This is a genomic window from Rhodococcus sp. MEB064 (assembly GCF_000834565.1).
Classification (GTDB): Bacteria; Actinomycetota; Actinomycetes; order Mycobacteriales; family Mycobacteriaceae; genus Rhodococcoides.
The window spans coordinates 1-96,584 of record NZ_JXQS01000028.1; the positions used below are offsets into that span (position 1 = coordinate 1).

Annotated in this window: 88 protein-coding genes, 1 other RNA gene and 1 riboswitch; of the genes, 48 read left to right on the forward strand and 41 right to left on the reverse strand. The window is 68.0% G+C overall.

What is annotated here, in order from left to right:
• Positions 1 to 550 precede the first annotated feature (550 nt).
• Positions 551 to 976: a DUF3040 domain-containing protein gene (locus RU01_RS13945; protein WP_042575178.1), complete on the reverse strand. Its 426-nt coding sequence runs from the start codon at positions 974 to 976 to the stop codon at positions 551 to 553.
• Between the two features lie 168 nt (positions 977 to 1,144).
• Positions 1,145 to 1,684, reverse strand: coding sequence for an SAV_6107 family HEPN domain-containing protein (locus RU01_RS13950; protein WP_231568719.1), 540 nt, complete (start codon positions 1,682 to 1,684; stop codon positions 1,145 to 1,147).
• Positions 1,685 to 2,010: 326 nt separating this feature from the next.
• Here RU01_RS13950 and RU01_RS13955 point away from each other — a divergent pair, with 326 nt between their 5' ends.
• The 5 genes from RU01_RS13955 to RU01_RS13975 are packed head-to-tail and all read left to right on the forward strand — an operon-like array spanning position 2,011 to position 7,022.
• Positions 2,011 to 2,622, forward strand: coding sequence for a GNAT family N-acetyltransferase (locus RU01_RS13955; RefSeq protein ID WP_052493290.1), 612 nt, complete (start codon positions 2,011 to 2,013; stop codon positions 2,620 to 2,622).
• Positions 2,619 to 4,235, forward strand: a complete 1,617-nt coding sequence (locus RU01_RS13960) for a phytoene desaturase family protein (RefSeq protein WP_042575179.1) — start codon at positions 2,619 to 2,621, stop codon at positions 4,233 to 4,235. The genes RU01_RS13955 and RU01_RS13960 overlap by 4 nt, the downstream gene beginning before the upstream one ends.
• Positions 4,232 to 5,083 (forward strand): carotenoid biosynthesis protein, encoded by an 852-nt coding sequence (locus RU01_RS13965; RefSeq protein ID WP_042575180.1) that lies wholly within the window; start codon positions 4,232 to 4,234, stop codon positions 5,081 to 5,083. Before RU01_RS13960 ends, RU01_RS13965 begins: the two co-directional genes overlap by 4 nt.
• A gap of 23 nt (positions 5,084 to 5,106) precedes the next feature.
• On the forward strand, positions 5,107 to 5,832 hold the full coding sequence (locus tag RU01_RS13970; RefSeq protein ID WP_042575181.1) for an LppM family (lipo)protein: 726 nt from the start codon (positions 5,107 to 5,109) through the stop codon (positions 5,830 to 5,832).
• The gene (locus tag RU01_RS13975) at positions 5,829 to 7,022 is read left to right on the forward strand and encodes a glycosyltransferase (protein ID WP_052493287.1); all 1,194 of its coding nucleotides are present in this window, start codon (positions 5,829 to 5,831) and stop codon (positions 7,020 to 7,022) included. Before RU01_RS13970 ends, RU01_RS13975 begins: the two co-directional genes overlap by 4 nt.
• On the opposite strand, the gene RU01_RS13980 is transcribed toward RU01_RS13975, so the two are convergent.
• A complete protein-coding gene (locus RU01_RS13980) occupies positions 6,954 to 7,973 on the reverse strand; it encodes a methylenetetrahydrofolate reductase (protein WP_156148923.1) in 1,020 nt (339 codons plus the stop codon). The genes RU01_RS13975 and RU01_RS13980 overlap by 69 nt on opposite strands.
• A 235-nt stretch (positions 7,974 to 8,208) precedes the next feature.
• On the opposite strand from RU01_RS13980, the gene RU01_RS13985 reads away from it, so the two are divergent.
• The 4 genes from RU01_RS13985 to RU01_RS14000 all read left to right on the forward strand — a co-directional run bounded on the left by RU01_RS13985 (position 8,209) and on the right by RU01_RS14000 (position 13,656).
• Positions 8,209 to 9,330 (forward strand): polyprenyl synthetase family protein, encoded by a 1,122-nt coding sequence (locus tag RU01_RS13985; protein ID WP_042575182.1) that lies wholly within the window; start codon positions 8,209 to 8,211, stop codon positions 9,328 to 9,330.
• Positions 9,327 to 10,895: a phytoene desaturase family protein gene (gene crtI / locus RU01_RS13990; RefSeq protein WP_042575183.1), complete on the forward strand. Its 1,569-nt coding sequence runs from the start codon at positions 9,327 to 9,329 to the stop codon at positions 10,893 to 10,895. The genes RU01_RS13985 and crtI overlap by 4 nt, the downstream gene beginning before the upstream one ends.
• Positions 10,896 to 10,999: 104 nt before the next feature.
• Complete coding sequence (locus RU01_RS13995; protein ID WP_082043118.1) at positions 11,000 to 12,667, forward strand: alpha-(1->6)-mannopyranosyltransferase A; 1,668 nt, start codon at positions 11,000 to 11,002, stop codon at positions 12,665 to 12,667.
• Positions 12,664 to 13,656 carry a phytoene/squalene synthase family protein gene (locus tag RU01_RS14000; protein WP_042575184.1) on the forward strand — a complete coding sequence of 331 codons (993 nt, stop codon included), beginning with the start codon at positions 12,664 to 12,666 and terminating at the stop codon, positions 13,654 to 13,656. Before RU01_RS13995 ends, RU01_RS14000 begins: the two co-directional genes overlap by 4 nt.
• A gap of 13 nt (positions 13,657 to 13,669) precedes the next feature.
• Here RU01_RS14000 and RU01_RS14005 read toward each other — a convergent pair whose 3' ends face one another.
• On the reverse strand, positions 13,670 to 14,038 hold the full coding sequence (locus RU01_RS14005; protein WP_042575185.1) for an Rv2175c family DNA-binding protein: 369 nt from the start codon (positions 14,036 to 14,038) through the stop codon (positions 13,670 to 13,672).
• A 132-nt stretch (positions 14,039 to 14,170) separates the two neighbouring features.
• Here RU01_RS14005 and pknB point away from each other — a divergent pair, with 132 nt between their 5' ends.
• Complete coding sequence (gene pknB / locus RU01_RS14010; RefSeq protein ID WP_042575186.1) at positions 14,171 to 16,183, forward strand: Stk1 family PASTA domain-containing Ser/Thr kinase; 2,013 nt, start codon at positions 14,171 to 14,173, stop codon at positions 16,181 to 16,183.
• Between the two features lie 102 nt (positions 16,184 to 16,285).
• On the opposite strand, the gene RU01_RS14015 is transcribed toward pknB, so the two are convergent.
• A complete protein-coding gene (locus tag RU01_RS14015; protein WP_042575187.1) occupies positions 16,286 to 17,671 on the reverse strand; it encodes a class II 3-deoxy-7-phosphoheptulonate synthase in 1,386 nt (461 codons plus the stop codon).
• Positions 17,672 to 17,765: 94 nt separating this feature from the next.
• Positions 17,766 to 18,275 carry a polyadenylate-specific 3'-exoribonuclease AS gene (locus RU01_RS14020; RefSeq protein ID WP_042575188.1) on the reverse strand — a complete coding sequence of 170 codons (510 nt, stop codon included), beginning with the start codon at positions 18,273 to 18,275 and terminating at the stop codon, positions 17,766 to 17,768.
• A gap of 55 nt (positions 18,276 to 18,330) precedes the next feature.
• On the opposite strand from RU01_RS14020, the gene RU01_RS14025 reads away from it, so the two are divergent.
• On the forward strand, positions 18,331 to 19,605 hold the full coding sequence (locus tag RU01_RS14025) for a glycosyltransferase 87 family protein (protein ID WP_082043119.1): 1,275 nt from the start codon (positions 18,331 to 18,333) through the stop codon (positions 19,603 to 19,605).
• Position 19,606: 1 nt separating this feature from the next.
• Here the strand turns inward: RU01_RS14025 and RU01_RS14030 are convergent, their stop codons facing one another.
• The 6 genes from RU01_RS14030 to RU01_RS14055 all read right to left on the reverse strand — a co-directional run bounded on the left by RU01_RS14030 (position 19,607) and on the right by RU01_RS14055 (position 24,094).
• A complete protein-coding gene (locus RU01_RS14030) occupies positions 19,607 to 20,344 on the reverse strand; it encodes a lysophospholipid acyltransferase family protein (RefSeq protein ID WP_042575249.1) in 738 nt (245 codons plus the stop codon).
• Positions 20,345 to 20,558: 214 nt separating this feature from the next.
• Positions 20,559 to 21,542, reverse strand: coding sequence for an ROK family protein (locus RU01_RS14035; RefSeq protein WP_042575189.1), 984 nt, complete (start codon positions 21,540 to 21,542; stop codon positions 20,559 to 20,561).
• Between the two features lie 14 nt (positions 21,543 to 21,556).
• A complete protein-coding gene (locus RU01_RS14040) occupies positions 21,557 to 21,958 on the reverse strand; it encodes a hypothetical protein (RefSeq protein WP_042575190.1) in 402 nt (133 codons plus the stop codon).
• A complete protein-coding gene (locus RU01_RS14045) occupies positions 21,951 to 23,066 on the reverse strand; it encodes an ArsA family ATPase (RefSeq protein WP_042575250.1) in 1,116 nt (371 codons plus the stop codon). Before RU01_RS14045 ends, RU01_RS14040 begins: the two co-directional genes overlap by 8 nt.
• 125 nt (positions 23,067 to 23,191) lie before the next feature.
• Positions 23,192 to 23,629: an SRPBCC family protein gene (locus RU01_RS14050; RefSeq protein WP_042575191.1), complete on the reverse strand. Its 438-nt coding sequence runs from the start codon at positions 23,627 to 23,629 to the stop codon at positions 23,192 to 23,194.
• Positions 23,630 to 23,722: 93 nt separating this feature from the next.
• Positions 23,723 to 24,094 (reverse strand): hypothetical protein, encoded by a 372-nt coding sequence (locus RU01_RS14055; RefSeq protein WP_042575192.1) that lies wholly within the window; start codon positions 24,092 to 24,094, stop codon positions 23,723 to 23,725.
• Positions 24,095 to 24,261: 167 nt separating this feature from the next.
• Between RU01_RS14055 and RU01_RS14060 the strand changes: the two genes are divergently transcribed.
• Entirely contained in the window at positions 24,262 to 26,070 is a 1,809-nt protein-coding gene (locus RU01_RS14060; protein WP_042575193.1) for an AMP-dependent synthetase/ligase, read from the forward strand.
• A 4-nt stretch (positions 26,071 to 26,074) separates the two neighbouring features.
• Here RU01_RS14060 and RU01_RS14065 read toward each other — a convergent pair whose 3' ends face one another.
• From RU01_RS14065 to RU01_RS14085, 5 genes are all read right to left on the reverse strand, one after another.
• Positions 26,075 to 27,199: a glycosyltransferase family 4 protein gene (locus tag RU01_RS14065; RefSeq protein ID WP_042575194.1), complete on the reverse strand. Its 1,125-nt coding sequence runs from the start codon at positions 27,197 to 27,199 to the stop codon at positions 26,075 to 26,077.
• Between the two features lie 18 nt (positions 27,200 to 27,217).
• Entirely contained in the window at positions 27,218 to 28,543 is a 1,326-nt protein-coding gene (locus RU01_RS14070) for a hypothetical protein (protein WP_231568720.1), read from the reverse strand.
• Entirely contained in the window at positions 28,513 to 29,571 is a 1,059-nt protein-coding gene (locus RU01_RS14075) for a C40 family peptidase (RefSeq protein WP_042575195.1), read from the reverse strand. Before RU01_RS14075 ends, RU01_RS14070 begins: the two co-directional genes overlap by 31 nt.
• Before the next feature lie 226 nt (positions 29,572 to 29,797).
• Positions 29,798 to 30,367, reverse strand: a complete 570-nt coding sequence (locus RU01_RS14080) for a C40 family peptidase (RefSeq protein WP_042575196.1) — start codon at positions 30,365 to 30,367, stop codon at positions 29,798 to 29,800.
• Between the two features lie 17 nt (positions 30,368 to 30,384).
• Positions 30,385 to 30,548, reverse strand: a riboswitch (cyclic di-AMP (ydaO/yuaA leader).
• Positions 30,549 to 30,661: 113 nt separating this feature from the next.
• Entirely contained in the window at positions 30,662 to 30,952 is a 291-nt protein-coding gene (locus tag RU01_RS14085; protein ID WP_042575197.1) for a hypothetical protein, read from the reverse strand.
• A 286-nt stretch (positions 30,953 to 31,238) separates the two neighbouring features.
• Here RU01_RS14085 and RU01_RS14090 point away from each other — a divergent pair, with 286 nt between their 5' ends.
• Positions 31,239 to 32,921: a DEDD exonuclease domain-containing protein gene (locus tag RU01_RS14090; protein WP_042575252.1), complete on the forward strand. Its 1,683-nt coding sequence runs from the start codon at positions 31,239 to 31,241 to the stop codon at positions 32,919 to 32,921.
• Between the two features lie 61 nt (positions 32,922 to 32,982).
• A complete protein-coding gene (locus tag RU01_RS14095) occupies positions 32,983 to 33,258 on the forward strand; it encodes an Lrp/AsnC family transcriptional regulator (protein ID WP_042575198.1) in 276 nt (91 codons plus the stop codon).
• 5 nt (positions 33,259 to 33,263) lie between these two features.
• Here RU01_RS14095 and trpD read toward each other — a convergent pair whose 3' ends face one another.
• Entirely contained in the window at positions 33,264 to 34,307 is a 1,044-nt protein-coding gene (trpD, locus tag RU01_RS14100) for an anthranilate phosphoribosyltransferase (RefSeq protein WP_042575199.1), read from the reverse strand.
• A gap of 11 nt (positions 34,308 to 34,318) precedes the next feature.
• Entirely contained in the window at positions 34,319 to 34,810 is a 492-nt protein-coding gene (locus RU01_RS14105) for a hypothetical protein (RefSeq protein ID WP_042575200.1), read from the reverse strand.
• Between the two features lie 275 nt (positions 34,811 to 35,085).
• On the opposite strand from RU01_RS14105, the gene ctaE reads away from it, so the two are divergent.
• The 4 genes from ctaE to qcrB all read left to right on the forward strand — a co-directional run bounded on the left by ctaE (position 35,086) and on the right by qcrB (position 39,601).
• A complete protein-coding gene (gene ctaE, locus RU01_RS14110; protein WP_042575201.1) occupies positions 35,086 to 35,700 on the forward strand; it encodes an aa3-type cytochrome oxidase subunit III in 615 nt (204 codons plus the stop codon).
• Positions 35,701 to 35,778: 78 nt separating this feature from the next.
• The gene (qcrC, locus tag RU01_RS14115) at positions 35,779 to 36,660 is read left to right on the forward strand and encodes a cytochrome bc1 complex diheme cytochrome c subunit (RefSeq protein ID WP_082043121.1); all 882 of its coding nucleotides are present in this window, start codon (positions 35,779 to 35,781) and stop codon (positions 36,658 to 36,660) included.
• Complete coding sequence (qcrA, locus tag RU01_RS14120) at positions 36,657 to 37,880, forward strand: cytochrome bc1 complex Rieske iron-sulfur subunit (protein ID WP_082043122.1); 1,224 nt, start codon at positions 36,657 to 36,659, stop codon at positions 37,878 to 37,880. Before qcrC ends, qcrA begins: the two co-directional genes overlap by 4 nt.
• On the forward strand, positions 37,877 to 39,601 hold the full coding sequence (gene qcrB, locus RU01_RS14125; RefSeq protein ID WP_042575203.1) for a cytochrome bc1 complex cytochrome b subunit: 1,725 nt from the start codon (positions 37,877 to 37,879) through the stop codon (positions 39,599 to 39,601). The genes qcrA and qcrB overlap by 4 nt, the downstream gene beginning before the upstream one ends.
• A gap of 1,270 nt (positions 39,602 to 40,871) precedes the next feature.
• Here qcrB and RU01_RS14130 read toward each other — a convergent pair.
• Entirely contained in the window at positions 40,872 to 41,288 is a 417-nt protein-coding gene (locus tag RU01_RS14130; RefSeq protein WP_042575204.1) for a cytochrome c oxidase subunit 4, read from the reverse strand.
• Positions 41,289 to 41,294: 6 nt separating this feature from the next.
• A complete protein-coding gene (gene ctaC / locus RU01_RS14135; protein ID WP_197074781.1) occupies positions 41,295 to 42,305 on the reverse strand; it encodes an aa3-type cytochrome oxidase subunit II in 1,011 nt (336 codons plus the stop codon).
• Between the two features lie 316 nt (positions 42,306 to 42,621).
• Between ctaC and asnB the strand changes: the two genes are divergently transcribed.
• The gene (gene asnB, locus RU01_RS14140) at positions 42,622 to 44,547 is read left to right on the forward strand and encodes an asparagine synthase (glutamine-hydrolyzing) (RefSeq protein WP_042575206.1); all 1,926 of its coding nucleotides are present in this window, start codon (positions 42,622 to 42,624) and stop codon (positions 44,545 to 44,547) included.
• A gap of 33 nt (positions 44,548 to 44,580) precedes the next feature.
• On the opposite strand, the gene RU01_RS14145 is transcribed toward asnB, so the two are convergent.
• From RU01_RS14145 to RU01_RS14155, 3 genes are all read right to left on the reverse strand, one after another.
• Positions 44,581 to 45,555 (reverse strand): carbohydrate kinase family protein, encoded by a 975-nt coding sequence (locus tag RU01_RS14145; protein WP_042575207.1) that lies wholly within the window; start codon positions 45,553 to 45,555, stop codon positions 44,581 to 44,583.
• Between the two features lie 147 nt (positions 45,556 to 45,702).
• Positions 45,703 to 46,089 carry a HesB/IscA family protein gene (locus RU01_RS14150; protein ID WP_042575208.1) on the reverse strand — a complete coding sequence of 129 codons (387 nt, stop codon included), beginning with the start codon at positions 46,087 to 46,089 and terminating at the stop codon, positions 45,703 to 45,705.
• A gap of 97 nt (positions 46,090 to 46,186) precedes the next feature.
• Entirely contained in the window at positions 46,187 to 47,236 is a 1,050-nt protein-coding gene (locus RU01_RS14155; RefSeq protein ID WP_042575209.1) for a glycerate kinase family protein, read from the reverse strand.
• A 69-nt stretch (positions 47,237 to 47,305) separates the two neighbouring features.
• On the opposite strand from RU01_RS14155, the gene RU01_RS14160 reads away from it, so the two are divergent.
• From RU01_RS14160 to RU01_RS14175, 4 genes are read left to right on the forward strand one after another with little or no spacing between them, the layout of a single operon-like run.
• Positions 47,306 to 47,965, forward strand: coding sequence for a DUF3043 domain-containing protein (locus RU01_RS14160; protein WP_052493293.1), 660 nt, complete (start codon positions 47,306 to 47,308; stop codon positions 47,963 to 47,965).
• A 7-nt stretch (positions 47,966 to 47,972) separates the two neighbouring features.
• Positions 47,973 to 48,554, forward strand: coding sequence for a bifunctional adenosylcobinamide kinase/adenosylcobinamide-phosphate guanylyltransferase (locus RU01_RS14165; protein WP_042575254.1), 582 nt, complete (start codon positions 47,973 to 47,975; stop codon positions 48,552 to 48,554).
• A complete protein-coding gene (gene cobT, locus RU01_RS14170) occupies positions 48,551 to 49,606 on the forward strand; it encodes a nicotinate-nucleotide--dimethylbenzimidazole phosphoribosyltransferase (RefSeq protein ID WP_042575211.1) in 1,056 nt (351 codons plus the stop codon). Before RU01_RS14165 ends, cobT begins: the two co-directional genes overlap by 4 nt.
• The gene (locus RU01_RS14175; RefSeq protein ID WP_042575212.1) at positions 49,603 to 50,349 is read left to right on the forward strand and encodes an adenosylcobinamide-GDP ribazoletransferase; all 747 of its coding nucleotides are present in this window, start codon (positions 49,603 to 49,605) and stop codon (positions 50,347 to 50,349) included. Before cobT ends, RU01_RS14175 begins: the two co-directional genes overlap by 4 nt.
• Before the next feature lie 5 nt (positions 50,350 to 50,354).
• Here the strand turns inward: RU01_RS14175 and RU01_RS14180 are convergent, their stop codons facing one another.
• A complete protein-coding gene (locus RU01_RS14180) occupies positions 50,355 to 51,467 on the reverse strand; it encodes a branched-chain amino acid aminotransferase (RefSeq protein ID WP_042575255.1) in 1,113 nt (370 codons plus the stop codon).
• A gap of 33 nt (positions 51,468 to 51,500) precedes the next feature.
• Positions 51,501 to 52,598, reverse strand: coding sequence for a glycine cleavage system aminomethyltransferase GcvT (gcvT, locus tag RU01_RS14185; RefSeq protein WP_042575213.1), 1,098 nt, complete (start codon positions 52,596 to 52,598; stop codon positions 51,501 to 51,503).
• A 92-nt stretch (positions 52,599 to 52,690) separates the two neighbouring features.
• Between gcvT and RU01_RS14190 the strand changes: the two genes are divergently transcribed.
• The gene (locus RU01_RS14190) at positions 52,691 to 54,199 is read left to right on the forward strand and encodes a leucyl aminopeptidase (protein ID WP_042575214.1); all 1,509 of its coding nucleotides are present in this window, start codon (positions 52,691 to 52,693) and stop codon (positions 54,197 to 54,199) included.
• Positions 54,200 to 54,225: 26 nt separating this feature from the next.
• On the opposite strand, the gene RU01_RS14195 is transcribed toward RU01_RS14190, so the two are convergent.
• A complete protein-coding gene (locus RU01_RS14195; RefSeq protein WP_042575256.1) occupies positions 54,226 to 54,558 on the reverse strand; it encodes a hypothetical protein in 333 nt (110 codons plus the stop codon).
• A 313-nt stretch (positions 54,559 to 54,871) separates the two neighbouring features.
• Between RU01_RS14195 and sucB the strand changes: the two genes are divergently transcribed.
• The 5 genes from sucB (at position 54,872) to RU01_RS14220 (ending at position 60,432) form a co-directional block, all read left to right on the forward strand.
• A complete protein-coding gene (sucB, locus tag RU01_RS14200; RefSeq protein WP_042575215.1) occupies positions 54,872 to 56,719 on the forward strand; it encodes a 2-oxoglutarate dehydrogenase, E2 component, dihydrolipoamide succinyltransferase in 1,848 nt (615 codons plus the stop codon).
• 124 nt (positions 56,720 to 56,843) lie between these two features.
• Complete coding sequence (locus RU01_RS14205; protein ID WP_042575216.1) at positions 56,844 to 57,731, forward strand: TIGR01777 family oxidoreductase; 888 nt, start codon at positions 56,844 to 56,846, stop codon at positions 57,729 to 57,731.
• Positions 57,732 to 57,755: 24 nt separating this feature from the next.
• Positions 57,756 to 58,511: a lipoyl(octanoyl) transferase LipB gene (gene lipB / locus RU01_RS14210; RefSeq protein ID WP_042575217.1), complete on the forward strand. Its 756-nt coding sequence runs from the start codon at positions 57,756 to 57,758 to the stop codon at positions 58,509 to 58,511.
• Between the two features lie 32 nt (positions 58,512 to 58,543).
• Positions 58,544 to 59,590 (forward strand): lipoyl synthase, encoded by a 1,047-nt coding sequence (lipA, locus tag RU01_RS14215; protein WP_197074782.1) that lies wholly within the window; start codon positions 58,544 to 58,546, stop codon positions 59,588 to 59,590.
• A gap of 86 nt (positions 59,591 to 59,676) precedes the next feature.
• Positions 59,677 to 60,432, forward strand: a complete 756-nt coding sequence (locus tag RU01_RS14220; RefSeq protein ID WP_042575257.1) for a DUF4191 domain-containing protein — start codon at positions 59,677 to 59,679, stop codon at positions 60,430 to 60,432.
• Here the strand turns inward: RU01_RS14220 and RU01_RS14225 are convergent.
• Positions 60,429 to 60,902 carry an RDD family protein gene (locus RU01_RS14225; protein WP_042575219.1) on the reverse strand — a complete coding sequence of 158 codons (474 nt, stop codon included), beginning with the start codon at positions 60,900 to 60,902 and terminating at the stop codon, positions 60,429 to 60,431. The genes RU01_RS14220 and RU01_RS14225 overlap by 4 nt on opposite strands.
• 238 nt (positions 60,903 to 61,140) lie before the next feature.
• On the opposite strand from RU01_RS14225, the gene glnA reads away from it, so the two are divergent.
• The 5 genes from glnA to RU01_RS14250 all read left to right on the forward strand — a co-directional run bounded on the left by glnA (position 61,141) and on the right by RU01_RS14250 (position 66,435).
• A complete protein-coding gene (glnA, locus tag RU01_RS14230) occupies positions 61,141 to 62,577 on the forward strand; it encodes a type I glutamate--ammonia ligase (RefSeq protein WP_042575220.1) in 1,437 nt (478 codons plus the stop codon).
• A 241-nt stretch (positions 62,578 to 62,818) separates the two neighbouring features.
• Positions 62,819 to 63,469, forward strand: a complete 651-nt coding sequence (locus RU01_RS14235; protein WP_042575221.1) for an ABC transporter permease — start codon at positions 62,819 to 62,821, stop codon at positions 63,467 to 63,469.
• Positions 63,462 to 64,652: an ABC transporter ATP-binding protein gene (locus RU01_RS14240; protein WP_042575222.1), complete on the forward strand. Its 1,191-nt coding sequence runs from the start codon at positions 63,462 to 63,464 to the stop codon at positions 64,650 to 64,652. The genes RU01_RS14235 and RU01_RS14240 overlap by 8 nt, the downstream gene beginning before the upstream one ends.
• A complete protein-coding gene (locus tag RU01_RS14245; protein WP_082043123.1) occupies positions 64,649 to 65,461 on the forward strand; it encodes an ABC transporter permease in 813 nt (270 codons plus the stop codon). Before RU01_RS14240 ends, RU01_RS14245 begins: the two co-directional genes overlap by 4 nt.
• A complete protein-coding gene (locus RU01_RS14250; RefSeq protein ID WP_042575223.1) occupies positions 65,461 to 66,435 on the forward strand; it encodes a glycine betaine ABC transporter substrate-binding protein in 975 nt (324 codons plus the stop codon). Before RU01_RS14245 ends, RU01_RS14250 begins: the two co-directional genes overlap by 1 nt.
• Positions 66,436 to 66,524: 89 nt before the next feature.
• On the opposite strand, the gene RU01_RS14255 is transcribed toward RU01_RS14250, so the two are convergent.
• The 3 genes from RU01_RS14255 to RU01_RS14265 all read right to left on the reverse strand — a co-directional run bounded on the left by RU01_RS14255 (position 66,525) and on the right by RU01_RS14265 (position 72,655).
• Complete coding sequence (locus tag RU01_RS14255; protein ID WP_042575224.1) at positions 66,525 to 69,539, reverse strand: bifunctional [glutamine synthetase] adenylyltransferase/[glutamine synthetase]-adenylyl-L-tyrosine phosphorylase; 3,015 nt, start codon at positions 69,537 to 69,539, stop codon at positions 66,525 to 66,527.
• Between the two features lie 103 nt (positions 69,540 to 69,642).
• Positions 69,643 to 70,983 (reverse strand): glutamine synthetase family protein, encoded by a 1,341-nt coding sequence (locus RU01_RS14260; RefSeq protein WP_042575225.1) that lies wholly within the window; start codon positions 70,981 to 70,983, stop codon positions 69,643 to 69,645.
• Between the two features lie 103 nt (positions 70,984 to 71,086).
• Positions 71,087 to 72,655, reverse strand: coding sequence for an alpha/beta hydrolase (locus tag RU01_RS14265; RefSeq protein ID WP_231568721.1), 1,569 nt, complete (start codon positions 72,653 to 72,655; stop codon positions 71,087 to 71,089).
• A gap of 153 nt (positions 72,656 to 72,808) precedes the next feature.
• Here RU01_RS14265 and panB point away from each other — a divergent pair, with 153 nt between their 5' ends.
• From panB to RU01_RS14285, 4 genes are all read left to right on the forward strand, one after another.
• The gene (gene panB, locus RU01_RS14270; RefSeq protein WP_042575227.1) at positions 72,809 to 73,645 is read left to right on the forward strand and encodes a 3-methyl-2-oxobutanoate hydroxymethyltransferase; all 837 of its coding nucleotides are present in this window, start codon (positions 72,809 to 72,811) and stop codon (positions 73,643 to 73,645) included.
• A gap of 32 nt (positions 73,646 to 73,677) precedes the next feature.
• The gene (locus RU01_RS14275; RefSeq protein ID WP_042575228.1) at positions 73,678 to 74,094 is read left to right on the forward strand and encodes a hypothetical protein; all 417 of its coding nucleotides are present in this window, start codon (positions 73,678 to 73,680) and stop codon (positions 74,092 to 74,094) included.
• A 69-nt stretch (positions 74,095 to 74,163) separates the two neighbouring features.
• Positions 74,164 to 75,075, forward strand: a complete 912-nt coding sequence (pip, locus tag RU01_RS14280; RefSeq protein WP_082043128.1) for a prolyl aminopeptidase — start codon at positions 74,164 to 74,166, stop codon at positions 75,073 to 75,075.
• Between the two features lie 36 nt (positions 75,076 to 75,111).
• Positions 75,112 to 76,647: a CYTH and CHAD domain-containing protein gene (locus tag RU01_RS14285; protein ID WP_042575229.1), complete on the forward strand. Its 1,536-nt coding sequence runs from the start codon at positions 75,112 to 75,114 to the stop codon at positions 76,645 to 76,647.
• On the opposite strand, the gene RU01_RS14290 is transcribed toward RU01_RS14285, so the two are convergent.
• The 3 genes from RU01_RS14290 to rnpB form a co-directional block, all read right to left on the reverse strand.
• Positions 76,636 to 78,045 (reverse strand): RNB domain-containing ribonuclease, encoded by a 1,410-nt coding sequence (locus RU01_RS14290; RefSeq protein ID WP_042575230.1) that lies wholly within the window; start codon positions 78,043 to 78,045, stop codon positions 76,636 to 76,638. The genes RU01_RS14285 and RU01_RS14290 overlap by 12 nt on opposite strands.
• Positions 78,042 to 78,224, reverse strand: a complete 183-nt coding sequence (locus RU01_RS14295) for a hypothetical protein (RefSeq protein WP_042575260.1) — start codon at positions 78,222 to 78,224, stop codon at positions 78,042 to 78,044. Before RU01_RS14295 ends, RU01_RS14290 begins: the two co-directional genes overlap by 4 nt.
• Before the next feature lie 445 nt (positions 78,225 to 78,669).
• Positions 78,670 to 79,094, reverse strand: an RNA gene (gene rnpB, locus RU01_RS22180) — RNase P RNA component class A.
• 146 nt (positions 79,095 to 79,240) lie between these two features.
• Here rnpB and RU01_RS14300 point away from each other — a divergent pair.
• Both RU01_RS14300 and RU01_RS14305 read left to right on the forward strand, forming a co-directional pair.
• Entirely contained in the window at positions 79,241 to 79,768 is a 528-nt protein-coding gene (locus tag RU01_RS14300; protein ID WP_042575231.1) for a DUF1697 domain-containing protein, read from the forward strand.
• Positions 79,768 to 81,036: an SLC13 family permease gene (locus RU01_RS14305; RefSeq protein WP_042575261.1), complete on the forward strand. Its 1,269-nt coding sequence runs from the start codon at positions 79,768 to 79,770 to the stop codon at positions 81,034 to 81,036. The genes RU01_RS14300 and RU01_RS14305 overlap by 1 nt, the downstream gene beginning before the upstream one ends.
• 18 nt (positions 81,037 to 81,054) lie before the next feature.
• Here RU01_RS14305 and RU01_RS14310 read toward each other — a convergent pair whose 3' ends face one another.
• Genes RU01_RS14310 through cobC form a run of 4 tightly spaced genes read right to left on the reverse strand, consistent with a single transcriptional unit; the run spans position 81,055 to position 85,200 of the window.
• Positions 81,055 to 82,146, reverse strand: a complete 1,092-nt coding sequence (locus tag RU01_RS14310) for a bifunctional RNase H/acid phosphatase (protein WP_042575232.1) — start codon at positions 82,144 to 82,146, stop codon at positions 81,055 to 81,057.
• Complete coding sequence (locus RU01_RS14315) at positions 82,143 to 82,904, reverse strand: zinc ribbon domain-containing protein (protein ID WP_042575262.1); 762 nt, start codon at positions 82,902 to 82,904, stop codon at positions 82,143 to 82,145. The genes RU01_RS14310 and RU01_RS14315 overlap by 4 nt, the downstream gene beginning before the upstream one ends.
• Before the next feature lie 48 nt (positions 82,905 to 82,952).
• The gene (locus RU01_RS14320) at positions 82,953 to 84,134 is read right to left on the reverse strand and encodes a Nif3-like dinuclear metal center hexameric protein (RefSeq protein WP_042575233.1); all 1,182 of its coding nucleotides are present in this window, start codon (positions 84,132 to 84,134) and stop codon (positions 82,953 to 82,955) included.
• Between the two features lie 34 nt (positions 84,135 to 84,168).
• Positions 84,169 to 85,200, reverse strand: a complete 1,032-nt coding sequence (gene cobC / locus RU01_RS14325) for an Rv2231c family pyridoxal phosphate-dependent protein CobC (RefSeq protein ID WP_042575234.1) — start codon at positions 85,198 to 85,200, stop codon at positions 84,169 to 84,171.
• Positions 85,201 to 85,233: 33 nt separating this feature from the next.
• Between cobC and RU01_RS14330 the strand changes: the two genes are divergently transcribed.
• From RU01_RS14330 to RU01_RS14340, 3 genes are read left to right on the forward strand one after another with little or no spacing between them, the layout of a single operon-like run.
• Positions 85,234 to 85,923 (forward strand): HAD-IA family hydrolase, encoded by a 690-nt coding sequence (locus RU01_RS14330; protein WP_042575235.1) that lies wholly within the window; start codon positions 85,234 to 85,236, stop codon positions 85,921 to 85,923.
• Positions 85,920 to 86,381, forward strand: coding sequence for a low molecular weight protein-tyrosine-phosphatase (locus RU01_RS14335; RefSeq protein WP_042575236.1), 462 nt, complete (start codon positions 85,920 to 85,922; stop codon positions 86,379 to 86,381). Before RU01_RS14330 ends, RU01_RS14335 begins: the two co-directional genes overlap by 4 nt.
• An 18-nt stretch (positions 86,382 to 86,399) precedes the next feature.
• Entirely contained in the window at positions 86,400 to 87,305 is a 906-nt protein-coding gene (locus tag RU01_RS14340; protein ID WP_042575237.1) for an SURF1 family cytochrome oxidase biogenesis protein, read from the forward strand.
• On the opposite strand, the gene RU01_RS14345 is transcribed toward RU01_RS14340, so the two are convergent.
• A complete protein-coding gene (locus RU01_RS14345; RefSeq protein ID WP_042575238.1) occupies positions 87,234 to 88,205 on the reverse strand; it encodes a cobalamin biosynthesis protein in 972 nt (323 codons plus the stop codon). The two genes, RU01_RS14340 and RU01_RS14345, sit on opposite strands and share 72 nt — an antisense overlap.
• A 69-nt stretch (positions 88,206 to 88,274) precedes the next feature.
• Between RU01_RS14345 and RU01_RS14350 the strand changes: the two genes are divergently transcribed.
• A complete protein-coding gene (locus RU01_RS14350) occupies positions 88,275 to 88,970 on the forward strand; it encodes an acetoacetate decarboxylase family protein (RefSeq protein WP_042575239.1) in 696 nt (231 codons plus the stop codon).
• 58 nt (positions 88,971 to 89,028) lie between these two features.
• Positions 89,029 to 89,436 carry a PaaI family thioesterase gene (locus RU01_RS14355; RefSeq protein ID WP_042575263.1) on the forward strand — a complete coding sequence of 136 codons (408 nt, stop codon included), beginning with the start codon at positions 89,029 to 89,031 and terminating at the stop codon, positions 89,434 to 89,436.
• Between the two features lie 207 nt (positions 89,437 to 89,643).
• Here the strand turns inward: RU01_RS14355 and RU01_RS14360 are convergent, their stop codons facing one another.
• Complete coding sequence (locus tag RU01_RS14360; RefSeq protein WP_052493289.1) at positions 89,644 to 91,020, reverse strand: amidase; 1,377 nt, start codon at positions 91,018 to 91,020, stop codon at positions 89,644 to 89,646.
• Between the two features lie 185 nt (positions 91,021 to 91,205).
• Between RU01_RS14360 and RU01_RS14365 the strand changes: the two genes are divergently transcribed.
• Positions 91,206 to 92,672 carry an MFS transporter gene (locus RU01_RS14365; RefSeq protein ID WP_042575240.1) on the forward strand — a complete coding sequence of 489 codons (1,467 nt, stop codon included), beginning with the start codon at positions 91,206 to 91,208 and terminating at the stop codon, positions 92,670 to 92,672.
• Here the strand turns inward: RU01_RS14365 and RU01_RS14370 are convergent.
• Positions 92,669 to 93,571 carry a LysR family transcriptional regulator gene (locus RU01_RS14370; RefSeq protein ID WP_042575265.1) on the reverse strand — a complete coding sequence of 301 codons (903 nt, stop codon included), beginning with the start codon at positions 93,569 to 93,571 and terminating at the stop codon, positions 92,669 to 92,671. The genes RU01_RS14365 and RU01_RS14370 overlap by 4 nt on opposite strands.
• A 121-nt stretch (positions 93,572 to 93,692) precedes the next feature.
• Here RU01_RS14370 and RU01_RS14375 point away from each other — a divergent pair, with 121 nt between their 5' ends.
• Both RU01_RS14375 and RU01_RS14380 read left to right on the forward strand, forming a co-directional pair.
• Positions 93,693 to 95,183 (forward strand): CoA-acylating methylmalonate-semialdehyde dehydrogenase, encoded by a 1,491-nt coding sequence (locus tag RU01_RS14375; RefSeq protein WP_042575241.1) that lies wholly within the window; start codon positions 93,693 to 93,695, stop codon positions 95,181 to 95,183.
• Between the two features lie 106 nt (positions 95,184 to 95,289).
• Complete coding sequence (locus RU01_RS14380) at positions 95,290 to 96,447, forward strand: iron-containing alcohol dehydrogenase (protein ID WP_042575242.1); 1,158 nt, start codon at positions 95,290 to 95,292, stop codon at positions 96,445 to 96,447.
• Positions 96,448 to 96,584 lie beyond the last annotated feature (137 nt).

A 96,584-nucleotide genomic window follows, 5' to 3' on the forward strand; every position in this document is an offset into this window, starting at 1 on the left:
CGCCGGCAGCGTCAGCCGGTACTTGTCGTCGAGTCTGGGCGTGTAGGTACCGAGAAACACTCGGCACCTCCTGCTCGGACCCGCATCGTGCATGTCGCGGGGCGTTCCTGATCTCCGCTGTCCACCACATTACCCCACTTTCCCCCACATTCAATCGATGTGGAGCATCGAATTAGTGAGGGATCACGAAAGATGCAGGTGACAGCGGTGGGGGGTGGTGGGAGAAATTATTTCGCCCGGACAGTGGCCGCGGCAGGCCCACGGCAACAAATGGCCGAGTGGGGCTCACCGCAACGAATAAGGCCAGGTGAGAGGGGGCCCTGTAATCGGTGGTGTCCGCGATCAGCGATTGGTGAGTTGCTGTGGGGCGCGGTGGGGATTCGCGGGATCGCGGAGCCGATCGTGGGGCGAGGTGGGGCGCGAGTTGCCCGAGACCGCTATGCGACGCCACCGGACCCACACAGACGACAACAGCGCGGCACCCCGTCGGGGGTGCCGCGCTGTGGCGGTCGATGCGGACCAGGATCCGCGCGCGTCGGTTCTGTGCGCGCTACTCCTGGTCGAAACGGCGTTTGAAGCGGTCTTCCATACGTGAGGAGAAGCCCCGGCGGGGGCCGCGGCGCGGCGCGGATCCCGGACGACGTGTCTCCCCTGGCGACGCGGTGTCGGCGCCGCCGGATCGATCGGACTGTGACGTGGCGGGCTTGCGCAACAGGAGAAGCACGCCCGACCCGAACATGAACACGAAGCCGACGAGGCTGATGATCGGGAATCCACCGGGCTTGATCGGGAGAGCCACACCTGCGATGAGCAGAATGAGGCCGATCACGAACAGGGCGACGGCCTGGAAACGACGCCGCGTGGACGCGGCCCGAATCCGTCCGCCGCGCACGGTAGACGCGAACTTGGGGTCCTCGGCATAGAGAGCGCTCTCGATTTGATCGAGCATGCGCTGCTCGTGCTCGGAGAGTGGCACGGTACCTCCCCCGGCACTGGATGATGGCTCTCGCTTCTTTGCCAGAAGCGAGAGGTAGCCGATCGGTCCCGGCTACCTGTTGACGATGATACGAGCAGAATCGGCGGCGTACCACCTACCTGCACCACCAGTATGCGAGAAAAATCGCCGCCGTGGTGGCGACCGGCCCTAGGCGGGCACCGCGACGTCGTCGGAACGGACGTTCACGCGGTCTTCCACACGGTGCAGAAAGCGCCCGACCTGCAGGAAGAACTCGTCGGCCTCCGCCTGGTCGAGACGGTCCGCGGATCCGGCCTCGATGGAGGCGCGGAGCGCGGAGTACGCGGAGAAGTACGCAGCCCACTCGGTGAAGTCCGGAGCAGCCACCTGCATGCGCACCCACGCGCTGCGTGACGCGCCGCGCTTGGGGACCGGATCGACCGCGTCGAGCAGCGCGCCCGCGCCGCGCAGAGCCGCTACGTAGGACTCCAGGAAACGGTCCGCCGCCGACGGCGCACCGGCAGCATCCCCCAGGATGGCGTCGGCACGACGGAGCAGCATCCGAGCCCGCGCGTAGGGACGCGGTGCCGACGTCTTCGCACCGATGGACACGACAGTGGAGCGCTCCGCACTACCGCCCACCGGGGCGCGGTGTGCCGCGTCTGCCTCTGCCGGACCGCGCGCCGCAGAACCGCGAACCGTCGAGCTGTGAACTGTCGGGTTTGCCATCATTGCCGGACCTCCCTGTCTGACCCATCCCTCGTGTCGGTGTTCTCTCCGTACAACACCGCGGACCCTTCGAACAGTCCGCCGAGCGGCCCGAACGAGGGCGATGTAAGCATGGAGGTCGGACATCGTTGCAGAATCGACCTGCCGGAACCGTTCGGCGCCGAGGCACGATCCATTCGAACGCGTGTTCGATGGATTCACCATAGCGCGGGCCACCGACAGGAAGCCAGGGATCGAGGCGAGGAATCGAGGTGAACACCGTGTCGGACGCCGCCGAACAGGTCTCGGACCACGGTCCAGTGCTGATCGAGCTGTCTCCACAGGAGATGCGGCGACGGCTCACCGAGGCGCTCTCGGTCTACGTCGCGGCGATGGGCTATCCACGCGGCACCGAACTCCACCGTGCGCCGATGTGGGCGGAACACATCCTGCGTCCCGGCTGGCGCGCCGTCGGCGCGCTGGCACCCGCGGGAGACGAAGGTCACCGTCCACTCGTCGCCATCGCGTACTGCTACCGAGGCGCACCCCACCAGTGGTGGCACCAACAGGTCCGCGACGGAATGCGGCGAGCCGGGTGGTCACACGAGCGCTCCGAATCGATGCTGGCCGACTACGTCGAACTCACCGAACTCCACGTCTCTCCGGAGGCACAGGGACACCGTCTGGGAGAACGCCTCCTGCTCGCGCTGCTCGACGGACGCCGAGAAAGCGCGGTGCTGCTCTCGACACCCGAAGTGGCGGGCGAGGACAACCGAGCATGGAGGCTCTACCGCAGAATGGGGTTCGTCGACGTCGTGCGACGTTTCCACTTCGCCGGTGATTCCCGACCCTTCGCCGTCCTCGGCCGCGAATTACCTCTGACAGAACGCGGCCTACCGTCGACAGAGGGAACCGCGTCACCCTTCACCACCACCACAGAAATGAGGCCGACCACGTGATCGATGCCGCCGTCATCGGATCCGGCCACAACGCACTGGTCTCCGCCGCCTACCTCACCGACGCAGGATGGTCGGTACGGGTGCTCGAACGCGACACCGTCGTCGGTGGGGCCGCCTCCACGGTGGAGCGCTTCCCCGGCCACAAGGTGGACCGCGGATCGTCCGCCCACATCATGATCCGGCAGACCGGCATCATCGAGGAACTCCGCCTCGGCGACCACGGCCTTCGCTATCTCGACTGCGATCCGTGGGCTTTCGCTCCCCCGCCCCCCGGAACGGATGAGCCCGGGATCGTCTTCTCCGTCGATCTCGACGCGACGTGCGCGTCGATCGAAGCCGCGTGTGGCCGCAAGGATGCAGATGCCTACCGGGCGTTCGTCGCGCTGTGGGGTCCCCGCAGCGCGCGGGTGATGAAGTCCTTCGGCAGTCCCCCGACCGGTCGTGCCCTGCTGTCGTCGTTCTGGGGAATGGACGCGAGCGACGGCGCCGCGGCTCTGTCGCGCGAGTTCCTCGCGTCGGGAGATTCCTTGTTGAACCGGTGGTTCGACAGCGAGCGGCTCAAGGCGGCTCTCGCATGGTTCGGCGCACAGTCCGGTCCCCCGATGTCCGAGCCGGGAACCGCGCCCATGGTCGCGTTCAACGCGCTCATGCACACCACTCCGCCGGGCCGGGCGGTCGGCGGTAGCGGGGCACTGAGCGTGGCCCTCCAGACGAAGATCGAGGCGGACGGCGGAACGGTGTCACTCGGCGACGCCGTGACGTCGGTGACGCGACACGGTGACGGGTGGGCCGTCCGCACCGCCGGCGGCGAGGAGGTTCGCGCCCGGACCGTCATCGCCGGGTGTCACATCCTGACCACCCTCGACCTTCTCGACGCGGGTGGATTCGACACCGCCACGACGGAATCCTGGCGTCGACAGATCGACGTCGGCCCCGGCATCGGCATGGTCGTGCGCGCGTCGACGTCCGAGCTCCCGCAGTACCCGGGCGCTCCAAGCCTCGAATCGTCCACGCGGGGACTCCAATTGCTGGTGCACGACCGAGCACAGCTACGTCGTGCGCACGGTGCCGCATCTGCCGGAGACCTACCCCCGGCGCCCGTCGTGCTCGCCATGAGCTTCAGCGCGGTCGATCCGTCGATCGCCAAACCGGGCGAGCATCAGGTGTCGCTGTGGTCCCAGTGGCATCCGTACAGGCTCGCCGACGGACGGACCTGGCGAGGCGGTAGCCCGGAAGTGGCCGAGCTCGAAGGCGACCGGATCGTCGCCGAGGTCGACAAGTACGCCCCCGGTTTCGCGGACAGCATCCTCGAGCGCCATACCCAGTCACCGTGGGACCTCGAGCAGGAACTCGGGCTCATCGGCGGCAACGTCATGCACGTGGAGATGTCGCTGCACCAGATGATGATGTGGCGACCCATGCCCGCACTCGCCGGGATGACCGTTCCGGGAGCGCCGTCCTTCTTCCTCACCGGAGCATCCATGCATCCGGGCGGCGGGGTGTCCGGATCGAGTGGGCGTAGCGCGGCACGACTGGCGATGGCCGAGCGTGCGGGCAGCCCCCTTCGCCGCGCCGTGTCGCGGGTCGGGTCGGCGCTGCCTTCGCGCCGATGACCCGGCCGTCCGCCCGGAACGCGGCGCCCACGCCGGTGGCACTGGCGTTCGCACTGGCGGCGGTGCTCGCACAGATCAGCTACCCGCTCGTCTCGGGCGGCACCAAGGACGCGGTGACGTTCTGCGTGGTCGCGCTGCTCGCCGCAGCGTGCATCACGCATGCTGCGTCGGCGCGAGGCGTCGGCTGGGCGACGGCCATGGTCGTCGTCACCGCCGGCATCGGGCTGACGGCCGAGATCATCGGGACCCGGACGGGCATGCCGTTCGGCTGTTACGCCTACGCGCAGGATCGGATCGGACCGTCGATCGCGCATGTGCCGGTGGTCGTTCCGTTCGCCTGGACCGCCGGGCTGTACCCCGTCTGGTGCGCGGCTCGGGTCGTGACCGGGAGACTTCACGCCCCCGCGCTCCCCCGCATCGCGCTGACCACCGTGGGCGTCGTCGGATGGGACCTGTATCTCGACCCGCAGATGGTGGCGGACGGGCAGTGGGCATGGTGCAGCACCTTCGCGGCTCTACCCGGGCTGCCCGGCATCCCGTGGACCAACTACGTGGGCTGGCTGCTCGTCGCGACGCTCATGGCCTGCGCTATGGAACTGCTGGGACGCGTCGGACGATCGAGAATCCGGGGCGTGTCGTACGTCGTCCCGTGGGGCCTGTTCCTCTGGACATGGCTGGGATCGTCACTCGCCCATGCGGTCTTCCTGCCGAACCTCGGATGGTCGGCGCTGTACGGCCTGGTCGCCATGGGTGTCGTGGGAGTTCCGTTCCTGCTCGCGCTCACCGCCCGGCGGCGCGGTCTCGTCCGTGTCGACACGACGCGCACGCTCGACAGACCCGTTCACTGACATCGGCAGGGCACCCTGGCACGATGACCGCTGTGTCCCAGCCCGCTGCCGTGTCCTCCACCAGACGCCTCCGCCCGTCGCGTCGAGTTCTGTCCGTCCTCGTCCTCGCGCTGATGACGGTCCCCCTGCTGGCGGGCTGCCTGCGCGCGCAGGTGTCGATGGGAGTGTCGTCCAACGACCGCGTCTCCGGTCGCATCGTGGCGGCGACCGTGCCCACAGCCGACGGTGACACGGGCCCCGGCCTGGAAGTACCGCAGTCCCTCGGAAGCAAGATCCGCGTGCAGTCGTACAACTCCGACGGCTACGTGGGCAGCGAGGCGCTGTTCAACGACCTGACGTTCGGAGACGTGCAGCAACTTGCCGCGTTGTCCGAGCAGTCGGTCGGCCTGTTCCAGCTCTCCCTGGTCCGTTCCGGGGATCTGGTGACGCTGTCCGGACAGGTGGATCTGTCCAACATTCCCGCACAGGGCAGCGACGTGCAGTTCACCATCGCGTTCCCTGCACGGGTCGCCACCACGAACGGTGCACGCGAAGGCGACAACGTCGTGTCCTGGAAGTTGCCCGCCGGCGAGCGGAGCACGCTACGGGCGGAGGTCCGCTACTCGGATCCGAACACCCGCAGCTTCGCAGGCTGGGCCGGGATCGTCTTCGGTGTGACCGTCGGCGTCGCCGCGATCGTGGGCGGCATGGCGTACGTCGCTCGTGGGGCCTCCCGGCCCGGGCGTCGTCAGCCGGCCGACAGGACGTGACGACCGGCCGTTCCTCCATGGCCTCGGTCGGTCGCCGGACGGTGATCGCGGGAACGCTCACCTCCGTCGCTGCCGCGGCGGTGGCGTCGGCGAATGCCCTCTCCGCGCCCGTCGTCCGCCCACGGGATGCCGCTGCGGTACGCGACGGAGAGCGGATCACCGTCTGCATCCCGGCCCGCGACGAAGCGGCGCGGCTGCCGCATCTCCTGCGCGACCTGATGGCCCAGCGGACCCGCTCACAGCTGACCGTGTTGATCCTCGACGACGAGTCGTCGGACGGTACCGCCGAGGCTGCTCAGGCCGTCGTCGACGACGATCCGCGCTTCGACGTGCTGCACGGACGCACCAGGGCGGGCATCGACGACGCCGGGATGGGCAAGTCCCTCGCGTGCATCGACCTGGGGACCCGCGCCCTGGCCACGACGGACCCCACCGTCGTCGTGTTCCTCGACGCGGACGTGCGCCTGCACCCCGACGCTCTGGACGCCGCCGCCGCGTCGATGCGTGATCTCGGCGCGGCCTTTCTCAGTCCGTGGCCCGGCGAGGTCGCCGTCACCGCGGTCGAGCGTCTCGTCCAACCCCTGCTGTCGTGGTCGTGGTCCGTCACGTTGCTGGTGCGCGCCGCGAACAGCGGGCGGCGCCCGTCGATGGGCGTCGCCAACGGACAGTTCCTCGTCGTCGACGCCGCGGCCTACCGCGATGTCGGGGGTCACGAATGCACACGGTTCGCGGTCGCGGACGACCTCGCGTTGGTGCGGCATGTTCGACGACACGGTTTCTCGACCGCGGTGGCCTACGGCGGACGGGTCGCGAGCTGCCGGATGTACACGGACGCCGCCCAGGTTCGTGCCGGCCACGCGAAATGGTTGTGGTCCCAGTTCGGCGGTGCTGCAGGCACTCTCGCGGTATCGGCGGTCGCTACCGCGATCTGGGTCATACCGCCGACAGCACTGGTCTTCGGTGGACCGATGCGCCGGTGGGGCGCTGTCGGCTACGCGGCCGGAGTGGTGTCGCGACTGGCCGCGAGACGAGCCGAGGGCAGTGGCGACACGTTCGCGCGGGACGTCGTCACCTCGGCACTGCACCCGCTGTCGATCGCTGCGGGCACGGCGTTGCTCGCCTCATCGGACCGGGGACGCCGCCAGGGAACCCTCGTATGGAAGTCCCGAGTTCTCGACACTTGGCGCTGACGAAACACCGGTCCCACCCGAGGACTCCGGAACAGGCCTGGCCAAGCCGAGGTTCTCGACGACCTCGGTGGTGGCCTTGGCAAAGTTCAACGTGATGAAGTGCAGACCCGGCGCGCCCTCCGAGATCAGGCGCTCCCCCATCTCCGTGGCCAGTTCGATGCCGACGGCCCGAACGGCGGCGCGGTCCTCCTCGCTGCCCGTACCCGCGGCGGCGGTGAGGCGCTTCTCCACGGCGGGTGGAACCGAGGACCCGGAGAGCTCCATGGCTCGGCGGATGGTCCGCAGCGACGTGATGGGCATGATCTCGGGGATGATGGGCTTGAGTCCCTGCTCGGGATCGAAGGCCTCGACGCGGTCCCGCAGCCGCAAGTAGTCGTCGACGTCGAAGAACATCTGGGTGATCGAGTACTCCGCACCGGCGCGCAGCTTCGCCACCAGGTGCTTCGTGTCGTGGTCCAGGTCGGGAGCTCGGTGATGGCCCTCCGGGAACGACGCGACGCCGACATGGAAGTCGCCCAACTCGCAGACCAGTCGAACGAGTTCCTCCGCGTATTCGACGCCCTCGGGATGCTTCTCCCATGGTCCGAGCGGATCACCGGGTGGATCACCGCGGAGAACGAGGATGTTGGAGATACCGCGATCGGCGTAGGCACCGACCATCGACCGCAACTCCGTGCGACTGTGCGACACCGCCGTCAGATGAGCCACGGGCAGGAGTGTCGTCAGTTCCGCGAGCTCGCCGGTGACGCGCACGGTCCGGTCGCGGGTGGATCCGCCGGCCCCGTACGTCATGGACACGAAGGCCGGATGCATCTGCTCGAAGGATCGAACGGTCCGCCACAGGCGGTCCTCCGCTGCCTCGTCGCGCGGCGGCGAGAACTCGACGGAGAACGGAACGCTCCCGTGCGCGGCCGAATTCAACCGATCCACCACCGAGGGTGTGCGGCTCACGCGCGCAGTGCGCAGCTCGTCTGTCACACACACATCATAGATTCATCCGACGGGGCCTCTTCCCCGCCGGCCGCGGCGCAGCGTTCCGTGGATCACAGGGAGCCGAGTCGTCGCCCGAGCCGTCGTGTCCGAATAGACGGATAAGATTCTGCGTATCACCTCGAGATGCGCTCGTCCTACGTCACAGCAGCTATCACCGGAGGAAATCCTGTCCACCGCCTCGCACTCGCCGGTCATGTCCGACACGTCCACCAGCACGTCCGTCGGCGCGGACCGCTCCGAGTGGCCTCAGGGATCGTTCGTGACGTCGGTCGAACGGTCGTTGCGTACGTTCATCGCCTCGCAGCAGAGCACGATCGACGCTGTCGGCCCGATCTACGCGGAGGCCGCGGAAGAACTGGCGGCCTTCGTTCTGCGCGGCGGTAAGCGCATCCGTCCCGCGTTCGCCTGGACGGGGTGGATCGGCGCGGGAGGTGACCCGCACAGCGTCGAGGCGGACGCCGCACTCGACGTGTTCGCGGCGCTCGAATTCGTCCAGGGCTGCGCGCTGGTGCACGACGACATCATCGACTGCTCGTCGACACGTCGCGGATTTCCCACCGTTCACGTCACCTTCGCCGAGCGGCATCGCGCCGCCGGGTGGAGTGGAGACTCCGACAAGTACGGCGAGTCGGTGGCCATCATTCTCGGCGACCTCGCGCTGACCTGGGCCGACGATCTGGTCCGTTTCGCAGCCCTCGACGCCGACGCCGCGAAACGTCTGACTCCGGTGTGGTCGGCGATGCGCACCGAGGTACTGGGCGGGCAACTGCTCGACATCGCCGTCGAGGCGAGTGGGGACGATTCCCTCGAGGCCGCCCTGCAGATCGATCGCTACAAGACGGCCGCCTACACGGTGGAGCGGCCGCTGCTGATCGGCGCCGCGCTCGCCGGAGCGGGCGAGGATCTGCAGTCGGTCTACAGCACGTTCGGCGCCGATATCGGCGTCGCCTTCCAGCTTCGGGACGACCTTCTGGGTGTGTTCGGTGATCCCGCCGTCACCGGGAAGCCGTCGGGAGACGACCTCCGTGAGGGCAAGCGGACGGTGCTCATGGCCGCCGCACTCGGCGAGGCCGATCGCAGCGCACCGGCAGCCGCCGCCCGGCTCCGCGCAGGACTCGGCACCGATATCTCCGACGAGGAGGTCGACGTCCTTCGCGCCCACATCGTCGACCTCGGCGCGGTCGAGGACGTCGAACGACGCATCACAGCGCTGACGGAGAGCGCACTCGCCGCCCTCGACGCGTCGAACGTCACCGCGGACGCCAAGGCCCGCCTCACCGCCATGGCGTACACAGCAACCAGGAGAAGTTCATGACCCGTGCGACAGTGTCCGGACCCACCGATCACGTGGTCGTCGTCGGGGCGGGGTTGTCCGGCCTGGCCGCCGCACTGCACCTGCGCGGAACCGGCCGCGAGGTCACCCTGCTCGAGAAGTCGGACTCCGTCGGCGGCCGGGTGGGCTCCGTCGCGGCACCCGGGTATCGGATCGACACCGGCGCCAGCGTGCTGACGATGCCGCACCTCATCGATCAGGCGCTCGCCGCGGTCGGCGCGACCAGGGAATCGACGACGCCGCAACTACGTCTGCACGCGCTCCACCCGGCCTATCACACGCGTTTCGCCGACGGCACCACGATCGACGTGCACTCGAACCCCGAACGGATGATCGCCGAGGTCGAGGAGAAGTGCGGCCCCGACGAAGCACAGCGATACCGGACGCTGCGCGCCTGGCTGGGGTCGATGTTCGACGCCGAATTCGATCGGTACATCGACGACAACTTCGACTCACCGCTCGACCTGGTCGCGGAGAAGAAGGCCCGTGCGAACACTCTGACATTGCTGCGCCTCGGCGGATTCGCCAAATTGGGCAAGCGTATCGACGCGTTGATCTCGGATCCCCGCTTGCGTCGGATCTTCACCTTCCAGGCTCTGTACGCCGGTGTCGCACCCGAGAAAGCTCTGGGTGTCTACTCCGCGATCGCGCACATGGACACCTCGCTGGGTGTGACGTTCCCCGAGGGCGGCATGCAGACCATCGCGCAGGCCATGGCGGATGCATTCGTCGGCGCGGGTGGACGACTGGAGCTGAACACCGGTGTCCGCAGCGTGGAGATGGGCGGCTCGCGCGCCAGGGCCGTCGTCACCGAGGACGGCGGCAGGATCACCTGCGACTCGCTGATCCTCACGCCCGACCTGCTGATCACCGACCGGCTGCTCGCCACCGCGGGCATCACCTTCCGCCGCAAGATCAGGGCGTCACCGTCTGCCGTCGTGTTCCACGGACGCGTTCCCGTCGACGTCACCGCCGGGTGGTCGTCGCGGTCGCACCACGTCATCGACTTCGGCCACAACTGGGCCGAGACGTTCCGTGAACTGACCGCGTCCCGAGGCCGCGGTCGCCTGATGTCGGATCCGTCCCTGCTGATCACGCGTACGTCGGTCACCGATCCCGGCCTGCGTGTCACTCACGACGGCGTGGTGCAGGAGCCGATCTCCATCCTCGCGCCGTGCCCCAACCTCGACAGCGCGCCGCTGGACTGGCCTGCCATCACCGATGCGTACGTTCGCGAGCTTCTCCTCGAGATGGAGAAGCGTGGGTACACCGGTGTGTCCGAGCACCTCGAGATCGACCACATCGACACCCCGCAGACGTGGCTCGATCAGGGAATGGTCGCCGGCACGCCGTTCTCCGCATCGCACATCTTCCGGCAGACCGGACCGTTCCGTCGTCGCAACCTGGTGAAAGGTGCCGACAACATCGTTCTGGCGGGATGCGGAACCACACCCGGAGTGGGCGTTCCGACGGTGTTGATCTCGGGAAGATTGGCGGCCGAACGCATCGACCCGTCGGTCAAGCGGTCGGCTCGCGTCGCACTCTGACGGCGGGCCGGTACGTCTTCCCGGCGGATGCCTCTAAACTCACATGCGTCCGCGCTCGGTCGCCTGTTCGGCGGCCGGCCATGTCACGTCTTCCGGGGAGGAACATGACGACGTCCTCCCCTATCCGGGCCACGGACGGCACCGAGGAATCGGCGCGCTGGCGCTCGATTCGACAGTTCTTCGGGGGACGCGCCGGACGAGCGACGCTCGTCGGGCTCGCCGGTTCGGCACTGATCACGTTCGGTGGTTTCGGGTCGGGCGCGGTGCGCCGCCGGGATCCGCTTCTCGAGGCCATGCATCTGTCGTGGCTCAGATTCGGGCACGGCCTGGTGCTGTCGACCGTCATGGTGTGGATCGGCGTCCTGCTCATGATCGCGGCCTGGGTGCGCTTGGGCCGCTCGACGCTCGGCCACCGCACCACCGTGCATCAGCTGCGATGGGTCGTCCCCATCTGGACGGCGCCCCTGCTGCTGTCGGTCCCCATGTTCAGCCGCGACGCGTACTCCTACCTCGCGCAGGGCGCGCTGCTCCGCGACGGCTTCGACCCCTATGCCGTCGGTCCCGTCGCCAACCCCGGTGTGCTGCTGGACAACGTCAGCAACGTCTGGACCACCACCACCGCGCCGTACGGCCCGCTCTTCCTGCTGCTGGGCGAGGGAATCACCTCCCTGACGGGCGACAACGTCATCGCAGGCACGATGTTGTTGCGGTTGACCATGCTCCCCGGCCTCGCGCTGACCATGTGGGCGGTACCTCGGATCGCCCGGCACTTCGGCGCCGACCCGTCCGTCGCACTGTGGCTGGCCGTCCTCAATCCCCTCGTGCTCATCCACCTCATCGGCGGCGTCCACAACGAGATGCTGATGGTCGGATTGATGACCGCCGGCATCGCCGCGGTGCTGGACCGTCGTCACGTCGCCGGAATGGGACTGGTCGCCGTGGCGGTCGCCATCAAGGCCACTGCCGGCATCGCGCTTCCCTTCCTGGTGTGGATGTGGATGCTGCACGAACGCGAGCGACTGCGCATCGACAACGAGGCTCGCGCCGAACGCGGAGACCCACCTCGCCGCCAGCATGTCCTCCTGGTGTTCGCCAGAACCGCCGGCACCGGCTTCGCCGTGTTCCTCGGCGTGTTCGTCGTCGCCTCGGTCGCAGCCGGGGTCGGCCTGGGCTGGCTGACGGCGCTCTCCGGCTCGGCGAAGATCATCAACTGGCTTTCCCTGCCCACGATCCTGGCGCATCTCGTCACCGTCGGGACCGGCTGGTTCACCGGGGCGCGCCTCGGTCCTGTCCTCGAAGTGACGCGCATGCTGTGTGCAGTCGCCTTGGCCGTGATACTGGCCGCGGCCTGGTGGCGCTCCCGGCACTCCGAGCGCGGCGCCCTGCTCGGCATCCTGGTCTCACTCGTGGCCATCGTGATCCTGTCGCCTGCCGCGCTGCCCTGGTACTACTCGTGGCCGTTGGCCGTGGCTGCCGGGCTCACCATGAGCACGACCACGCTCACGGTGCTGGTGGGACTGTCGGCGTGGCTCATGCTCGTGTTCCAGCCCGACGGATCCATCGGGCTCTACACGTTCCCGCACGTCGTCCTCGCGACCTTCGCGGGCGTCGTCGCAGCCCTGTCCCTCCGCACCGTCGACCCTTTGCGTCTGCGGTCGGTCACCCATCCCGAGCACGAGAACACGTTCGTCCCCACGACGACTCCCCCGAGCACTCGGACCGACACTCGCGACGAGGCTCCGGACCACACCGAGGAGCAGAACCGAGCGTGACCGACTCAGACCTCGCCGAGGCCTATGCGCTGTGCCGCGACGTTGCGCGCGAACACGGCAAGACGTACTTCCTGGCGACGCGGTTGCTGCCCGCGGATCGACGCCCGGCCGTGCATGCTCTCTACGCCTTCGCCCGCATGGTCGACGACATCATCGACGTCGACATGATCGCCGAGCGTGAAGATGCCGACGCAGTAGCCGACGACCTCGCACTCCTCACCCGCATCGAGGAGCGCCTCGACGCCGGACTCGCGTCACCGGACGCGCCCGTGAGCGTCGCGTCCAACGGACCCGACCGACGCAACGAGCTGATCCTCGCCGCCCTGTTCGACACCGCTCGACGGTTCGACATTCCCGCCGAGTACTTCACGGCCTTCATGACGTCGATGCGCATGGACGTGCCGCACTCGTCGATCTACAAGGATCGCTACGCGACCATGGACGAGTTGAAGACCTACATGTACGGGTCGGCGGCCGTCATCGGGCTGCAGATGCTTCCGATCCTCGGGACCGTGTGCCCGGTCGAGGAGGCGCGCCCCACCGCGTCGGCCCTGGGCGAGGCCTTCCAGGTGACGAACTTCGTCCGCGACGCCGGCGAGGACCTCGCTCGCGACCGCATCTACCTCCCCGGCGACGTGTTGAGCGCCTTCGGTGTGGACGAGGACCTGCTGTGGTGGTGCCGCCGGACGGGAAACGTCGACCCACGCGTCGTCCGTGCGTTGGCGGACATCATCGCCACCACTCGCGCGCTGTACCGCACAGCCGAATCCGGCATCCAACTTCTCGAGCCGCGTGCACGGGACGGCATCGCCGTCGCCTTCGCTCTGTATCGCGACATTCTCGAAGCCGTCGAGAGTGACGGCTACCGGTGCCTGTCGACGCGAGCGAGCGTGGGCAATTCCCGACGCGCGCGGGTGGCAGCCACCGCTGCGGGCCGAGGTCTGCTGGTGCGGGCCGGCAGCACGGTGTCACTGCGCTCCGCAGGATGAGCCGATCCTCCGGTCAGAAAGCCATCGCTTGTGCGCGCCGGATGATCTCGCGGGCATGATCGCCGCGGAGCACGTCGACCGGGGTGCCGGGCAGCGTGTCGTCCGGGGTGAACAGCCATCGGAGGATCGCCGGGTGGTTGTAGCCACCGTCGAGCAGCACGGCAATGGCGCCGGCGAGGTGCTTGAGCGGTTGGCCGTCCGTGCCGAGGAACTTCGCGGGGACACACACCACGCGGTCTCTGCGGACGGCGATCAACTTGTGCTCGCGGATCAGCTGATGCAGTCGCGTGACGGTGATGCCCAGCAGGTCGGCGGCGTCGGCAAGCGGCACCAGCACCTCGTCGGGGGGAAGAACATCGTCACAGTAGGGAAGCGCACTCACGCGACAAACGTAGTCACGGCGCCCGACAAGAACAATTCCGAGCCCGGTGTGACGCATCGGGCGCAGACCCCACGCGTCACACTGGCTACCATCGACCGTGGTCTCTCCGATCGAGAAGGAAAGTAGGCGCAGGTGACAACGTCAGGTCGGTCGCTGCTCGGTGCGCTGCTCGATCGGCGCTACCGCGTCGACGCCCCGATCGCACGAGGCGGGATGTCGACGGTGTACCGCGGTCTCGACCTGCGCCTCGACCGCCCCGTGGCCATCAAGATCATGGACCCGCAGTTCGCCGCCGATCCGGAGTTCGTCCGACGGTTCGAGTTCGAAGCGCGTGCCGTGGCACGTCTCAGCCACCCGGGACTGGTTGCCGTGTACGACCACGGCCGCGACGGAGAGCACGCCTTCCTCGTCATGGAACTGGTCGAGGGCGGAACCCTGCGCGAACTCCTCCGCGAGCGTGGACCGATGCCTCCCCACGCCGCGGTCGCCGTTCTCCAACCCGTTCTCGACGGCCTCGCCGTCGCGCACCGCGGCGGCTTGGTGCACCGCGACGTCAAACCCGAGAATGTCCTGATCTCCGATTCCGGCGAGGTCAAGATCGCCGACTTCGGATTGGTGCGGGCAGTCGCCGCGGCGACCACGACGTCCAACAGCGTCATTCTGGGCACCGCGGCGTACCTGTCGCCGGAACAGGTGACGGTCGGTGCAGGGGACGCGCGCAGCGACGTCTACTCCGCAGGGATCCTCCTGTTCGAGGTGTTGACCGGACGCACGCCGTTCCAGGGCGACACCTCCCTCTCCATCGCGTACCAACGCATCGAGAACGACGTTCCGGCCCCGAGCTCGGTCATCTCGGGGATTCCACCCCACCTGGACGCCCTCGTGCGCGACGCGACACAGCGCCGTCCGGACGACAGATTCCGGGACGCCGCGGTCATGGGCGACGCGATGCGGTCGGTCACCCGGATGTTGGGGCTCCCCCAGTACCGCGTGCCGTCTCCCTCCCGCTCCGCCGAACACCTGAGCGCGGAGACCGTCGACGCTCCCCGGCCCTACGCCCCGCAGGCTCCGCGAACCCCGGAGACGGAGATCGTGTCCGTCCCCGCCGAGTCCATGGGTCACGCGCCGCCGTCGTCGGGCGTGCAGCACACCAGAATGGTCACGACGGCCACTGCCCGCGGCGGTGAGGACGAGCGGCGGGCCACCGCCGCCGAACCGGTGGACAAGCGCGCCTTCGCCTTCCCCGACTTCGACGCGGACAAGCGCCGCTCCCGTCGCCTGGCCCTGGTGTGGCTGGCCATCGTCGTCGTGGTCGCCGTCCTCCTGGGCACCGTCGGATGGTGGGCAGGCTCCGGCAGGTTCACGGCAGTCCCGTCGATCGAGGGCCTCGACCGATCCGCCGCGATCTCCGCCATCGAGTCGGCCGACCTGTCCGTCACGACGGAAGGCAGGTACACCGATTCCGATCCGGTGGATCGATTACTCGGAACCGAGCCTGCGCCCGGGTCACGGATCGCCAAGGGCGAGACCGTGACCCTTCTCGTTTCTCAGGGGCGCCCGTCCGTCCCCACCCTCGCCGGCAGCAGCGCCGCGGCCGCCGTCGATGCAGCTCTGCGTGAGCGGACCTTCGTTCCCGTCGACGGTGGAGAGGCGTTCAGCAGCACCGCTCCTGTGGGGGACATCGCCGCACTCGACCCGGCGCCCGGCACTGTGCTTCCCGTCGGTAGCGAGGTCCGTGTCCTCACCAGCAAGGGCGCTCCGCCCGTCGACATCCCCGACGTCGCGGGCAGCACCGAGGCGGACGCACGTGCCGAACTCGACCGGGTCGGCATCGTCGTCGGCTCCGTCGAGAAGGTCTTCGACGCCGACGTCGACGGCGGCAAGGTCATCGGCACGAACCCGGGGGGCGGCGACACCGTCACCGCCGGCTCCAGCGTGGCACTGCAGGTGTCGACGGCCGTGACGCTGCCGTCGCTGCTGGGACGGACCGTGGGATCGGCCAGGGCCGAGCTCGAGCGTCTGGGTCTGACCGTCGTCGTCCGTCAGCTGGCGACGACGGATCGGTCCCTCGTCATCACCCAGAACCCGGGCCAGGGCGATCGCGTCGAACCGAACAGCACGGTCACCCTCGTCTCACTCCCCTGAGATACGGAGAACCCCCCGCGAGTACGTCCGAACTGTCGTGCCCGAGGGGCTTTTCACGACACTATTGACGTACTCGCGGGGGGTGAAGGACTGGAAACAGAGTCAGCCTCGGAGCATCTCCGCGACCAGGAATGCCAGTTCCAACGACTGCTGCGTGTTCAGGCGGGGGTCGCAGGCAGTCTCGTACCGGCCGCTGAGGTCCAGGTCCGAGATATCCTGCGCACCGCCGAGGCACTCGGTGACGTTCTCGCCGGTGAGCTCGACGTGGATGCCGCCCGGGTGGGTGCCCAACTCGTTGTGCACCTCGAAGAACCCCTGGACCTCGTCGACGATGCGATCGAAGTGACGAGTCTTGTAGCCGGTGGACGCCTCGTGGGTGTTGCCGTGCATCGGGTCGCACTGCCAGATGACCTGGTGCCCGGTTGCCTGCACCTTCTCGATGATGGCGGGGAGCATGTCGCGCACCTTGCCGTTGCCCATACGCGAGATGAGGGTGAGTCGGCCCGGCTTGTTCGTGGGGTCGAGGCGCTCGACGTACTCGACGGCCATCTCCGGCGTCGTGCTCGGACCGATCTTGAGTCCGATGGGGTTGGAGACCAGTTCGGCGAAGGCGATGTGGGCACCGTCCAGCTGGCGGGTGCGGTCACCGATCCACAGGAAGTGCGCCGACAGGTCGTACAACTTTGCGTGCTCGTCGTCGTTGTCCAGCCGGAGCATGGCGCGCTCGTAATCGAGCACCAATGCCTCGTGGCTGGCGAAGATGGTGGCCTGGTGCAGGTTCGGATCCGTGACCCCGCAGGCGTCCATGAACTTCAGACCGTTGTCGATCTCGGAGGCCAACTGCTCGTACCGGGCTCCGGCGGGCGAGTTGGTGACGAATTCGCGGTTCCAGTCGTGCACGCGGTGCAGGTCCGCCATTCCCGCGCCGGTGAGCGCGCGGACGAGGTTCATCGCGGCGCTGGCGTTGGCGTAGGCACGCACCAGTCGCGACGGGTCGTGCTGACGCACGGCATCGTCGGCGACGAGGGAGTTGATCATGTCGCCGCGGTACGACTTCAGGCCAAGGGCGTCGACGTCGGACGACCGGGGCTTCGCGTACTGGCCGGCGATACGGGCAACCTTGACGACGGGCATCGAGGCGCCGTACGTGAGGACGACGGCCATCTGCAGCAGTGTGCGGATGTTGCCCTTGATGTGCGGCTCGGTGTTGTCGACGAAGGTCTCGGCGCAGTCACCGCCCTGCAGCAGGAACGCCTCGCCACGGGCGACGGCGGCGAGCTTGTCGGACAGAGCCTCGACTTCGCTGGCCACCGTGATGGGCGGAACGCTCTCGAGCACCTTGCGCATCGCCTCGGCCTGGTCGGCCGGCCACGACGGCTGCTGAGCGGCGGGCTTGGACAATGCGACATCGAGCTGAGCGCGCATCGACTCGGGCAGCGGAGGGAGCTCGGGCAAGCGTTCGATCGGAACGTCGACAGTCCAGTTCACGCGTACAGAGTAATCCGCTCGCGTGTCGTCTCTCACCATCGGGCCACGTCCGCTTCCGTAAGACCCCACAGCGCGGTCGTGACGGACCTCGGAATCAGGTCCTGTCGGACCAGGCTCTGGCCGCCTCGATCGCCCGGAACTTGGCCAGGTTGTGACGCGCGTCGGCGAGCGCGTCGTGCGAGTCGTCGGGAACCGGGGGTAGTGCGGGCGACCCGTGCTCTTCCCAGTACTGCTTCAACTCCCGCGTGTACCGCGGCATGACCCGAGGCAGGGCCGTCATCGATCCCCAGAGCTGGCACAGCGCCACGTGGTCGTACGCCGCCACCCAGGCCCACATCTCGACCGTCGGGCCTATCGAGCCGTGCGGGGCGGAGACGAAGTCGAGGATGTCCTCGCGGATGCGTGAGCGTGACCGCCACAGCGGAGAGGAGAACGGGGGCAGCTTCGGCAGGACGTTCCGGCGTACCCAGGTGCCCGCCCGCTCCGGATCGAACTCGGTCGAGACCGCGTAATATTCACGCCCGTCCTCCGCGACGATGCCGATGGACACCAGATCGATCGTGCGACCATCCTCGATGAACTCGCAGTCGTAGAAGTAGCGCACGGTTACCGACCCTAGGTCACGCGCGCACAGCACCAGAAAGGGACAGCCCCCGACCATGACGTGGACTCTGCCGACCGCACCGCCCTACACCGGGCCGGGTGCGTCGTTGCCGCGTCCGGTGACCGTGATCGCGAAGGTCGCGGTCTGCGTCGGACTGGTGGCGGGGATCGCGTTCAACGTCATCGGGCTGCCTCCGCTGCGGGAGTGGGGCGCGATCTACCGACTCGATCTCGACGTGTACCGCATCGGCGGCCGGGCGCTGCTCGACGGCGTGAACCTCTACGGGGTGCTGCCGGCGACGTCGGTGGACATCCCGCTGCCCTTCACCTATCCCCCGATGGCCGCTGTGTCGTTCGCGCCGATGGCGATCCTGCCGCTCGAGGTCGCGTCGTCGATCATGACGGCGATGACGATGGTGCTCCTCGCCGTGACCGTCGCGGTGTGCCTGCGCTCGCTGGTCTCGCTCTCGACGTCCACGACGGCATGGGTCACCGGCGGGATCACCGCCGCGGCATTCGCACTGGAACCCGTCTGGTCGACCCTGGACTACGGACAGATCAACGTCGTCCTGATGTGTCTGGTCGTGCTCGATGTGCTGCTGAAGAAGACTCCCTGGCCGCGCGGAATGCTGATCGGCTTCGTGACCGCGGTGAAGCTCACCCCGGCAGTGTTCGTCCTGTACTTCCTCCTCCGTCGCCAGTACCGCGCCGCGGTGGTGACCGGACTGTCGTTCCTCGCGTTCACCGCACTCGGATTCCTCGCGACGTTCAGCGACTCGGTGCAGTACTGGACGGAGGTGCTGTTCGACTCCAGCCGCATCGGCGGTCCGGGGTACATCTCCAACCAGTCCATCACCGGCATGCTTGCCCGTCTGGGCCTGGACGAGGGCACCAGGTCACTCGTCTGGATCGCCTGCAGTGCGGTCGTCGGGGTGCTGGCCGTGCTGGCGATCCGACGCGCCCTCGCCGCGAAGGAATACCTGTTGGCTCTGTGTGTCAATGCCGCTCTGGGACTGCTGGTCTCGCCCGTGTCGTGGTCGCACCACTGGGTGTGGACCGTGCCGATGCTGATGGTCCTGGTCCACGTCGGAGTCACCCGCCGCGCACCCGCGATGGTCGCGCTCGCGGTGATCGGCGTCGTGCTGCTGCACTACCCGTCGCACTGGCGACTGGCACCGGGCCGCTGGAACGGCCTGGGCTGGCCGCTGTGGGATCAGATCCAGGCGTCGTCCTACGTCTGGTGGGGACTGGTGTTCGTCCTCGCGGTGGCCGTCGTCCCGCTGCGTGCGCGGTCCGTGACCGACACGCGCCCGGTCGCCGACGCGGTCTGAGCTAGCCCGCGCGGGTGTCGGGGATGCGAGCGGCCTCGGTCGACGGAGCCGGATCCACCGCGGGGGTGGGCGTCTTCTTCATGCTCGCCGCGTACACGTCGACGTACTGCTGACCACTGAGCTTCATCAGCTCGTACATGACCTCGTCGGTGACGGCGCGCTCGACGAAGCGGTTGCCCGCCATGCCTTCGTACCGCGAGAAGTCCAGTGGCTTACCGAACTTCACGCCGAGCTTGGTGGGGCGCGGAATCCGTGAGCCGATGGGGTTCATCTTCGCGGTGCCGATCATCGCGACCGGAATCACCGGTACGCCGCTCTCGAGAGCCAGACGCGCCATGCCCGTCTTGCCCTTGTAGAGCCGATCGTCCGGCGAGCGGGTGCCCTCCGGGTAGATACCCAGCACCTTGTTCTTCGCCAGCACGCGCAGGCCCGCGTCGAGCGCGTCCTGCGCGGCGGAGGCACCGGTGCGATCGATCGGGACCTGTCCCGCGGACGAGAAGAACCACTTCTGGAAGCGACCCTTGAGGCCCTTGCCGGTGAAGTACTCGCTCTTCGCGAGGAATGTGATGCGACGCGGTACGACCAGGCACGCGTAGAACGAATCGAACACCGCCTGGTGGTTGCTCGCGAGAATCACCGGCCCGTCGTCGGGGATGTTCTCCAGACCCTCCACGCGAGGACGGCCCATCACCTGCAACACCGGCCCGAGAAGGACGTACTTGAATATCCAGTACCACATGCCCGACATGCCTTTCTCGAAGTACCCGCGACCCGCACCGCGATGCCCGCGGCCCGCTCGGACATCTCGTGGGCGTAACTGTACCGGGGGTTTATGACACCAGCCACAGTTCGAGCGTCGGGTCGGACACATCTCACACCGCCGACATCGTCCGGCCATCACGTGGACATGAACGATGCCCGTTCCGGCTCCTCGCGCGTGCTCGAACGGGTGGTCAGGCGCGTGCTGCGCCCACCTCGACGCGGGCCAACTCGGCCGCGCCGATCATGCCGGCGGCCTCACCGAGCTGGGTACCGCGGATGCGCGCGAGCGGTCGATGGCCGGCGCCGGTGATCTGCGCCGCGTAGTGCTCGCGTGCCGTGTCGAGGAACAGTGCCGACGACGTGGCGACGCCGCCCGCGATGACCATGCGGTCCGGGTCGTACACATCGGAGACCAGCGCCAGACCGATCCCCAACCAGCGTGCGAACTCGGACATCGTCTCGATGGCGACCAGGTCGCCGTCCTGCGCGGCATTCGCGATCCGGCGGCCGGTCAGCGACCCGGGGTCGAGGAACGCCTCGCGCGCCAGCACCGTGGATCCCCGCGGGTTCGCTGCGAGGAGCTCGATCGCCGTGTCGACGAGAGCCGTTCCGCTGCAATATCTCTCCCAGCAACCGCGCTTGCCGCAGGCGCACTGGCGTCCGTCCGGGACGACCTGGAGGTGGCCGAGTTCGGGCGCGATGCCGTAGCTGCCGCGGTAGAGCTTGCCGTCGATCAACAGGGCAGCGCCGATGCCGGTGCCGATCGCGATCATGACGACGTTGCCACCACCTGCCGCAGCCCCGAACCGGTGCTCGGCCCACGCGGCGGCGTTGGCGTCGTGCTCGAGAATGACCGGGATACCGAGCCGTTCCGTCATCTCGCGGGCCACCGGCCGGTTGACCCACGGGAGGTGCGGAGCGAACCGCACCACGGTGCGATCGGAGTTGATGAAGCCCGCGACGGCGAGGCCGACGGCAGCGATGTCGTGCCGACCGGCCAGCTCGCGGACCGCGCGGTCGATGCCGTTCTCGAGCGCACGCGACGACTGCGGGGTGGGCGCCTGCGTGGAGTCGAGAACCTGACCCTCGACGTCCACGACGGATGCGCGAATGCTGGTGCCACCCACGTCGATGCCGATGGTCAGAGACCGGTTGGACCGGGACTGAGCGCTCACGTCTGCGGCTTCCTCTACTGATCGGGGTCGGGCTGATGCGGTGTCGGCCGTGAGCGGTGGGGCTCACGTGTCCTGGTCACCGTAATCGGCTGGTAGGTCGCTGGGCGAACGACAGGCGGTGCACTCGCTCCGGGAGCGTCGCCGGGCGCGGAGTCGTGCCGCGCGGTGCCGTGCGACTGCAGGAAGTCGCGCAGCACGTCGATCAGTCCGTCCATCTCTCCGGACACCAGGGTCAACAGGTCGTGGCGCTCCCCGCGCAGCGCCGCGGCCAGCGCGCAGAACGGGCACCAGGAGCAGCCCTGCCACGGCGGCGCGTCGTCCGAGTCGAGTCTGCGCAGGACGGGCTCGACACGGTCGATGAGCAGTTCTGCGAGAACCCGGAACTCGGCCGCGAGGTCGCGGCGGCCGTCATCCATCGGTCGACCCCTGGAGGTTCTCGGGCCACAGAGCCGGGTCGGGCGCGAACGACACGGTGAGCACTCCGTCGTCGAACCCCGCGCCCGTGACGACGCATCGACGCAGCACCGACGCCAGCCTGAGCCGACGACGACTGCCCTGCGCACTCACGATCACGTCGTCCTCCACACGCCCCACCGCCACCGTGTCCGCCTCGACGAACGGAAGCGGCACTTCCATCTGGTACACGGTGTCGAGCCCACTGCCGGACTCCCGCCGCACCCGGGTGACCAGTGCGGGCAGGATCGCCGATCCGTACCCGTCCCCCACCTGCCCGTTCATCTGATCGGACACAGCACCCAGAGCATCGAAGCCTACCGGCTCGGTGGGGTGGGTCGAGACGACGTCGATGCGGAGGTCGCCCGTGGTCGCCGCGAAGGCGTCCAGAGCGGAGACGTGCTCGGCGCGGATGCGGGCCGTCCAGTACACCGCCGGGTGGGTGCCCAGCACGGACGTCGGCACGGCCCCGCCAAGGTCGGGCAGGACCGAGTTCGCGATGACACGGGCGACCGCGACCCCGTGAAAACTTGTGACCGCCAACAGGTCTCGGGTAGCGTCGAGCACCCTCGGGGTGGGAGTCGTCACCACCACGGCCGACGTTCTCGAGCCGTCGCCGAGCATCGCTTCCACGGACGACGCCGCGTCGACGATGCGATCGACGACGGCGACGAGCACCGCCGCACGCATGTCCGCGCCCGTGGACGCCACGACGCGAGCGTGACGCGGCCAGATGCGCTCCAGATACCCGACGATCGACGACGGGGTGGCCACCATCTCTCGCCATCCCGCGGCGCCCGGGCAGTCGACGACGACGTCGTCCCACTCCCCGCTGTCGGCAAGGCGGGCCACCTCGAGCAAGGCGATCAGCGGTTCGGCACCGGGCAGCGCGGTGAGTTCCTCGGGGTCCGGGAGACTCGGGCCCGCGCCGTGGTCGTGGCGGCCGGCCAGTGCGAGTGCCTCGGACATCGATCGGTACCGCGACTCGAGAACCCCGAGCGGATCCACGCGGTGCACCGGCACCTCGGTGCCGCCGAGAAGGCTCGCCGGGTCGGACCCGTCGACGGACATCAGCACGGCGCGTCGACCCTCGCGATGGAAGCCGACGGCCGACGCAGCGGCGATGGTGGACTTCCCGGTTCCACCTGCTCCGATGACGAACGTGATGCGTGCGGTGGTGCCGGGGGCGCGACCGGTCAGGCTTCGACCCGCTTCTTCAATTCCTTCAGAGCGGTGTCGGTGATGACCTTCTCCGCCTTGCGCTTGAACAGACCGATCATCGGGATGGCCAGGTCCACGGTGAGCTCGTAGACCACCTCGGTCACACCGTTCCCCTTGTCCGACAACGCATACGACCCCACCTGGGACTTCTGCATCTCACCGGCCACGAGGTGCCACGACACGGCGGATCCGTCCGCCTTCCACTCGTACTGCAGCTCGTAGGTGTCCTTCACCATCCCGGCGTCGAGGACGAACTTGACGCGTCGGGCGCGATCGTCCGATGCCGACTCGAGCACCTCGACCGACTTCACGGCGGTGACCCACTCCGGGTACTTGGGGAAGTCGGCGATGACCGCCATCACCTCGTCGGGGGTTGCGTCGACGACGATCGATTTAGTGGTCTTGTCTGCCATGGAACTGATATCCCTCCGGGCCCGTACTGCCGCTAGTTGTACCTATGATCGACCGCGCACCGCAGGGGCACGGACAGTGGGGTCGATTCGTCACTATCGGACCGCGCGCACGGGGGGTTCCCCGGCAGCGCGGCCGCGTTCGAGGAGGGCCTTGATCTCGAAGGACATGGTCTTTCCCGCCACCCGCCGACGGTGCGCATCCGGCGTCGACACCCCGACGGGTTCGGCATGCAGGAAGTAGTGGAGCACCACCCCGTCGAGCATCGGCTCGAGCCACACCTCCATGGTTCCGGTCAGCTCACCCGCCACCGTCCACCTGATGCCCTTCTCGCCGCGGTCCTCCTGCACCGTCAGGGTGAGACCAGGGAACCACGACCGCTGCCGACGGGTGTCGCCCACCAACTCCGCCACGTCCGACGCAGGGGCGGCGAGGAAAGTCTGATCGGCGATCTGCACGCTGCTCATACGCTCAGCGTCGCATGCCGGGGAACCACGGGCACCGTCGATCCCCGTCGGTGCGCCGCGTCGGTCTGCGACGTCACAACCGCGGACACGACTGCCCGTGACGACACCCGACGCAGCAGGTTTAGTGTGAACACCCGTCCGACCCGTTCCCATTATCGGAGGAATCCGTGCGCGAATTCACCGTCCCGGCACCGTTCTCGATCGAGGACGACGCGTCCGTCGTCGACTCGGTGTTCGCCCACGAGAGATCACGGCCCGACCTGGTGGTCTACCGGCGCGCCACCCGCGACGGGTGGGAGGACGTCCGCGCGGGCGACTTCGCCGCACAGGTGCGGGCTGTCGCGAAGGGCCTCATCGCCTCGGGCGTGACACAGGGTGACCGCGTCGCGCTGATGTCCGCGACGCGGTTCGAGTGGCCCCTGATGGACTACGCCATCTGGTCTGCCGGCGCCGTCACCGTCCCCGTCTACGAGACGTCGTCCGCGGACCAGGTCCGGTGGATCCTCGAGAACTCCGGAGCCGTGGCCGCCGTCGTCGAGACGGTCGCGCACTCGAACATCCTCGCGGACATCCTTCCCGACCTCCCCGGCGTGACCACGGTTCTCCAGATCGACGCGTCGCCGGAGAAGGTCGGTGCCGTCGACGTCCTGGTCGATGCCGGCCGCGACATCGCCGACTCCGATGTGACCGACCGGATCGCAGCGCTGCGCGCCTCCGACCCCGCAACCCTGGTGTTCACATCGGGCACCACGGGCCGCCCCAAGGGTTGCGTCCTCAGTCACGCCAATCTGGTCGCGGAATCGCGTGGGATCGCCGCGAGCGCGATCGGCACGATGCTGGTCGAGGGACGGTCGACACTGATGTTCCTCCCGATGGCACACGTGCTCGCGCGCGCCGTGTCCATCGCCGCGTTCGATCGCGGCGCCACCCTGGGGCACACCCACGACATCCCGCACCTGGTGGACAATTTCGGCTCGTTCCAGCCGCACTTCATCCTCAGCGTGCCGCGCGTCTTCGAGAAGGTCTACAACACGGCCCGTCAGAAAGCGCACTCGGACGGCAAGGGCAAGATCTTCGACGCTGCTGCCGACACCGCGGTCGCGTTCAGCAAGGCACGCGACACCGGCGGAGCGTCGATCGTGCTGCGCGCCAAGCACGCTCTGTTCGACCGTCTCGTCTACGGCAAGCTCCGCACCGCCCTGGGTGGACGCTGCGAACTGGCGATCTCCGGTGGCGCGCCCCTGGGTGAGCGTCTGGCGCACTTCTACCGCGGTATCGGCGTGACCATCTACGAGGGCTACGGACTCACCGAGACCACCGCTGCCGCCGCAGTGAACACCCCGGACGAGCAGAAGATCGGCACCGTCGGAAAGCCGTTGCCGGGCAACGCTGTCCGCATCGCGCAGGACGGCGAGATTCTGCTGAAGGGCGGCGTGGTCTTCGACGGATACTGGAAGAACGACGACGCCACCGCCGAGGCGCTCACCGACGGCTGGTTCCACACCGGTGACCTCGGCGCCGTCGACGAGGACGGCTTCATCTCCATCACCGGCCGCAAGAAGGAGATCATCGTGACCGCCGGAGGCAAGAACGTCTCCCCCGCCGGTCTCGAGGATTCGCTGCGCGCCAGCACTCTCATCAGCCAGGCGATGGTGGTGGGTGATCAGAAGCCGTACATCGGCGCTCTGATCACCGTCGACGCCGAAGCGTTCCCCGGGTGGAAGCAGCGCAACGGCAAGGACGAGTCCGCAACCGTCGCGGATCTGACGTCGGACCCCGACCTGATCGCGGAGATCGACGCGGCCGTCGCCGAGGCGAACAAGTCGGTCTCGCATGCCGAAGGCATCAAGAAGTACCGCATCCTGCCCGGTGACTTCACCGAGGAGGGCGGCGAACTGACCCCGACGATGAAGCTCAAGCGCAACGTCGTGCAGAAGTCGTACGCGAGCGACATCGAGGCGATCTACTCGAAGTAGCCCGTCACAGAAGCCCGGCCAAGCGGGCCGCGAGAACGTCCCACCGCCACTGCGTGGACACGAACTCGCGGCCCGCTGCTCCCATTGCCGCGGCCCTGTCGCGGTCGGACAGCACGGTGACGATCGCCGACGCGATGTCGTCGACGTCTCTGCCGTCGACGGTCAGTCCCGTCTCCCCCTCGACGACGGTTTCCGGCGCGCCCCCCGAACGACCGGCCACCACCGGAACCCCGCTTGCCGACGCTTCGAGGAAGACGATCCCGAGTCCCTCGACGTCCAGCCCGGCACCCCTCGTGCGGCACGGCATGGCGAAGACATCGGCGATCGTGTGGTGCGCGGCGAGTTCCTCGGCCGGGACGGATCCGGTGAACACGACGTGGTCGGCGACCCCGCACGTCTGCGCGAGTCGGCGCAGCGTGTCGGCGTACGGCCCACCTCCGACGATGACGAGTACGGCACCGTCGATCCGCGCGCGGATCGACGGTAGCGCCCGGATCAGCATGTCCTGTCCCTTGCGCGGCACCAGTCGGGACAGACACAGGATCGTGGGTCGCTCCCCCAGCCCGTACCGCGCACGGAGATCTGCGCGCGCCGCGGGATCAGGGGCGAAGACGGTCGAGTCGACGCCGGGCGGTAGGTGTTCGAGGGAGGCGTCCGCACCGAATGCCGACGCGAACCGACCGCGGGTGTAGCGGCTGACGAACGTGATCACATCGGTCGTCGATCCGATGCGGGTCAGGACCTGGCGCGCCGCCGGCAGCATCGACCAACCGACCTCGTGGCCATGGGTGGAGGCCACGATTCGCTCGGCTCCTGCCCGTCGCAGATGTGGTCCGAGCACCGCCAGCGGCGCGGCGGCGCCGAACCAGACCGTGTCGCACTCACGGTCCGACACCAGCCCGGCGGCACGGCGCGCGACGGCGGGGCTGGGAAGCATCAGCGTGGTGGGGTGTCGGACGACCTCGTAGGGCTGCTCCGCGTCGAAACGCACGTGGGAGTCTCCGCGCCAGCGCGGCGCGTACACGACCAACTCGTCCGGTGGGAGCAACTGCGCGAACGTGTGCAGGTAGGACTGGATCCCACCCCGTCGAGGTGGAAAGTCGTTGGTCACCAGCAGCGTTCGGCGCATGCGACCACCGTAGACGGCTCAGGCCGGCGCGCCCGCCTGCTCGGCGACCCACGCGCCCCACTGCTCGAGGAATTCCGCGGTCCCGATGCCGAGAGTCGCCGAGAACGCGCGGTCACGCACCGTCGGATCGACAGGACCCGCCGCGAACCGGCGATACAGGTTCTGCAGCACGGGTTCGCCGAAACGGTCGGCGACGAATGCACAGGCCGACCAGGCGGACTCGTAGGCGATCGCTCCGCGGGATCCACCCGCTGCGAAATCCGAATCCTCGGCCAGCACCCTGGGCGGCCCCGCTGCCCGGACCACTGCTGCCAGCGTCGGCGCGATCTGCTCGAACGTCAGACCGGACCCGCGGTATCCCGAGTAATCGGCGTAGCCCTCGAGCATCCACAGCGGTGCACCCTCGCCGGTGATCGACCGCGTCGCCACGTGGGTGAGTTCGTGCTGCAGCACTGTCCGCCGGGTGCTGTCCGTCAGACGATCCGCGGCCGTCGGGCCGAAGACGACACGCTGACCGGTGACCAGACCGTTCTCGACGGGGTCCGCAATGGTGGAAGCGGCGACATCGGTGAGGACCGAGCCGTTGGCATTACTGGTGAATTCGGCGTCGGATCCCGCCACGACAAGCACAGCTCGCCGCGACCACCCGATGCCGACGAAGCCGGTCACGGCGTCGACAGCGGCCGGTAGATCGGCCGCCAGCGCGTCGATGAAGTCACGCTGGCCCTCGTGCCCGATCACCAGCGACGTCGTCGAGCCGGTGGGAACTCGGCGTACGACAACGGGGCCGAAGTCCCACGGTCCGCGCCACGTCGTGCGGGCGTATTGGGGCACATCGGCGTCGGACACCAGCGCCCACGTGTCTCCGCGGCGCGCGACGACCAAGGCGACATCACGCCGGGTGGGACCGATGTCGGAGTCCTGGTAGGCGTACCGCAGAACCACGTTCGGAGCCCACACCTCGGTGGCGTCCAGCGAATCGGCCAGGGTGGGTTCCACCGGTACCTCGGGCCCCGGCTCGATCTCGTATCCGAAGTCCGACAGCGGAACATCCTGGAGGGATGCTGCACGCGCGACTTCGCGATCGACGAAGGCAGGGTCGGCAGACGGATCGAACAAGCTACGCAGGGCCGCGTCGTCGTTGTCGCGCAACGCCGACGTCCATCTGTCGAGCAGTGCGGCCACTCCTACTGTGCGAGCGTCGTCCGCGACCGCGGTGACCGGAACCGAGCCACCTCTGTCGTCCACAGCACCGGACGAGCATCCGGCGAGTACGGCCGCGACGACGCACAGTGCGGCCGTGGCGCGAAGGATCAGTATCGGCGAGCGCCGTAGAACGGCCACGACGCCATCGACTCCACTCGAACCGGCACCCCGAACGTCGACGCGTGGACGACGTTCCCGTTGCCCGCGTACAGGCCTACGTGGGAGGCGTCGTTATAGAACAAGACCACGTCACCCGGCTGCAGGTCCTCCTTGGCCACCGGCGTTCCACCTGCGGCTTGCGCCTGGCTGGACCGCGGCAGCGTCTTGCCGACCTGCTTGTACGCCCACACGACCAGACCGGAGCAGTCGTACCCGTCGGGTCCGGTCGCACCCCAGACGTACGGCTTTCCGATCTGCGTGAACGCGGCCTGGAGCGCTCCCGTCTGCGACCCCGGTGTCAGGGCTCCCAGAATGGTGGCGGGATCGAATCCGGGGGGGAATGCCGCACCCGCGAGGCCTGCCTTCTCCGGCTCGGACAGCGCTCCGAACGCGGCCATGACATCGGCGATCTCGCTCTGGAGTCGGCTCTGCTTGCCCTGGAGGTCGTCGCTGACCGCCTTGGCCTGCTCCGTCGCGGTGCGAGCGGCGTCCGCCGACTGCTGCGATGCAGCCTCGGCCGCGGCCGCCGCAGCGGTTGCCTCGTTGAACGTGCCGACGGTTGCCGCGGCATCGGTGGAGATGATGTCGAGGGCGGACATCTGGTCGAGCAGCTGCTGCGGAGAGTCGCTCACCATCACCGCGAACAGGCGGTTGGTGCGCGCTCCCTGGTAGTTGGCCCGAGCGATCTTGTCGACTGCCGGGCGGACCGAGTCGATCTGCGCGCGGGCATCGGCGAGGGCACGCCGATCGGCGTCGAGGCGCCCGTCCGCGTCGGACTGAGCTGCAAGCTTGGCATCGAGGTCGATCTGGGCGTTGTGCATGGCCTCGGTCGTCTGTTCCGACTCGCGGGACAGGTCCGCCAGGCGCGTGACCGCATCCGAGGCGGATTCGCCGGGAACAGGATCGGCCGACGCTGCGCCGACCGGGACGAACGCGAGAGCGGCGGTCAGAACGCCGGCGAGGATCGCCCCGCGCACACTCGACCGCGTGGATACCGAAGACGGCACGTGAGTGGTTCTCCGATCTGGAACTGATCCGAAACATGATGCGATCCGTTGCCGAATCGCGGGGACGTCACGGAAAGATTACGACGACACCGTGGATTCTGTCCACGAACCCCGCTTTTCGACGCGAAACATTCCCGAAAGTCGTCGACACCGGCAGTAACCGACCGCGTGATCAGTTACTGCCGGTGTCGGACGAGTACTCCTGCGACGGAGCTACAGCGATCGATCAGGCGTAGCGGCGCGCACCGTCGAACGGCATGGAGGACAGCGGAGCGACCTTGACGGGCTGGCTCTCGGTGGATGCGTGGACGACGTTTCCGTTGCCGACGTACATACCCGAGTGCGATCCACCGTAGAAGGACACGATGTCACCGGGCTGCAGGTCCGACTGCGAGACGGGGACGCCGGCGGCAGCCTGGTCGTAGCTGGTACGCGGCAGGTTGATGCCGGCCTGCTGGTACGCCCACTTCATCAGTCCCGAGCAATCGAAAGCGTTGGGGCCGGCTGCTCCGTACACGTACGGCGCGCCGACCTTGCTCTCGGCAGCCTGGACGGCGATCTGCGCTGCGCTCGACGTCGGTGCGGCAGGACCGGGAAGTGCCGGGACCTGCGGAAGCGGGGGGAGCTGGCTCAGGATCTGGTCCGGAACCTCGAACGTTCCGATACCGGGGATCTCGACGGGGGCCGCGAAGGCGGGCGCGGCCGGGACGACGACTGCGCCGGCCGTGATGGCTCCGGCGACGAGAACGTTGCGGACAGGCCGCGAGGTGGTGCTGGGCTTACGGTGTTTCGCCACGAGAAAGAGGTGCTCCGTTTCTTCCTGATATCCGCCGACCGAGTTAGCTGACGGGTTCGGGCTGGGAAGATCAGCCCTACTCATCGAGCCGCCAGGCGACTCGATGGGATTCACCCCGGTGTAACGGTGGGTTCCCGGTACGACCACCCGGAAGAGGTGGCCGATTAGGCGGTGACCTTGCGACGCAGTCCCTGGTGGCGCTGCACGACTCCGCAATGTCTCGGAAAGATTACGAAATGGCATCCAAGATGTCGAGCCCACCGTCTCCGTGTCGCGGTTCGATCACGGGAAGCACTAGCCCGCGACGTGTTCCGGGCCCGAGTCACGCCGGTCGCGTGCCGACTCCTCGGGGGACGGGACGACCTTGCCGACCAGACGCAGTCGGGGTACCAACCCACTCTCCGCGAGGACGTCCATGGCGGCACGTTCGTCCTGCTCGAGCCTCAATCGGCGTGCCGCGAACGGTGCATCGGAGGGGCCGTCCGAGGGTGCCGACGGCATGCCCGGAACGCCCAGCAGCACCGACACGACACAGTCCGAACACGCGTCGCCCCGCACCACGCACTCGCCACAATCGACAATCATGTGATCCTCGTCTCATTCAAGTTTCGTGCTGTCGGCCGTGATGTTCGTACCGGATCACAAGGAGGCCGGGGCCGATCATCACGCGAATCGACGCCGACGCTAACGGCGCCCACCGACACGGCAGGCCGGCGAGAACGCCCCGTCGTTCTTGTCGGTGGCACCCCCTACGGTCCCGGATGTGCGAAGCGAGACCGGACCGGCCCGGCGTCCCGACGGGGCGTACGTGGCAGCTGCGTCGGCGACATCGGGCGCCGCGCCGACGGGCCTGCAACTCGCCTTCGACGAGATGGACATGTCGCTGCGGGAGACGACCTTCGTCGTCGTCGACCTCGAGACCACGGGCGGGCGTCCCGGCGAGGACGCGATCACCGAGATCGGGGCCGTCAAGGTCCGTGGCGGGCGGGTCATCGGAGAGATGGCCACCCTCGTCGACCCCGGTCGGTCCATCCCGCCCGGCATCGTCCAGCTCACCGGCATCAGCAGCGCGATGTTGATCGACGCTCCCCGTATCGAACGAGTGCTCCCCACCTTCGTCGAATTCGCTCGCGGAAGCGTCCTGGTGGCGCACAACGCCCGGTTCGACACCGGCTTCCTTCGTGCCGCCGCCACCCGTATGGATCTGGCATGGCCGTCGTTCCGGGTCCTGTGCACCGTGAAGCTGGCCCGACGTGTCCTCTCCAGGGACGAGGCACCGTCGGTCAAGCTGTCGTCACTCGCGACGCTCTTCGAGGTCTCCACCAGGCCCACCCACCGAGCGCTCGACGATGCGCGCGCGACCGTCGACGTCCTGCACGCGTTGATCGAACGCGTCGGCAATCAAGGTGTGCACAGCTACGCCGAGCTGGTCGACTATCTGCCGACGGTCACCGCTGCCCATCGCGCCAAACGGACACTGGCGGCCGGGCTCCCTCACGCTCCCGGTGTCTATCTCTTCCGCGGCCCCTCGGACGAGGTGCTCTACGTCGGTACGTCGAGGAACCTCCATCGCCGCGTGCGCAACTACTTCACCGGCTCGGAAACCCGCGGCCGCATGAGAGAGATGGTGGCGCTCGCGACGCGGGTGGACCATGTCGAGTGCGCTCACGCCATCGAGGCGGGTGTCCACGAGCTGCGACTCATCAGCGCACACACCCCGCCGTACAACCGTCGATCGAAGTACCCCCGCAAGGGCTGGTGGTTGACGCTCACCTCCGAGGCGTTCCCGCGCCTCTCCATCGTCCGCACGCCCTCCCCCGGCGCGGTGGGCCCCTTCGCGGTACGGAGCGCCGCCGCCGACGCTGCCGCGGTCATCGCCGAATACACCCGGCTCCGCTCGTGCACCCACCGCATTCCCGCCTCCGCTCGACACGAGAAGTGCGCCGTCGAGGCGGTCGGGGGGTGCACCGCGGCCGGTTCCGGGTCCATGGACGCCGAGGCGTACGCCCATGCCCCGGAGGCGTTCCGGCGTCTCGGAGAGGGAGCCGACCCGTCCGTGCTCGAGGCAGTCGCCGCACGGATCGACGCGTTGTCCACCGATCTCCTCTTCGAATCCGCGGCACGTCTGCGCGATCGCGCCGCGGCACTGATGACCGCGCTCCGCGCCGTCCAGCGACTGCACGCCCTCGCACGCATCGAGCAACTGGTCGCGGCCCGGCGCGCCGACGACGGCGGCTGGGAGTTCGTCGTCATCCGGTACGGCCGACTCGCCAGCGCCGGAGTGTCTCGCCGCGGAGTCCCGCCGATGCCCGTCGTCGACGCGTTGATCTCCGCGGCGGACACCGTCATCCCGGACGAGACTCCCCTGCGCGGAGCCACGCCGGAGGAGGTCGCGCTCCTGGCACGCTGGCTCGACTCGGGCGGAGTCCGCATCGTCGACACCACGGACGGTTGGTCCGAACCCGCTCACGGCGCCGGCCGATGGGCACCGTGGTGCGCCGCCGTACGGGATGCGAGCCGTCGCGAACGGGAGAGAACGATGGCGTGGGGGTGACGCGGCGGGGGCGTCCGCCGAACTAGGCTCAGCCGCAGTTCATCTCTCGGAAGGTATTGCCATGATCACCGCCATCGTCATGATTCACGCAGAGGTGCACACGATCCCGGAGACCGCTCGGGCCGTCGCCGACGTCCCCGGTGTGTCCGAGGTGTTCTCCTGTGCCGGTGACGTCGACCTGATCGCCGTCGTGAAGGTCCGCAGCCACGAGGAGATCGCCGAGGTCATCACCGAGCGCGTCAACCGCATCGACGGCGTCGTACGCACAGACACCCACATCGCGTTCAAGTCCTACTCGAGCGCGGACATCGACGCGGGCTTCTCCATCGGCGAGTAAGGCCGTCAGGCCGAGGTGAACTCGGCCCACCGGCCGAGCAACGTCTGCGCTGCTCCGGTGTCGATCGCTGTCGCAGCCGCGGTGAGCCCGTCGGCCAGCGCGTCCTCCAGGGAGTCGCCGATACCCCGGAACGCGGCGATCGCGCCGGCCGCGTTCAGCAGCACCGCGTCCCGCACCGGACCCGTCTCACCGGCGAACACGCGCCGCGCCGCTGCCGCGTTGTCCTCGGCGTCTCCGCCGCGAAGAGCGTCGAGCGGCACTCGTTCGATGCCGAGATCGCGCGGATCGAGCACGGTGTGCACGATGCTCCCGTCCCGGACGATCCGTACCGACGTGGTCGTCGACGTCGTGATCTCGTCGAGCCCGTCGTCTCCCCGCACCACCAGCACCGAGTTCCCGCGGGCCGCGAAGACGCTGGCCACGACGTCTATCAAGTCGTCGAACGCGCATCCCACCAGCCCGGCACGCGGACTCGCAGGGTTGGTCAACGGGCCCAGGACGTTGAACGCCGTGGGGATACCGATCTCCTTGCGAGGGGCGATGGCGAAGCGCAACGCAGGGTGGAACACGGGCGCGAAGCAGAATCCGATGCCCAGCTCGGCGACGCTCGCCGCCACCTGGTCCGGGCCCTGGTCGATGCGGACCCCGAGCGCCTGCAGCACGTCGGCACCGCCGCTCTTCGACGACGCGGCGCGGTTACCGTGCTTGACCACGCGGATACCCGCAGCGGCCACGACGACCGAGGCCATGGTGGAGATGTTGACGGTGTTCGAGCGATCGCCGCCCGTACCGACGATGTCGACCACGTCGTCGTCCACGGGCACGCGCTTGGCATGGCCGAGCATCGAGTCGGCCAGTCCGCGCAACTCGTCGGAGGTGGGACCCTTCATCTTGAGAGCGACACCGAACGCCGCGATCTGGGCGGACGTGGCGTTGTCGGACATGATCTCGTCCATCACCCACGCCGTGTCCGCGCCCGTCAGGTCGTGGCGCGACGTCAAGGTCCCGAGGACCTTCGCCCATGTCCGCGTACTGTCCCCTGCGCTCATGAGCGGGAAGCTTAGTGCTCGCCGGACGGCGGTTCCGCAGCCGGTTGAAGCGCATCCCAGCCCAGCACCACACCGTCGCGTCGCTGAGCGAGGCCCGCCATCCTCGACCGTTCCTGCGAACAGTGCAGAGCGTCGAGCATCTGCACTCGCTGCAGAACCAGGAGTGTTCCCGTCGGCACGTCGGCGGGCAGGTGTCCCGGCGTCTGCGCCATCGGGCCCGTCGTCGCCTCGGCGTAGCCGTCCTGGGCGGCGACCGATACCGCGTCGGCCACCTGGTCGGCAGGAAGCAACAGATGGTGACGCAGGACGCAGTCGTCGTCCGCGGACCAGGCCGGCTCCTCGCTCGCTGCACGCTCCAACGTTGCCGAGCACGCCTCCACGTCGTCGAAGCACGACGCGACCACGACGAGATCCTCCCGCGTGGCGTCGAGCGGCGGCGGAGGCGTCTTGCCGAACAGCCGCCGCCACCATGGAGTCCGCCCACGACCGGTGCCCGAAGTCATACCTCGACAGTGCCAGACGGCGGTGGAGGAGACCTTCGCGCCACCGACTCTAGAGCTCGAGTCGAGACTCCACCGGTGGTGTCGCGAACACCACTGTCCGTCGACTCCGACCCGCTCCGACGTGGGCAGACCGGCCCTATTGAACTAAAAGTCCAGGAAGAGGGGCCGTACCGTCCGAGATTGCGCCTTCTTGCTACGCGCGCGCGAACGACGCTCGACGCGCCAACCGATACCCGGCTATGCCTTTCGTACTACGACGGGTCATACTTGCGGATGTGACGAGCGCAGTAGGTACTTCGGGATCCGCCATCACCCAGCGTGTCCATTCGCTGAACCGGCCGAACATGGTCAGCGTGGGCACGATCGTGTGGCTGTCCAGCGAATTGATGTTCTTTGCCGGCCTCTTCGCGATGTATTTCGTCGCGCGGGCCCAGGCCGAGCCGGGTCAGTGGCCCCCGGAGCCCACCGAGCTGAACCTGACGCTCGCCGTACCCGTGACGGCGGTGCTCATCGCATCGTCCTTCACCTGCCAGCTCGGTGTGTTCGCCGCCGAGCGCGGTGACGTCTTCGGCCTCCGTCGCTGGTACACCCTCACGCTGGTCATGGGCGCGTTCTTCGTCGCCGGCCAGGGCTACGAGTACTACCACCTCGTGCACGAGGGAACGTCGATCTCGAGCAGCGTCTACGGCTCGGTCTTCTACATCACCACCGGCTTCCACGGCCTGCACGTCATCGGCGGACTGATCGCGTTCGTCTTCCTGATCACCAGGACCCTGGTCAGCAAGTTCACGCCGGCCCAGGCAACCGCCGCCATCGTCGTGTCCTACTACTGGCACTTCGTCGACATCGTCTGGATCGCGCTGTTCGCGACGATCTACTTCATCCGCTGACCGAGCAGGCGTCGAATACCCGATGACAGCCTCATCGGTGACATCCGACAAGCCGTCCCGACACGACAAGGGATACAGATGAGTTCTTCACCCCCCGGCACACCCGACGACGACGGAGTCGTCGTCCAGAGCGGCACCCCGACTGCCTCCGCGAAGAAGGCCAACCGCCGTCGTCGCACGCGTCGCCGGGTCAGTGGCGCGATGGTGCTGTTCATGGGCCTCGTCGGCGCGGGTTTCCTCGCGGCGGCTCTCACGCCCGATGCACAGGTCGCCACCGCCCAGGAAGACAGCGCAGCCATGGTGCGCGAAGGTCAGCAGATCTACGACACGTCCTGCGTGACGTGCCACGGCGCCAATCTCCAGGGCGTCAAGGATCGCGGACCGTCGTTGATCGGCGTCGGCGAAGCTGCTGTCTACTTCCAGGTCTCCTCCGGACGTATGCCGATGGCACGTAACGAGGCACAGGCCGAGCGCAAGCAGCCCAAGTACAACCAGGCACAGGTCGACGCCCTGGGTGCGTACATCCAGGCGAACGGCGGCGGCCCCACGGTCGTGCGCAGCGACAGCGGCGAGATCGAGCAGGAGTCGCTCCGCGGCGGCGACGTCGCCCGCGGCAGCGAGCTGTTCCGTCTCAACTGCGCGTCGTGCCACAACTTCACCGGGCGAGGTGGCGCACTGTCCTCGGGCAAGTACGCCCCGACGCTCGACCCGGCCAACGAGCAGCAGATCTACCAGGCGATGGTCACCGGACCGCAGAACATGCCCAAGTTCTCGGACCGCCAGCTCTCGCCCGAAGAGAAGAAAGACATCATCGCGTACGTCAAGTCGTCCTCCGAGACTCAGCCTCCCGGTGGTTACGGACTCGGCGGATTCGGCCCCGGCACGGAAGCCATCGCCATCTGGGTGGTCGGCATCGGTCTGATCGTCGGAGCAGCACTGTGGATCGGAGTGAGGTCATGAGCGGCGACAACTTCCCGGAAGACGGCACTGCCGACGACCGCAGGGCATTCGACCCGGACCGTAAGTACACGGACGAGGAACTGTCCGCCATGAGCCGCGACGAACTCGTCGCACTCGGCACCAACCTCGACCACGTCGATGTGGCGTTCCGTCGCGCACGCTGGCCCGTCCCCGGAACCAAGGCCGAGAAGCGCGCCGAGCGAAGCGTCAGCCTCTGGTTCTTCCTCGCCGGTGTCTCCGCGATCGCCTTCATCGCCATCTACCTCTTCTGGCCGTGGCAGTACGCCGGCATGGGCGAGGACCAGTACGGCCTGTACAGCCTCTATACACCGCTGATCGGTCTGACCATGGGTCTGGCCATCCTCGGCGTCGGCGTGGGCGCCGTGCAGTTCACCAAGAAGTTCATCCCCGAAGAGGTGTCCATCCAGGATCGCCACGACGGTGGTTCGAGCGAAGTGGACAAGAAGACGGTCGTCGCGGAACTCAGCGACTCCTTCGACACGTCCACGCTGGGTCGTCGCAAGATGATCAAGCGCAGCCTCGTCTTCGGCGGCGGCGCACTCGGCATCATGTCGATCCTTCCGCTCGGTGGCCTGATCAAGAACCCGTGGGCCGAGGGCGACGAGTCCTCGCTCTGGGTGTCGGGATGGACCCCGAGTTACCCTGGAGAGACGATCTACCTCCGGCGTTACACCGGCCGCGTCGACGACGTGGTGCTGGTACGTCCCGAAGATCTCGATGCAGGCGCCATGGAAACCGTGTTCCCGTTCCGCGAGTCCGAACGCGGCAACGAAGAAGAGCTGTCACACGCTCTCAAGGGAATCCGTAACGCCGTCATGCTCATCCGTCTCCGCACCGAGGACGCCGACCGCACCGTCAAGCGCAAGGGCCAGGAGAGCTTCAACTACGGCGATTACTTCGCCTACTCGAAGATCTGCACCCACCTCGGTTGCCCCACATCGTTGTACGAGCAGCAGACCAACCGCATCCTCTGCCCGTGCCACCAGTCGCAATTCAACGCGTTGGAATACGCCAAGCCGATCTTCGGACCGGCCGCACGTGCTCTTCCGCAGCTGCCCATCACGGTGAACGAGGACGGTTACCTCGTTGCCGCGGGCGATTTCATCGAGCCGCTCGGACCCGCCTACTGGGAACGTCCGGCCGGAGTACACGAGCAGGAGAACGCTTCTGCTGCGTCGTCATCGGAAGGTTCACGATGAGTCCAACCATCGCCACTCTCGCTGCGAAGCAGGCCGAGGGCGTCGACTCCCGCTATCACCTCTCTGCGGGCATGCGTCGACAGATCAACAAGGTTTTCCCGACGCACTGGTCGTTCCTGCTCGGTGAGATCGCGCTGTACAGCTTCATCATCCTGCTGCTGTCCGGCACGTACCTCACGTTGTTCTACGACCCCTCCATGTCCGAGACCATCTACGACGGCGCGTACGCACCACTCCGCGGCGTCGAGATGACCAGGGCCTACGCGACCACGCTGGATTTGTCCTTCGAGGTCCGCGGCGGTCTGTTCATCCGCCAGATCCACCACTGGGCAGCGCTGCTGTTCGCGTGCTCGATCATCGTGCACATGGCCCGCATCTTCTTCACCGGTGCGTTCCGCCGCCCGCGTGAGGCCAACTGGGTCATCGGTTCGCTGCTGCTCATCCTGGCCATGTTCGAGGGCTTCTTCGGTTACTCGCTCCCCGACGACCTGCTCTCCGGCACCGGCCTCCGCGCCGCGTTCTCCGGCATCACCATCTCCATCCCGGTGGTCGGCACGTGGATGCACTGGTTGATCTTCAACGGCGACTTCCCGGGCACGATCATCATCCCGCGCCTCTACGTCGCTCACGTCCTCCTGTTGCCGGCCATCATCCTGGCGCTCATCGCGGCTCACCTCGCGTTGGTCTGGTACCAGAAGCACACGCAGTTCCCCGGCCCCGGCCGCACCGAGACCAACGTCGTCGGCGTCCGCATCCTCCCGGTCTTCGCAGTGAAGTCGGGCGCGTTCTTCGCAATGACGTTCGGTGTCCTCGCGGTCATGGGCGGCGTTCTGCAGATCAACCCGGTGTGGGCCCTCGGCCCGTACAACCCGTCGCAGGTGTCCGCAGGCTCGCAGCCCGACTTCTACATGATGTGGACCGACGGCCTCGCTCGACTGTGGCCCGCGTGGGAGCTCTACCTCGGCAACTACATGATCCCGGCCGTGTTCTGGGTGGCCGTCATCATGGGTGCGGTGTTCGCGATCATGATCGCGTACCCCTGGATCGAGAAGCGCTTCACCAAGGACGATGCACACCACAACCTGCTCCAGCGTCCCCGCGACGTGCCGGTGCGCACTGCAGTCGGCGCGATGGCGATCGCCTTCTACGTGGTCCTCACGCTCTCCTGTGTGAACGACATCATCGCGTACAAGTTCGCCATCTCCTTGAACGCGATGACCTGGATCGGCCGCATCGGCCTGGTTGTTCTGCCTCCGATCGCCTACCTGCTGACCTACCGCTTCTGCATCGGTCTGCAGCGCAGCGATCGCCAGGTGCTCGAGCACGGCATCGAGACCGGCGTCATCAAGCGCCTGCCGCAGGGTGCCTACGTCGAGATCCACCAGCCTCTGGGCCCGGTGGACGAGCACGGACATCCGCTCCCCCTCGAGTACCAGGGCGCTGCACTGCCCAAGAAGATGAACAAGCTCGGCTCGGCCGGCAAGCCCGGCTCCGGCAGCATCTTCACTCCGGACTCGGATGAAGAGCACCGGTTGCACGAGCGTCTGTCGCACGAGGGCGAGCACGATCAGCTCACGATGCTCCGCACGTACCAGGCAAAGGTCCTGGCGCAGGGCAACGGTCACTCGAACGGCAACGGCCTTGCGAACGGCAACGGTCACGCCAACGGCAACGGCCATGCGAACGGCAACGGTCACGATCCGGAATCCAACGGACACTGATCGCACCGAGTAATCGATGAGAGGCGCCACCCGATACGGGTGGCGCCTCTTCTCGTTTCCCAGCACTCCCCTCCCCCACCGCCGGGTCGGGGCGGACACGTCCGTTCCGGCGCGAGCGCACACCTCCTCCAGCGCAACGTCGGCGTGTCACCACGGCGAGTCCCGGTGCGGGTACATACAAGGGGTGTGCGCTCGCGTCACTCAGCACCGCTGGAGCGCAGCAACCGAGAGTGGCCCGGCATGCGCCGCACCGCGCAGGGCCGCGCCACGCAGCACGACCGCACACCCCCACCACCGAAACGTCGGCGTGTCACCACGGCGAGTCCCGATGCGGGTGCATGGAAAGGGTGTGCGCTCTCGTCGCTCAGCACCGCTGTAGCGCGGCAACTGAGAGTGACCCGGTATGCACCGCGCCGCGCAGGCCGCGCCACTCAACCCGACCGCACACCCCCACCAGCGAAACGTCGGCGTGTCGCCACGGCGAGTCCCGGTGCAGGTACACGGAAAGGGTGTGCGCTCTCGTCGCTCAGCACCGCTGTAGCGCGGCAACTGAGAGTGACCCGGCATGCACCGCGCCGCGCAGGCCGCGCCACTCAACCCGACCGCACACCCCCACCAGCGAAACGTCGGCGTGTCACCACGGCAAGTCCCGGTGCAGGTACACGGAAAGGGTGTGCGCTCTCGTCGCTCAGCACCACATCGGTGCGACACATGAGAATTGGCCGTCACTCGCAGCACTGGGCAGGCCACGCCACTCAACCCGACCGCACACCCCCACCAGCGGAACGTCGGCGTGTCACCACGGCGAGTCCCGGTGCAGGTAGATGCAAGGGGTGTGCACTCTCGTCGCTCAGCACCACATCGGTGCGACACATGAGAGTTGGCCGTCACTCGCAGCACTGGGCAGGCCACGCCACGCAGCCCGACCGCACACCCCCACCAGCGCAACGTCGGCGTGTCACCACGGCGAGTCCCGGTGCAGGTACACGGAAAGGGTGTGCGCTCGCACCGCACAGCAGTATTCGCGGTTGCAGAGTGCGCGCGGCGGAACTGGACGAGCCGCGCCACGCAGCCCGACCGCACACCCCCACCAGCGGCACACCGGCGTGTCACCACGGCGAGTCCCGGTGCGAACACATGGAAAGGGTGTGCACTCGCCCCGCTCACCACCCCAAGTGCAGACGCGCCGACCGCACACCCCCAACACACGCACACTCCGGAAACGCCGAACGCCCCCAGCATCAGCTGGGGGCGTTCTGGGGAGAGTGTGTCAGTGCTTCTCGGGTCCCACGTGGTACTCGAAGACCAGGCCGGCAGCCGCACCGATGATGGCGAGGGCGCCCAGAGCCAGCATCCACGGCTCGTAGAAGGCGAAGGCCAGGGCCATGAAGGCACCGGATCCGGCGAGGATGATCGGCCAGAAGCTACCGGGGCTGAAGAAGCCCAGGTCGCCTGCACCGTCGGCAACCTCAGCGTCGTCGTAGTCCTCGGGACGGGTGTCCAAGCGACGAGCAACGAATCGGAAGTACGTACCGACGATCAGCGTCAGACCGGCGGAGAGGGCGATGGCGGTGAGGCCTGCCCATTCGATGCCGGTACGTGAGAAGCCGGTGAACACGCCGTAGAGAATTCCGACGAGGATGAAGAACCCGGTCAGGATCTCGAAGAGCTTCGCTTCGATCTTCATGTGGTGTCAGTTTCCTTCTGCCACGGTCGCACTCTTGAGCGTGCGATCTGTGTTGAACGGCGACGTGGAGGTCGCGAGGGGCTCCTGGCCGATGGACTCGAGTGCCTGAGCGTTGGTCTGTCCGTCACGACGGGCATCCATGTACGACTCGAATGCCTCGGGGCTGACGGCGCGGACCTCGAAGTTCATCATCGCGTGGTAGGTGCCGCACATCTCGGCGCAGCGCCCGACGAACGCGCCTTCCTGCTCGATCTCGCTGATCTGGAAGACGTTGTCCGAGTGGTTCTCTTTCGGGTTCGGGAGCACGTCGCGCTTGAACAGGAACTCGGGCACCCAGAAGGAGTGGATGACGTCCGAGGACGCGATCTCGAACTCGATGCGCTTACCGGTCGGGAGCACGAGGATGGGCACCTCGTTGCTGGAGCCGACGGTCTCGATGTCGTTGTAGTTCAGGTACGACTGGTCGGACTTCTCGCGACCGAACAGCGGGCCGGGCTCTTCACCCTCGGTGGTGCCGGCCTCTTCGGCCGCCTGCTCGCGCTCCTCGTCGGTGCCGTCGTAGATCGCCCGGCCGTCCTTGAGGTCGACGGTGCGGTAGCCGAACTTCCAGTTCCACTGGAACGCGGTGACGTCGACGACGACATCCGGGTTGTCCTGCTTCTCCTGCACGTAGTTCTGCACGACGACGGTGAAGTAGAAGAGCACGGCGATGATGACGAACGGCACGGCCGTGTAGAAGAGCTCCAGCGGCACGTTGTAGGCCGTCTGGCGAGGGAACTCCGGGGAGTCCTTCTTCTTACGGTGGAACGCGACGGTCCAGAACGTGAGGCCCCAGACGATGACGCCCATGATGAGAGCCGCGATGACCGACCAGGTCCACAGCTCTCGCATGCGCTCGGCCTGCGGGGTGATGCCCGAAGGCCACCCGAACCGAAGAACCGAGTTGTCGATGCCGCAGCCCGACAGCACTACGGCGGCCACTGCAAGAGAAGCCACCAATCCGACTCGCCGTGTCATCCGACGGCCGGATCCACCACCACGCTGCGCCACGATCACGCCTTCCTGATTGCCAAGATGGAGAGTACGAACACGCCTCGCGCTGCAGGCCGAGCGGCCTGCGTGCACGATGTGTCCGTGTACTACGCAGCGTAGACCAAAGCGGCCTCGGTTCTCGTGTCGGGTGGGCCACGTGTTGGTCGGCGGCGCAACTGTGGCCACGGCGGCGACTGCGGCATACTCGGACCGACACTCGCCGGGCCCGTGGTCCGGCGTTCCCCGACGGCCGAGCCTGCGCGATCGGCTGTCACATCGATCGAAACGAGGCTTGCCGACCGTGTGTGGACTGCTGGGACTGCTGACACCGAACGCATCCGCGGAAGATGTCGTCGATGCCGTCGGCTCCGCGTCGCAGTGCATGCGGCATCGCGGCCCGGACGAGCCGGGTACGTGGCACGACGCCGATCTGGCGCTGGGCTTCAACCGGCTCTCGATCATCGACATCGAGCACTCCCACCAGCCGTTGCGGTGGGGCCCCGAGGACAACCCGGACCGCTATGCGCTCGTCTTCAACGGAGAGATCTACAACTACCTCGAGCTGCGCGCGACGCTGGCCGCCGAGTACGGCGCCGTCTTCGCGACGGAGGGTGACGGCGAGGCGATCGTCGCCGCATTCCACTTCTGGGGTGACGACGCCGTCCGCAAGCTGCGGGGCATGTTCGCCATCGCACTGTGGGACACCGAGAAGCGCGAACTGTTCCTGGCACGTGATCCGTTCGGCATCAAGCCGCTCTTCTACTCCACGGGCACCGGCGGTACGGCGTTCGCCAGCGAGAAGAAGAGCATTCTCGAGCTGATGGAGAAGCTGGGTGTGTCGGACGAGCTTGACCCCCGCGCGTTGGAGCACTACACAGTGCTGCAGTACGTGCCCGAACCGGAGACGTTGCACGCCGGCATCGTCCGCCTGGAGTCCGGCTGCTTCGCACGGCTGGCGCCGGGTTCCGCTCCCGTCGTCACGCGGTATTTCCGGCCGACGTTCCCGGTGCGCCCGGTCGCGTCCGGTACCGAGGCTGCCCGCTACCAGGAGATCGCTCAGGCGCTCGAGGACTCCGTCGCCAAGCACATGCGTGCCGATGTCACGGTGGGCTCGTTCCTGTCGGGCGGTATCGACTCGACGGCGATCGCCGCGTTGGCGATGCGCCACAACCCCGACCTGGTCACGTTCACGACGGGCTTCGAACGCGAGGGGTACTCGGAGGTCGATGTCGCCGCCGAGTCGGCCGCAGCCATCGGTGCCAAGCACGTCATCAAGGTCGTCGGACCGGAGGAGTTCGCCGCGGCGATCCCCGAGATCGTCTGGTACCTCGACGACCCGGTGGCGGATCCAGCGCTGGTGCCGCTCTACTTCGTCGCCAAGGAAGCTCGCAAGCACGTCAAGGTCGTGCTGTCCGGTGAGGGCGCGGACGAGTTGTTCGGTGGCTACACCATCTACCGCGAGCCGCTGTCGCTCGCACCGTTCGACAAGCTCCCCTCCTCCCTGCGCCGTGCTGCAGGTCGGCTCAGCGAGCGCATTCCGGAGGGCACCCGCGGCAAGAGCCTGCTGAACCGCGGATCGATGACTCTCGAAGAGCGGTACTACGGAAACGCCCGCAGTTTCAACGACGCCCAGCTTCGCTCGGTGCTGCGGGAGTTCCGGCCCGAGTGGACCCACCAGGACGTGACGGCGCCGATCTACGCGCAGTCCGTCGGGTGGGATCCGGTGGCCCGCATGCAGCACCTCGACCTGTTCACGTGGCTGCGCGGCGACATCCTGGTCAAGGCCGACAAGATCACGATGGCCAATTCGCTGGAGCTTCGTGTGCCGTTCCTCGACAACGAGGTGTTCCGGGTGGCGGAGCAGTTGCCGCTCGAGCAGAAGATCACGAAGTCGACCACCAAGTACGCGCTGCGCAAGGCGCTCGACGGCATCGTGCCCGACCATGTGCTGAACCGCGCGAAGCTCGGTTTCCCTGTGCCACTGCGGCATTGGTTGCGCGGCACCGAGTTGTTCGACTGGGCGCACCAGCAGATCGCCGACTCCCAGACCGACCACCTGCTGGACAAGGCGGCGATCACTCGGATGCTGAACGACCATCGCGAGGGTCGCAGCGATCACAGCCGTCGACTGTGGACGGTGCTGATCTTCATGGTGTGGCACGGCATCTTCGTCGAGAAGCGCATCGTGCCCGCCATCGCGGAACCGACCTACCCCGTGCGGCTCTAGCAGGTAGGTCGGCCGCGAGGCCGCAAGAAAGAGCTAGCGAGGAAGTACGGCGGCGATCTCGTTCGCGGCGTCGTCGCCGTACGCCTCGGTCAGACGCTTGATCGCGTCGTCACGCACCAGTGTCCATTCCTGAGTGCCGGTGGTCTCGAGGACCAGAACGGCGATGAACGATCCGAGCTGTGCGGCCCGCTCGAGACCGAGGCCCTTGGCACGACCGACGAGGAAGCCGGCGCGGAATGCGTCGCCCACTCCGGTGGGATCGACCTTGCTGGTCTCCGGGACCACGCCGACACGGAGGTCGGTGCCGTCCTTGCCGACGATCTCGACACCGTTCTTGCCCAGCGTCGTCACGCGCAGACCCACCTTGTCGCGGATCTGCGACTCGGTCAGGCCCGTCTTCTGACGCAGCAGGCCCCACTCGTACTCGTTGGTGAACAGGTACTCGGCGCCCTCGATGAGCTCTGTCGCCTGCGCACCGTCGAGACGTGCCAGCTGCTGGGACGGATCGGCGGCGAAGGGAAGGCCCAGTTCGCGGCACTCCGCGGTGTGGCGCATCATCGCGGCCGGATCGTTCGCCCCGACGAGGACCAGGTCGAGGTCACGCCCCTCGGAGATGTCCGTGACGGAGATGTCCCCGGCCTCGGTCATGGCTCCGGGGTAGAACGACGCGATCTGTGCCATGTCCTCGTCCGTGGTGCAGACGAAACGGGCCGTGTGAGCCGTCTCGGACAGGGTGACCGCGGAGCAGTCGACTCCGTTGTCCTCCAGCCAGGACTGGTACTCGGCGAAGTCGGGACCGACAGCACCGATCAGCAGAGGTGCCGCACCCAGCACACCCATGGCGTATGCGATGTTGCCACCGACACCACCCTTGCGAATGACGAGGTCGTCGACGAGGAAGCTCAACGAGACGTGGGCGAGCTGATCGGCGAGGAACTGGTCGGCGAAGCGACCGGGGAATCGCATCAGATGGTCGGTAGCTATGGAGCCGGACACCGCAATGGTCACGTCCGAGGGCCTTTCGCAGCAGGTGCTTGTGAACTGAACTGCTGTGAACCTTACCCGGGTGAGCATGCGGTGAACCCCACATGCACGTCGTCCCCGGCTCCAGGTTCGGAGCCGGGGACGACGGTGGAGCAGGTCAGAGCATGTGACTCAGTTGAACGAGTCACCGCAGGCGCACGAACCCGTGGCGTTCGGGTTGTCGATGGTGAAGCCCTGCTTCTCGATGGTGTCGACGAAGTCGATCGAGGCGCCCTCGACGTACGGCGCGCTCATCCGGTCGACAGCCAACGTGACGCCGTTGAAGTCCTTGACCAGGTCGCCGTCGAGCGAGCGGTCGTCGAAGAACAGCTGGTAGCGCAGTCCTGCGCATCCGCCGGGCTGCACTGCGATGCGCAGAGCCAGATCGTCGCGACCTTCCTGGTCGAGGAGTGCCTTCGCCTTGGACGATGCGGCCTCGGTCATCAGGACGGCATGCGTCTCGGTGTCGGCACCGGTGGTGGTCACGTCGCTGGTAACGACGTCGTTCTGCACAGTCATGGGTTCTCCCTATCGTTCGTGCCCTCTCGGCATAACGCCAGCGAACATGATCAACGGTACTCCCGACCCCGGTATTCCACACGATCGCCGGGGTGCGTCACACCGAGAATCGGTGACGTGCGACCTCTGCCGACAGCGCCGTCAGCTGGGCTCGGGCGTCCGACATCGCGAGCTCGACCGATCCGGCGAAGTCGGTCACCGAATGTGCCGCCTCGATTCCCGCACCACGCATCTCGGCCTCGTCGAGGTGCACCTGACCTGCGAGGACGATGGTGCGGATGCGGTGCTCGGATGCGGCCGCCGCCAGCGCCGTGACCACCTTGCCGCGCAGCGACTGCGAGTCGAACTTGCCCTCACCGGTCAGAACGAGGTCCACGGTGGGCATCACCTCGTGGCGACGAGTGCGCCGGGCGACGACGTCCGCGCCCGACGTCCTGGTCGCCCCCAACGCCAGCAGGGCCGCTCCGAGTCCGCCCGCGGCGCCGGCGCCCTCGAGATCCGCGACGTTCCGCCCGGCAATACGGTCGAGTTCGCTGCACCACTCGGCGTTGCGCGCCTCGAGCAGCTCGACGGTCGTCGCGTCGGCACCCTTCTGCGGTCCGAAGACCGCGGCTGCGCCGGCCGGTCCCAGCAGTGGGTTGTCGACGTCACTGGCCGCGACCAGCTCGATGTCGCGCAGTGCGGCCGACGCAGCATCGGGTCCGCCGAGCGCGTGGATCATGCCGTAGCCACCGTCCGTGGAGCTGCTGCCGCCGAGCCCGACGACGACGGTGCGCGCACCGCGGCCGATCGCCTCGGCGATCAGCTGTCCCACTCCCCTGCTGTGCGCCTCGACTGCCGTCTCGACGTCGGGCGTGCGTCCCAGGAGGTGCAGCCCGACGGTCTGCGCGACCTCGATGTAGGCGGTGTTGCCGTCGAGCAGCCATCGCGCCGTCACGTCGTGTTCCAGAGGACCCCCCACGACGGTGTCGATCACCTGCCCACCGTCCACGGCGAGGGCGTCGACGAAGCCCGGCCCGCCGTCGGACTGCGGAGCGAGGATCAGGTCGTCGTCGCGTTCGCTCGACCATCCGGCCGCGATGGCGGCGGCGGCGTCGGCCGCGGTCAGGGTGTCTCCGAAGGAATCGGGGGCGATGAGAACGCGCATCGGGTCACTCTATCGACGGACTGCGGTGTTCACCCTGTCGTCTCCGTCGAATAGCCTGTGCGTGTGAAGCTGCCCTTCGGTAAGTCCGGTGACAAGTCCGTCGACCACGAGTCGACCGCCGCGGATCGGACCGAGCCCACCACCGCGTCGCCTGCTACCGGCAAGGTCAGCGTGAGCAAGGGCCGTCCGACACCGTCCCGCCGCGAGGCGGAAGGTCGCCGACGCGGTCCTGTCGCGCCGGCTCCGTTGACGGCCAAAGAAGCACGTGCCCGGCGCAAGGCAACGCGCGGGTCGAAGGAAGAGCGCAAGATCGCCTCCGCGGAGCGTCGTGCCAAGTCGGCCGATCAGCGCGCCCGCATGATGGCCGGTGAGGACAAGTTCCTTCTGCCTCGTGACAAGGGACCCGTCCGTGCGTACGCCCGCGACCTCGTCGACTCACGTCGCAACTTCGTCGGACTGTTCATGCCGATGGCGTTGATCCTGCTGGTGGCCCTGTTCCTGAGCCCCGCGGTCCAGTCGATCGTCACTTTGGCGCTGTTCATCATGATGATCTTCATGGCCATCGACGGGTACTTCCTCGGCCGACGGGTCAACAATCGGGTGCGCGATCGTTTCCCGGAGACGCCCGACGGTGGCTTCAAGCTCGGGTGGTACACGTTCGTCCGCGCGTCGCAGGTCCGCAAGATGCGCGCACCCAAGCCGCGCGTCGGCCCCGGCGACGCGGTCTGATCCGCACATCGCGGTGACACACCGGACACTCGTTCTCGGTGGTGCACGCTCCGGCAAATCCGGCCACGCGGAAGCACTGCTCGTCGGCCGTTCCGCCGTGCGCTACATCGCGACGGGACGACGCAGCCCTGGCGACACGGACTGGGACGACCGCATCGATCGGCATCGCCGCACCAGACCGAGCCACTGGTCGACGCTGGAGATCTCCGCGCACGGCGACCTCGCTGCAGCTCTGACCGACCACAGCGTGCCGACGCTCGTCGACGACCTCGGCACGTGGCTCACCGGAGCGCTGGACGACCTCGAGGCGTGGGATGCGCCGCGCGGCACCGTTCAGCCGGCGGTCGACGCGCTCGTCGACGCAGTCGACCGTCATCCCGGACCGCTGGTGATGGTCTCCCCCGAAGTCGGTCTCGGCGTGATCCCCGAGACGCGGGCGGGCAGACTCTTCCGCGACGAGATCGGGTCGGTAAACGCGCGACTGGCACAGACGTGCGACGCCGTCACCCTCCTGGTCGCCGGACTTCCGCTATCCCTCACACACCCGACGCACACACCGTCGACCGATCGACCGAGAGGCACGTCGTGACCGACAGCCCCGCACTGTTCAGCCCGGTGGACCCTCCCGACGCGGAGATCGCGCGGCAGGCTCGCGCACGGCAAGCCGTCCTGACCAAGCCTGCCGAGTCGCTCGGGCGTCTCGAGGATCTGGCCGTGTGGATCGCGTCGTGTCAGGGTGTGTGCCCGCCCCATCGTTTCGCGCGCGCTCGGGCCGTCGTCTTCGCCGGAGATCACGGCATCGCCCAGCACGGAGTGTCCGCCTACCCACCCGAGGTGACCGCCCAGATGGTCGCCAACATCGCCGCCGGCGGCGCCGCCATCAACGCCTTGGCGACGGTGTCCGGCGCGAGCGTCCGCGTGGTCGACATGGCCGTGGACGCGGAGACCGACGAGTCCGTGTCGACGTACAAGGTGCGCCGGTCGAGCGGGTCGATCGACCGTGAGGACGCGCTCTCGGACGACGAGGTGCGCGCAGCCCTCGCCGCGGGTCGCGACATCGCCGACGAGGAGGTCGACGGAGGCGCCGACCTCCTGATCGCGGGCGATATGGGCATCGGAAACACCACTCCGGCAACGGTTCTCATCGCTGCAGTGACCAATACCGAGCCTGTCGCCGCCGTGGGGCGGGGCACCGGAGTGGACGACGCGGGATGGATCCGCAAGACGGCGGCCATCCGTGACTCGTTGAGACGCGCCCGCCCCGTCGTCAAGGATCCGATCGCGTTGCTGCGCACCGTCGGCGGCGCCGATCTGGCGGCCATGACGGGATTCCTGATCCAGGCCGCGGTGCGCCGGACCCCTGTCGTCCTCGACGGCGTCGTCGTCACGGCGGCAGCGTTGGTGGCGAACGATCTGTCGGTCGGTGCCTCCGCTTGGTGGCTGGCCGGTCACCGGTCGACGGAGCCGGCGCACGCCCTCGCGCTCGCGCACCTCCGCATGGATCCACTGCTGGACCTCTCCATGCGCCTCGGGGAGGGATCGGGAGCGATGGTCGCTCTCCCCATCCTGTCGGGGGCCGTCGCCACTCTCGCCGACATGGCGACCTTCACCGATGCCGGTGTCACCGACAACGGCCGATGAGGTCGTTGCGGCTCGCGTTCTCCTGGCTCACCGTCTTCCCGGTGCGGGGACCGGACACCGTCGATCGTGGCGACGCGCGCCGCGCCATCGCGGTGGTCCCGGTCGTCGGGGCGGTGCTCGGCGCACTCGTCGCGGCGCTGGTGTGGCTCGCCGTGACGGGCGGACTTCCCCCGGCAGCGGCCGGTCTGATCGGTGTCGCGGCGCACGCTCTGCTGACCCGCGGAATGCACCTGGACGGTCTCGCCGACACCGCGGACGGCCTGGGGTGCTACGGACCACCGGACCGCGCTCGTGAGGTGATGAAGTCGGGATCCACGGGTCCGTTCGGGGTGGCGACCGTCGCGCTGTGTCTCGGCCTGCAGGGCGTGGCGATGGGGACACTGGTGGATCGAGGCCTTGGGTTCGCCGTGATCGCGGCAGCCGTCGCCGCACGATGCGCTGTCGTTCTCGCGTGCCGACGCTCCGTCACAGCGGCCGGCACCACCGGCTTCGGGTCGCTGGTCGCCGGGACTCAGACGACCGTGACGACGGTGTCGTGGTCCGCCGTCGCACTCGTCGTCGGCGCGCTGGCGGGACCGACGTGGTTCCAGGGTGTGGCCTCAGTGGCCGTGGCCCTCGCGGTCGGCGCCGTGCTGGTCCGGCACTGCGTCCGACGCTTCGGCGGCATGGTCGGCGACGTCCTGGGCGCCGTCATCGAACTGACGACGACGCTGGTGCTCGTCCTGTGTCTTATCGAGATCTGACCGACTCAGACGGTCGCGGGGCGCAGCGTGCTCATCCACCCGTGCGTATCGGCGAAGGTGCCGCGCTGGATACCGGTCAGGGTGTCGCGCAAGGCCATCGTGACCTCGCCCGGCTCCCCGGTGCCGATGGTGAACACGCCGTCCGCGGACTTCACGCTGCCCACCGGGGTGATGACCGCGGCAGTGCCGCACGCGAACACCTCGGTGATCTCTCCCGACTCGGCCTTCTTCTGCCACTCGTCGGTGGAGATCTTGCGTTCCTCGACGGGGAAACCGGCGTCGGTGGCCAACGCCAGCAGCGAGTCTCGCGTGATGCCGGGAAGCAGCGACCCGGACAGCGACGGTGTCACCAGACGTGCGTCCGCGCCGGAGCCGAAGACGAAGAACAGGTTCATCCCGCCCATCTCCTCGACGTAGCGACGCTCGAGGGCGTCGAGCCACACGACCTGGTCGCAGCCTTGATCCGCCGCTTGAGCCTGTGCCAGCAGGGAGGCCGCGTAGTTGCCGGCGAACTTCGCGGCACCCGTTCCACCCGGCGCCGCGCGGACGTACTCGGTGGACAGCCACACGCTGACCGGCTTGACCCCGCGCGGGAAGTACGCGCCGGCCGGTGAGGCGATGAGCAGGTAGCGGTACGACGACGCGGGACGCACGCCCAGCCCGGCCTCGGTCGCGAACATGAAGGGCCGCAGGTACAGCGCGTCCTCGCCGCCTGCGACGGGCACCCACTCGTGGTCGACCTCGAGAAGCTGCTCGATCGACTCGCGGAACACCTCGACCGGCAACTCGGGCATCGCGATCCGGACGGCGGACGACTGCAGACGCTCCGCGTTCGCGCCGGGGCGGAACGATGCGAGGCTGCCGTCGGGCTGACGGTAGACCTTGAGTCCCTCGAAGATTGCCTGCCCGTAGTGCAGCACCATCGCGGCCGGGTCCAACAGGAACGGCGCGTACGGCGTCACGACGGCGTCGTGCCAGCCGACGGCAGTGTCGTAGTCGATGGACACCATGTGGTCGGTGAAGTGCACACCGAAACCGGGAGCCGCCAGAATCTGCGCGCGCGCCTCATCGGTGACGGGCGCCGGATGCGTGACACGGGTGAACTCCAGACCACTCATGCGCAACATCCTAGGCCAGCCCTCCGACGTCGTTCACCGCACGTTCGGCTCCACGAACGGTGGCCTGACCACCTCGCACGCGAGGGCTCGACCACGCACGTCGACGTCGACCGAATCGCCGACGGCGACACCTGCCGACGTGTCGAGCAACGCCAGGGCGATCCCCACCTTGGTACTCGGAGAGAAGGTCCCCGACGTCGTGACACCGACGGTCTCGCCGGAGCGCAGGACCGACAGTTCCGGTCGCAGCACTCCACGTCCGACAGCGCGAAGCCCGACGAGGGTCCGGGGAGCGCCGGCCTCCTTCTGGGCGAGGAGGGCGTCGCGGCCGCGGAACGCCTCCTTCTTCCAGCCCACCGCCCATCCGCATCGAGCCTCCAGTGGCGTGATGTCCACCGAGAGTTCGTGTCCGTGCAGCGGGTAGCCCATCTCGGTGCGCAGAGTGTCGCGGGCACCCAGACCGGCCGGCTCGCCGCCGACGGCGCGCACGGCGGCGAGCAACGCGTCGAACAACGGGGTGGCGGTGTCCCACTGCGGGAGGAGTTCGTAGCCGTGCTCGCCCGTGTAGCCGGTGCGACACACGCGCACGGATCCGTGCTCGAAGTCGACGTCCTCGAACGCCATGTACTCCAACGAGGACGGCAGACCCACGGCGGCGAGCACCTCGGCCGACCGCGGACCCTGCACGGCGAAGACGCCGTACTCACGGTGAGCGGATCGCACCGTGACGCCGTCGGGCGCTCCCGCGGCGAGAACCTCGACGACGGCAGCGGTATTGGCCGCGTTCGGCACCAGGAACACCTCGTCGTCGGAGACGAGGTAGGCGATCAGGTCGTCGACGACGCCCCCGGATTCGGTGCAGCACAGCGTGTACTGCGCCTGGCCGGGTCCGATGCGGTCGAGGGAATTGGTGAGCACCGAGTCGACGTACGCGGCGGCGCCCGGACCCGTCACGACGGCTTTGCCGAGGTGGCTCACGTCGAACAGCCCCGCGGTGGTGCGGGTGGAGGTGTGCTCGGACACCGTGCCGGCATAGGAGACCGGCATGGTCCACCCGCCGAACGGGGCGAACGTCGCGCCGAGAGCCACGTGCGTGTCGTGGATGGGTCCGTGCAGCAGTTCTTCGCTCATGGTGGGAACGCTAACGCAGAACACACCCGGCCTACGATCGTCGGAGCGCTCGATTCGCACGACAACCACAACGACATCAGGAGCCTTCACACGTGAGCAGTCAGCTGCAGCGCACACTCGGACCGGAACTCGTCCTCGCGGGAACCATCGACAAGTCCGTCGAGGTCGTGATCATCGGGCTGGAGAAGACCGACGGCGGCCCGCGGATCGTCGGCGACGACTTCCTCGGCGACGCCGCCGCGGAGGTCCTGACCGCCGTCACGGCGCTGGGAGCCACCGGCAAGGCCGACCAGATCACCCGGGTGCCCTCCCCCGCGTCACTGTCCGCCACCAGCGTTCTCGCCGTGGGTCTCGGATCCGCCGCCGACCGGACCGACGACACGGTGCGACGAGCTGCCGGTTCCGCGGCACGCGCGCTGACCGGTGTCGGCCACGTGGCGACGACACTGTCCCCCGCCGGACTCGGCGCCGTCGCCGAAGGGCTCTTCCTCGGCGCCTACCAGTTCAGCGAGTTCAAGCAGAAGTCCGCGCCGACCGACGACGCGACGCCGATCTCGCGCGTCGACCTGCTCGTCGGATCGCCCCGGGACAAGGCGCTCAAGGCCGAGCTCGCGCGGTCCACTGCCATCGCGGTGGCGGTCGCTACCGCCCGCGATCTGGTGAACACTCCGCCCAGCCACCTCTACCCCGCCGAGTTCGCCGAGCGCGCCCGCGTCCTGGGGACCGACGCCGGACTGACCGTCCAGGTGCTGGACGAGAGGGCACTCGAGCGCGGCGGTTACGGCGGCATCATCGGCGTCGGCAAGGGGTCGTCGCGTCCTCCCCGCCTGGTCCGGATGACCTACCTCGGCGGCAAGAAGAAGTCTCCGTCCGTCGCCCTGGTCGGCAAGGGAGTCACCTTCGACACCGGCGGCATCTCGATCAAGCCGGCGGCCGGCATGGAGAACATGACCTCCGACATGGCGGGTGCGGCAGCGGTCGTCGCGACGGTCGTCCTCGCCGCGACGTTGGAACTGCCCATCAACGTCACCGCGACGGTGCCGATGGCGGAGAACATGCCGTCCTCGACGGCGCAGCGGCCGGGAGACGTCCTGACCCAGTACGGCGGCACCACGGTCGAGGTCATCAACACCGACGCCGAGGGTCGACTCATCCTTGCCGACGCCATCGTCCGCGCCTGCGAGGACGAGCCGGACTACCTGATCGACACCGCCACGCTCACCGGCGCGCAGATGGTCGCTCTGGGTAATCGGACTCCCGGCGTCATGGGCACCGAGGCGTTCCGTGACCGAGTCGCCACGATCTCTCAGCGGATCGGGGAGAACGGGTGGCCGATGCCGCTTCCCGCCGAACTGCGACCCGACCTCGATTCACGGGTCGCGGACCTGGCCAACGTCACCAACCACCGATGGGGCGGGATGCTCGCTGCCGGGCTGTATCTGAAGGAGTTCGTCGCCGAGGGTGTGCAGTGGGCGCACATCGACGTGGCGGGTCCCGCGTTCAACACGGCCGGTCCACACGGCTACACGACCAAGGGCGGCACCGGTGTCCCGGTCCGGACCATGATCTCCGTACTCGAGGACATCGCCGAGAACGGCTGACAGCCCGACCTACGCGAGCAGGGGTGTCAGAGCCCCTGCTCGCGTTTGCGGATGATCTTCTGGCGGGCGTCGTGATCGCGCATGCGCTGCGGGTAGCCCGTCTTACGCACGTCGTAGACCGGGATCTTCAGGTCCTCGCCGAGTTTGCGTGCGCCCTTGTCCCCACCGACCGCCCGACGTGTCCATTCCCCGTCGTTCGCCACCAGCACCACCGTCACCGGAGTGACCGTCGTCTGCGGCTCGACATACGCCTCGACGCCGATTCGACTCGACGCCCAGTCCGCGAGATGCGAACGGTCGGTCGGTGACGCAGCGCCTCCCGAGCGGCGCGATCTCCTGAACCTGTCGAACAGTCCCACGTTCTCCTCCATCTGTCGTCGAGACCTACGCGATGCACGGTCGGTCCGCGAACACAAAGCACTCAATCCGATCCACCCCGACATCCCGACGGCACGCCGACCCCGGCGGGCGCGAACCTCGCGCCGAAGTGACAGGATGTTCGGAGCATCGCGTGAACCATCTCACGGTGTGCGCCACTCATGAGAGGCACAACTCGCCTCGCAATCGCAGTGACGCGGCCACAATGGTGCACGCATCGCCTCCGGCTAGACCACGCCCGCTAGCGACCACGAGCCGCTACACCCGCACAACAATGTCGAGGAGTCAACAGAGATGACCTTCTCCGTCCAGATGCCAGCTCTCGGTGAAAGCGTCACCGAGGGAACTGTCACACGGTGGCTGAAACAGGAGGGGGACACGGTCGAAGTCGACGAACCCTTGCTCGAAGTCTCCACCGACAAGGTGGATACGGAGATCCCGTCACCGGCTGCGGGTGTCCTGACCAAGATCACCGCCCAGGAAGACGACACCGTCGAGATCGGCGGCGAGCTGGGCATCATCGGCGATGCCGGCGACGACTCCGGTAGCGACGACTCGGGAAGCGACACCGCCGCCGACGACAGCGACGATGCAGGCAGCGACGACGAGGCCGACGCAGGCCCGTCCGACGCAGCCGAGCAGGCATCCGTCGAAGGCGAGAGCGAAGCGGAAGAGCCCGCATCCGGCTCCGACGACTCGTCCGATGAGAGCTCCGGCTCCGCCGAGGGCACGTCCGTCACGATGCCCGAGCTGGGCGAGTCCGTCACCGAGGGCACCGTCACCCGCTGGCTCAAGGCCGTCGGCGACGAGGTCGCCGTGGACGAGCCGCTCCTCGAGGTCTCCACCGACAAGGTCGACACCGAGATCCCGTCTCCCGTCGCCGGCACCCTGCTCGAGATCAGCGCCGAAGAGGACGACACGGTCGAGGTCGGTGGACAGCTCGCCGTCATCGGTTCCGGCGCGCCCGCGAAGAAGGAATCGGCTCCCGCTCCCGAGCCCGAGAAGAAGCCCGAGCCGGAGAAGAAGCCGGAACCCAAGGCAGAAGCGAAGCCTGCGGACGAGCCCGCAAAGCAGGCCGATCCCGAGCCCGCCGGTGAGGTCTACACGCCCGAGCCGAAGTCGGAATCGAAGTCCGAGAATTCCTCGAAGTCCGAGTCCGAGGCGCCTGCCGGTGACTCGAACGCGAGCGGTTCCAGCCCGTACGTCACTCCCCTGGTGCGCAAGCTCGCCACGGAGAACGACGTCGATCTGAACTCCGTCAAGGGCACGGGCGTCGGTGGACGCATCCGCAAGCAGGATGTCCTCGCCGCAGCCGAGGCGAAGAAGGCCCCGGCGAAGCAGGAGTCCGCTCCCGCTGCCGCGCCGGCCGCCGCATCGTCCACCCCGTCCACCGCGGGTGTGCGTCCGGAACTGGCGCACCTGCGCGGATCGACGCAGAAGATCAACCGCATCCGTCAGATCACGGCCAAGAAGACCCGCGAGTCGCTGCAGTCGTCCGCGCAGCTCACGCAGGTGTTCGAGGTCGACATGACCAAGGTCGCGGCTCTGCGCACCCGGGCCAAGGCCACCTTCAAGGAGCGCGAGGGCGTCAACCTGACGTTCCTGCCGTTCTTCGCGAAGGCCGTCGTCGAAGCGCTCAAGGTCCACCCCAACGTGAACGCGAGCATCGACGAGGCGAAGAAGGAGATCACCTACTACGACGCCGAGCACCTGGGCATCGCGGTGGACACGGAGCAGGGCCTTCTCTCCCCCGTCATCCACAACGCCGGTGACCTGTCGCTGGCCGGTATCGCGCGTGCGATCGCCGACATCGCCTCGCGTGCACGGTCGAACGGCCTCAAGCCGGACGAGCTGTCGGGTGGAACATTCACCATCACCAACATCGGCAGCCAGGGCGCGTTGTTCGACACCCCGATCCTGGTTCCGCCGCAGGCAGCCATGCTCGGTACCGGCGCGATCGTCAAGCGCCCCGTCGTCGTCACCGACGCCTCGGGCAGCGAGTCGATCGGTGTGCGCTCCATGGCGTACCTGCCGCTGACGTACGACCACCGCCTGGTCGACGGTGCGGATGCCGGACGCTTCCTCACCACCATCAAGCACCGCTTGGAGGAGGGCGCGTTCGAGGCTGATCTCGGCCTCTGACGGTTCTTCGGTAATCTCGGAAGTCCCCGACGGTTCGCATCGGAACTGTCGTCACGGCGGGGGCACTTCGCGCACGGACAGTGCGTGAGGTGCCCCCGTCGCCGTCGAAGGAGGCTCATAGATCGTGCGCGTCGTCATCGCAGGTTCGTCAGGACTCATCGGCACGTCGCTCGTCGCCGCGCTCCGCAGCGCAGGCCACGACGTCTTCCGCCTCGTGCGGCGCACCCCCGCAGGACCCGACGAGATCGGGTGGGACCCGGCGAACGGGAAACTGGAATCGACCGCCCTCGACGGCGCCGACGCGGTGGTCAATCTGTGCGGCGTCGGTATCGGCGACAAGCGCTGGAGCGGCGCGTACAAGCAGGCCGTCCGGGACAGCCGGATCGCGCCCACCGAGTTGCTGGCCCGCGCCGTCGTCGACGCCGGTGTGCCGGCGCTGATCAATGCCAGCGGCATCAACTTCTACGGCGACACCGGCGACACGGTGGTCGATGAGACCGCACCGGTGGGCGAAGGCTTCCTCGCCGAGGTCTGTCGCGACTGGGAGGACGCCACCTCGTACGCCTCCGATCACGGCGTGCGCGTGGTCCTGTTGCGCAGCGCGGCGGTGCTGTCCCGGCACGGCGGCATGATGGGCAAGCTTCGTCCGCTCTACACCTTCGGCCTCGGCGGACGCCTCGGTAGTGGTCGCCAGTACTTCCCGTGGATCTCGTTGACGGACGAGGTGCGCGCCATCGTCTTCACCATCGAGAACACCGACATCAGCGGACCGGTGAACCTGCAGGGTCCGGCGCCGGTGACCAACGCCCAGTTCAACAGTGCGATGGGCCGTGCGGTTCATCGACCGGCGCCGTGGATGGTGCCGGGCTTCGCCATCTCCGCGATCATCGGCGAGTTCGCGAACGAGGCGATCCTGAGCAATCCGCGAGCTATCCCCGCGGTGCTCGAGAAGAACGGTTTCGAGTTCGAGCACAAGACGATCGGTGAAGCCCTCGCCGATACCGTCGGCTAGTCGGGGCGGCGTAATCTCGGGCTCATGAACACCCGCTCAGCACGGTTGTCGACCGATTCCCTGCAGGTCCGGCGCCTCGGCACCGTCGACTACCTCGAGGCGCTGGAGATGCAGCGAGCCGTGGCAGCTCGACGCGCCGAGGGCGTCGGAGACGACGAGTTGTTGCTGCTCGAACACCCGGCCGTCTTCACGGCCGGTCGGCGCACGTCACCGGAGGACCGACCCACCGACGGCACGCCGGTCATCGACGTCGATCGCGGGGGCAAGATCACCTGGCACGGCCCCGGCCAGCTGGTGGGTTACCCGATCGTCCGTCTCGCGGAGCCCGTCGACGTGGTCCGGTACGTGCGGTTGATCGAGCAGGCCCTCATCGCGGTCTGCACCGACATGGGTCTGACGGTCGGCCGTATCGACGGGCGCTCCGGCGTGTGGCTCGCCGCCGGGGATGTCCGAGGTCGATGGCAGCCCGAACGCAAGGTCGCCGCGATCGGTGTCCGCGTCCAGCGCGGAGTCGCGCTGCACGGGTTCTCCCTGAACTGCAACGCCTCGCTCGCAGGCTTCGGAACCATCGTGCCGTGCGGTATCGCCGACGCCGGCGTGACGACGCTGTCCGACGAACTGGACCGGGACGTGACCGTCGACGAGGTCGTTCCGGCCGTCACGCGCGCCGTCGTCGACGCACTCGACGGGCGGATGCCCCTCACGGTGCACGACGTCGACCGAGTGCCCGCGCCGTCGGCGTCTCGGCCCACGTTCACGACCGTGACGCTCGGCCCCTAGCACCCGCGAGTGGCCGTCGTCTCGGGAGTAGCATCGGTGCGGTGACCGTCGCACCCGAGAACACACCTGCTCACGCTCCGAACGGGCGCAAACTTCTCCGCCTCGAGATCCGAAACGCGGAGACCCCGATCGAACGCAAACCGTCATGGATCAAGACCCGCGCGAAGATGGGCCCCGAGTACACAGAACTCAAGAGCCTGGTCAAACGCGAGGGACTCCACACGGTCTGCGAAGAGGCCGGCTGTCCCAACATCTACGAATGCTGGGAAGACCGCGAAGCCACGTTCCTCATCGGCGGGGAGCAGTGCACGCGCCGCTGCGACTTCTGCCAGATCGACACCGGTAAGCCGGACGATCTGGATCGCGACGAGCCGCGTCGTGTCGCCGAGTCGGTGCAGGCCATGGGCCTGCGCTACTCCACGATCACCGGCGTCGCTCGCGACGACCTGGAGGACGGCGGAGCCTGGCTCTACGCCGAGACGGTCCGTGAGATCAAGCGCCTCAACCCCAACACGGGCGTCGAGCTGCTGATCCCCGACTTCAACGCCGACCCCGACCAGCTCGCCGAGGTCTTCTCCTCGCGTCCCGAGGTGCTCGCGCACAACGTCGAGACGGTCCCGCGCATCTTCAAGCGCATCCGCCCGGCGTTCCGGTACCAGCGGAGCCTCGACGTCATCACCGCGGCGCGCGACGCCGGGCTGGTCACCAAGTCGAACCTCATCCTCGGTATGGGCGAGACGTACGACGAGGTCACGCAGGCGATGCAGGATCTGCACGACGCCGGCTGCGACATCCTCACCATCACCCAGTACCTGCGCCCGTCTCCCCGGCACCATCCGGTGGACCGGTGGGCCAAGCCGGAGGAGTTCGTCGAGCACTCCAAGGCAGCCGAGGCCATGGGCTACGCCGGTGTCCTCGCGGGCCCCCTGGTTCGCTCGTCGTACCGCGCCGGCCGCCTGTACGCGCAGGCGATGGCGCACCACGGCCGCGAGATCTCCGAGAACATGTCGCACCTCGAGCACGGCGGAGAGGCATCGCAGGAAGCCAGCTCGTTGATGGCTCGCCTCGCTCCTCGCTGACCTGATCGCCGCACGGCCCGCCATCACGACCGACCACGGTCCACCAGATGGCGGGCCGTGTCGCGTCTGGGCCTATCCTGGGTGGCATGGCGAACGGCAAGGGAACAGGTAAGGGCGGTGCCGCTTCCAAGGAGGCGAAGGCCGCTGCGAAAGCGGCACGGAAGCAGGCGTCCAAGGAGCGGCGCGCTCAGCTGTGGCAGGCGTTCCAGATGCAGCGCAAGGAGGACAAGCTCCTCCTGCCGCTGATGATCGGCTCCGTCGTGGGAATGACCGTGCTGTTCTTCCTCATCGGCCTGATCTTCGGCATCGAGTGGTTGCTGCTGCCCTTCGGTCTGCTGATCGGCGTTCTGATCGCCTTTGTGATCTTCGGTCGTCGCGTGCAGAAGTCGGTGTACGGCAAGGCCGAGGGCCAGGCCGGCGCGGCCGCCTGGGCGCTGGACAACTTGCAGGGCGGTTGGCGAGTGAAGACCGCCATCGCCGGCACGACGCAGCTCGACGCCGTGCACCGCGTCATCGGCCGCCCCGGCGTCATCCTGGTCGCCGAGGGTGCGCCTCAGCGAGTCAAATCCCTTCTCGCACAGGAGAAGAAGAAGACCGCGCGCCTCGTCGGCGACACTCCGATCTACGACATCGTCGTCGGCAACGACGAGGGCCAGGTGCCGCTGTCCCAGCTGCAGAAGTTCCTCAACAAGCTCCCGAAGAACATCGACAGCAAGCGCATGGAGACCATCGAGTCGCGGTTGGCCGCTCTCGGAACACGCGGCGGACCCGCGCTGCCCAAGGGACCCATCCCCGGTGGAGCGAAGATGAAGGGCATGCAGCGCACCATCAAGCGTCGCTAGCGCGAGCGGAGCAGGGCCGTTCCGGTCGCGCGGTCGTGCATGCCACGACTGTCGATGTCGGTGACCACGGCCGGAACCACCACGGCGATCAGCACCTGACGCACCAGGGCGCGGACGAAGCCGACGCGCCCGGGTGCGTCGATACGCGCGACCTGAAGTCCCATGCACAACTGGCCGGGCGTGAACGAGAACAGGCTCACCGACACCAGGCCGAGCAGGAACCAGACGCCCAGGGTCACCGTCGACAGGTAACCGCCTTCGAGGCCGCCGCCGAGGAACAGGGCGGACACGCCCATCGACATCAACCAGTCGATGGCCAACGCCGCGACCCGGCGCGGGGTCGGCGCCAGCGAACCGGGCCCCGCCTTCGGGAGTCCGAGGTATTCACCCTGGTAGGCCTGCTTGTCGTGGTCACCGTCCGGCAGCGCGGCCGTGGGGCCCGAGAGCCAGGATCCGGTCATCCGTGCCATGAAGGATCTCCATACGCGTGAAAGTCTGTACCCATTCCTCCAGGATAGGTGGCGTCCCGTGACGAGGGGATTCTCCACCGGTCACCAGCTGCGACGACGGGACGCGTAACACCGACGAAACACGAACGCGACGGTGAGGCAACACCGCTTCCCTACCGTCGGCGGGGCGCCGCTGCCGCACTCGACCGTCGTTCCCAGAGAAGTCGCGGACCAGCACACGACAAGAAGGAGTTCAAGCGTGGATTTCACCACGGCCGAAGAGGTCATCAAGTACATCGCGGACGAGAACATCGAGTACGTCGACATCCGCTTCACCGATCTCCCGGGTATCCAGCAGCACTTCTCGATCGCGGCGAAGGCGTTCACCAAGGACACCCTCGAAGACGGTCTGGCATTCGACGGTTCGTCCGTGCGCGGCTTCCAGTCGATCCACGAGTCGGACATGATGCTGCTGCCCGACTACGGCACCGCTCAGGTCGACCCGTTCCGCCACGCCAAGACGCTGAACATGGACTTTTTCGTCCACGATCCGTACACGCGTGAGTCCTACAGCCGCGATCCCCGCAACGTCGCCCGCAAGGCCGAGGAGTACTTGGCCAGCACCGGCATCGCCGACACCGCGTTCTTCGGCCCCGAGGCCGAGTTCTACATCTTCGACTCGGTCCGCTACGACTCGCAGATGAACGGCGCGTTCTACGAGCTCGACTCGAGCTCCGGCGCCTGGAACACCGGCGCCGAGACCGAGGCCGACGGCTCGCCGAACCTCGGCTACAAGGTCCGCCCCAAGGGTGGCTACTTCCCCGTCGCGCCGTACGACCACTACGTCGACATCCGCGACGCCATCTCCACCAACCTGCAGAACGCGGGCTTCGAGCTCGAGCGTGGACACCACGAGGTCGGCACCGGCGGCCAGCAGGAGATCAACTACAAGTTCAACACCATGCTGCGCGCGGCCGACGACCTGCAGCTGTTCAAGTACATCGTCAAGAACACCTGCTGGCAGCACGGCAAGTCCGCCACCTTCATGCCGAAGCCGCTCTTCGGTGACAACGGCTCGGGCATGCACGTGCACCAGTCGCTGTGGAAGGACGGCAAGCCGCTCTTCTACGACGAGAAGGGCTACGCGGGTCTGTCGGACCTCGCACGTCACTACATCGGCGGCATCCTGCACCACGCGCCGTCGCTGCTGGCGTTCACGAACCCGACCATCAACTCGTACCACCGCCTGGTGCCGGGCTACGAGGCGCCCATCAACCTGGTGTACTCGGGCCGTAACCGTTCCGCCGCCGTCCGTATCCCCACCACGGGCAACAACCCGAAGGCCAAGCGCCTCGAGTTCCGCGCACCCGACGCGTCCGGTAACCCGTACCTGTCGTTCGCCGCGCAGATGATGGCCGGCCTGGACGGCATCAAGAACAAGATCGAGCCGCTCGCTCCCGTCGACAAGGACCTCTACGAGCTCCCGCCGGAGGAAGCGAAGAACATCCCGCAGGCACCTACCTCGCTGCCTGCCGTGATCGACCGCCTCGAGGCCGACCACGAGTACCTCACCGCCGGTGGCGTCTTCACCACCGACCTGATCGAGACCTGGATCTCGCTCAAGCGTGAGAACGAGATCGCGCCCGTGAACCTGCGTCCGCACCCGTACGAGTTCCAGCTGTACTACGACTGCTGAGTCTCGCTCCAGCGCATTCGAGCCCGCTCCGGACCATGTCCGGGGCGGGCTCGAGTCGTTCGTGGGCGGGTCGTCGAACACGAACGCAGAACGAAAAGTACGAAACCTGGATTGAACTCCGCACTTTCGGGGTAGACACGAGTGTCCGCTGTGTTCCGGGTGACGATCCACCCGGCCGCCGGACGTCGTGGCACCACCACAGTCGCGTCTTTCCTGTTGCCGAACGAAGGATCTGCACCTGATGGATGCTCTGTGGGACTTCATCGTCGGCCGCCGAAGGCAGCTCGCGATCGATTCCTATCTCCACGTCTCCGCCGTCGTCCAGTGCGTCGTCATCGCGACGATCCTGGGTGTGGCCATCGGAATTCTCGTCTACCGCAGTCCCGCCGGCTCCGCCGTCGCCACCGCTCTCGCGAGCACGGTGCTCACCATCCCGTCCTTCGCACTGTTGGGACTGCTGATTCCCATTCTCGGCCTCGGCGTCAAGCCCACCGTCACCGCGCTGGTGCTCTACTCGCTGCTGCCGATCATCCGGAACACGGTGGTCGGACTCGACGCGGTGAACCCGGCGGTCAGCGACGCCGCACGAGGTATCGGCATGAGCCGAGCCACCGTGTTGCGGCGCATCGAGATTCCCCTCGCGTGGCCGTCGATCCTCACCGGCATGCGCGTCAGCACGCAGATGGCGATGGGCATTCTCGCCATCGCGGCGTACGCCAAAGGCCCTGGCCTCGGCAACCTTCTGTTCTCCGGACTGGCCCGCGTCGGCAGTCCTACCGCAGTTCCCCAGGCCCTCACCGGCACCGTTCTGATCGTCATCCTGGCGTTGATCCTCGACGGGATCTTCGTCCTGATCGGCAAACTGACCACCTCGAGGGGTATCCGTGACTGACACGACTCGCACCACCACCGGAGCAGAGATCGTCCTCGAGGACGTGACCAAGTCCTATCCCAACCAGAAGTCCGCGGCCGTCGACCATGTGTCGCTGACCATTCCGGCCGGCGAGGTCGTCGTGCTGGTCGGCCCGTCGGGCTGCGGCAAGACGACGACGATGCGGATGATCAACCGCCTCATCGAGCCCACGTCGGGACGCATCACGATCGGCGGCAAGGACGCTCTGTCGATCGACCCGAACGAGTTGCGTCGCACCATCGGCTACTCGATCCAGCAGGCCGGTCTCTTCCCGCACATGACGATCGCGCAGAACGTCGGCATGGTTCCCGGCCTCATCGGCTGGAACAAGAAGAAGATCTCCGACCGCACCGACGAGATGCTCGATCTGGTCGGACTCGACCCCGGCCAGTATCGGGACCGATACCCGCGCCAGCTCTCCGGCGGCCAGCAGCAACGTGTCGGTGTCGCTCGCGCTCTGGCGGCCGATCCCCCGGTCCTGTTGATGGACGAGCCTTTCGGCGCCGTCGACCCGATCACCCGCGGTCTGCTGCAGGACGAATTGATGCGTCTGCAGTCCGAGCTGGGCAAGACCATCGTCTTCGTCACCCACGACTTCGACGAGGCGGTCAAGCTCGGTGACCGTATCGCCGTCCTGGGCAACCAGTCCCGCATCCTGCAGTACGACACCCCGGAAGCAGTGTTGGCCAACCCGGCCGACGAGACCGTCGCCGGCTTCGTCGGCGCCGGTGCCGCTCTCAAGCAGTTGACGCTGATGCGTGTCCGTGACATCGAACTGAGCGACGTTCCTGCCTTCGGCGAGGATGAGCCGGTCGAGACGATGAACCGGGCGCTCGGGAACGACCCGGAGGCATGGGGTCTCATTCTCGACGCTCGCAAGCGCCCCATCCGGTGGACCGACCGTCGCCACCTCACCGGCGTCGGCAGCCTTCGCGATGTCGGCGTGCCCATGGGTGAGTTGGTCTCGACTCAGTCGACGCTGCAGGACGCGCTCGAAGCGCTTCTCGCCGAGGGCAATGCGACCGCGACGGTCACCGGCAGCAAGGGTGAATACGTCGGAACCATCACCATCGAGGCGCTGATCGACACGATCAAGACCATCCGGTCACAGCACGCGCACGACCACGACGACGTACCGGCGACGTCGGGCGCGTCATCGTGACGGCGTCGGTCGAGGCGTCCGTCGTCGACGATCCCGCCGATGCCGAGGGCGATGCGAAGTCCGCGGCGAGGGCAGCACGGCGGGCAGAACGGATCCGTCTGTTCGTCCAGCCCGCACTGGTTCTCCTGCTCGTGATCATCGTGCTGGGGTACGCACTCACCCGCGATCTGACCGCCACACAGGCCGCCACGGTCAACGTTTCCACGATCACCCAGCGTGTACTCGAACACGTCCTGATCACGTTCGTCGTGACGGCTCTGGTCGTTCTCATCGCCGTGCCCCTGGGAATCCTGCTCACCCGCAACGGGTATCGGCGTCTGGCGCCGGTGTTCATCGGCATCGCGAACATCGGCCAGGCCGCACCCGCCGTCGGCCTGCTGGTGCTGTTGTTCCTCGCAACCGGCACCACCGGCTTCTGGATCGGCGTCCTGCCCATCGCGTTCTACTCACTGCTCCCCGTGCTGCGGAACACGATGCTCGGGTTCCAGGAGGTGGAGGCGAGCTACATCGATGCCGCTCGCGGACAGGGCATGTCGAGTTGGGGCATCCTGTGGCGCATCGAATTCCCCCTCGCTGTTCCCTACATCCTCGCCGGATTGCGCACCTCGCTCGTCCTGGCTGTGGGCACGGCGACGCTGAGTTTCCTGGTGGGAGCCGGCGGCCTCGGTGTCCTCATCGACACCGGATACAAGCTCAATCAGCCGCTCATCCTGGTCGTCGGCGCCGTGCTCGCCGTCGCGCTGGCACTTCTCGTGGACTGGCTGGGTGCTCTCGCCGAGGCCTTCCTCGGACCGAAAGGACTGCGCTGATGCGCCGTACCCTGATCGCGCTCTGCGCGGTGTCGACACTCGCGCTGACCAGCTGCGGACTGCAGTCGGGAAGCGCCGTGCCGCTTGCCGTGGAACCCGGGAGCATCACCGAACAGCCCGGGCTCGAGGGCGTCGAACTGACCGTCGGGTCCAAGGACTTCACGGAGCAGATCATCCTCGGCTACATCCTCGAGTTCGCGCTCGAAGCCGCCGGGGCCGATGTTCGCGACCTCACCAACATCTCGGGGTCCAACAGCACCCGTCAGGCCATGATCAGCGGCCAGGTCGATGTCGCCTACGAGTACACCGGCACCGGCTGGATCAACTACCTCGGCAACGAGACTCCCATTCCCGACGCGACCGAGCAGTACGAGGCAGTGCGCGATGCGGACAAGGAGAACGGCATCGTCTGGGTCAACCCGGCGCCGATGGACAACACGTACGCACTCGCGATGAACCAGCAGACGGCGGAGGAGACCGGCGTGAAGACGCTGTCCGACTACGCGGCACTGGTGCAGCGTGATCCGGCAGCGGCGGCAGTCTGTGTCGAGACGGAGTTCAACTCACGCCAGGACGGCTTCCCCGGCATGGCGGCCGCCTACGGCTTCGACGCGAACGCCGTGAACCGTCAGATTCTGCAGACGGGCATCATCTACCAGGCCACGGCCGACGGTTCGCAGTGCAAGTTCGGCGAGGTGTTCACCACGGACGGTCGCATCAAGGGTCTCGACCTGGTGGTCGTCGAGGACGACAAGCTGTTCTTCCCTCGGTACAACGCGACGGTCAATCTCCGTCAGGAGATCGCCGACCGCTACCCGGAGATCGCCGAGATCACCGCACCCGTGTCCGCAGCCCTGACGATCGATGCCATCACGGAACTGAACAAGCAGGTCGACGTCGACGGTCGCGAGCCCGCCGAGGTCGCCCGCGACTGGATGGTGCAGCAAGGCTTCGTCACCGCCGGCGCCGACTAGTCGCCTGCACTACCCGTTCTGCACAGAGAACGACCCCGTACGGCACATCCGGCCGTGCGGGGTCGTTCTCTGTGCAGAACCAGGACGAGTCAGGACCCGAACGCCCGCTCGACCACGGCCTTGGCCCGACGGGTCACGCGCAGGTAGTTGTCGAGGAACTCCCCCGCATCTCCGCTGGGCCATCCGGCCACCTGGGCGACCGCGGCGAGCACCTTGCCCGGAGCGGGAAGCTGATCGGTGGGCTTGCCGCGCACCAGAACCAGAGCATTGCGCGCCTTGGTCGCGGTGAGCCATGCCTGCCGCAGCAAGTCCACGTCGCCGGGACTCATGAGCTCGGCGGCACCGATGGCGTCGAGGCATTCCAGCGTCGACGTGTTGTGCAACGCCGGGATGCGATGCGCGTGCCGCAGCTGCAGCAGCTGCACCGTCCATTCGACGTCGGCGAGGCCTCCGCGACCGAGCTTGGTGTGAGTCTTGGGATCGGCGCCCTTGGGGAGTCGTTCGGCGTCGACACGCGCCTTGATGCGTCGGATCTCACGGACGGCTTCCTCGGACACACCGCCCGCGGGATAGCGGATGGCGTCGGCCATGAGGAGGAAGCGGACGCCCAATTCCTGGTCGCCGGCCACCTGGTGCGCACGCAGGAGCGCCTGCACCTCCCACGGCTGCGCCCACTGCGAGTAGTAGGCGTCGTAGGCCGACAGTGTGCGGACGACGGGCCCGTTGCGTCCCTCGGGCCGCAGACCGGTGTCCACCTCGAGCGGCGGGTCCTGGCTGGGTGATCCGAGCAGTTTGCGGACGCGATCGGCGATCGTGTTGGCCCACTTGACCGCGTCGCTGTCCTCGGCGCCCTCGACCGGATCGCAGACGAACAGCACGTCGGCGTCGGAGCCGTATCCCAGCTCTCCACCGCCGAGACGACCCATGCCGATGACGGCGATCGTCGCCGGTGCCGGCCCGCCGCGCTCCACGACGGACGCACGAACGGCCGCGTCCAAGGCTGCGTTGATGACGGCCGCCCACACGGACGACAGCGCACGACAGACCTCGGGCACGTCGAGCAGACCGAGGATGTCCGCCGAGGCGACCCGCGCGAGTTCGTAGCGACGCAGTGACCGAGCCGCCCCGACCGCGCGCACCGGATCTTCGTACCGCGCCGACGATTTGAGGATCGCGCCGTACGTCTCGGCCGGATCGACGTCGAGGAGCTTGGGGCCGTGGGACCCGTCGGCGAACAGACGGATCACCTCGGGAGCGTTCATCAGCACGCCGCGCAGGTACTCCGACGATCCGAGAACCTGCATGAGCCGCTGGGCGACGGGTCCCTCGTCGCGGACCAGGCGCAGGAACCACGACTGCTCGGCGACTTCCTCCGACAGACGTCGGTACGCCAGCAGACCGGCGTCGGGATCCGGTGTGTCGCCCAACCATTCGAGCAGCGTCGGCAACAGCAACGACTGGATCCGGCCCTTGCGCGCACCCATACCGACGAGGGCTCCGAGGTGCCCGAGAGCATTCTGCGGCGCCGAGTAGCCCAGTGCGGAGAGCTGACGCATAGCGGCGTCGGAGCTGAGGCGGAGCGAATCGCTGTCCAGACGCGCGACGGATTCGAGCAGCGGGCGGTAGAACAGCCGCGCGTGCAATCGTCGGATGCGTTGGGCGTTGCGCCGGATCTCCGCGCGTAGAACGCCGGTGGCATCGTTGTTGCCGTCGGACCGCATGTGCGCGGCGCGAGCGAGCCATCGCAGGGCCTCGTCGTCGTCGTCGGGCGGCAACAGGTGGGTCCGCTGCAGTTTCTGCAACTGCAACCGGTGCTCGATCAAACGCAGGAACTCGTACGACGCGGTGAGGTTGGCCGCGTCGTCACGGCCCACATATCCCCCGGCGGCCAGCGCAGACAGAGCGGCCACCGTTCCGCGGACGTGCAGCGACTCGTCGGTGCGACCGTGCACCAATTGCAGGAGCTGAACGGCGAACTCGACGTCGCGCAGGCTGCCGCGGCCCAGTTTGATCTCACGCTCGCGGAGTTCGGCGGGAACCATCTCCTCGACGCGGCGACGCATCGCCTGCACCTCGGGAACGAAGCTCTCGCGCTCGCTGGCGACCCACACCATCGGGGTGACGGCGTCGACGTAGGACGCGCCGAGATCGGCGTCGCCCGTCATCGCACGGGCCTTGAGCAGCGCCTGGAACTCCCACGTCTTGGCCCACCGCTGGTAGTACGCCAGGTGCGAGTCGAGGGTGCGGACCAGTTCGCCCTGCTTGCCCTCGGGACGCAGGGCGGCATCGACCTCGAAGAACGCGGAGGACCCGATGCGCATCATCTCCCCCGCCATGCGGGTGGCGAGCGAGTTGGCGGGTTCGGCGACGAAGACCACGTCGACGTCGCTGACGTAGTTCAGTTCCTGCGCACCGCATTTGCCCATCGCGATGACCGCGAGGCGCACCGAGCACGGCGCGTCGGGGAACGTGACGGTGACGGCCACGGACAGTGCCGCGGTGAGTGCGGCGTCGGCCAGGTCGGAGAGGTGCCGGCCGACCACCTCGTAGGGCACCACCGGTTCGTTCTCCACGGTGGCGGCCAGATCGGCGGCGGCGAGGAGCATCAGCTGATCGCGGTACGCGGTGCGCAGCGCGATGATGGCCTTGGGTCCGGTGAGCTCCGCGCGGTACAGATCCGGTGCGGCACACTCCCCCGTCTCCGGCGTCGCGCCCACGCTGTCGAGCAACGCGGTACGGAGGTCGTCGAACGTGGGAAGCGAGTCGGTGTAGGTGGTGAGGATCTGCCACTTGTCCGGCTCCGACACCAGGTGGTCGCCGAGCGCGCTGGAGGACCCCGCGAGAGCGAAGAGTCGACCCCGCAGACTGCGGTCGGTGCGCAGACGCGCGTCGAGGCTGGACCACGTCTCACCCTGCTCGTCGGCCAGGCGAGCGAGGGTCTTCAAGGCGAGGTCGGCGTCGGGCGCACGCGAGAGGGACCAGAGGAGTTCCGTGCTGTCCTCGTCGGTCCATCCAAGACGGGACAGGTTGGCCGGGGCCGATTTCTCTACCAGACCGAGTCGGCCGGGACTCGGAACCGTGGGCCGAGCGCTGGGCGGGATCACGCGGTGCTTTCCGACATAGTCATGACGTGTCGACGTTACAGGGCGAAGACATTGCGACCACAGTCCGTGTAAGCCCGGCCCGTGCACGCACGGGCCGGTGCGACTACAGACCCAGGTACGCCTTGAGTTCGAACGGAGTCACATGGGAGCGGTACGACTCCCACTCACGACGCTTGTTGCGCAGGAAGTAGTCGAAGACGTGCTCGCCCAGAGCTTCGGCCACCAGCTCCGACCCCTCCATCGCGGCGAGGGCCTCGTTGAGACTGGTGGGAAGCTCCTTGTAGCCCATCGCGCGACGCTCGGCAGGCGTCAGCGACCACACGTCCTCCTCCGCCTCGGGCGGCAATGTGTAGCCCTTCTCGATGCCGCGCAGGCCGGCGGCGAGCAGGACCGCGAACGTGAGATACGGGTTGCAGGCGGAGTCGGGAGAGCGGATCTCCACACGGCGTGACGACGCCTTGTTGGGCGTGTACATCGGCACACGGATCAGTGCGGAACGGTTGGACGGTCCCCACGAGGCCGCCGTGGGTGCTTCGCCGCCGTGGATGAGTCGCTTGTACGAGTTGACCCACTGGTTGGTGACGGCGCTGATCTCGTTGGCGTGCTCGAGGATGCCGGCGATGAAGGCTTTACCGGTGTCGGAGAGCTGCATCGGGTCGTCGGGGTTGTGGAAGGCGTTGGTCTCGCCCTCGAACAGCGACATGTGCGTGTGCATGGCCGAGCCGGCCTGGTCGCTGAACGGCTTCGGCATGAACGTCGCGCGGACGCCCTCGTCGATCGCGACCTCCTTCACGACGTAGCGGAAGGTCATGACGTTGTCGGCCATGGACAGGGCGTCGGCGTACCGCAGGTCGATCTCCTGCTGGCCGGGCGCCGCCTCGTGGTGGCTGAACTCGACGGAGATGCCCATCGACTCGAGTGCGTCGATGGCGTGGCGTCGGAAGTTGGGGGCGGCGTCGTGCACGGCCTGGTCGAAGTAGCCACCGTTGTCGGCGGGCGTCGGCGGGCGTCCGTCCTCCGGAAGCTCACTGCACAGGAAGAATTCGATCTCGGGGTGGACGTAGCAGCTGAAGCCCAGATCACCGGCCTTGGAGAGCTGACGACGCAGCACGTGGCGCGAGTCGGCCCAGGACGGCGACCCGTCGGGCATCGCGATGTCGCAGAACATGCGCGCCGAGTGCTGCTCACCCTTGCTGGTGGTCCACGGCAGGATCTGGAACGTGGTCGGATCCGGCTTCGCCACGGTGTCGGCCTCGGAGACGCGCGAGAACCCTTCGATCGCCGATCCGTCGAAGCCGATACCTTCTTCGAACGCACCCTCGAGTTCCGCCGGCGCGATGGCCACGGACTTGAGGTAGCCGAGGACGTCCGTGAACCACAGACGGACGAATCGGATGTCGCGCTCCTCGAGAGTGCGAAGCACGAATTCCTTTTGGCGATCCATGACCGTCAGGCTAGGCACGTTGCATTAAATCCGTGTTACATCGTGAAATCGGTCGCACTCCTTCGACCTCACAGTCACCGGGCGTCGACTGTGAGGTCCGCCGTCAACACCGAAGACCTGCAGGTGGAGGTGTCAGGTCGACGAGGTACCGACTGACGGCATCGTCCACGCAGGGCACTCCGGCGAAGGACGCCGTGTGCTGATTTCCCTCGTAGGTGATCAGCGAGGACTTCAGTTGTGCCGCCAGTGCGACACCGGCCTCGTACGGGGTGGCGGGATCGTCCGTCGTCGAGACGACGACCGTCGGGACCAGTCCCGGTACCGACACCGGGCCCGGATCCGCCTGCGACGGAACGGGCCAGAATGCGCAGGGCTCGAGTGCGGCCGTGCCGTTGCCTCGGCCGTCGTCGAGGAACGGCGCGGCAGCCCGGAAGCGTGCGTCCAGCGAGCCCTCCTCCGCACGGTCGGTCACACGGGGGTCGTCGACGCATCGCACCGCCGTGAACGCGTCGTTGGTGTTGCTGTACGTGCCGTCACTGAGTCGGCCGTTGTAGAGGTCCGCGAGCGAGAGCAGGATGTCGCCGCGCCCGGCGGCGAGTTGTGTGAGCCCGCGGCGCAGGGGACCCCACAGCTCGGTGCTGTAGAGCGCCTGCTGCACGCCGGTGATCGCATCCTCGTAGCCCAGCTGTCTCTCGCCGTCGCTCCCGGTGAGTTCGGTGCCCACCGGAGACGTCACGACGGGATCGACGAGGGCACGGAACGCCCGCACCGCACCGGCCGGATCGGTACCCAGCGGACAGTCCGACCGCCGCGCGCAGTCGGCGGCGAACGCGTCGAACACCGACTGGAAACCGGCGCCCTGGGCCACCACCTCGTCGGCGGCGTTCGCCGCCGGATCGAGAGCGCCGTCGAGCACCATCGCTCTGACATTCTGCGGGAACAACTCGGCGTAGGTGTACCCGAGTCGGGTGCCGTACGAGAACCCGAGATACGTCAACTGCGCGTCGCCGAGGGCGGCGCGGATGACGTCCATGTCCCGAGCCACGTCGGCGGACGTCATGTGCGCCAACAACTCCGGGTCGTTACGGTCGGCGCACCGGGTCGCGTAGTCCTGGTTCTCGCGTTCGGTCTCGGCGATACCGGCGGGCGAGGTGTCCACATCGAGGTCCGCGCGCTCGGCGTCGAACTCCGCAGGCGTGTCGCACCGCACGGCCGGGGTGGACGCCCCGATACCGCGGGGGTCGAACCCGACGACGTCGAAGGACGACGCCACGTCGGTGCCCTGCGCCACGCCGGCCGTCGACAAGCCCGACGCCCCGGGGCCGCCCGGGTTCACCAGCAAGGAGCCGATCCGCTCCCCCGTCGCCGCCGACCGGGACAGCGCCAACGACGCGGTGGGACCCGCGGGGTCGTCGTAGTCGAGGGGCACCGTGACGCGGCCGCACTCGAGAGAGGAATCGAGCTCGGAGCCGTCGGTGGAGAACCCGTCGCAGGAACCCCACTCGATCCGCTGCGCCCGGAATTCATCGAGGGTTCGCGGCTGCCCGTCGCGGTCCTGAGTCGTCGGCGCCGACGACCCGCTCGGCGCCGTGGGGACGCCGTCCACATCGGCGCCGCAGGCAGCCGACACCAGGGCGAGGATCGACAGGGTCAGAACGAGGCGACGGGTCACCACTCGATGGTGGCACGACCACCGGACACGGCCTCCCGTGAACTGTGACCAAGACCACGCACACCGTTCGCCCCGGTCGGTGGCAGACTCGTATACGTCATCACCTCAACCCGGGGACCCGCACGGCGGGCCTCGAGGACGAAAGGGACACCAATGTCTGCTGCGGAAACCACTCTCTACGGTGCTGCGCCCACCGGTCGTAAGACCCGTACCCACCACCTCCAGGCCATGAAGGCCTCGGGTGATCGCTGGGCGATGCTCACGGCGTACGACTACTCGAGCGCGCGCATCTTCGAGGAGGCCGGAATTCCGGTCCTGCTGGTCGGCGACTCCGCGGCCAACGTCGTGTACGGCTACGACACCACGGTCCATGTCGGCATCGACGAGCTCATTCCCCTCGTACGCGGTGTGGTCCGCGGCGCGCCGAACGCGCTGGTCGTCGCCGACCTCCCCTTCGGCACCTACGAGGTCTCGCCCCAGCAGGCCGTCGAGACCGCGATCCGCTTCATGCGCGAGGGCCAGGCCAACGCGGTCAAGCTCGAAGGTGGCGAGCGCGTCGCCCCGCAGATCGCCGCGATCACCGCCGCCGGCATCCCGGTCATGGCACACATCGGCTTCACCCCGCAGAGCGTCAACGGCCTCGGCGGCTTCCGCGTGCAGGGCCGCGGCGACGCGTCCGAGCAGCTCGTCGCCGACGCCATCGCAGTCCAGGAAGCCGGCGCCTTCGCCGTCGTCATGGAGATGGTGCCCGCCGACCTCGCCGGTCAGGTCACCCGCAAGCTGTCCATCCCCACCGTCGGAATCGGCGCCGGGCCGGAGTGCGACGCCCAGGTGCTCGTCTGGCAGGACATGGCGGGAATGACCAGCGGCCGCACCGCGAAGTTCGTCAAGCGGTTCGGCGACATCGGCGATCAGCTCCGGTCGGCAGCGTCCGCCTACGCGGCCGAGGTGCGGTCCGGCACCTTCCCCGCGCAGGAACACAGCTTCTGACGCCGGTCCGGGCAGCTGGCACACTCTTGGCCATGGCAACGATGCGAACTCCACTCACCGCTGCGTGTGCCCTGGCAGCAGCCGGCCTGACCCTGGCGGCCTGCAGCGGCGGCACCACCACGACCACGACGACGACCCCCTCTGCGGAGACGACGGCATCGTCGGCAGCCCCCTCGGCGCCGACGGTGTCCGACGATCAGGCGCAGTCACTGTGCACCGATCTCGAGGCGCAGCTGTCCAACTGGCGTGTCCAGGGCCCGACCGTCGGCCGCGGTGGACTGAACATCCTGGTCCAGACGTGGGCGGCGCGCTACGGGTTGAACGCTGCCGTCGTCCAGAATCGCGCGATCGTCGACACAGCGACCACGGACTCCTGCTCCGATGTGCGCACACAGGTCATCGACATCCTCGATATCCCGGACATGGCGTCCGGACTCGTCGGGCTGTAGACCGTGCACCTCCCGGCACCGGACACCCTGCGCACCCTGTATCCGGCACTCGACGCCCACGACACCGGCATGCTCGACGTCGGTGACGGGCAGAGCCTCCACTGGGAAGTCAGCGGCAACCCGGACGGCAGGCCCGTCGTGTTCGTGCACGGCGGCCCCGGCGGCGGAACCAACGCCGATCAGCGACGGTACTTCGACCCGGCCTCGTACCGGATCGTGCTGTTCGACCAGCGTGGCTGCGGAAAGTCCACGCCCCACGTGGCCGACGGCGCGGATCTCTCCGTCAACACCACCGGCCACTCCATCGCCGACATGGAAGCTCTTCGCGAACACCTCGGCATCGACACGTGGGTCGTCTTCGGCGGATCGTGGGGCTCCACACTGTCGCTCGCGTACGCCCAGGCACACCCGGCGCGCGTGACGGCGCTGGTGCTGCGCGGCATCTTCCTCCTGCGGGAGAAGGAGATCGACTGGTACTACCGAGGCGGAGCCGGGCACCTTTTCCCCGAGCTGTGGGAGAAGTTCCTCGCGCCGATTCCCGTCGCGGAACGCGACGCCGATCCGGTCGAGGTCTATCACCGGCTGCTGCACTCGAGCGACCCCGACGTCGCCCTCGACGCGGCCGTCGCGTGGTCCACGTGGGAGGGCGCCACCAGCACACTGTTGCCCAAACCCGAACGCGTGCAGGAGACCTCGGAGGCTCGGTTCGCACTCGCGTTCTCGCGCATCGAGAATCACTACTTCGTTCACCACGGATTTCTCGACGAGAACCAGGTGCTCCGCGACATGACTCTGATCTCCCACATCCCGGGGGTGATCGTCCAGGGCCGATACGACGTGGTGTGTCCGGCCACGAGCGCCTGGGATCTGCACCGGGCATGGCCGTCGTCCACGCTGCACATCGTCGACGATGCGGGGCATTCGGCGTCCGAACCGGGGATCGTGCACCACCTCGTCGAAGCGACCGACTCGCTGCGCTGAGCCGACCGTTCATCTCTCGGTGGTAAAGATGTCACCATGAGTTCAGGTGACGCCGGTGCACACACCGAGATCGAGGCCAAGTTCGACGTCGGAACGGACACGCCGGTTCCGGAACTCACGGGCAGTGCGTCGATCGTCGCGTCGTCCGCTCCGGACCCGACCCATCCTTCGTCGACGTACTTCGATACCGCCGACCTCGATCTCGCCCGTCGACGCATCACGGTCCGCCGGCGCACGGGGAGCTCGGACGCGGGGTGGCACGTGAAGATGCCGGTGTCCACGGACGAGCGCCTCGAACTGCGGAGCCCGTTGTCCGCCGGCGGCAACAACTCTCGTGTTCCGTCCGAGGTGGCCGAGCGGGTGAGTGCGCACGTGCGCGGGAAGGCGCTCGTTCCGGTGGCCACCATCGAGACACGCCGGATCGTGACGATCCTGTCCACGAAGCACCACGACAACGCCGCCGAGCTGTGCGACGACACCGTCACCGCCCACAACCTTCTCGACGATGTCACGGTCACCTGGCGCGAGTGGGAGGTGGAGCTTCTCGACGGGGATCGCAAGATTCTGCGGAAGGTGAGCAAGCACCTCCTCTCCCACGGCGCGCACCCTGCCTCGTCGACCTCGAAGCTCGCTCGCGCACTCGGCCCCCGGCTCACCGACACGGACGCGGTCCCCGCCCGGGACGGCACCGCGGGTGCGGCGGTGCTGGCAGCGTTGTCCGACGACATCTCCGCCCTCCTCGCCGCCGATCCTCGGGTACGGCAGAACGCCGACGACGCCGTTCACGCCATGCGCGTCGCCACGCGCCGGCTGCGCAGCGTGCTGCGGTCGTACCGGAAACTCCTCGACCGCGAGGCCGTGGACACACTTCGGTCCGAGTTGTCCTGGCTTGCCGACATCCTGGGCACCGCACGCGATGCCGAAGTGCTGGCGGCGCGGTACCGGTCGGCGCTCGACTCGCTCGAGGACCGCCCTGTGCGGGGGCCGATCGTCGAGTCCCTGGTGGGCACACAGGAGCGGCTGTACGCGCTCGCCCACGAGGAGATCGTGCGTGAGCTGGACGGCCGTCGCTACTTCGCGCTGTTGAACGGCCTCGATGCACTCCTCGCCGCACCCACCGTCGGCCCGTCCGACGCCGAGGCCCCCTCGGTGTTCCGCAAGGTTCTCCGTGCGCAGTTCCGCACCGTCGAGAAGGCGGAAGCACGGGCATCGTCGCTGACCGGCGCCGAGCACGAGGAGGCCGTCCACGACATCCGCAAGGCGGCGAAGAAGCTCCGGTACGCCGCCGAGGCTGCGTCCACCGCGATCCCGTCGGGCCGCTTCCATCGCACAGCGTCGGCAGTGGCGTCGTCGGCCAAGAAGGTGCAGTCCGTGCTGGGCGATCACCAGGACAGCGCCGTCTCGCGCGACACCCTGCTGCTCGAGGCAGCGTCCGCCGCGGAGCGCGGCGAGGACACGTTCACCTTCGGCGTCCTCTACGCGAACGAGACCGCCGCGGGCCGCGATGCGCTCGAACCTCTCCCCCGCGCGTTAAAGAAGTTGCGGCGCACCGCATCCGCTCTATCGAACTAGCGCGAACCTCACGGTCCGGGATGCCACGTCGACGGGGCCGATGCCGACCGTGACGGTGGTGCCCTCCGCCGGATCACCGTCGCACGGACCGATCACCGTGTATTCGGGCACGAAGACCTCTGCGGGGCGCTTGTCGGTTCGCCCGCGCAGGACCACCGCGGTGGTCGACTGTCCGACGTGCCCGATCAACACCTGCGCCTCGACCTGGTCGATGCACGCCCTGTCCACCTTGGACGCCACCGAGTCGCTGCGCTTCATTGCCTCGGGCAGGTCCGCGAACTCGGCACGCACCCACTCCGGAACCGGCACCCCTGCGCAATGCGACAGGCACACCTCGGTTCCGTAGCGATCGACGCGGCGGCGCAGCGGCGCCGTCACGTGCGCGTACGGCCCACCGATCCCCGAGTGGTTCGGCTGCGACGGAACCTCGCCCTCGAACGCGACGTAGGCCGCGCCGCGGAGCAGTGTCGTCGCTTCGCTCATGATCGCCAGGGTGGACGGAGCCGCCGGATCCAGCGATGCCAGGACCTGCCCCGGGGTCGACCCCTCCGGCCACGGCAGCCCGAGGGCCAGGACGACCGCTCGGAGCGCGTCGATATCCGACCGAGCGGGGGGCGGAAGTGTGCGCAGGATGCCCGTCCGCGCCTCGATCATGATGGCCGCGGCGCACATTCCCGTCAGCAACGACATCTCGGCGTTCCACGCATCCGCGTCGACACGCGGCGCGATGTCCACACGCCAGCCGTCGCCGTCGGCCACGACTTCCTGTTCCGGTAGCGCCAGTTCGATCGCTCCACGCGAGACCGCCAGTGCGCGCCGGGCACGCCCCAGATCCGGCAGCGCCGTCAACGACGGGTGCAGAGTCCCGTCGTCGGCGGCCTGCTGGACCTCGGCGTAGGTGAAGCGTTGCCGTGAACGGACGGTGGCCGCCTCGACGGCCCACGACGTGGCGACGCCACTGTCGTCGGTGTCGATCGTCCACAGCGCGGCGGGCCGGACACGATCAGGGAGCAGCGACGATGCGTCCTCCGACATCGACCGAGGATGCAGCGGCACCGTGTCGTCGGGCAGATACAGAGTCTGGCCGCGCCGGCGCACTTCCTCGTCGAGTGCGCTACCCGGAACCACGACGGCGGCGACATCCGCGATGGCGTAGAGCAGGCGGAAACCCGACGCGGTCCGTTCCACGACCAGCGCCTGGTCGAGATCCATGGACCCCGGCGGGTCGATGGTGACGAACTCGAGGTCCGTGGCGTCTCGACGAGTCGGCCGAGAGTCCGCCTCGGCCACAGCGTCGGACGGATAGTCGGTCGGGAGGTCGAACTCTGCACGGACGCCCGAGAAGTCGACTCCTGCGGCACGAACGGTCGGGAGCCTCCGGGAGACGGAGGGACTCACGAAGACCAGGAGTCGTCCGCGTCGTCCGCCGCCTTGTTCCGCTCGGCCGCGATCTCGAGGGCGCGTTCCGCGGTCGCGCGATCCGGGTACGGACCCATACGGTCCATCGCCCCGGCGTCCTTGCCCTGCACCACTGCCTTGTCACTGACGCGGAAGTACCACTGCTCGTCGTCACTCATGATCGACAGTGTGCCCCAGATCGATCGTCTAGGAACAGACTTCACGTTCCGACTCGGCGCGCCGACCGAATATCCGACGGCGACCATCCGAACGCTATGATTTCCGATATCTCTCGACACGCACGGGGACGTGCACCTGTAGATGCACTCAGATTGGAGAACGACATGTCGACCATCCTGTTCGATCAACTCCTGCCCCTGGTAGGAGCCGACGCAGCGAACTACTGGGCCACCCTTCTGGTGATCAACCCCATCTGATTCTCCCGCTCGACGTCATGGCCTTTCCCGCACGCGGGAGAGGCCATTCGTCGTTCATGGGCCGGATGCCATTGTCGTGGCGGCGGGTCGACGCTTCCCGTAGTTTCCTACCGCCGACCCGCCGTGAACCACTGTAGAGGACTTCGAACATATGTTCTAGTCCGGGTCCGATCAGCCGTCGAGGGTGCGGACGAGTCGGCGTGTAAGCCGGATCCTGTACTCGGAACATGTCCCGAGTGGCGACCATCCATCTGGGCACACCGTCGCCGGGTACCTCGAGCGATCAACCCGCAGGCTCGGGCGAGCAGCCCTCGAGCACCTGCGCAGCCGCACCTCCGCGAACGGTGGTGCGACCTTCGATCTTGCTCCGGGCGGGGTTTACCGAGCCACCCCGGTCACCCGGGGTGCTGGTGCGCTCTTACCGCACCGTTTCACCCTGACCGACCCGTCCGAGGACGGACCGGCGGTCTCTTTTCTGTGGCACTGTCCCGCGAGTCACCTCGGGTTGCTGTTGGCAACCGCCCTGCTCTGTGGAGTCCGGACTTTCCTCGGCTCGGAGCTTGACGACGCCAGGTCGACAGTTCTCCGTGCCGCGGCCGCCCGGCCAACTCGTCCGCGCGGTCATCCTATCTCCACCCTTGCTCCGACACCTCCACCCTCGCCCCCACACCTCGGCGAGTACGCCGAAAATGCCGCGAAACGGCCACTGATCACGACACTTTCGCCGTGCTCGCGGGGGTGGACATAGAGTCACGTCCATGGAATTCGTCGTCCTCCTGCGGGGCATCAACGTCGGAGGGATCCGGATCCGGATGGCCGATCTGAGGACGGCTCTGGGCGGCGCCGGGTACACCGACGTCCGCACGGTGCTCGCGTCGGGCAACGTCCGTCTCACCGCGACGACCACCGATCCGGCCGTGGTCCGCGCCGACGTCGAGGGCGTGCTGCGCTCATCGTTCGGATACGACGCATGGGTCGTGGTCGTCACCGTCGGCCAGCTCACCGAGGTCGTCGAGAACTACCCGTGGCAGACCGACGAGTCGGTGCGGCACCCCTACGTCGTGTTCTCCACGGACGGTGCATCCACCGCCGAGTTGGCGACGCTCGGCAGCTCCCTCGACGCGTCCGTCGAGCGATGCGCTCTCGGTCCGCACCACGTTCTGTACTGGGAAGTGATCAAGGGCGACACGCTCGGCAGCGTCCTCGGCAAGGCCAGTTCGCGGCCGTCGTACAAGTCGACCACCACCACTCGCAACCTCCGTACGCTGCGCAAGATCCTCGCGTGATCACCGATTCCACCGCGCGGACCGTCGTGGCCGCGCTGCTGGTCGCTGCGGTGTTGATCTTCGCCATCGTCCGGCCTCGCGGACTGCCCGAGGCCGCCGTGGCCGTGCCGGCAGCCGTCCTCGCCATCGCGCTCGGCGTCGTGTCCACCACCGACGCGCTGCACGAGACAGCCGAATTGGCACCGACCGTCGCGTTCCTGGCCGCCATCCTCGCTCTCGCCCATCTTGCCGACGCTCATGGTGTGTTCACCTGGATCGCGTCGGTTCTCCACCGCCGGGCGCGGTCGTCCCCGGTCCGACTGCTGGGGCTCGTCTTCGTCACCGCGTCGCTCACGACGGCGGTCCTGAGCCTCGACGCCACCGTGGTCCTGCTGACACCGGTGGTCGTGGCGGCGGCCCGGCGGGCCGGCATGTCGGCGCGACCGTCGTCGTACGCGGTCGCTCACCTGTCGAACTCGGCGTCCACGCTGCTGCCGGTGTCGAATCTGACCAACCTGCTGGTGTTCTCGGCGACCGGCCTGTCGTTCCTGCACTTCACCGCCCTGATGGCGGCGCCGTGGATCGTCGCGATCGGACTCGAGTACCTGGCGTTCCGGTGGCTGTTCCGCCGGGATCTGCGGCAAGAACTCGACGACGTTGCCGAGGACACCGAGACGACCGTCGCTACCCCGACCTTCGCGCTCGGCGTGATCGCGTGCGCTCTGATCGGTTTCGCCGTGATCGGGTCACTGGGCATCGAACCCGTCTGGGTCGCGGCTGCGGCCGCGCTGGTGCTCGCCGTGCCGGCACTGCGACGCGGCCGCACGACCACCGTGTCGATACTCCGAGCGCTCGACGTCTGGTTCTGCGTCTTCGTGTTCGCCTTGGGTGTCGTCGTCGCGGGACTCGCTCAGGGACCTGTGGGCGATGCGGTGGCCGACATTCTGCCGACGTCGTCGACCCTGCTCGCCCTCCTGGCCGTCGCGGGCATCGCCGCGGTCGCGTCGAACATCCTCAACAACCTGCCCGCGACGCTGCTGCTGCTGGCCGCCCTCACCTCCGTGCCCGGCGCGGTCCCGGTTCCGGCACTGCTCGCGATGCTCATCGGCGTCAACCTGGGACCGAATCTCACCTACGTGGGGTCGCTCGCGATCATGTTGTGGCGCAGGGTGGCTCGCGCGGAGAACGAACCGCCCAGCCTGCGCACCTTCACGATCGTGGGCATGGTGACCACACCGATCACCGTCGTCGCGGCCACCGTCGCACTGTGGGTGGGACTGCAGGTCTGATCAGGCCCTTGTCGTTCCTCACGCCCACAGGTACGACGTGTCGTTGACCAGGCGCACGGACGCGGCGTCGTCGTCGAACCAGTCGACGATGCTGATCGACGCCAGGTCGAGATGCAGGCGGTAGAGGATCGACGGCCCGACATCGAGGCCGAACTGGAGCAGCGTCTTGATGGGTGTCACGTGCGAGACGACGACGACCGTCTTCCCGGCGTAGTCGCGCAGGATGCTGTCGCGCGCTCCGCGGACGCGCTCGCGCACCTCGTCGAAGCTCTCGCCGCCGGGCGGCCGCACCGACGTATCGCTCATCCACTCGCCGTGCAGGTCCGGGTCTCGCTCGGACACCTCACGGAACGTCAGGCCCTCCCACGAGCCGAAGTCCGTCTCCGTCAGCGAGTCCAGCGTGGTCACCGCGACGCCGGTGCTCCGCGACACCGCCTCGGCAGTCTCGCGTGCCCGCCCCAGCGGAGACGACACGATGGCGTCGATGCCGCCCAGGACAGCGATACGACCTGCCGCCGACGCCGCCTGGGCGCGCCCCAGCTCGGTCAGTTCCGGGTTGCCGCGGCCCGAGTACCGCTTGTCCACCGACAGTGCGGTCTGCCCGTGCCGGAGCAACACCGTGCGCGTCGCAGCGCCCGACACCGACTGCCACGGAGGACGTTCCGCGACCGGCGCCGGCGCGGACTCACCGCCCGTCAGCATCGAGTCCTCGCCGTCCATGGCCTGGTTGGCCAGACGGTCCGCGTGCGAGTTCTCCGCGCGCGGGATCCAGGTGTAGTCGACGTACTCGAAGGTCTCGGCGATGTCGGCCGCGCGGGCGCGCAGCGGAATCATGTCGGGGTGCTTGACCTTCCAGCGTCCGGACATCTGCTCGACCACCAGCTTCGAGTCCATCCGCACCGACACCCGTGTCGCGCCGATCTCCCGCGCGGCATCGAGGCCGGCGATGAGGCCGCGGTATTCCGCCACGTTGTTGGTGGCCACTCCCAGATGCTCACGACGTTCCGCGAGCACGTTCCGGCGAGCGGAGTCCCAGACGACGGCGCCGTACCCCGCGGGGCCCGGATTGCCGCGCGACCCTCCGTCGGCCTCGACGACGACGGAGGTCACGAGCCGGCGGGCTTGCCGGAGGGAAGGCCGGACTCGTTGGTGCGCACCAGGATCGTGTTGCACTCGGAGCACCGCACGACCACATCGGCAGGGGTGGAGGCGATGCGGGAGATCTCCCCGCGGTCCAGTTCGATCCGGCAGGCGCCGCACCGGCGACCGCGCAGCAGTGCCGCACCGATCCCCGACTGGGAGCGCTGCTTCTCGTAGGCGGCGGACACGTCGTCCGGGAGTCCGGCGGCGAGCTCGGCACGTTGCGCCGACCGGGTTTCCGTCGACTTGTCGACGTCCGCGAGTGCATCGTCCCGACGACGCGTCGCGTCGATGATCTGATCCTCGGCCTGGCTCAGCCGCGCACCGGCGTGCTCGTAGTCGGCCTGCGACGCCTCGCGCTGTTCCATGACCTCGAGCAGCTCGTCCTCGAGGATTCCTCGGCGGCGCTCGAGGCTGGCCAGTTCGTGCTGCAGTTCGCTGAGCTGCTTCGCCGGCGCGGACCCGGAGTCGAGCGCGGCGCGATCCTTCTCCTCGCGGCGACGCACCGCGTCGACTTCGCCTTCGAGCTTGCGGATGTCGCGGTCGAGATCGTCGAGCGAGATCTGCACACCGACCGCCGCGTCCTTGCGGTCGAGACGTTCGCGCTCGAGTGCGTCGAGCTCGATCTGCTCGGGCAAGGTGCGTCGACGATGCGCGAGCTGGGCCAGTTCGGTGTCCATGGCTGCCAGGTCGAGAAGCTTCAGCTGGATCTTCGGGTCGACGTTCACGCGTGTCACGCTACCGCCAGCACCGGCCCGTCCCGGTATCGACGGCGACTATGCACCGGACGGGTGCGCGCGCGCCTCCGCACCTGCCCCGATGGTCCATGGGTCGGTCCGCCTCGTCGCGACGGTCGTGCGCCAGCCCGCGGCCGAGCCGAACCTCTCGTCCAGCAGTGACTGCGCCTGCGCACACCACGGGAACTCCCCCGCCCAGTGCGCGACGTCGATCAGCGCGGGTCCACCGGCCCGCAGGTGCTCGTCGGCGACGTGGTGTCGAAGGTCGGACGTCACGTACACGTCGGCACCGGCACGGGTGACCGCGTCGAGCATCGAATCGCCTGATCCTCCGCACACCGCCACGGTGCGGACCGTGGAGTCGGGGTCACCGGCCGCACGGATGCCCCAGGCGGTGGCCGGCAACCTGTCGGCGACGCGTGAGGTGAACTCGCGCAGGGTGATCGGATCCGCGAGCGTGCCGACGCGCCCCAGGCCGCAGCCGGTGGGAAGGTCGACCGACTCCACGACGTCGAATGCCGGCTCCTCGTACGGGTGGGCCGCTCGCAGTGCGGCCAGGACCCGGGCGCGCGCACTGCGCGGTGCCACCATCTCGAGGCGCGACTCCTCGACGAACTCGACGGTGCCGACAGTCCCGATGGCAGGCTGCGCACCGTCCACCGGCCGGAACTGGCCGACTCCCTCGGTGCTCCAACTGCACTCGCGGTAGTCCCCGATCGCTCCTGCCCCGGCGGCGAACATGGCCTCGCGCACGGTGGACGCGTCGCCGACGGGAACGTGCACACCCCACTTGTCGACGCCGCCGGCCGGCTTCTCCTCGAGCGGCATCAGATTCTCGAGACCCAGCAGTGCGGCCAGAGCGTCCGACACACCGGGCTGTGCGGAGTCCGCATTGGTGTGCGCGGTGAACAGCGCGCACCCGGCCTTGATTAGGCGGTGGATCAGCGCGCCCTTCGGGGTGTGCGCACCGACCGTGTCGACCCCGCGCAGCAGCAGCGGGTGATGCACGACCAGCAGATCGGCACCGGCCTCGAGAGCCTCGTCGATCACGGATTCGGTGGCGTCCACGGCGAAGAACACGGCCCTGACGGGGTCCGCGGGATCGCCGCACACCAGCCCCACGGAGTCCCACCCTTCCGCGAGCCGCGGCGGATACGCGGCATCGAGCACCGCGATGACGTCGGACAGCGTCGGGACTTCAGCGGCGCGGAGGTCGGACATTCCTCGACTCTAGGTGGCCGGGAGGACACGGCCGTCAGGCGACCTCGCGCAATGCGGCGACCAGTCGATCCACCGCATCCTTGCCGCGCACGGCGAGGCGCAGATGGTCCGACGTCAGGCCGGGAAAGGTGTCGCACCGCCGCACCGCGATGCCGCGTCGGCGCAGCCGCTCCCGCACGGCAGCTCCCCCGTCGACACGCACCAGCAGGAACGACGCGGACGCGGGTGTCAGAACGTCGACGCCGAGGCCCCGCAATCGGCCGATCATGTACTCCCGTTCCGATGCGAGCACCGACGCGTCGGCCTCGACAGCCGCGACGGCAGCGGGTTCGCAGCACGCGGCGATGGCGGCGAGCTGCAGAGTGCCCAGCGGCCAGTGCGCCCGTCCGTGACTCAGCGTCGCCAGGATCTCCGGGCTCGCGAGGACGTACCCGCACCGCAGCCCGGCGAGGGCGAACGACTTGGTCAGGCTGCGCAGCACGACGACGTCCGGTGCGGTGATCGAGGCGACCGACTCGGGCTCACCCGGCATCGTGTCGGCGAACGCTTCGTCGACGACGACGATCCGGCCGGGGCGACGCAACGCCAGCACGTCGGCCCGGGGGTGGGCGACCGAGGTGGGATTGGTGGGGTTGCCCAGCACCACCAGGTCCGCCTCCCCGGGAACGTCCGCGTCGGCCAGGCGGTAGGGCGCGGAGAGCACGACCCGGTGGACGGGGACGTCGGCGCTGCGCAACGCGAACTCCGGCTCGGTGAACGACGGGTGGACGACGGCGGCCAGACGGGACCGCAGACGCGGCAGCATCGCGAAACCTTCTGCCGCTCCGGCGAGAAGCAGGACTTCGTCGGGAGTTCTGTTGTGGCGCTGCGCCACTCGCTGACGCACCTCGAGGTCCTCGGCAGCCGACGGATACGACGCGAGGCGGTCGACGGCCTCGACGAGTCTGTGACGCAACCACTCCGGCGGACGGTCCCCGCGGACGTTGACGGCGAAGTCGTCCATTCCCGCGTCCACCTCGACATCACCGTGATGCCGGAGATCGTGAGGCCCGGTGTCGTCGGTCATGGTGGCGACTGTAGGCGCTCCTATACTGAGCCCATGTCCGCCACCGCAGTCGACCTCGTCCTGTTCGATCTGGACGGAACTCTGACCGACTCGGCGCCCGGCATCCTCGCCGGTTTCGATCACGCGCTGGCCACCGTCGGAACCCCACCGGTGGGGGCGGACGTCCACGCGCACGTCGTCGGGCCTCCGATGATCGACACGTTCCGGTCGTTGGGCCTGTCCGAGGATCAGGTCGAGCGGGCGCGCGAGGCGTACACCGAGTACTACGACCGGCAGGGCTGGGCCGAGAACAGCGTGTACGAGGGTGTGGTCGAGGTGCTGGAGGCGCTGCGCGCCGCCGGCATCCCCATGGCCGTCGCGACGTCCAAGAACGAGCGCTTCGCGCGACGCATCCTCGAGCACTTCGACCTGGCGAAATACTTCGAGTTCATCGCCGGCGCCAGCGACGACGGGTCGCGGCGCGCAAAGTCCGACGTCGTGGCCAGGGCACTCGAACAGGTGGGCCGCACTGCCCGTGAGACCGCGGCCGGCGGCACCGGCTCGGTGGTCATGGTCGGAGATCGCGATCACGACGTGTTCGGTGCGGGCCACTGGGGCATCCCCGTCGTTCTCGTCGCATGGGGTTACGGGCAGGCCGGGGAGCACGCCGCCGCGACCTGGTCGGTGGAGTCGGCAGCGGATCTCATCGCCCTGCTGGCGTCGTTGACCTCGAGTGCCGCATGACCCCCGTGCACGTCACCTTCGTCTGCACGGGCAACATCTGCCGGTCACCGATGGCCGAGAAGATCGTCGCCGAGTCGTTGGTCGCCGCCGGCTTGGACGGACGTGTCCGGGTGACAAGTGCCGGCACCGGAGACTGGCACGTCGGCGACCCCGCGGATCCGCGTGCCGTGGCCGAGCTCGAAGCGCACGGTTACCCGTCCGCGCACCGTGCGCGCACCGTCGACGAAGAGATCCTGGGCGCCGATCTGGTGGTCGCGCTGGACCGCTCCCACGAGCGCGAACTGCGGAGGCTCGGGGTCACGTCCGACCGCCTGGCGCTGTTGCGGTCCTTCGACCCCGACGCCGATTCCGACTCGGTCGCCGACCCGTACTACGGCACCGAGGCGGACTTCGGGACCGTGCGGGAGCAGATCGAAGCGGCTCTGCCCGGTCTGCTCGAGGACCTCTCCCGCCGCTGACGACTACGCTGTGTAGTCGTGCGCCGATTGTCGTTCCTCGTTCGCCCCGGGTGGTTGGCACTCGCGGCGGTCGTCATCCTGTTCGCCTACCTCTGCTTCACGGTTCTCGCGCCGTGGCAGCTGGGCAAGAACACCACGACGTCGGCACGCAACGATCAGATCAGCCGGTCCTTCGATGCCGACCCGGTGGCCGCAGGTGACCTGGTGGCCGACCGCACGGTGGCACCCGACGAGGACTGGCGACGGGTCCGACTCACGGGCACCTACGAATCCGGCAAGGACGTCGTGGTCCGGCTGCGCAGCGTGGACGACACGCCGGCCTTCGAGGTGCTGACCCCGTTCGTCACCGACGTCGGACCCACGATCCTGGTCAACCGCGGATATGTCCTGCCGACCACCGGTATCGACGTCCCGTCCTTCGCTCCGGCACCCGCGGGGCAGACCACTCTCGAAGGTCGCCTGCGGGCGTCCGAGCCGTCCGTCCCGGACAAGCCGGCGGTGTCGGGGCCCGGCATCCCGCAGGTCTACACGATCACTCCCGCGCAGGTCGGTCCGTTGACCGGCACCGATCTCATCGACGGCTACGTCCAGCTCGCCGAGGATCAGCCGGGCGGCCTCGGGGTCATCGCACTCCCCCAGCTCGACGCCGGCCCGTACCTGTCGTACGGATTGCAGTGGCTGGCGTTCGGTCTGATGGCGCCTCTGGGTCTCGCCTACTTCGTGCGCGCAGAACTCCGTGAGCGTCGACGCGACAAGACCGGCACCGTCGAGAACACGCCCGTCACCGCTCCCTCCACGGATTCCGACGAGTACGACGACGGACTGGACGCGCTGCTGCAGTCGCGCCGCGGACTACGACGATCGAAGAAGACGCAGACCACGCCGGACTCGGTGATGACGGATCGCTACGGCGACAAGCGCTGACACCGCCGTCGCGCCCGCCTGAACCACCGCGGACAGCCGCACCGCGCGCCGCAGATCGTCGACGGTCGGCTCGCGGCCGGTGCCCAGAGTCGGACGCTGCTCGACGCCGTGCGGATACGCGGTCTCGCCGCCCAGGCGGACCCCCAACGCTCCGGCGGCCGTCGATTCGGCGACACCGGCGTTGGGGCTCGGGTGGCTCGACGCGTCGGAACGCCACGCGGTCAGGGCGTCGGTGACCGATCCGCCGACGGTCGGTGCCGCGGCCACCGTCAGCGCACCGGTGAGACGGGCCGGAATCAGATTGACGACGTCGTCGAGACGAGCGGCGAACCAGCCGAACCGCTCGTAGCGCGGTGAGTGGTAGCCGATCATCGCGTCGAGCGTGTTGACGGCCCGGTAGGCGACAGCGCCCGGAATACCGGCCACGGCGGTCCAGAACAGCACGCCGGTCGTGGCGTCGGAGGTGTTCTCCGCGACGGATTCGAGCGCTGCGCGGGCGGCCCCGGCGTCGTCCAGCGACGCGGGGTCGCGGCCGCACAACGACGGGATGATCGCGCGCGCGGCCGGAAGATCGTTGGCATCGAGAGCGTCGGCCATCGCGTGACCCGTTCGCACGAGGGTGGTTCCGCCGAGGCACGACCACACGACGACGGCGGTGGCCGCGGCACGTGCGGTCGGATGCGGCCGCAGAAGCGACTCGACCGCGACGGACGCGCCGACTACTCCTCCGACCAGGATGCCGGTGTGCAGGGCGCCGGCGAGACGGCTGTCCCGGTACGTCCTTCGCTCCAGGGCGAGGGCGACGGTGCCGAAACCGGCGACGGGGTGACGTCGGGACGGGTCACCGAGAGCGATGTCGGCGACGTAGCCGCCGACGAGGCCGAGCAGAGGGGTAGTCATCACCGGCGATCGTAACGCGGGATCACACGACAGATACTCGGACGTCCACGTATCCGCTACCCTGTCCGCATGACCGAGGCGATGCAGAGGCAGGATTGGCACACCGGCCAGGACGGCGAGTCCTACCCGCCCGAGCCCTGGTACCTCGGCGGGACGCTGCTGGTGTCGGCGTACCGGGTCCCCGTGCGCGAGTTGCCTCAGGACGTCGTCTCCGCGGTCGCCGAGACCGGCGCGACGCTCGTGACCGTCGGCGGGAAGGCCATCGCGTCGGCAGCGTTCGTCCGTTACACCTCCGGCGGTGTGCTCAGCTACGACGAACTGATCGGGTCGGTGCTCGTGCGCCGCGGCGCCGCCGTGATGGCCACCATCCCCCACATCTGGGTCGACAGCCCGCAGTCACGCACGGGCGGCCGCGAACTCTGGTCCATCCCCAAACACCTCGGCGCTTTCCGACGCACCACCAGCGGTGACCGCGTCACGGCGTCGATGACCTCGGACGGTGCACCCGTCGCCTCGCTGGACGCGCACGTCGGCAGACTGCGGCTCCCCGGCACGCCGCGCATCCCGCTGACCACCGCGCAGCACCTCGACGGCCGAACAGTCATCTCCCGCAACAACATCTACCCGACGGTGCGATCACTGAAGACCTCGTGGACGTTCGCCCCGGACGGCCCGCTCGGCTACCTCGACGGCCGCACACCCACGGTCAGCGTCGCACTCGGCGATGCGTCGATCGTGTTCGGAGCGCACGTCACCCGGTCCTGATCTTCTCTACAGTGAGGCCGACAGGTTTCCCCTCGCCCAGCCGTACGGAGCATTCGCCATGACCGATCTGCAGAACTTCGCCGATACCGTGTTCACCGCTGCGGCGGGTCTGCAGGTGACGGTGGCGACGGGCACGGAGGTGCGCGGGCACATCGACCTGACCGCCGACCACCACACACCCTGGGGCGTCGTTCACGGCGGTGTCTACGCCTCCGCGGTGGAATCCGTCGCCAGCATCGGCGCCAGTGTGGCCGTAGCGGATCGCGGCCAGTTCGCCGTCGGCGTGCACAACGCCACCGACTTCCTGCGATCGATGACCGAGGGACGCGTCGACGTCGTCGCGATCCCGTTGCAGCAGGGCCGAGTTCAGCAGCTGTGGCAGGTGGTCATCACCTCCACCGAGTCGGGCAAGGACATCGCCCGCGGTCAGGTGCGACTGCAGAACATCCCGAACCCGAAGGCCTGACGCGCTCCCCCGCTTACGGGGCGGGGGTCAGAAACCCCAGCCGCGGAACAGGTACGAGATGCGGGTCAGGACGTCCACGACCGTGAGTCCAACCGACATGTCTGCTCCTTCGATGGGCGAACCGGAGCCCTGGTAGCTCCGGCCCGAACACTATGCACCCGAGCCCCTATCGGCTACGGGAACAACGGAATCGGGCGAACAACTTGATCAGGAGACGATCGACCGCCACGGCGCAGCATCTTCCAGTTCGAACGCCAGCTGCAGCAGCGTGCGCTCGTCTCCGCGCGGTCCGGAGAACATGACGCCGAGCGGTGTGCCCACCGAGGACTGGGCGAGTGGCAGCGAGATCGCCGGTGATCCCGTCACATTGTGCAGCGGTGTGAACGCCGCATAGCTGGTGAGCCGGGCGAGGTACTCGTCGAACGGCACATGGGGAGAGAGGAATCCGAGCTCCGGAGTCGCATGGCCCAGGACCGGGGACATCACCACGTCGACTCTCTCGAACATCGACGCGTAGTCGGCTGCGGCCGCCCGCAGCCTGCGCACGACGCCCGGTAGCCGCGTCGCGCGGAAGCGACCGGCCAAACCGACTGTCAGCGAGTCGAAGTCGCGTTGCGTCCGCCCGTCGATTCGCGGGGTCGACTTCTGCAGGACGTAGGCGAGGAACGACCAGTACTCGACGAAGTCCTCCGGGAACCGCTGATCGATCGGCACCACGTCGATGGCGTCCACGCCGTGGCCGAGCCGTTCGAGCAGAGCCACCGCTCCGTCGACGGCAGCCAGAGTGTCCGCGTCCGTACTCCCACCCGCCGGCGACTGCCTGACGACGCCGATGCGAAGCCGCCGCGCCGACGGACCGGTCACGGTGCCGATGGGACGCAGCGACCGTGAGCTCGAGCGATCCGCATGCGCCCAGAATGCGGCGGTGTCGCGGACACTGCGCGTCAGGACCCCTTCCGACACGATGGCGACGGGCAGCAGCTTCTCGAGGGCCGGCAACACGAAGCGTCCCCTGGACGGCTTCAGCCCGACCAGGCCTGCGCACGCCGCCGGGATGCGGATGGACCCTCCCCCGTCGTTGCCGTGTGCCAGCGGCACCGCGCCCGCGGCGACCAACGCAGCGGAGCCACCGGACGACGCCCCCGTCGAGTAGTCGGTGTTCCACGGGTTGCGGGTCGGAGAGCGCGTCGGGAATTCGGTGGAGGCGCTGAGTCCGAACTCGGGCAGCGTGGTCTTGGCCAGGATGCCGAAGCCCATCGACTGCATCTCGCGCGCCACCGGGCCGTGCTTCGCGGCGGGGCGTGCACGGATGATCTCGGATCCCTGTCCGGTCGTCAGGCCGCGGACGTCGCTGTTGTCCTTGATCACGGTGGGGACACCGGCGAAGGGTCCGCTCGCGTCACCGTGCATCGGCGAGGCCAGGACGGGTCCCACCAGTGCGTCCAACTCGGACACTTTCTCGATGCGCGAGAGCGCAGCGGCCGTCACCTCGTCCCGCGACACCTCCCCGAGGCGGAGCGCACGCGCCAGCCCCACCGCGTCGTGCATGCCCAGTGCGTCGTCCCCGAAAGCGTGTAGAGCCATGGTGTCCCCCTGCCGAAGAAGCTGCGTTCCGTGATTGCACAGTGCAGCGCTGGGGAACGTAACCCTGCGTGCCGCGCAATCGCGGTGTCGACAACTGTAGGGAACTTCGCCTCTCACCGGTCCGAGAGTCGGGTCTCCACCGAATACGGTCGTCCGTTCATTTCCTGTGCGAAAGGTTCCACCGGGTGTCCACCTCCACATCGGCCGAGAGTTCGGCCCCCGCGGTCAGCCGTCGCGCATGGCAGTCGCTGATCGTGCTGCTCATGGGCATGTTCATCGCCCTGCTCGATACGACCATCGTCAACGTCGCACTCCCCACCATCAGGACCAGCCTCGGCGCATCCGAGGCGACGCTGTCCTGGATCATCTCGGGATACGCCCTCGCGTTCGGACTGGCGCTCATTCCCGCCGGCCGCGTCGGCGACCGCATCGGGCACAAGTGGGTGTTCTTCGCCGGCTTGGCGCTGTTCACCGTGTCGAGCCTCGCCTGTGGTCTTGCTCAGAACGATCTGCAGCTGGTCGCGGCGCGCATCGTGCAGGGTCTGGCCGGCGGCATCTTCGTCCCCGCCGTCACCGCCTACATCCAGTTGCTGTTCCCGCCGCAGATGCGCGGCAAGGCCTTCGCCATCATGGGTGCGGTCATCGGTGTGTCCTCTGCGCTCGGACCGATCATCGGCGGTCTCATCATCGAAGCTGCGGGCAGCGAGACCGGATGGCGCCTGGTCTTCTGGGTCAATCTGCCGTTCGGCATCATCGGCCTGATCCTCGCCGCGAAGATCCTGCCTCGCCAGGACCAGATCGACTCGCCGGAGGCGCCCTCTCGCGGCATCGACTGGGTCGGACTGGCCTTGATCACCGCCGGTCTCGTCGCCGTGCTGGTCCCGCTGATCGAGGGCCAGGACACCGGATGGCCGGTATGGACGTACGTCACCCTCGTCGCCGGCATCGTGCTGATCGGGTTGTTCGGAGCCTGGGAGGTTCGGTACTCCCGGGCCGGTCACACGCCACTGGTTCCGCCGCGCCTGTTCACCCGGCCGGCGTTCACCGGTGGTGTCATCCTCGCGCTGGTCTACTTCGCGGCGTTCACCTCCATCTTCTTCACCATCTCGATCCTGTGGCAGACCGGCCTGGGCAACTCCGCGCTGGCGTCGGGCGTCGTGTCCATCCCGTTCGCGATCGGCAGCATCATCTCCTCGTCGCAGTCGAACAAGCTCAGCGAGCGGCTGGGCCGCAACGTGCTGGTTCTCGGCACCGCCCTGGTCACGATCGGCCTGGTGTGGGCATGGCTCGTCCTGCTGTTCACCGATGCGTCGGCGTTGACCAACTGGAAGCTGCTGCTCCCCCTGTTCATCGCGGGCCTGGGCAACGGCGCCTTCATCGCACCGAACGCGCAGTTCATCGTCGCGACCGTGGAGAGGCAGGACGCGGGCGCGGCGAGTGGTGTCATCTCGACGATGCAACGTGTCGGTAGCGCCGTCGGCATCGCCATCATCGGCAGCGTGCTGTTCGGGTCACTGAACGTCATGGGCCCGGGCGAAGAGGCGCTCGGTACCGCGTTCACCGATAGCGCCGCCCATGCGATGGGTGTCAGCGCCGCGTTCGCGGTGCTGGCATTCCTGCTGGTGTTCGCGCTGCCGAAGCGCGCGCACTAGTCCTCGGGACCGGGCGCGAAGAGGTGCGGGACGTCGTCGGCGATCCACGTCAGCAGGTCGTCGACGGCTTTCACCCGCGCCAGACGTGAGAGGTCCCGCGGCACCGCCGTCCAGTAGTCACGGCGGACGGAGAAGTCGTTCTCCAGGACACAGACCAGATCGTCGTCGGGCTCACCGATGTAGTTGGGCAACGGTGCGACTCCGAGACCGTTGCGTGCCGCCAGCCACTGACCGGTGATGTTGTTGGTCTGGAACTGCGGCCGCCCGTCCAGGTTCATCGCGTCGAGAATGCGCAGGGGCACCACGTCCAGCAGCGCGTCGACGTACCAGATCACCACGTGACGACGCAGGTCTGCGAGCTCTGTCAGCGGCGGCGCGTCCGCCAGGTAGGACCGCGAGGCATAGAGCCGCAGGTCGTAGGACGCGAGCTTCCGCGACGACACGAAGCGTGGTGACGGCTTCTCGAGGGTGACGGCCACGTCGAAGCCGCGTGTCGACAACGCGTCGTGCTCGGTGGCGGTGACCAGCTCGACGTCGAGGTGCGGATGGTCGCGTCGGAGTCTGGTCAACCGTGGTGTCAGGACGAAGGCGCCGAACCCGTCGGGCGCCGCGATGCGTACCGAACCGGTCAACGACCCGACGGACGTCGTCTGGTCCTCGAACGCGGCGATGAGAGTCGACTCGACGGTCTCCGCGTAGGCGACGAGTCGGCGACCCGCCTCGGTCAGCCGCCACCCGGACGGGGTCCGGTCGAACAGGCGGTGACCGGCCGCCTTCTCGAGACTGGTGATGCGGCGGCCGATGGTCGTGTGATCGACACCGAGCACGCGGGAGGCGTCGTTGAGGCGGCCGTGACGCGAGACCTCAAGGAAGAAGCGCAGGTGGTCGGCGGAGAACATGATCGGAGCGTAGGCGAGCGCGTGCAGTTCTGCACGCGAGAGTGCGGCATTGGCCTTTGACAGAGGCAAATATGCGATAGAGACTCATGTCACACGCCAGCACCGACCGAAGGACTTTCACGTGAACACGATCACGCACTGGGTGGACGGCAAGCCGTTCGCCGGCACCTCGGACAAGACCTCCCCCGTCACCAACCCGGCCACCGGTCAGGTCACCGGCGAGCTCGCCCTCGCCACCGTCGAGGATGCCCGCGTCGTCATCGACTCGGCCACCGCCGCCTTCCCCGCCTGGCGCGACACCTCGCTGTCCAAGCGCACCGCGATCCTCTTCAACTTCCGCGAGCTGCTCAACGCGAAGAAGGGCGAACTCGCCGAGATCATCACCGCCGAGCACGGCAAGGTCCTCTCCGACGCGCTCGGTGAGATCAGCCGCGGCCAGGAAGTCGTCGAATTCGCCTGCGGCATTCCGCACCTGCTCAAGGGCGGCTTCACCGAGAACGCCTCGACCGGAGTCGACGTCTTCTCCCTGCGCCAGCCGCTCGGACCCGTCGGCATCATCAGCCCCTTCAACTTCCCGGCCATGGTCCCGATGTGGTTCTTCCCCATCGCCATCGCCGCCGGCAACACCGTCGTGCTCAAGCCGTCCGAGAAGGACCCCACCGCGAGCATCTGGATCGCCGAGCTGTGGAAGGAAGCGGGCTTGCCCGACGGCGTCTTCAACGTCCTCCAGGGCGACAAGACCGCCGTCGACGAGCTGCTCGAGAACCGCAACATCAAGTCCATCAGCTTCGTCGGCTCCACCCCCATCGCGCAGTACGTCTACGCGACCGGCACCTCGCACGGCAAGCGCGTCCAGGCACTCGGCGGCGCCAAGAACCACGCCATCGTGCTTCCCGATGCCGATCTCGACCTCGCCGCCGACGCCATGGTGAACGCCGGCTTCGGCTCCGCCGGTGAGCGTTGCATGGCCATCTCCGCCCTCGTCGCGGTCGGCGACATCGCGGACGAGCTGGTCGCCAAGATCGCCGAGCGCACCACCCCGCTCAAGACCGGCGACGGCACCCGCGGCGCAGACATGGGCCCGCTGGTGACCAAGGCGCACCGCGACAAGGTCGCCTCCTACGTCGACGCCGGCGAGGAATCCGGCGCCACCATCGTCGTCGACGGCCGCACCGTGAAGGCCGACGGCGGAGACGAGGGCTTCTGGCTCGGACCGACGCTCATCGACCACGTCACCCCCGAGATGAGCATCTACACCGACGAGATCTTCGGACCCGTCCTCTCCGTGGTCCGCGTCGACACCTACGACGAGGCCCTGCAGCTCATCAACGACAACCCCTACGGCAACGGCACCGCCATCTTCACCAACGACGGTGGCGCCGCTCGACGCTTCCAGAACGAGGTCGAGGTCGGCATGATCGGCATCAACGTGCCGATCCCGGTTCCCATGGCGTACTACAGCTTCGGTGGCTGGAAGAACAGCCTCTTCGGCGACACCCACGCCCACGGCACCGAGGGCGTGCACTTCTTCACCCGCGCCAAGGCCGTCACCTCCCGCTGGCTCGACCCGAGCCACGGCGGCATCAACCTCGGGTTCCCCGAGAACGACTGACCACCTCTCCACCCGAGCCGCACCGACGTCCCGCAGTATGGGGGTCGGTGCGGCATCGGCATTTCCGCATCACGCACGACCGACCACGAGAAGGAGCACGACGACGATGTCGACATCCATTTCCTTTCCCCGCTTCCTGCGCATGGGACCCGGTGCCGTCGAGGACCTCGGGCAGGTGCTCACCGACCTCGGCGTCGAGCGCCCCCTTCTCGTGACCGACAAGTTCATGGTCAGCACGGGTGCAGCGGACCGCGTCATGGGCATCATCGCGGCCGCCGGCAAGACCGGCGCGCTGTTCGCCGAGACGGTTCCCGACCCCACCACCGACTCCCTCACCGCCGGCGTCGCCGCGGTCACAGCGCACGACGCGGACGCCGTCATCGGCTTCGGCGGCGGCAGCCCCATGGACACCGCGAAGGCACTGTCGGTGCTCAGCAAGGGTGGCGGCGTCATGCGCGACTACAAGGCGCCCGGCCCGTACACCGGACCGGCGCTGCCCATCATCGCCATCCCGACCACCGCCGGAAGTGGCTCCGAGGCAACGCAGTTCACGGTCATCACCGACAGCGAGTCGGACGAGAAGATGCTGTGCCCCGGCCTGTCGTTCCTCCCCATTGCCTCCGTCGTCGACCCCGAATTGACGATGTCGATGCCTCCCCGCCTCACCGCGGACACCGGTGTCGACGCGTTGACCCACGCGATCGAGGCGTACGTCAGCAAGAAGGCCAACCCGATTTCCGACGCCCTGGCCCTGAACGCGATGCGCACCATCGGGAAGTTCCTCGTGCGCGCGTACACCGACGGGGACGACGCCGAGGCCCGCGCCGCGATGATGGCCGCATCCACCCAGGCCGGCATGGCGTTCTCCAACGCCAGCGTCTGCCTGGTGCACGGCATGAGTCGACCCATCGGCGGGCATTTCCATGTCGCACACGGCTTGTCGAATGCGATGCTGCTCCCCGCGATCACCGCTTTTTCCATCCCCGGCGCCCCCGAGCGGTACGCCGAGTGCGGTCGGCAACTCGGTGCCGCGCATGAAGGCGACAGCGACGACGTGGCCTCGGCAGCGCTGGTCAGCTACATCGAGAAGCTCTGCGCGACGGTCGAAGTGCCGTCCCCCAGCTCGCACGGCATCGACGCCGAGAAGTGGGAATCGTTGGTACCGCTGATGGCCGAGCAGGCCTTGGCCTCGGGTTCGCCGAACAACAACCCGGTCGTCCCCACCGCCCAGCAGATCGAGGAGCTGTACCGGCAGGTGTTCTGACGCTGCCCGCGGCGCTGCGCCCGGTTGCTTGTTGCGCCGGGCGCTGCGCGCGGCGGTCAGCGCACTCTGCACGCTCTTTGCCAGCATCGTTGTGAGACATGTCGGCGCGGGTGCGGGGAGATGAGTGATCATGATCG

Bases quoted from the DNA above. Each gene is read 5' to 3' on its own strand.
- RU01_RS14025 (WP_082043119.1), top strand. From the start codon at position 18,331: ATGACGTGGACTCTGCCGACCGCACCGCCCTACACCGGGCCGGGTGCG.
- RU01_RS13955 (WP_052493290.1), top strand. From the start codon at position 2,011: ATGCGGCGACGGCTCACCGAGGCGCTCTCGGTCTACGTCGCGGCGATG.
- RU01_RS14350 (WP_042575239.1), top strand. From the start codon at position 88,275: ATGACCGAGGCGATGCAGAGGCAGGATTGGCACACCGGCCAGGACGGC.
- RU01_RS14220 (WP_042575257.1), top strand. From the start codon at position 59,677: ATGGCGAACGGCAAGGGAACAGGTAAGGGCGGTGCCGCTTCCAAGGAG.
- RU01_RS13985 (WP_042575182.1), top strand. From the start codon at position 8,209: ATGTCCGACACGTCCACCAGCACGTCCGTCGGCGCGGACCGCTCCGAG.
- RU01_RS14045 (WP_042575250.1), bottom strand. From the start codon at position 23,066: ATGTCCGTCGACGGGTCCGACCCGGCGAGCCTTCTCGGCGGCACCGAG.
- RU01_RS14355 (WP_042575263.1), top strand. From the start codon at position 89,029: ATGACCGATCTGCAGAACTTCGCCGATACCGTGTTCACCGCTGCGGCG.
- qcrC (WP_082043121.1), top strand. From the start codon at position 35,779: ATGAGTTCTTCACCCCCCGGCACACCCGACGACGACGGAGTCGTCGTC.
- RU01_RS14250 (WP_042575223.1), top strand. From the start codon at position 65,461: ATGCGCCGTACCCTGATCGCGCTCTGCGCGGTGTCGACACTCGCGCTG.
- RU01_RS14370 (WP_042575265.1), bottom strand. From the start codon at position 93,571: ATGTTCTCCGCCGACCACCTGCGCTTCTTCCTTGAGGTCTCGCGTCAC.
- lipB (WP_042575217.1), top strand. From the start codon at position 57,756: ATGAACACCCGCTCAGCACGGTTGTCGACCGATTCCCTGCAGGTCCGG.
- RU01_RS14030 (WP_042575249.1), bottom strand. From the start codon at position 20,344: ATGTGGTACTGGATATTCAAGTACGTCCTTCTCGGGCCGGTGTTGCAG.
- RU01_RS14105 (WP_042575200.1), bottom strand. From the start codon at position 34,810: ATGACTTCGGGCACCGGTCGTGGGCGGACTCCATGGTGGCGGCGGCTG.
- RU01_RS14130 (WP_042575204.1), bottom strand. From the start codon at position 41,288: ATGAAGATCGAAGCGAAGCTCTTCGAGATCCTGACCGGGTTCTTCATC.
- cobC (WP_042575234.1), bottom strand. From the start codon at position 85,200: ATGACCGACGACACCGGGCCTCACGATCTCCGGCATCACGGTGATGTC.
- RU01_RS14050 (WP_042575191.1), bottom strand. From the start codon at position 23,629: ATGGCAGACAAGACCACTAAATCGATCGTCGTCGACGCAACCCCCGAC.
- RU01_RS14380 (WP_042575242.1), top strand. From the start codon at position 95,290: ATGTCGACATCCATTTCCTTTCCCCGCTTCCTGCGCATGGGACCCGGT.
- RU01_RS14275 (WP_042575228.1), top strand. From the start codon at position 73,678: ATGGCAACGATGCGAACTCCACTCACCGCTGCGTGTGCCCTGGCAGCA.
- RU01_RS13995 (WP_082043118.1), top strand. From the start codon at position 11,000: ATGACGACGTCCTCCCCTATCCGGGCCACGGACGGCACCGAGGAATCG.
- RU01_RS14175 (WP_042575212.1), top strand. From the start codon at position 49,603: ATGAGGTCGTTGCGGCTCGCGTTCTCCTGGCTCACCGTCTTCCCGGTG.
- RU01_RS14300 (WP_042575231.1), top strand. From the start codon at position 79,241: ATGGAATTCGTCGTCCTCCTGCGGGGCATCAACGTCGGAGGGATCCGG.
- RU01_RS14085 (WP_042575197.1), bottom strand. From the start codon at position 30,952: ATGATTGTCGATTGTGGCGAGTGCGTGGTGCGGGGCGACGCGTGTTCG.
- RU01_RS14150 (WP_042575208.1), bottom strand. From the start codon at position 46,089: ATGACTGTGCAGAACGACGTCGTTACCAGCGACGTGACCACCACCGGT.
- RU01_RS14090 (WP_042575252.1), top strand. From the start codon at position 31,239: ATGGACATGTCGCTGCGGGAGACGACCTTCGTCGTCGTCGACCTCGAG.
- trpD (WP_042575199.1), bottom strand. From the start codon at position 34,307: ATGAGCGCAGGGGACAGTACGCGGACATGGGCGAAGGTCCTCGGGACC.
- RU01_RS14330 (WP_042575235.1), top strand. From the start codon at position 85,234: ATGTCCGCCACCGCAGTCGACCTCGTCCTGTTCGATCTGGACGGAACT.
- RU01_RS14040 (WP_042575190.1), bottom strand. From the start codon at position 21,958: ATGGATGACGGCCGCCGCGACCTCGCGGCCGAGTTCCGGGTTCTCGCA.
- sucB (WP_042575215.1), top strand. From the start codon at position 54,872: ATGACCTTCTCCGTCCAGATGCCAGCTCTCGGTGAAAGCGTCACCGAG.
- qcrB (WP_042575203.1), top strand. From the start codon at position 37,877: ATGAGTCCAACCATCGCCACTCTCGCTGCGAAGCAGGCCGAGGGCGTC.
- panB (WP_042575227.1), top strand. From the start codon at position 72,809: ATGTCTGCTGCGGAAACCACTCTCTACGGTGCTGCGCCCACCGGTCGT.
- RU01_RS14180 (WP_042575255.1), bottom strand. From the start codon at position 51,467: ATGAGTGGTCTGGAGTTCACCCGTGTCACGCATCCGGCGCCCGTCACC.
- RU01_RS14345 (WP_042575238.1), bottom strand. From the start codon at position 88,205: ATGACTACCCCTCTGCTCGGCCTCGTCGGCGGCTACGTCGCCGACATC.
- RU01_RS14360 (WP_052493289.1), bottom strand. From the start codon at position 91,020: ATGGCTCTACACGCTTTCGGGGACGACGCACTGGGCATGCACGACGCG.
- RU01_RS14285 (WP_042575229.1), top strand. From the start codon at position 75,112: ATGAGTTCAGGTGACGCCGGTGCACACACCGAGATCGAGGCCAAGTTC.
- pip (WP_082043128.1), top strand. From the start codon at position 74,164: ATGCTCGACGTCGGTGACGGGCAGAGCCTCCACTGGGAAGTCAGCGGC.
- RU01_RS14235 (WP_042575221.1), top strand. From the start codon at position 62,819: ATGGATGCTCTGTGGGACTTCATCGTCGGCCGCCGAAGGCAGCTCGCG.
- ctaC (WP_197074781.1), bottom strand. From the start codon at position 42,305: ATGACACGGCGAGTCGGATTGGTGGCTTCTCTTGCAGTGGCCGCCGTA.
- RU01_RS14155 (WP_042575209.1), bottom strand. From the start codon at position 47,236: ATGCGCGTTCTCATCGCCCCCGATTCCTTCGGAGACACCCTGACCGCG.
- RU01_RS13965 (WP_042575180.1), top strand. From the start codon at position 4,232: ATGACCCGGCCGTCCGCCCGGAACGCGGCGCCCACGCCGGTGGCACTG.
- RU01_RS14225 (WP_042575219.1), bottom strand. From the start codon at position 60,902: ATGGCACGGATGACCGGATCCTGGCTCTCGGGCCCCACGGCCGCGCTG.
- RU01_RS13970 (WP_042575181.1), top strand. From the start codon at position 5,107: ATGACCGCTGTGTCCCAGCCCGCTGCCGTGTCCTCCACCAGACGCCTC.
- RU01_RS14065 (WP_042575194.1), bottom strand. From the start codon at position 27,199: ATGCGCCGAACGCTGCTGGTGACCAACGACTTTCCACCTCGACGGGGT.
- gcvT (WP_042575213.1), bottom strand. From the start codon at position 52,598: ATGAGCGAAGAACTGCTGCACGGACCCATCCACGACACGCACGTGGCT.
- crtI (WP_042575183.1), top strand. From the start codon at position 9,327: ATGACCCGTGCGACAGTGTCCGGACCCACCGATCACGTGGTCGTCGTC.
- RU01_RS14260 (WP_042575225.1), bottom strand. From the start codon at position 70,983: ATGGATCGCCAAAAGGAATTCGTGCTTCGCACTCTCGAGGAGCGCGAC.
- RU01_RS14095 (WP_042575198.1), top strand. From the start codon at position 32,983: ATGATCACCGCCATCGTCATGATTCACGCAGAGGTGCACACGATCCCG.
- RU01_RS14320 (WP_042575233.1), bottom strand. From the start codon at position 84,134: ATGTCCGACCTCCGCGCCGCTGAAGTCCCGACGCTGTCCGACGTCATC.
- RU01_RS14335 (WP_042575236.1), top strand. From the start codon at position 85,920: ATGACCCCCGTGCACGTCACCTTCGTCTGCACGGGCAACATCTGCCGG.
- qcrA (WP_082043122.1), top strand. From the start codon at position 36,657: ATGAGCGGCGACAACTTCCCGGAAGACGGCACTGCCGACGACCGCAGG.
- RU01_RS14295 (WP_042575260.1), bottom strand. From the start codon at position 78,224: ATGAGTGACGACGAGCAGTGGTACTTCCGCGTCAGTGACAAGGCAGTG.
- RU01_RS14055 (WP_042575192.1), bottom strand. From the start codon at position 24,094: ATGAGCAGCGTGCAGATCGCCGATCAGACTTTCCTCGCCGCCCCTGCG.
- RU01_RS13950 (WP_231568719.1), bottom strand. From the start codon at position 1,684: ATGGCAAACCCGACAGTTCACAGCTCGACGGTTCGCGGTTCTGCGGCG.